Raw genomic sequence first — 115,343 nt, 5'->3', positions numbered from 1 at the left:
ACTATATTTTTTTCAATAAACCATTGTCTACGGACAATGGAAATCAAAATTCAGATGTTGTTTAATCCAAGCATCCCTTACCGAAGATGGTTGATAGAAAGTGTTGTTAAATAACATGTATGGATTATGAATTATGTGCTTGAGATGAGGATAGAACTTCAGTAATTATTTCTACTTATCGCTATTATACCATTTATTGGTATGATATATAACTTAGTTCTTTGACAATTTAGCTTCCTGGAGGCTGGAGGGAGATAAGTAACTCCAGGGAGAGTTTGAAATCGGGCTTACGCTGGTGTACTTGACCTGTTAGTCTATTTATTATTACTTAGGCACGCTACAGGAATGAGGTTTAGCTTCATGAATGTACGGTGTCTGATGGAGATAGGCTTCCAGGTTCGAGGAACCTGCATTTTCCAGGAGTGTATAGGCGTAGAGTGATTCTGTCTGCTGGTGGGAGAACCGTCGGTTAGATCCAAAGGCAGGGAAGGCATGTGCAGTAGTGAGCACAACCGATTTTGAACTTTTTTTTAACATTTTTATTTTATTATTTTAAGGATGGTAATATTTTTGTATAATTTAGTTATAGAATAACAAAGAGACAGTTTATATTACAAAGATATCCTTATATTATAAGGTATGCTTTTTATGATATCCATACTGAGGAGGACTGGTTGTGAAATCATTGGAGCGTTCGAGGCAACTAAATGATGAACTCTCTAGAATGATTAATGTTTTAATTACTGAATACAAACCCCTAAAGATTATTATCTTTGGTTCGTTTGTTATGGGAAATATTAATGAATGGAGCGACATAGATCTAGTGATAATTAAAGATACAGAAAAGTCGTTTTATGAGAGGTTAAAAGAGGTTATTGAAATTGCAGAACCAAATATAGCGGTAGATATCCTTGTCTATACTCCAAAGGAAGAAGAAGAATTAAAAGATGATTTGTTTTATAGAGAAGAAATTTTAAAGAAGGGGAGGGTTATATATGATGCTCTCCAATAAATGGTATGAGTTTGCCTATGATGACATAGATTCAGCAAAAATAATATTAAGAGAAGATAAAACAATAATGTTTGTTTCTTTTCACATCAAGCGGTAGAAAAAGCTTTTAAAGGTTTTTTAGTTGAGAATAATGTTAGTCCTCCTAGAACTCATAACCTTATTGAACTATGTAACCTATGCATCGAAATCAATTCTGATTTAAAACAGTTTATGTCAGCTGCTAGGATTTTAAATCAGTTTTATATACCTACACGATATCCAGTTGCCCCGATTGGATCTACATCAAAAGGCATGCCCAGTAAGGATATTGCTGAAGAGGCCTTGTCTATTGCAAACAATATTCTTGATTTTTTTCTTAATCGAGAAAGATTTGTTAATAAAAAAAGGAAAGTGAAAGAAGAGGAATTTGAAAGATAATACCGAAGTCGAAGCCGGAAGGCTTCTTTTTGTTTTCAATCCTTATTCAGAGGATTTTATTATTGCAGTGATTATGCTACTTTGATATACTCTAAATAAGATAGATACAAAGAGCGGTGAACTCCTACCATATAAGTGGAGGGCTAAAAGAGTGGTGAACTCCTACCGTATAAGTGGAGAGCTAAAAGAGCGGTGAACTCCTACCTATAAGTGGAGAGCTAAAAGAGTGAGAGGCAGCGATTATGCTGTCTCTCTTTATATTTGAGGTGAGACCATGAAAAAGCTAAGGATTTATAGAATCGAAGATGATTACATTGAGTTTTTAAGAAGGTATGACAATATTAATGTAAAATACAACAAAAACAGCAAGAGACCATATGTAGGAGTAGTATTAGTTGTAAATGGAATTAAATACTTTGCTCCTCTGGCTTCACCTAGACCTAAACATAATAAAATGAAAAATAGCTTGGATTTTATAAAAATTGACAAGGGTAAATATGGGGTTATTAATCTTAATAATATGCTTCCTATCGTTGAAAGTGCATTAATTGAATATAATATAATGAAGGAACAGGATATTGCCTATCGTAATTTATTATTAAATCAGCTTTCATTTATAAATAAGAATGCTGATATTATAATGAAGAAAGCCGCGCGTCTTTATGAAAAGGTTACAAGTGGTGAGACACATCTTAATAAACGTTGTGTGAAATTTAAGCTGTTAGAAGAAAAGTGTCTGGAATATACCCCTGGTATTTCTGTTGTTAGAAAAGAAGCTGCAGCAACACTAGAAGAAGATTATGAAAGGTAATATTAGTGACTTAATACAGATGCTGAAAGGCTTCTTTTTATTTCCTGAATTATGTAAATGGAGGGGATGATAATTCAATGGATGCAAAGGAACGCTTGCAGGAAATCATAGGGTGCCAAATTAGAACTCACTATGATACAGGTGGAATTGTTACAGGTATCTACGGCCCTCGTGGAGATTTCTACACATTGAATTATGAAGATCAAAGAGGGCATAGATGCATCATTAATACTATTCAAGTAAAAAACGAGGTAATAATCTGTGAAGGAAAACATCTTCATATTTTAGAACGTGCAAGACCGGTTCAAACGCAATTATTTGGTTTACCAGGGATAATTATCAATGAATAGCATCAGTTTCTTTTTTGATAGTGTTAAAGGTACCAGAAATTAGATATGGATTGACATAGGTGGTGATTAAGGAAGCTGGGATGTAATATACTTTTCCCATACAAGTTGGTAAATATGAAAGAAATTAAATTTGGGGGGGAGATCATGTAATGAACATTATTTATTGTAGAACAGCACAAAAACACCAGGCTGCAATCGATGTAAAGCAATATAAATGTAGAAAATTTTTAGAATCTAAACATATGACAGTAGACAAAATATATATTGATGATGGTTTTTCTGGATATATAATGGATAGACCAGGATTAAATCAAATAATCAATAATCTGGACACTATAAAAAGCATTACTGTAAGTTCAGTAGATAGAATTTATAGAAATTCAAATAAACTATTAGAGCTTTATAAACTGTTAAAAGATAAAAATATTAAACTTTATGATACCATACTAGGAATTGATGTAATCAATTCGTTAGAGCTGAATGCTGTTAAGGTTATTGATGAATTACTCAACTTTCAGGGCTCAAATTAGTTTACAAAAGGTTAGACTGATGAGATTTATAAAAGAAATCATGGATGTGGATGTTAAGCAAGATCTCTCTTAAGTATTGGGAGATTTTTTTGTCTTAAAATATTGTCTTAGGGGGTGGAGTATTGGAGAAAACCTATACCATTAAGGCCCAATGCATCTGTTGCGGTCGAAAGGCTACCATTGTTGGATATGAAAAATCAAAACCAAATTCAATATTGAGAGAATACATAATAAAAGGAGGTAGATGCCCTAAATGCAATTCCATTAGTTTTGAAATTACTAAGTAAGTTTTTAAGTATGATTAGCAAGAAATAGAGGAGGAGGTGTCATTATGCCACAAGAGTGTAGTTTAAAGGAGAGAATAAAAAAGGTGTTAGTAATGTTGGAAAATGGTGAGATTGATAGTTCTTCAGCTGCAGCAAGTTTAACTTATTATATAGAAGCAAAATATATAAAAATGAGTGGTTTGCAGCTCATAAAAAAAGAAGCTGCTCAGGAAAAATACCTGGCAACTTAATTATTAGATTATTTTAAGTATATATATCATTAATATATATGTCAAACTTTTATGATAGGTAAAGCCGAAGAGGCTTGTTTTATATTATGGGTGAAAGGAGGTCTATGTATAATGAAGCTAATTTTAAAGCCAACTAAAGATCCCGAAGCAGACAAAAAAATTTCTATAGTATTTTCGAAACTCCTAAAATTAGTTAGTGTGGAAAAACCTAAAAAAATTGCTTTGGATAAAAAGTATAATCAAGTACAATATAATAAGTAAATAATAAGAGGTATTCTAAATGAGAGCTTGTATATATGCTAGGGTTTCAACAGAAGAACAAGCCCTGAAAGGGCATTCACTTGGTGAACAAATAAAACATTCTAAATTAAAGGCTATAGAACTAGGTGCGGTGGGCGATATAGCTGAATTTGTTGATGATGGTTATAGCGGGGATGATTCCGAAAGACCCAATATGATAGAATTAACTTCCAGGGTGGAACAGGGTGAATTTGATCTGGTTGTTTGTTATGATCTGGACCGTTGGGCAAGGGACCTAGGAGACCAGATTATGTTTGCACGAAGCGTCGAAAAATATGCTAGATTGGAATTTGTTACTCATTCAAGAGGCGATAAAGAAAGTCCCGAGGATACTATGTTTTTCTATATGAAAGGTGCTTTTGCAGAATATGAAAAAGCTAAAATTCGTCAGAGAACCATAGCGGGTAGAAAAGCAAAGGCTCAAAAGGGGATGGTAAGTTGTACCGGAGGTTGGGCAGGGCATCCGGGTCCGTTCGGTTACGATTATGACGCTGAAAGATCACAATTTGTAATTAATGAAAAGGAAGCAGGTATTGTTAAGAAAATATATACTATGTGTGATAATGAAGGAATGGGAATTTCTAAGATTACTATTGCTTTAAATGAAGAGAGAATACCCAGTCCAAAAGGCTGCAGATGGCATACCAGCACAGTTGGCAGGATTCTACATAACGAAGCGTATGCAGGAACTTTTAATAATTTCAAACGAAAGACTTGCTCAAAGTCAGGAAAAACCTTATCAGTAGAAATAAGACCTCAAGAACAATGGATACCCGTCAAAATACCATCGATAATATCCAAAGTACAATGGGAAGGGGTACAAAGAAAAATATCTCAAAACGCCGCTATATCTAGGAGACGGAAACATCAATACCTCTTGGTAGGGCATATTTATTGTGGTGAATGTGGAAGGCGTGTATACACAACCCCTAAGACCACAAATACAGGAGCCCATTTATACTACAGGTGTGCTGGGAGAAAAAGAGAGGTTACCTTAACGCCATGTGAAGTGCCAATGTTCCCAGCAAACAGTATAGGAGGGATGAGAGGCTTAGATGACATGGTTTGGAATTTCCTTGATTCCGCTCTTAAAAATCCAGACCTTATAACACGTGAAGTAAACAAAGCTAAAGATAATAGTGAAGCCGAAATTATAGAAGAACTTTTGAGGAAGCTAGATAAAAAACAAAAGCAAATTGACGATTTGGAAAAACAGGTGGATGAAGCATGGGAAATGAGACTTGAAGGTTATGTTGAGCCCGATGAACTTAAAAAAAGGATACAGAAAATAGAGCAAAAGAAGAAATCCGTGATACAGGAAATATCTAATACAAAAAACAAGCTATTATATATAGAAGAAAAACAAAATTTTTCCCAAAACATTGAAAATTACTGTAAACTAATAGCAGACAAATTAGACAGCTTGTCTTTTGATGAAAAGAAAGAAATTATTAAACTTCTAGATGTTAAGATACATATATATGCCAATAAAACAGTAGAAATAGAATGGCCTTTTAGTAATGAGTTAATAAAGGTTGGCGAACTTTCCCACGAGGGATATTGTTGGGCTTCCAGATACATCAATTCGAGAGTCCAAAGAAAGGGTACGTGCTGCAATAAAAAATTCTGGATTTCAGTTTCCTCCCAAAAGAGTTACAATTAACCTTGCACCAGCAGATATTAAAAAAGAAGGTCCTATCTATGATTTAGCTATTGCCATAGGCGTGCTCGCTGCTACAGAACAGGTAAGCATGAAAAAGCTAGAGAATTTCTATATGCTTGGACAACTATCATTATCAGGTGAATTAAGAAGAGTCCCAGGTGTATTGGTAATGGCTAGTGGAATTGCTAATGAACATATAGATAAAATATTAGTTCCTGAAGGCAACGTACAAGAAGCTGCTTTAGTGTCGGACATAAAGGCTTATGGGTTAAATACTTTAAAAGAAGTAGTGGAATTTTTAAACGGTGACATAAAAATAAATGCTGCAAGGTTCTATAGACCCCCAAATAAGACTGAGAATATAGAAACAGACCTTGCTGATATTGTTGGACAGTTAAATGCTAAAAGAGCTTTGGAAATAGCTGCTGCAGGTGGACACAATGTACTTTTTATTGGACCACCTGGTTCTGGAAAAACAATGCTTGCTAGATCTATGGTTAGCATTCTTTCAAAGATGTCACTAAAGGAATCGCTAGATGTTACAAAAATTTATAGTGTTAGTGGCCTTCTACCAAGAGACAACCCTTTAATTACAGAAAGACCTTTTCGTGCTCCACACCACAACATTAGTCAGGCTAGCTTAATAGGAGGAGGTTCTATTCCTAAACCTGGTGAAATAAGTCATGCGATGCATGGTGTTCTTTTTCTAGATGAGTTAACTGAGTATCCCAAAAGGGTTTTGGAAGCTTTGCGGCAACCTTTAGAGGACAGAGAAGTATTAATAAGTAGAGTATCTGCAGCAATTAAATTTCCTGCCAGCTTTACACTTATAGTAGCATTAAATCCTTGTCCATGTGGATATCTAGGTGATGATACAAAAGAATGTATATGTACACCAATTCAAGTAAAAAAATATTTAGCTAAAATATCAGGACCTTTACTAGACAGATTTGATTTGCAAGTTCAAGTTCCAAGGGTGAAAAAAAATGAATTAGACTTACATAAGTCAGGAAGAGGGGAATCTAGCGAGAAGGTTAAACAAAGGGTGGAAAAAGCTAAGCTAGTACAAAACAAAAGATTTAACAGAAGTAGTATAGTATCTAACTCGGAAATGAATATAAAACAAACAAAGAAATTCTGTCAGCTAGATAAAGACGCATTACAATTGTATGACATTATTTATGAAAAATATTCATTCTCAATGCGTTCATATAACAAAGTTCTTAAGCTTGCAAGAACAATAGCTGATCTAGATGCATCAGAAGAGATAAAGCAGAATCACTTGGCAGAGGCTATTCAATATAGAGATTATGATAGAATGATAAAAGACTACCACATTTTTTAGAATAATTCGTTTGGAGGCAGTTTAATGACTAATATAAATATATCACAAGAATTACTAGTAAATGTTATAGCAAAAGATATGAATTTAGGAGAGAAAAGTGTAAAAAATGTAATAGACCTATTATCACAAGGAAATACAATACCTTTCATTGCACGTTATCGTAAAGAGTTAACTGGAAGTCTTGATGAGGTTATAATTCGTAATATATGGGAGAATTGGGAATATGGGAATGCTTTACACTCTAGAAAAGAAGAGGTAACTAGACTAATCAATGAGCAGGGTAAACTCACAGATGAGTTGTTTAAGAAAATTGAAAGTGCCAAAATATTGCAGGAAGTGGAAGATTTATATAGGCCGTATAAACAGAAACGTCGTACAAAGGCGTCAATAGCCAAGGAAAAAGGACTAGAGCCCTTAGCTTTATGGATACTTTCATTACCAATAGAGGGTAATATCTTATTAGAGGCTGAAAAATACCTATCCATAGAACATGAAATACATACTGCTGAGGATGCTATTCAAGGAGCAAAAGATATTATCGCTGAAATAGTATCTGATGATCCTAGCATTCGAAAAGCGCTAAGAGAAAAAACTTACAAGGAAAGTATCTTGCAAAGCTGTGTTAAGAATAAGGAAATGGATCAAAAGAAAATATATGAGAATTATTATGAATACAATGAAGTTGCTTGTAAGATGCCTTCTCATAGGATACTTGCTATTAACAGGGGAGAAAAAGAAGATGTATTAAGAGTTAAGCTATTGTGCCCATTAGAAAAAAACATAGCTTATATAAAAACCCAAATTATTAAAAATAGTTCGTCTCCGGTAACAAGCTACATAGAAGATGCATTGGAAGATGGCTATAAGAGGTTAATAGAACCAGCCATAGAAAGGGAAATACGCAATAATTTAACTGAAAAGGCTGAGGAACAGGCTATATACATCTTTTCCCAAAATCTTCGCAATCTATTACTCCAACCACCTTTAAAAAATAAGATTATTTTAGGTATTGACCCAGCTTATAGGACGGGTTGTAAAATAGCAGTTGTGGATGAAACCGGAAAGTTGCTTGATATCGCAGTTATTTATCCAACTCCCCCCAAGAGTGAAATAGAAAAATCCAAAGAGATAATAAAGTCCTTAGTAATTACCCACTCTGTAGATGTAATTGCCATTGGAAACGGAACGGCGTCTAGGGAGACTGAGCAGTTCATTATTGAAACGATAAAGGAGATGAATAATTCTCTAGCATATATAATTGTAAATGAAGCAGGTGCTAGTGTATACTCCGCTTCTGATCAGGGAAGAGAAGAGTTCCCTGAATTTCAGGTAGAAGAAAGAAGTGCTGTATCTATTGCCAGAAGGATACAGGATCCACTAGCAGAGTTAGTAAAGATTGACCCAAAGTCAGTAGGAGTAGGACAGTATCAGCATGATGTAGCACAACAAAGACTTAATTCCACTTTAAAATTTGTTGTTGAGACAGTTGTGAACCAGGTTGGTGTAAATGTTAATACTGCATCTGTCTCCTTATTACAGTATGTTGCAGGTCTTAATAAAACTGTTGCCTTGAATATTGTTAAGAAGCGTAATGAAGATGGAAAATTTAGAGATAGAATTCACTTGAAAAAAGTACAAAAGTTAGGTAAAAAGACTTATGAGCAATGTGTAGGATTTTTAAGAATTATGGATGGTGATAATGATTTGGATAGAACGGGTATCCATCCAGAAACATATAAAGAAACAAAGCTTCTTTTACAAAAAGTTGGTATATCTCAAGATAGTATTGGTTCTATAGAACTTAAGGACGCATTAAAGAAAATAGATATAGAGGAGTTAAGCGTAAATTTAGAATTGGGAAAACCTACATTAATGGATATTGTTGAAAATTTGATAAGTCCAGAAAGAGATCCTAGGGATGATGTTCCAAAACCTATTTTGCGGACAGACGTGCTACAAATGCAAGATCTTAGAAAAGGTATGGAATTACGAGGAACAGTTAGAAATGTAGTTGATTTTGGGGCATTTGTTGATATAGGTGTAAAGCAGGATGGGCTAATACATATCTCCAAGTTACAGAGAAATTATGTAAAACACCCTATGGATGTTGTATCTATTGGAGATGTTGTCACAGTCTGGGTGGATAATGTTGACATGAATAAAGGAAGGATCTCATTGACTATGTTACAAGATTCAATAGAAACTAACTAATCAAGCAGATTAAGTCAATGGAGCTTACCTTATATGACAAAATTAGAACTCACCTTATATGACAAAATTTTCCTTGACAATTAATATAAGTTATAATAGTATTCGCTATGAAGATAATACTATTAGTTTAAGGACAACCCAGACAGAGACGGTTGCAAGATTAATACTGTATTGTTTGGTGTTGTTTTTAATATTTTTAAAGAGGTTTAATATGGAGAAAAAAAGTTACTATTTAGCAATATCAAAAATTAAGGGTATTGGTCCTACTAGGTTTGAGTTGTTACTCTCATATTTTGGTGATGCGAAAAAAGCTTGGGAGGCAGATGCTAGTGAATGGAGCATGGCTTTAGGGGGATATAATAATATTTCTGAAGAATTTGTAAAAGTTCGAGGAGAAATGGATATTCTAAAATATCATGAATTTGTTTTATCAAAAGGGATAAATTATATTACAATAGAGGACTTTGATTATCCATCACTCTTAAAACAAATACATGATCCTCCACCCGTCCTTTTTTACAGAGGGGAGCTAAAAAAACACAAATTGAACATTGCTATAGTTGGTTCGAGAAAATGTAGCCATTATGGGAAAGAGGTTGCAAAGTATCTTTCTATAAAACTTGCAGAAAAGGGAATCAACGTCGTTAGTGGAATGGCCAGGGGAATTGATTCACATGCTCACTTAGGAGCTTTATCAGCGGGTGGGTATACAACTGCTGTTCTAGGGTCTGGATTAGATGTTATTTATCCACCTGAAAATGTGGGGATGTATAATAGAATAGTTCAAACGGGCTTGGTTATAAGTGAATATCATCCTGGGGTAAGTCCTGAAGCTGGTAATTTTCCAGCAAGAAATAGAATCATTAGCGGTCTTTCACAAGGCGTAATTGTCATAGAGGCAGCAGCTAAAAGTGGTTCTTTGATAACTGTTGATTTTGCACTTGAACAAGGAAGAGATGTTTTTGCAGTTCCAGGAAATATAACGAGTAAAAATAGCAAAGGAACTAACAATCTAATAAAACAGGGCGCAAAAATAATTACTGATGTTGATTCTATTCTAGAAGAATATATTGAAAATTGGAATATAGAAAAAAGTCCTTCATTAAAACGTGTAAATAATAACTTATGCTTAACACAGCAAGAAGAGTTGGTATTAAATTCTCTTGATAATGAACCTACTGAAATAGATGTTTTATGTGAAAAAACTGGATTAAAAGCAGATGAATTAAATAGTTTATTAACTTTATTAGAGTTAAAGGGTTTAATTAGTCATATTTTTGGTAAAAGAATAGTAAAGAGTTCCTTTCAATAACAAAAAATTTGCATTATAGAATGAGCGGGGTGAAAAAATGGCTGAAATATTAGTAATAGTGGAGTCTCCTGCTAAAGCTAAAACCCTTAGTAGATTCCTAGGACGAAAGTATATAGTTAAATCATCAATGGGACATATTAGAGATTTACCTAAAAGCCAACTAGGTGTTGAGCCTGAAAATAATTATGAACCTAAATACATAACTATACGAGGTAAAGGAAGTATTCTCAAGGACCTAAAAGAAAGTGCAAAAAAATCCAAAAAGGTGTTACTGGCTGCGGATCCGGATCGGGAAGGAGAGGCTATTGCTTGGCATTTACAGCAGGCATTAAATATTAATGCTGATGAACCTTGCAGGATAGAGTTCAATGAAATAACCAAGGGAGCAATAGCGGATGCTGTTAAAAAGCCCAGGCCAATAGATATGAATGTAGTAGATGCACAGCAAGCTAGGAGAATTTTAGATAGACTTGTAGGTTATAAATTAAGTCCACTACTATGGAAAAAAATTAGAAAAGGTCTGAGTGCTGGGCGTGTTCAGTCAATAGCAGTAAAAATTATATGTGATAGAGAAGATGAAATAGATGGATTTATACCTGAAGAATACTGGACTATTACAGGGAAATTTGGGTTAAACAAAAAAGATAAGAATTTTGAAGCTAAGCTATATAAAGTGGATGGAATAAAAGCAGATATAAAGACAGAGGATGAAGCAACCACTATAGTGGATTTAGTTAAGGATAAGGAAGTCCATGTTTCAAAGGTAACGAAAAAGGAAAGACGTAGGAATCCTGCACCTCCATTTGTTACCAGCAGCCTTCAGCAGGAAGCATTTAGGAAACTTAACTTCACAGCAAAGAAAACCATGAGAATTGCTCAGCAACTATACGAAGGGATTGACCTGGGTAAAAAACAGGGTTTGATGGGTTTAATTACTTACATAAGAACTGACTCAACACGAATCTCGGAAGTTGCTCAGGCTGAAGCCAAAGATTACATTTTAGATAATTATGGCAAGGAATATTACCCACAAAAAACACGTGAGTATTCAGTTAAAAAACAATCACAAGACGCCCACGAGGCCATAAGACCTGCATCGATTTACAAGGTGCCAGATGAAATTAAGCCTAGTTTATCCAAGGATCAATTTAGATTATACAAATTGATTTGGGAAAGGCTTGTTGCAAGTCAAATGGCATCAGCTGTTTTTGATACAGTAACTTTAGATATAATTACAGGTAAGTATATGTTTAGAGCCAATGGTTCAGCAATAAAATTTCATGGATTTATGAAACTCTATATTGAAGGTAATGATAATGCTGAACAAGAGCAGGAATCCGGGATTTTGCCAGAGCTAAATGAAGGTGATAGGTTGTTAGCATTAGAAATATTCTCTAAGCAACACTTCACTCAACCACCTCCTAAGTTTACAGAGGCTTCTCTAGTAAAAACATTGGAGGAATTGGGTATAGGTAGACCGAGTACATATGCCCCCATTATTGAAACTATTCTTGCAAGGGGTTATGTACAGAGAATTCAAAAAAACATTCAGCCAACTGAATTAGGATATTTAGTTACAGAATTGCTAGATGAATACTTTTCTTCTATTATTAATGTGGAATTTACTGCTAAAATGGAAGAAGAATTAGATAAAATAGAAGCGGGAAGTACCACCTGGAAAGAAGTTATCGGTGAATTTTTTAGTCCATTCGAAAAATTACTTGAAAGGGCAGAAAATGAGATAGGTAAAATTGAGATAGAAGACGAAGTTTCTGATGAAGTTTGCGAGAAATGTGGCAGAAACATGGTAATAAAAATGGGCAAATATGGTAAATTTCTTGCTTGCCCTGGGTTTCCTGAGTGTAGAAATACCAAACCAATTGTAGAGAGTATAGGAGTAAAGTGTCCTCAGTGCCAAGATGGGGATATAATAATTCGTAAAAGCAAAAAAGGAAGAATATTTTATGGTTGTACTGGGTATCCTGAATGCGACTTTGTTTCTTGGGATAAGCCAACAGGAGTAGCTTGTTCAAAGTGCAAAGGGATATTAGTAGAGAAAAATACCAAGAGAGAGAAAAAAATTGTTTGCACTTCAAAGGAATGCGATTTTGAGGATATTATAGAGACAGAGGAAATGAAGGGTGATAAAAGCTGATGTTCACTAATACTGTAATGATTGTTGGTGGAGGATTAGCAGGGTCAGAAGCTGCATGGCAGTTAGCAGAGCGCGGAGTAAAGGTGATATTAAAAGAAATGAGACCAAAAATAATGACTCCAGCTCATAAAACAGATTTATTAGCTGAATTAGTATGCAGTAATTCGTTAAGAGCTGATTCTCTTGATAATGCCGTCGGAGTTTTAAAAGAAGAAATGCGCTTGTTAAATTCTATTATAATTAAATGTGCAGATAAAACTCGTGTTCCAGCAGGTGGGGCATTAGCTGTAGATAGAAGTAAATTTGCGAGTTTGGTCACAGAGACCATTTATAGTCATCAGAATATTGAGGTTTATACAGAAGAAGTTAAAGAAATACCTAAGCATAGACCGTTGATTATTGCTTCAGGTCCATTGACAAGTGATAGCTTAGCTAACTCTATTATAGAAAACACAGGTGCAAAATATTTGCATTTTTTTGATGCTGCTGCTCCGATTGTTACAAAAGAAAGTATTGATATGGAAAAAGTGTACTGGGCATCAAGATATGAAAAAGGAGAACCAGCATACCTTAATTGTCCAATGACAGAAGATGAATATAGATCCTTTTATGATTTTTTAATAACAGCAGATGTTAATAAACCAAAAGAATTTGAGAAAGAAGTGTATTTTGAAGGATGCATGCCAATAGAAGTAATGGGGAAACGAGGTTACAAAACTTTACTCTTTGGGCCCTTAAAACCAGTTGGTCTCAATAATCCTAACAATAATACTCAACCCTACGCAGTTGTTCAACTTCGCATAGATAATCTAGAAGGATCCTTATTTAATCTTGTGGGTTTTCAAACTAGTTTAAAGTGGAAAGATCAGGAGAAGCTAGTAAGGATGATACCAGGTCTAGAAAAAGCAGAGATAGTGCGTTATGGTGTTATTCATAAGAATACTTTTTTAAATAGTCCCGAGTTATTAAAACCATCTTACCAATTAATTTCCCAAAGAGATATATTTTTTGCAGGTCAAATTACCGGTGTAGAAGGGTATGTTGAAAGTACAGCTAGTGGTTTAGTTGCAGGTATTAATTGTTATAATTTAATTAATGGGAAAGAACCTGTTATTTTCCCAAGTACAACTGCAATAGGTGCACTAAGTAATTATATTACTAGGTCTAATTCTGGGAAATTTCAACCTATGAATATTAACTTTGGATTATTCAGCCCATTAGGTAAGACTATTAAGGATAAGAAACTAAAAAAGACGATATTGGCCAGCAGAGCAATGAAAGATCTAGCTAAAATTATAGAAGAACTATAACTTTATATTTTGAATATTACAAAAATATATTTTTTTTTGTCTTGTCATAACACACAATCATATGTTAACATTAGAATTAGGATTCTTGTTGCTTAAGATTAACCCAACAACTCGAATATAGAATTTACAATTAGTACTGTAGGTGGTTTTCATGAATGTAGATGGATATCTTGTTGTGTTTAATAACCATCTATTTATAGAAAAAAATTTATCAGAAAAAACAGTTGAGGCCTATAGTCATGATGTAAAAGATTTCTTAATCTATTGTAATAGTGTTAATATTACTTTAGAGGATATTAACCTCTTGATTGTTAGAAAGTATCTGGCATTTTTATATTCTAAGAGACTAAGTAGAAACTCTATTTCTAGGAAGATGTCTGCACTACGTTGCTTTTTTACCCATCTTGTAAATAAGGGTATTCTTGAACGTTCTCCAGTATTAAGGTTATCTCTTCCCAAAACAGAAAAAAAACTTCCGAGTTTTCTATATGGGGAAGAAGTTGTAGCTGTATTGGAATCGCCAGATATGCAGAAGAACTGTGGAGTAAGAGATAGAGCAATTATGGAGGTTTTGTATTCCTCAGGCATAAGAGTTAGTGAATTAGTAGCTCTAAGTTTTGATGATATATATTGGTCACAGAAATTTATAAAGGTATTAGGTAAGAGAAATAAAGAAAGAATTGCGTTGCTATCTGATATGGCTGTTTATTATTTAAAGCTTTATATAAATAATAGTAGAGTAAAACTACTTAACTCAGCACATGAAACTAAGGCTCTCTTTTTAAACAACAGGGGAGATAGGCTAACTGATCGAAGCATTAGGAACATTGTGAAAAAATACATTAAAATAGCTGCAATAAACAAAGATGCTAGTCCCCATACCTTCAGACACAGTTTTGCAACACATATGCTAGATAATGGAGCCGATTTACGTTCAGTTCAAGAACTACTTGGTCATGTGGAATTATCAACTACACAGATTTATACACATTTTACTAAAAGTCGGGTTAAGCAGGTTTATGATAAGGCTCACCCTCGAGCATAGGTTGGGTATTCCTATTCAAGAGGCAAGATACAAGAGGCAATGAAAGGTGTGACTGCGATGTTTCATGCGACAACTATAGTAGCCGTAAAAGTGGGAAACAAACTGGCAGTTGGTGGTGATGGGCAAGTTACCTTTGGAGATAAAACTGTCATGAAGCATAAAGCAAAAAAGGTTAGGAGATTGTTTAATGGCAAAGTATTAGCAGGATTCGCTGGATCTGTTGCAGATGCATTTACTTTGTTTGATAAATTTGAAAAAAAGTTAGAGCAATACCATGGGAATATTCAAAGAGCTGCAGTAGAATTAGCAAAAGAGTGGCGTTCAGATAGAATATTGCAAAAACTGGAAGCATTGCTTGTGGTAGGAAATTATGAACAACTTATTATAATTTCGGGAAATGGCGAAATAATTGAACCAGATGATAATATAGCAGCCATAGGTTCTGGAGGACCCTACGCTTTAGCAGCGGCTAAAGCTTTAGCAAATCACACAAATTTATCCCCTGAGGAGATAGTTAATGAATCATTGAAGATTGCTTCATCAATTTGTGTTTTCACAAATAACAATATAACAATTGAAGTCATGTAGATAAGGAGGTATAGGATTGAATTATTTAACTCCTAGAGAAATAGTTATTCATTTAGATAAATATATAGTTGGTCAAAAGGATGCAAAAAAAGCTGTAGCAATTGCATTAAGAAATAGATATAGACGTAAACAGGTAGAGCAAGAGCTCCAAGAGGAGATTTTCCCGAAGAATATAATAATGATTGGACCAACGGGTGTTGGAAAAACTGAAATAGCTCGGAGACTTGCTAAATTGGTTAATGCACCCTTCATAAAAATTGAAGCTACAAAGTTTACCGAAGTAGGCTATGTTGGAAGAGACGTAGAATCCATAGTTAGAGATTTAGTAGAAACCTCTATTAGAATGATTAAAACCTCAAAAAGGGATACAGTAGAACAACAAGCAGGAAAAGCAGTTGAGGATAGAATTCTAGACATCCTAATGCCTTTACCGAAAAAAACTAAAAATAATAAAAACCCGCTAGAATTGTTGTTTGGAACTGATTCTTCTTCTTCCGATGCAGAGGTTTTAGAACAGGATCTAAAGACAAAAACTGATAGAATAAAAGAACAGAGAGAAATAATCAGAAATAAGCTTAAACGCCTGGAATTAGAAGATGAATTGGTTGAAATTGAAGTTCAAGATAATGCATCACCTACTTTAGAAATATTTTCTGGTTCTGGCATGGAAGAAATGGGAATTAATTTTCAAGACATGTTAGGAGGTATTTTACCCAAAAAAAATAAGAAGAAGAGACTGCCAATTAAAGAAGCAAAAAAAATATTGCTTCAACAAGAAGCAGATAAACTAATTGATATGGATGAAGTTATAGGTGCTGCTATTAATATTGCAGAACAAGAAGGCATAGTTTTCTTAGATGAAATTGATAAAATTGCAGTACAGGAAAGTGGACATGGGCCAGATGTTTCTAGGGGTGGTGTACAAAGAGACATCCTTCCTATAGTTGAAGGTTCTACTGTGATGACAAAGCATGGGCCGGTAAAAACCGATCACGTATTATTTATTGCTGCAGGAGCGTTCCATACAAGTAAACCTTCGGATCTAATTCCAGAATTGCAGGGAAGATTCCCAATTAGAGTTGAGTTGCAAAGTTTGTCAAAGGATGACTTTAAGGAAATCCTTACTGAACCCAAAAATTCCCTTATCAAACAATATACAGCATTATTAGAAACAGAAGGAATAAAAATTGTTTTTCTAGAAGAAGCTATAACTACAATAGCAGAGATCGCCTATACAGTTAATTCACAGACAGAAAATATAGGTGCACGCCGGTTGCATACCATATTAGAAAAACTTTTAGAGGATCTATTTTTTGATGCCCCCGAAATCGAACAAAAGACTATTACTATAGACAAAAAAAATGTTGAAGATAAATTAAATAATATAGTACAAGATCAGGATTTGAGTCGCTATATACTTTAATAGATAATATACTACTCAATTGCTCAGAAACAAGGAGGAAAAACATGAAATCGTTATTAGAGAAAACAAGAAACATCAATAGATTATTACAAAAAACAGCAGGTAACCCTGTAGATTTTGACGAGATTGCTCAAGTTTTATGCCAGGAGATTGATGCCAACTGTTATATAGTTAGTAGACATGGCAAAATCCTTGGACATGCTTTTATTGAAGGCTTTGCATGTGAAATCATGGAAAACATAGTATATCGGTCTGAAAGATTCCCAGAAACATACAATGATGAACTTTTGAGAATTAATGAAACTAAAGGTAACTTTAGCCAAAATGAAAATTCATGTGTTTTTAATAGCGCAGGTCAAGTGTGTTTGTTTAATAGTAAATTATCCACAATTGTACCTATTATTGGGGGAGGTCAGCGTTTAGGCACCCTAGTACTTGCTAAGTTTAACAATGAGTTTACAAGTGAAGACTTAATACTAGCAGAATATGGTGCAACTGTGGTTGGCATGGAAGTGCTGAGGTCAAAAGCTGAGAGGATTGAAGATGAGGCTCGAAAAAGGGCATCTGTTCATATTGCGCTAGGTACCCTTTCTTATTCAGAACTAGAGGCAGTAGAGCATATTTTTGCCGAATTAGATGGTGATGAAGGAGTTTTAGTTGCTAGTAAAATTGCAGACAGAGCAGGCATAACAAGATCAGTGATTGTAAATGCATTAAGGAAATTTGAAAGTGCAGGTGTTATTGAATCAAAATCGCTTGGTATGAAAGGAACCTATATTAGAGTCCTAAATGAAAATTTACTGGATGAATTAGCAAAAATAAGAAACTAATTTGAACTATACAGATGGGTTAAAACCATCTGTATAATACTTTTCTTATAGTTTTGTGATTTTTAGTATAAAAACAAACCATCTGGGTTAAAATTTTGTTAAAATTTACTGTATGAATCATTGTTAATAATTTAAGTCTGTGATATACTTTTTTAGGTGAAAAATACACACGCTATTGGAATTCGCCACGGGTGGCTATTTATTTAGTCTTTGTCGAATGATGATAATATGCGGAGGATATAACCTGAGAGGAGGTGTATGTATGAGTGTTATCTCAATGAAACAATTGCTAGAAGCAGGTGTGCATTTCGGCCATCAAACAAGAAGATGGAATCCCAAAATGGCTCGTTTCATTTTTACTGAAAGAAATGGGATATACATTATTGACTTACAAAAAACTGTAAGAATGGTTGATGATGCATATAACTTTATCCGTGATGTAGTTGCTGACGGGAAGAAGATATTATTTGTAGGAACCAAAAAACAAGCTCAAGAATCAGTAAAAGAAGAAGCCGAACGTTCCGGCATGTTTTATATTAATGAGCGTTGGCTTGGTGGTATGTTAACTAACTTTGGAACCATCAGAAAAAGAGTTGACCGTTTGTATGAACTTGAAAAGATGGAAATGGATGGTACATTTAATCTTTTGCCAAAAAAAGAAGTAGCTCAATTAATGCATGAGAGGGATAAACTTCAAAGATTTCTTGGTGGCATTAAGGAAATGACTGAATTACCAGGAGCTCTATTTGTTGTGGATCCTAGAAAAGAAAGAATTGCCATTGCTGAAGCTAGAAGGCTGAAGATACCTATTGTTGCAATTGTCGATACAAATTGTGATCCTGATGAAATTGATGTTATTATTCCAGGTAACGATGACGCTATTAGGGCTGTTAGACTTTTAACAGCAAAAATGGCTGATGCAGTTATTGACGGAAATCAGGCTGCTATAGGTGAAGAGGAGTTAGAAGTAATTAATGAATAGATTATCATTGGGGATTGATTTATTCAATCCCCTTAATAAAATAAGTAAAAAACAGGGGGTGTAGATAATGATCACCGCTTCAATGGTTAAAGAACTTAGAGAAAAAACTGGTGCTGGTATGATGGACTGTAAAAAGGCACTCCAAAAATGTGATGGAAATCTAGAAAAAGCAGTTGATTATTTACGTGAGAAAGGACTAGCTGATGCTGCCAAAAAATCAGGTAGAGTTGCTTCAGAAGGAATGGTTGCCTCTTACATACATGGAAATGGCAGAATAGGTGTTTTAGTTGAAATTAATTGTGAAACTGATTTTGTTGCTAAGACTGATGAATTTAAAGAACTGTGTCACGATATAGCAATGCAAATAGCAGCTTCAAATCCTATATATGTAACACCGGATGAGATGCCCCAGGAAGACCTAGAAAAAGAAAAGGCCATCTTAAAAGCACAAGCACTAAATGAGGGCAAACCAGAAAAAGTTGTTGAAAAAATGGTAATTGGTAGACTTGAAAAACACTTGAAGGAAATTTGCTTAATTGAGCAACCTTTTATTAAGGATACTGATATAACAGTTAAAGATTTGATTAAAGAAAAAATTGCAAAAATTGGGGAAAACATTTCTGTAAGAAGGTTTAGTCGCTTTGAGCTTGGTGAAGGCATAGAAAAACAAAAGGCTGACTTTGCATCAGAAGTTCAATCTATGACTCAAAATTAAAGAGAACACCTTTTGTGTTCTCTTTTTTTTGAATACTTAAAAGGTTTTTGGACGTATACGTAGAAATTATTTATTTGATGGAGGGATTAGCCATTGCATGAGCCTAAATTTAAAAGGATAATATTAAAAGTTAGTGGTGAAGCGTTAGCAGGAGATAATGATTATGGTATTGATCAGAAGACTTTAAATTTAATAGCTATGCAAGTGAAGGATGTAGCAAGATTAGGAGTAGAGACAGCTATTGTAGTAGGTGGAGGAAACATTTGGCGAGGTGTCTCAGGGAGTTCAAAAGGAATGGATAGAGCCACAGCTGACTATATGGGAATGTTGGCAACTGTTATTAATGCATTGGCCCTTCAAGATGCTCTAGAAGCAGTTGAGGTAGACACAAGGGTGCAAACAGCTATTGAGATGAGACAGGTTGCGGAACCGTATATTAGACGAAGAGCCATTAGACATCTTGAAAAGGGTAGAACTGTGATTTTCGCAGGGGGTACTGGTAATCCATATTTTTCTACTGATACTACAGCAGCGTTAAGGGCAGCAGAAATTGAAGCAGAGGTTATTCTAATGGCCAAAAAAGTAGATGGTGTATATGATTCCGACCCTATGATAAATCCTAGTGCAAAGAAATTTATTGATCTAAACTATATTGATGTGTTAAACATGGGACTTGGTGTAATGGATTCTACTGCTACTTCTCTTTGTATGGATAATAAAATACCTATAATTGTATTTAATATAGACCAGCATGGTAATATTTTAAAAGCAGTTTTGGGAGAAAAAATTGGAACATATGTAGGGAGGTAAGAAAATGTTAAAAGAGATTTATGGTGAAGCTGAACAAAGAATGGGTAAATCTATTGAAGTCTTAAAAAAGGATTTTGCATCTATCCGAGCTGGAAGGGCTAACCCAGCAATCTTAGATAAGGTCAGGGTTGATTATTATGGTGTGCCAACCCCGATTAATCAAATGGCAAATATTTCAGTACCAGAACCAAGGCTATTAATGGTTACACCATGGGATAAGAGTGTGATAGGCAATATTGAAAAGGCAATTCTTAAATCAGATTTGGGATTAAATCCAAATAATGATGGTTCGATTATTAGGATATCTATTCCTCAATTAACTGAAGAGAGACGAAAAGATCTCGTGAAAATGGTTAAGAGAAAGTCAGAGGACTTCCGGGTAGAGATACGAAATGCTAGAAGAGATGCTAACGATCAGGTAAAAATGTTTGAAAAAGAAGGCGAGATAAGTGAAGATGATGCGCGAAAAGGTGTAGATAAAATTCAGGAACTTACTGATAAATATGTTGAAAAGATTAATCAAATACTAGAAAATAAAGAAATGGAAATAATGGAGGTATAATCATTAAAGAATACATTATTCCCAATCTATTAGGTTATAAGCTATCTGTGGCACTCGAAGTATTCAAGGAAGCAGATATAGAAGTTAATGTTATACACACGAAATCAGGCTATGACATAGATCTAAATAAGGCAAGGATATTAAGGCAGAATAATGATTTAGACTCTGTATATTTGGTAATTGGGTATGAAGCAAAAGGCAATGAGTTGTTTTTTTGAATTAAGATCCTACTTCAATCAATTGGCGGTATACAGACAACCCCCTTTGAAGAGGGGGTTTATTATTCTATTCATTATAGAGGTTAGGAGTAACAGAAAATGGTTTTTTTGAAATTTACAAAAAATAATAAGCAAAAGGTTCCTGAACAGCCATTAGTTACCTTTAATAGGGATAAAATTCCCCAACATGTGGCAATAATTATGGATGGAAACGGGCGTTGGGCACAAAAGAGAGGTTTGCCAAGATATGCTGGGCATAAAGCTGGAGTAGAAGCTTTAAAGGAGATAGTCAAAGCTTGCATAAACTTAAATGTGAAAATACTTAGCGTTTTTGCTTTCTCAACTGAGAATTGGAAAAGGCCTAAGGAAGAAGTAAGCATTCTAATGGATCTTTTAACAAGACATTTGGCTACGGAAATGGGTAATTTACATAAAAATGGTGTAAGGATTAATTGCATCGGCAGTCTGGATAAGCTACCAGTTTCTGCACAAAAAGAGATTTCAAAAGCATATTCATTAACTAAAGATAATCAAAAGCTGATTCTTAATATTGCTTTGAATTACGGAGGTAGACTAGAAATAGTAGAAACTGCCAAAAAAATTGCTGTTAAAGTTTCTGAGGGCAATCTAGATCCAGAAGACATTACAGAGGATTTTTTTTCAAGGAATTTATTTACAGAAGGACAACCGGATCCTGATTTGCTTATAAGGCCTTCTGGTGAAATGAGACTATCTAATTTCTATCTTTGGCAAACTGCCTATACTGAAATATATGTATCTGGAGTGTTATGGCCAGATTTCAGAAAAAAACATTTAGTAGAGGCCATTGTTGATTTTCAAAATAGAGATAGAAGATTTGGGGGAATAAACAAGTAAGGAGGAGATTTGGTGCTTAAACATAGATTAATTACTGCTTTGCTTGGAATTCCTATGTTAATAGCCTTGAGTTATTTAGGTTCTATTCCTCTTTTATTGGCTGTTGCAGTAGTATTCTTTTTGGGATTACGAGAATTTATTAATTTAATTGAAAATGCAGGATTTTCCCCATTGAAGTTATCCATGTACATTGGTGGGTTTTTATTACTGGCAGAGTCATACATATATAAAGGAGAAAAAGCTTTAATCGTTTTTTTTATAGTTTTTATGTTCTTAATAATTCATTTGCTCATTAAAAGTGAAATAAGTTTAGATACAATAGCAGTAAGTCTCCTAGGAGTAATATATCTTAGTTTTCTAAAATATATCTTATTATTAAGAGATTTACCCAATGGGTTTTTGCTAATATTTATGGTATTTCTTTTAACGTGGATGGTAGACACGGGTGCATATTTCAGCGGACGACTATTTGGTAACAGAAAATTAGCTCCAAGTATTAGTCCTAATAAGACCCAGGAAGGCGCCATTGGTGGTGTTGTTATTACGATATTAGTTGCAATTATTCTACATTTTACATTAATCCCACTAGGAATCTTTAACGCAATAATCCTTGGTCTATTGGTATCCATTATTGGTCAGATAGGTGATTTGTTTGAATCACTATTAAAGCGAAGTGCAAATATAAAAGATTCTGGAAATATTTTACCAGGGCATGGGGGTATCCTTGATAGGTTTGACAGTATACTGTTTACAGTACCTGTCACCTACTATTTTGTGATTATTTCAAAAATCTTTTAACTGAGGTGACTTTTTAAATGAAAGGCTTGCTGGAAAAAGAATTAAAGAATTTATTAAAAGCCGCTACAGTAGTTTTAATACTTTTAGCAATTTTTCTATTTTACTACTATCTTTTTCCTGCAGCGTGGAATATAGTGCATCGAACCATACCATTAATATTACCATTTATTATTGCTTTAGTTTTTGTAGGTCTTTTAGAACCAATTGTAAGCTTCTTTGAAAACAATTTAAAAGTATCTAGAACACTAATAATTTTGCTAGTTATTGCACTATTCTTTGCAGGTATTATTGGATTATTTACTTGGCTTATTTCTATGCTGGTGATTGAACTAGTAAAGTTTTCTAATGAATATCCAAAATTTGCTAGTAGTATTAACGAGTCAGTTCTTGAGAGCATTGACAACTTACAAAATATTTATACTGCTATTGATGTACCCCCTCAGTTAATGGATTTACTTGAGGAGAGCATTTCTACTATCTTGGCTTCTGTTAGAGATATTAGTCTACTTTTACTCAATTTCTTAATTGATATGGCAGCTCTATTACCTATGGGAATACTAGTTTTTGTTTTTGCAGTCATAGCTGTATTTTTTATTAGTAGAGATAAAAACATTATTCTTAAATCTTTCAATAACCATCTGCCACCATCAATTTATAAAAGAATTGTAGCTGTTGGTTCAGAATCGGGTAGTGCAGTAACTGGTTATATAAGAGCACAGGTTATATTGATGTTTATTACAGCAAGCGTTACTTTTTTAGGTCTGCAGATTGTAGGGGCTACTTACTCTTTGTTAGTAGCAGTTTTAGTTGGTATTGCTGATATCCTACCAGTATTCGGGCCAGGTGCAGTATTTGTTCCTTGGATTTTTGTGGAAATAATAAATGGCAATTATAGCTTTGCAGTTATACTTCTAATTATATATACTATTGTTAGTGTCGTAAGACAGGTTATTCAACCTAAGATTGTAGGAGATAGTATCGGCTTACATCCATTAGAAGCATTAATGGCTCTATTTATTGGTTTGAGGCTGATGGGGGTTTTGGGTCTAATATTGGGTCCTATTATCTGGGTGGTTATTAAAGCTAGTTGGAAATCAGGCGTATTTAATCGCAACTACTAATTGCTGGAGGATTTATGCAAAAAAACATTTCATTGTTAGGTAGTACGGGATCCATAGGGATACAAACTTTACAGGTAGTTGATATGTTTCCAGATAAATTTAAGATTGTATCAATTGCTGCAAGTGGAAACAAAATAGAATTATTGGAAGAGCAAATAGCTAAATATAAGCCTAAGATTGTTTCAATTTGTAATGAAGAATCTGCAAAGAGATTACAACATAAGTATGGTTCAGGACACACAAAGATAATATCTGGGCTAGATGGAGTTGTTGAAGCTGCAGTTGTAGATGATGCAGATATTGTAGTTGCAGCTATTAGTGGAGCTGCCGGTTTAATTCCCACATTAGCAGCCATTAAAAATGGAAAAGATGTTGCCTTGGCTAATAAAGAAACTTTGGTGACAGCTGGTTCTTTAGTTATGAAGGAAGTGAAACAAAAGGGTATTAAAATACTACCTGTTGATAGTGAACACTCTGCCATTTTCCAGTGTCTTGTACCAGAGCAAGTTAGCTCAATTGAGTCAATAGTTTTAACTGCTTCAGGAGGTCCATTTAGAAAGTATTCTTTAAAGATGCTTGAGAGTGTTACTCCTAGAGAAGCTTTAAAACACCCAAATTGGTCTATGGGAAACAAAATATCTATAGACTCTGCTACGCTGATGAATAAAGGTCTAGAGGTAATTGAAGCTCATTGGCTTTTTAGAATGGATTATAATAGGATAGAAGTTGTTATTCATCCCCAAAGCATAATCCATTCTATGGTAAGGTACATGGATGGTTCAATATTAGCTCACCTTGGATTTCCTGATATGCGTATCCCAATTCAATATGCTTTAACATATCCAGAAAGATGGGAAAACCAATTAAAACAGCTTGATTTTACAGAAGTAGCTACTTTAACTTTTGAGAAACCAGATTTACAAAAGTTCCCATCCCTACAATTAGCATATAATGCAGGAAAAGAAGGTGGCATTAAACCAACAGTTTTAAATGCGGCCAATGAAGTGGCGGTGGAAATGTTTTTAAAAGGAAAAATAAAATTTTTACATATTCCTATGTTAGTTGAAAAATCTTTGCAAAAAAGTGGGCAAATTGTTAACCCATCTCTAGAAGACATCCTTGCAGTTGATAAGAGCACGAGAATAGAAACAGAAAATGTCTATACCAAGGGGTTGATTAATTCATGAATACTGTAGTACTAACTATAATCATATTTGGAATACTAATTCTTGTACATGAGTTGGGACATTTTATACTTGCAAAAGCTACTGGTATTAGAGTTGAAGAGTTTGCTATAGGTATGGGTCCAAAACTGCTGGGTATTAAACATGGAGAAACTGATTACTCTTTACGTTTGTTACCAATAGGCGGATATAATAAAATGTCTGGTATGGAGTCAGAACAAGAGAATGATGAAAAAGGTTTTAATAAAAAAACTGTATTGCAAAGAATGATGGTTATTAGTGCTGGATCATTGATGAATTTTTTATTGGCAATAGTATTGTTTGTTCTAGTTTTTTCCTTTATAGGTGTTCCAGCTAATTCAAATATTATAGGAGATACTATTGCAGGCTTTCCTGCAGAACAGGCAGGCTTACAAGAGGGAGATCAGTTGACTGCAATAGATGGAGAGCCTGTTAATGATTGGGTAGAACTGACTCAAATAATCCAAAATAATCCCGAAAGACCCTTAACAATTACTATTAATCGTGATAACGAACTAAGTGAAGTTACTATTACACCTCAAAAGGATCCAGAAACGGGTCTAGGTCTAATTGGAATTAGAGATAGCTTAATGACTTATGATGTCTGGTCTGGTTTAAAATTAGGTGCGGAACGTGCCGTTTCAATCTTAGTATTAATTGTTAGTAGCTTAGTACAAATAATTACAGGCCAAGCTCCAGCTGAAGTGGCTGGACCTGTCGGGATAGTTCAAATGATAGGTGAGGTTGCACAGTATGGAATTGGGACAGTTTTTAACTTTGCTGCTCTTTTAAGTTTAAACTTGGGGTTGATAAACCTGCTTCCAATACCAGCCTTAGATGGTAGCAGACTGGTATTCCTTGCAATAGAGGGTGTTAGGGGAAAACCTATTAGCCCAGAAAGAGAAAACTTTGTGCACTTAATTGGTTTTACGTTGTTAATCCTTTTAATGATATTAATAACATATCAGGATATAATTAGAATCTTTAACTGAGAGGGTCCAAAAATTGAGAAGAAAAAGTAAAGTAATTAATATTGGAAATGTTCCTGTAGGTGGAGATAACTCTATAGTGGTTCAGTCAATGACCAATACTGACACCCGCGATATAAATACAACTATAAGACAGATTAATAGTTTAGCAGATGCTGGATGTGAATTAGTTCGAGTGGCTGTAATCAATACTGAAGCGGCTAATGCCCTGAAGGAAATTAAGTCCAATATACAAATTCCTTTGATTGCAGATATTCATTTTGATTACAGACTAGCTCTCCAGTCAATTGATGCTGGAATTGATGGATTACGTTTAAATCCAGGTAACATAGGTAATTATGAATATATTAAAAAGGTTGTTTTTAAAGCCAAGGAAAGAAGTATTCCCATTAGAATTGGTGTTAATTCAGGTTCATTAGAAAAAGACTTATTAGCAAAATATGGCAAGCCCACTGCATCAGCATTAGTGGATAGTGCTCTTAGACATGTTGCTATATTAGAAAATCTTGACTATGATTTAATTAAAATATCCATTAAATCCTCAGATGTAAGATTAATGATTGAGGGTTACCGGCTATTGGCAGAAAAAGTTAATTATCCACTTCATCTAGGTGTTACAGAAGCTGGAACCATATTAAGGGGAACAGTAAAATCTGCAGTTGGTTTAGGGGTTTTACTATCTGAGGGTATAGGAGATACGGTTAGAGTATCTTTGACAGGACCTCCTGAAACGGAGGTGTTTGTAGGATATCAAATCTTAAATTCATTAGGATTAAGAAATAAGGGTCTGGAATTAATATCTTGTCCAACCTGTGGAAGATGCCAGGTTAATCTTATAAGCATGGCTGAAGAAGTGGAAAAGAGACTAGCCTGGGTAGACAAGCCGATTAAGGTTGCTGTTATGGGATGCCCAGTAAATGGCCCTGGAGAAGCAAAACATTGTGATGTGGGAATCGCAGGTGGAAATAAAAATGGACTGATTTTTAGAGATGGTAAAATAATTGCAAATGTTCCACAAGATGAACTTGTGGATCTTTTAGAAGAAGAGATTATAAGAATGTTAAGAGAAGGTGATAATGATGAAAGTTTCTAATATGCTTGTAAATACTTTAAGAGAAGTACCAGCTGAAGCAGAAATTATTTCCCATAAGCTCTTATTAAGGGCTGGTTTTATTAAAAAGGTAGCGTCAGGAATTTACAGTTACCTTCCTATGGGTTGGCGTGTTATGCAAAAAATTATGGATATCATTAGAGATGAAATGAATAATGCGGGAGGCTTAGAAGTAGGGTTACCTAGCATCCATCCAGCCGAATTATGGATGGAAACTGGTAGGTGGGATGTATATGGTGATGAGTTATTCAGATTAAAAGACAGGCATCAGCGTGATTTTTGCCTAGGTCCAACCCATGAGGAAGTACTTACTGATATTGTAAGAAAGGAAGTTAGCTCTTATAAGCAATTACCATTGCTTTTGTATCAAATTCAAAATAAATATAGAGATGAACGTCGGCCTAGATTTGGCTTGATGCGTGGCAGGGAATTTATAATGAAAGACCTGTATTCTTTTGACAAAGATGTAGAAGGAATGAACATAAGCTATAAAAAAATGTACGATGCTTACGTAAAGATATTTAGTAGATGTGGCTTAGAATTTAGATCTGTTGAAGCAGACTCGGGTGCAATTGGAGGAAAAACATCCCATGAATTTATGGTATTGGCAAAAAACGGTGAGGCCGAGATAGTATATTGCTCTGATTGTGAATATGCAGCAAATGTCGAGAAAGCTGAAGCTTATCCTGAAGTATTACCAAAGGAAGAGTATAAAGAGTTACAAAAGATACACACTCCAGGTGCAAAAACCATGGACAAATTGGCCGAGTATTTAGAAGTACCCAAAACAAAAACTATAAAAACAATGTTATATAAGGCCGATGAAGAACTTGTATGTGTACTTGTAAGGGGAGATAGATCTGTCAATGAAATAAAAGTTAAAAATTTACTAAATTGTGTATCCTTAGATATAGCTGATGAAAAATTAATTAAACAAGAATTAGGGTATCCTATGGGATACATAGGCCCAGTTGGTTTGTCTCAAAAAATTAAAATTCTAGCAGATCTTGAGATAAAGCATTTAAGCAATATAGTAGTTGGAGCAAATGAACATGACTACCATTTAATTAACGTAAATCCTGTTAGAGATTTTAGGATTGATATTGAAGCAGATCTAAGATTAATAGAAGAAGGAGAAAAGTGTGCATGTGGTGGAGGGGACTTAAAAGCTGCTAGAGGGATAGAAGTTGGCCAGGTTTTCCAACTAGGGACAAAATATAGTGAATCTTTAAATGCCATTTATGCAGATGAGAAAGGAAATAATAACCATATAGTGATGGGATGCTATGGAATAGGTGTGGGAAGGACTATGGCTGCGACCATAGAACAAAATCATGATGACCATGGAATTATATGGCCAATGACAATTGCCCCTTTCCAGGTTGTAGTTGTTCCTATTTCAAGTAAGGATAACGCGCAAATGCAGACTGCAGAAAACATCTATCAAGCACTAAAAAAACAAGGGTTGCAAGTCATTATAGATGATAGAGATGAAAGAGCAGGGGTGAAATTTAAGGATGCTGACCTAATTGGTTATCCTTTACAGATAATAGTTGGCAAAAAGACTATCATTGAAGGTACCGTGGATGTCATAGTTCGTAAGAATAAAGAAGAGAAAACCTTAAAGGTTGAAAATGTTGTAGAATTTATTGATAATATTGTTCAAACTGAAATAAAGTATTCTTTAGCGTAAAACTACAGGGGGGCACAAAATGAAAGTTACCGCTGTAATACCAGCCTACAATGAAGAAACCAACATAGGTAATGTATTAAAAGTTCTAGTTGGCATTAACTTACTAGATGAAATTATAGTAGTGGATGATGGTTCTTCGGATGGGACTGCAGAAATAGCAAAGTCCTATGGAATTGAGGTTATAAAACTAAGAGAGAATCTTGGCAAGGGCGGAGCTATGATGGTTGGTGCAAAGGCAGCTACACACCCAATACTCTTATTTTTAGATGCCGATCTTATAGGCTTAAAGGTTGAACATATTAGTAATCTTATACAACCAGTTATTGAGGATGGCTATATGATGACAGTAGGAATTTTTGAACACGGTAGAATAGCTACTGATCTAGCTCAATTTTTGGCCCCCTTTTTATCAGGACAAAGAGTTGTTCAAAAGGAATTGTTTTCTAAAGTATCTAATTTAGATGCAACTAGATTCGGAGTGGAAGTGGCCTTAACGAAATATGCAAAAGACAATCATTTCCCTGTGAAGGAAGTAATATTAAAGGATATGACTCATGTGATGAAAGAGGAAAAGTTAGGATTAGTAAAGGGATTTGTAGCTAGAATGAAAATGTACTGGGAAATTGCAAAATATGTTTCTAGCAACATAAAGACAGGGACAAAGGATTGATTACGGAGGAATGAAATGTCTGGTTTACATCTTTGTGATATAGACACAACTAAAGTTAGTAATAGAGAACTTATTGATGAGTTTTTAAAAATGTGTAAGGTTAGTTCAGTAGAGGTTAGTAGCAAAGAAAACTGTTGGACTATTCACATTGAATTTATTAAGCTTTTTAGATATAGGCATCTACAAATGTTTAGTAAAGCGTTAATGGATTGTAGTGAATCTTTGAAGAAGGTTACCCTGATTCCTTATTATGATTTATCTATGGTTAATCTTGACCAAATAGGGAATGAAGAAGTCAATTTAATAAAGGAAAACTTATATTGGCTTCTTCCAGATATAAAAATATGGCTTATGAATGCCGACTTAGCATTTATGGATTCAGTTTTGCAATTTCAACTCCCTAGTAAGATGGGAGTTGAAATTTTATGCAAAGGTGGGTATGAAAAATTAATAAATCATTATATGAGAACCAATTTCAAAGTAACTATAGATGTTGAGATAAAACAAAGAAATGATGCTATATTACCGAAAGAGGATAACCTGTTAGAACAATATGTTCGAAAAGTACAGATGGCTAATCAAAAAAGCGCTAATTCACTTCCTGCGTTAAACGATACTAATAATAGTACTGCTACTATATATGGAAAACCTCAAAAAAAATGTAGCATGATTGGCATATCTCAATTAGGAAATGATCAACAAAAAAAAGTAGCAACCTCAGGTGAAATCTTCAATGTAGAAACTATAAAATTAAAAAATGGCAATAATATGATTTCTTTTAATATTACTGATATGACTGACTCAATAACAGTAAAAATTTTTGAAAAGGATAATATGATGCTAAATCACCCATTAACCAATGGTTTAAGTGTAAGGGTGGTTGGTGATGTACAATATGATAGATATTCGGGTGAGCAAATTATCATTGCTAAAGCAATTGAGAAATGTTCATTACCCGGAATCAATGATAATGCTCAAAAGAAAAGGATAGAGTTACATATACATACTAAATTTAGTTCAATGGATGGCTTATGTGATATAGATGCTTGTGTGGAGAGGGCAGCTAAGTGGGGGCATAAAGCAGTTGCAATTACCGATCATGGAGTAGTACAGGGATTCCCCAATGCTTTTGCAGCAGGTAGAAAGTATGGAGTAAAAATCATTTATGGTGTCGAAGGATATTTGATAAAAGATGATAAAGATTTAAAAAAATCCACCAGATATCATATTATAATTTTTGCAAAAAATAAGATTGGCTTAGAAAATCTTTATAGGTTGGTCTCTTTATCCCATTTAGAATATTATTATCGTAAACCACTCATTCCTCAAAACATCTTACAAGAGTATAAGGAAGGATTAGTTTTAGGAACAGCATGTGAAGCAGGGGAGCTAATACAAAGTTATATTAATGGAGAAGAATATGAAAAGTTAAAAGAGGTAGCATCCTCTTATGATTTTTTAGAGATACAACCAAATGCAAACAATAATTTTTTAATTGAAAATGGAGTATTAAAGTCTGACCAAGATTTACAGATTATGAATGAGACGATTGTACGACTAGGAAAAGATATGAGTAAGCCAGTTGTTGCTACTGGTGATGTGCATTTCTTAAACGATTATGATGAAATTTTTAGAAAAATCCTGATGATGGGGCAAGGTTATAAAGATGATTCTCAGGCACCCTTATATTATAGAACTACACAACAAATGCTTGATGAGTTTGCCTATCTTGACCTAGATGATAGAGAGGCAGTTGTGATTGACAATCCTCATATTGTTGCAGATATGATTGAAGAATTAGCACCAATACCTAGCGGCTTCTTTCCACCTAAAATTGATGGAGCAGAAGATGAGATTAGTAATATGACATGGAGTACTGCAAAAAAAATATATGGAGACCCTTTGCCAGAGATTATTACACAACGCATAAATAGAGAATTAGATTCAATAATCTCAAATGGTTACGCAGTCTTATATCTTATTTCCCATAAGTTAGTAAAAAAATCAAATGAGGATGGCTTCTTGGTGGGCTCAAGGGGTTCAGTAGGTTCATCACTTGTGGCTACTTTTACTGGGATTACTGAGGTGAATCCGCTACCACCACATTATCTTTGTGAAAACTGTAAATATAGCGAGTTTATAACAGATGGTTCTGTAGGATGTGGTGCAGATTTAGTTGAAAAGCTTTGTCCTGAGTGTAGTACCAAGCTAAATGCTGATGGTCATCAAATTCCATTTGAAGTATTCATGGGTTTCAAAGGAGATAAAGTCCCTGATATTGATTTGAATTTCTCAGGAGAATATCAAACATTAGCCCATAAATATACAGAAGAGCTTTTTGGATCAGATAAGGTATTTAGAGCAGGAACAATAGGTACTGTTGCAGAAAAAACGGCTTTTGGCTTTGTAAAAAATTATCTAGAAGAAAGTAATGCGAAATGTAGATTAGCTGAAAGGGATAGATTAATTAAGAACTGTACCGGCGTTAAAAGAACTACTGGACAGCATCCAGGAGGTTTAATGATAGTGCCCCACGATAAAGATATCTATGCTTTTACGCCTATTCAGAGACCTGCAGATGATACAAAATCTAACACCATAACCACTCATTTTGACTATCATTCAATTCATGATTGTCTTGTGAAATTGGATATATTAGGCCATGATGATCCTACTGTAATCAAGATGCTTGAGGATTTCACAGGGATTGATGCAAAAAAAATACCATTAAACCATCAAGAGACTATGGGGATTTTCTCTGGAGTGGGCTCTTTAAAACTAAGAGATGAAAAATTATTAAAATCATCAATTGGGACTATTGGTATACCAGAGTTTGGGACTAAATTTGTGAGAGGAATGCTAGAAGATACTAAACCAAGCACTTTTGCAGAACTAGTTCGCATAAGTGGTCTCTCACATGGTACAGATGTCTGGTTAAACAATGCTCAGAACCTTATTAAAACTAGGATTGCCACATTAAATGAAACTATTGCCTGTAGAGATGATATTATGGTTTATTTAATTGAAAAAGGCTTGCCACCCCTTGATTCTTTTAAAATAATGGAGGATGTTCGTAAAGGTAAAGGATTAAAAAAGGAATATATTAAATTAATGAAAACATGGGAAGTGCCTGATTGGTATATAGATTCTTGTGAAAAAATAAAATATATGTTTCCAAAAGCCCATGCTGTTGCTTATGTGACAATGGCTTTCAAAATCGCTTTTTTCAAAGTAATACATCCCGAGGCTTTCTATGCTGCCTTTTTTTCTGTAAGAGGAGACGATTTTGATGCAGAAATAATATGTCAGGGGGAAGAAAATGTATTATCTAGAATGCAGGAAATTGAAGGATTAGGAAATGAAGCAACTGCAAAAGAAAAAGGATTATACAATGTTTTAGAAGTGGCATTAGAGATGTATTTGCGAGGAATTAAGTTGAAAATGATAAATCTATGGGAATCAGATTCCTTTAAGTTTAAGATAGCTAATGGCGAACTGTTATGCCCCTTTATTTCGTTACAAGGTCTTGGAGATATTGCTGCAAAAAAAATAGTGGAAGTCAGGGCAAGTGGTGAAATAAGATCAATTGAAGATTTGCAGAAAAAAGCAAAATTGACTAAAACTGTTGTTCAAGTTTTAAAAGACAATGGTATTTTAAAAGAATTACCAGAAAAAAACCAACTAACTCTGTTTTAGCTTGATAAGCGTAAGTGTATATGTTATACTCCATTATGGAATGATTAATATTACAGAAACTTAGCAAAAGAGTGGGTTCAGGCCCACTCTCATTTTATTTATAAATCCTCTAAGTATATGTTTATACATAATATGTTAAAATAATAAGGTAGAGTTTAAGGGGGTAGGTTATGGCACAGAATGTCTCAAGTAAAGTAGAAGATTTAATTAAGCCCATCATCGAAAAACATAATTATGATTTAGTGGATGTTGTTTATGCTAAAGAAGGAAAAGAATGGTATTTGCGTGTATTTATTGATAAACCAGAAGGAATTACATTAGATGATTGTGAATTAATTAGTAGAGAAGCAGGACAACTCCTCGATGATATTGAACCAATTAAAACAAGGTATATATTAGAAGTTAGTTCACCAGGAATTGATAGACCACTTAAAAGGGCAGAAGATTTTTTGAGATTTGTGGATAGTGAAATTATGGTGAAAACATTTGAAGCAATAAATGGGCAAAAAGCTTTCAAAGGACAATTGAAAGAATTTAAGGAAGGCATTGTAACTATCATTGCTGATGGAAAAGATGTTGACATTTCATTAGATAAAATAGCCTCCGCAAATTTGACTGTAGATTTTTAAGAGGGAGGGTTGAAAATGAATATTGATTTTATTGAAGCTATTCATGATATAGAAAAAGAAAAAGGCGTTTCTTCCGACATACTATTTGAAGCCATTGAACAAGCTTTATTATCGGCATACAAAAAGAACTTTGGTTCATCACAAAATGCACGTGTACATATTGATAGAGCAACTGGTGAATTTATCGTTTTTTCTAGGAAAGAAGTAGTTGAAGAAGTAATGGATGAAAATGCGGAAATTTCTTTGAAGGATGCACAAGAGATCAACTTGAAGTATGAAATAGGTGATATTTTAGAATTTGAGGTTACACCAAGAAATTTTGGTAGAATTGCAGCCCAAACTGCTAAGCAGGTTGTTGTTCAAAGGATTAGAGAAGCAGAACGTGGTATTATTTATGAAGAATATTTAAACAGAGAAAATGATATCGTTACTGGTCAAATCCAGAGAATTGAATCAGGCAATATATTTATCGATTTAGGAAAAACAGAGGCAATCCTTGCTTCATCTGAGCAAATTCCTAGTGAAAACTACTTACAAAATGAAAGAATAAAAGCCTACGTACTAGAAGTAAAGAATACTCCCAAAGGTCCACAAATCTTACTGTCAAGAACACATCCGGGATTATTAAAAAGACTCTTTGAACTTGAAGTTCCAGAAATTCATGATGGTATAGTAGAAATCAAGTCTATTGCTCGAGAGGCTGGTTCAAGGTCAAAAATATCAGTACACTCTAATGATGAAAATGTTGATCCTGTTGGTGCTTGTGTTGGCCCTAAGGGCATGCGAGTCCAGACCATTGTAAATGAACTTAATGGAGAAAAAGTAGATATAGTCAGATATAGTAACGATCAAATTAAATATGTTGCTAACGCCTTGAGCCCTGCAAAGGTTATTGAAGTAAAGATAAATGAAACTGATAAGGTAGCAAAAGTTACTGTACCAGATTATCAACTTTCGCTAGCTATTGGCAAAGAAGGGCAGAATGCTCGATTAGCTGCAAAGCTAACAAATTGGAAAATTGATATTAAAAGTCAAAGTGCAGCCCCAAAAGATGAGGAAATAGTTGCTGAATACTTAGATGATGATTTAACGAATGGCACTTTATAGCAAAGGGGAGAGCTATTTATGAAAAAAAAGCAAATACCCCAACGCATGTGTATAGGTTGTCGTGAAAGAATGGAAAAAAGAAATCTAATAAGGGTCGTAAGAACACCACAAGAAGAGGTTATTGTTGATCCTACTGGTAAAAAGGCAGGTCGGGGAGCATATCTGTGTGGTAAAATTGAGTGCTTAGAAAAGGCAATCAAAACAAAAGGTTTAGATAGAGCATTAAATTGTTCAATAACGCCAGAAATCACGGAGAGTTTAAGGAAGTATGGTTTTGATGAATGAGAATGATGTATATAATTATTTAGGAATTGCACAAAGAGCAGGAAAGATTGTTTCCGGAGAGAACACCCTGTTAAGCAAGGGTAACTTTAATAGATACATGTTATTGGTTATTGCCACCGACGCTTCTGAGGCGGTAAAAAAGAGATTCGTTAATAAAGCTATAAATAATAAAGTAGAATACCTTCTATTTGGAGATAAAGAAAAACTGGGATTATCTATTGGAAAATCTCCTAGAACAGTTTTAGCATTAATTGACAGGAATCTATCACAAAAAATCGAGGAACTGATAGGAGGTGAGGTATGATAGTTTAAAAGCAAAATTTTGGGGGTGAAGGTTATATGACAAAAATGAGAGTTTATGAAGTTGCTAAAGAATATAATTTATCAAGTAAAGAAATAATGTGGGCATTAGATAAGATTGAGATTAAAGTCAAATCTCACATGAGCATGGTAGAAAGAAAAGATATAGAAAAGATACTTAAATACTTTAATATTAGCCAAACTAAGGAAGAGCCAAAAGTTCAACAGAAGAGTGAACCCAGTAATGTAACTGAAAAAAAAGCTGTAACCGATAACAAGCAGATTAAGAAAAAGGTAGTATCTCAAGCAAAAAGTAAGCCACAGAGAAATAAGAAGCATAAAAAAAGCAGAATAAAAGGAGATAGTACTATAACAACTTTAGAAAATAGGCCCAAAGAAATTAAGATAAAAGACAAAATTGTTGTTCAAGAGTTAGCTGATAAGTTAGGAATTTCTGGTACTGAACTCATTAAGAAGTTGATTAGTTCAGGCTTTATGACTACCATTAACCAAGAAATTGATTTTGATACTGCTTCCATAATGGCATCAGATTATGGCGTTGAGTCAATTCTAGATGAGAACAAAGATTTGTTAGAACTAGTCGATGAAGAAGATGATAAAGGTACACAAGTTGAGAGACCACCAGTTGTTACCGTTATGGGGCACGTTGACCATGGAAAGACATCCTTACTTGACTGTATAAGGAATGAAAATGTAGTATCTACAGAAGCTGGAGGAATTACACAGCATATTGGTGCGTACCAGGTTAAAGTGGGAGAAAGGCAAATAACTTTTTTGGATACACCTGGGCACGAAGCTTTTACTGCAATGAGAGCCAGGGGAGCACAAGCAACTGATATAGCTATTCTAGTTGTAGCTGCAGATGACGGTGTAATGCCTCAAACCATTGAAGCAATTAACCATGCAAAAGCTGCCAAAGTTCCAATCATTGTGGCGATTAACAAAATAGATAGACCTAATGCCAATATTGAAAAAGTAAAACAGGAACTAACAGAGTATGGTTTAGTTGCGGAAGAGTGGGGCGGAGAGACTATTATGGTTCCAGTATCCGCCATTAAGAAGCAGGGAATAGATAATTTACTGGAGATGGTGCTTCTAGCTGCTGAAATGGAAGAGTTAAAGGCCAACCCCAACAGAGAAGCTGTAGGCATAGTAATTGAGGCAAAATTAGATAAGGGCAGAGGACCAGTAGCTACCATCTTGATACAAAAGGGAACAATTACTATTGGGGATAGCTTGATAGCAGGTACCTCCTATGGAAAAGTTAGGGCAATGATAAATGATCTAGGTGTACGTATAAAAAAGGCAGGTCCTTCTACTCCAGTAGAGATATTGGGGTTATCGGATGTACCAGATTCGGGAGAAGTTGTACGTGTAGTAGATGATAAAATCATTAGAAACTTAGTCGATAAAAGAAAAGATCAGAAACGAGAAGGAGAACTTAAAAAGTCTCGTTCTGTGAATTTAGATGATATATTTAAACAAATGGAGACTGGGGAAGTCAAAGAACTTAATGTTATTGTCAAGGCTGATGTTCATGGATCTGTTGAAGCCATGCAGCAATCCTTGCTTCAACTTAGTACGGAAGAAGTAAAGTTAGTGATAATTCATGGCGGGGTAGGAGCAATTACCGAAACCGATGTAATGTTAGCATCAGCATCTGGTGCCATTATTATAGGATTTAATGTTCGTCCAGATGTAAATGCCAGAAAAGCTGCTGAAAATAAACAGGTAGATATAAGAGCTTATAGAGTAATTTATGAAGCATTGGATGATATTAAAAAAGCAATGTCAGGACTTTTGGATCCGGATATTAAAGAGGTTGTGTTAGGCAGAGCAGAGGTTAGGGCCACGTTTAAGGTGCCAAAAGCAGGAGTTATAGCTGGTTCATATATTACTGATGGTAAATTTATTAATTCTGCATTTGTTCGTATAATTAGAAATGGTGCTGTTATTCATGAAGGAAAAATAGATTCATTAAAAAGGTTTAAAGACGATGTAAAAGAAGTAGCACATGGATATGAATGTGGAATTGGTGTAGAGAATTTTAATGATATCAAAGAACAGGATATTATCGAAGCATATAAATTCGAAGAAATAAAAAGAGAATTATAATATTTTGGGGGTAAAAAGATGGTATCAATGAGACCGAATAGAGTAGCTGAACAAATGAAAAAAGAGATGGCGGCAATTATTGAACACCAGGTAAAAGATCCCCGAATTGGATTTATTACAATAACTAATGTCGAGCTGTCTAATGACTTAAGGCATGCAAAAATATTTTTTAGTTCTCTAGGTAATGATGAAGAGCAAAAAAAATCATTAGAAGGACTGGAAAAGGCTAAGGGTTTTATTCGAAAGGAAATAGCCCAGCGTATTCAGTTAAGGTATGCACCAGAGATATTATTTAGAATTGATAATTCAATAGAGCATGGAGTAAAGATATCACGGATTTTATCTGAAATAAAATCTGATGAGAAAGAAAAGGAAGAGTAAACATGTATCTAAGTGAAGTCAAACAGGCGATTATTAATTCTTCCGAGTTAGTGATAGTTTCCCATGAGTATCCAGATGGTGACAGTATTGGTTCTTCAATTGCGTTATCTAAAGGGTTATTAAAATTAGGTAAAGTAGTAAAAACTATTATAGATAGTGATGTGCCTAGAGATTATCAATTTTTAGCAGGAGCAAAAGATTTTAGAAAGCCAAAAGATATAGAGGTTCATAGTGATAGTACTGTAATTTTTTTGGATTGTGCTGATGAAACCAGAGCAGGAGCACTAATAGATTCATATAGGGAAAAGTGTCTCCTTAGTATTAATATTGATCATCATACTGGAAATACCAACTTTGCTGATGTCAACTATATTGATGTAAAAGCTTCATCTACTGGAGAAATCATCTACGATTTACTGGATCTGTTAGGTGTAGAAATTGATGAAGACATTGCTAATGCTTTATATATTTCTATGGTTACAGATACAGGTAGTTTCCGGTTTGACAATACTACGGCTAAAACTTTCGCCATTTCTAGTCATTTAATCAAAGTGGGAGTAAATTTATCTGCTATACGCATAAACTTGTGGGAGAATAAAACATACAATAGTATAAATTTACTTGTCGATGTTCTATCAACAATGAAATTTGCCTGCAATAGAAAAGTAGCATATATTACTGTCACTAGAGAGATTATGGAAAGATGGAAGGGTAACCATGGGGAATTGGAAAGTTTTGTTAGTTACCCAAAGTCCGTCCAAGGAATAGAGGTAGCTATGATATTTAAAGAAATAAATATGAACGAAATTAAAGTTAGTTTTAGAGCAAAAAATAATATTGATGTTCAGTCAATTGCCTCTGCCTTTGGTGGGGGAGGACATAAAAAGGCTGCGGGATGTACCATCAATACCGAGTTAGCTATAGCAATTAAAAATGTAATAGATTACTTGGAAAAGAAACTACCACAGTAGGTGATAGCTATGGATGGATTTATTAACATATTAAAACCTCCTGGTATAAGTTCTAATCAGGTTGTTGTAAAGGTTAGGAAAATTCTGGGTCAAAAGAAAATAGGTCATTCTGGAACCTTAGACCCCGGAGCTGCCGGGGTTTTAGTTTTGGGTATAAATAAGGGAACGAGGCTTCTTGAATACCTTTTAGATACAAGTAAACATTATCGGGCAGAGATTACCTTTGGGGTTAAAACCTCTACAGGGGATATTTTCGGAGATATAATTGACAGAAAAGACACCGATATATTTCAAGAAAACTTGAAAGAAGTATTAGCAAGTTTTATAGGTCAGCATTGGCAAACACCTCCTATGACATCTGCCATAAAAGTTCATGGTAAGAAACTATATGAATTGGCACGTGAAGGTAAGACTGTGGATAGAAAGCCAAGGATGGTTGAAATAAAAAGTATAAAACTTATAAATATATGCATGGATAACGGTATTACTAGGGCAATATTTGATGTGCAGTGCTCAAAGGGTACATATATCAGAACATTATGCGAGGATATTGCTGTTAAATTAAATACAGTAGGTTATATGTCCTTTTTAATTAGAACAAAAGTAGGTTCGTTTGATATTTCATCATCATTCTCGATAGAAGAAATAATAGAGAAAACTAGTCAAAACCAATATGATTTCTTATGTCCATTAGATAGTGTAATTGATAATAAGGGTTTTATTAAGTATACTTTACATGAAGATGACGTATCCAAAGTTCTTAATGGAGTGGCAATTAAAACTGAATTAAATTCTACTGACAGAATAATTGCCTTATTTACTTCACAAAGTAAACTAATTGCTTTGGGTAAATACGAAAACAGCAAAATCAAAATAAACAAAGTTTTTAAATGAGGTTAAAAATGCGTATATATAAAGAAATTTCTGAGGAAATCAAACAAATACAAAATAGTTATGTAATTTTAGGAAATTTTGATGGGGTACATCTAGGTCATCGTGAACTAATCCAAAAGAGTGTAGAACAATCAATGAATAAAAAAGGGAAATCTATAATATATACTTTTTCACCCCATCCTGAACAGTTGCTTTCTCCAGATTCATTTAGCGGATATATTACATCTCCAAATATTAAAGAACAACTTTTAGAGGAATGTGGCATTGACATATTGATATACCATCCATTTTCTAAAGAATTTTCTTTAAAGACCCCAGAAGAATTTATAAAAGACTATTTAGTACGATACTTAAAACCTAAAAAAGTTTTTGTTGGTTTTAATTTTAGTTTCGGGAGAGGTGGCAAAGGTAATCCAGCTGTTTTAAGTGAGTTAGGTAAAAAGTATAATTTTCAAACCCAGGTTGAGCCTCCTGTTTATTTAAATCAATTACCAATAAGTAGTAGCAGAATAAGACAATGTTTGGAAGTTGGAGATATAAATCTTGCCAAAAGTTTATTGGGATATTGGCCAAAATTAGAAGGCAGGGTAGTAAGTGGAGATAAGATGGGTAGACAGTTAGGGTTTCCTACAGCAAATCTATTTATTAATAATGATATCATATTACCCAAGACAGGAGTTTACGCAACATATACAACTCTAGATGGGGAAAAATATAAGTCTGTAACAAATATTGGCTTCAAGCCTACATTTTCTGCAAAATCATTGTCGGTTGAAATACATATATTGAATTTTACAAAGAACTTATACGGAGAAAACCTGCAGATTAGCTTTGTACAAAAATTAAGAGATGAAAAAAGGTTTACTAATGTTAATGAACTAAAACAACAAATTAGTTTTGATGTTAATATAGCAAAAACCATTTTAGATAAGGTATTGACATGAGTAAGTGATCCATCCTCTCCCGAATTAAGAACTTGCTTCAATTTAGGTACCCTTAACAAGCCCTAAGAATATAATATAAGTATACACATATATTATTATTTTTGGGGCGAGTCAGATGAGAATAGTGATTACCGAGCATGCAAAAAAACGTCTAACTGACTATAGACAAACCAAAGTAGAAGTTGAGGATATACTTTTAGCTGCAAAGAAAATTCCTGGAAAAATTCAAACTGCCACACGATTTAGAGGTTTTAGGTCTAAATCAGGGAGGTTTTTTGATATTGTTGTTAAAGATACTATCACAGGAAGGATAGTTATTACTATAATTGGAAAATAAATATCAATTAGTTGATTATTTAATTCAATTAGATTATAATGTTAGATGGCTGGAATCCTTTGCTAGGATTATCGAATTCACCGACGATTTTCTTGGCTAAGGAGGATATAAAAGGAGGTGAAAGATATGTCAATTATTGATGCAAAAAAGCAGGAGATTATTGAGAAGTTTAAGGTCCATGAAACTGATACAGGTTCTCCGGAGGTACAAATAGCTATACTAACTGCTAAAATCAAACATTTAACTGAGCATTTAAAGGTTCATAAGAAGGATCATCATTCCAGAAGAGGTCTTTTAATAATGGTTGGTAAGCGTCGTGGTCTATTGAACTATATTAAAGAGAAAGATTTTAACAGATATTCTCAAATTTTAGGACAATTAGGATTACGTCGATAAAAAACTTTTCTTGCGTTAACTTATACTATCTAACCATTAAAAACATATATACGTTATGATGGTATAAAAAAGAGCGGATTACGCTCTTTTTTCTTAGATAAAAATTTAATGGAAAGATGTTTGTAAAATACATAGCAGGAAATAATACTAATAATAAGCTAAAGAATATTTAGCCAATAAGGAGGTAGAAAAAGAATGGCAACAGAAAATCTATTTTTAGAAAAAGCGTTAGATTTAGGCGGTGGTAAGACACTAACGCTACAAACAGGAAAGTTGGCGAAACAAGCTAGTGGTTCAGTTTTGGTTAAATTTAACGATACTACTGTACTCGCAGCAGCAACAGCTTCAGATGAACCTAGGGAAGGTATTGATTTTTTCCCATTAACTGTTGACTATGAAGAAAGATTATATGCAGTTGGCAAAATACCAGGAGGATTTATAAAAAGAGAGGGAAGACCTAGTGAAAAAGCAATCTTAAGCAGTAGGTTGATTGATAGACCAATCAGACCCCTCTTCCCAGAAGGTTATCGAAATGATGTTCAAATTGTTACTACTGTTCTAAGTGTAGATCAGGATTGCCCACCTGATATTACTGCAATCATTGGAGCATCAGTAGCATTGACAATTTCAAAAATACCTTTTTTAGGACCGATTGCGGCTGTTTCAGTTGGCTATGTCAATGGACAAGTTGTAGTTAACCCATCATTAAATGAAACTGAGAACAGCGTATTACATTTAGTGGTGGCCGGAACTAAGGACGGAATTATGATGGTTGAATCAAAAAGTAAGGAAGTAGGAGAAGAAATAATTTTAGAAGCTATGGAAAAAGCTCATTTATGTATCAAGGATATTATTGGCTTTATAGAGAAATTCAAGAATGAAGCACAGGAAATGGGCCTAGTTACAGAAAAGCAGAAGGTCGAAATTGAGCAGCCTAGTGATGAAGTTAAGTCTAAGGTTGAAGAAATTGCTCTTCCTAAAATAAAGGAATTATTTGAAAATGCCTCATCAATTCCATGGGAGAAAGCTATTCGGGAAAAACAAACAAAAGAAGTAAAGAAGCAAATTATTGAAAAACTGCAGGATATTTTTGCAGAGGAACTATTAGAAAATCCAAACCTTCTAAAAAGTATTAAGCAATTAATGGGTAAAATTGAGAAAAAAGTACTGAGAACAGCAATGCTAGAAACAGGAATAAGAATAGATGGTAGAAAAATAAATGAAATAAGACCCATAAGCTGTGAAGTAGGACTATTAGCTAGAACACATGGAACTGGCCTATTTAATAGAGGAGAAACACAGGTATTAACAGTTGCGACTTTGGGAGCAGTAAGAGATGAACAGGTTCTTGATGGTCTAGGTGTTGAAGAATCTAAAAGATATATGCATCACTATAATTTCCCACCATATAGTGTTGGAGAAGCGAGGTTTATGCGGGGTCCTGGTAGGAGGGAGATTGGCCATGGTGCACTAGCCGAGAAAGCGTTAGAAGCTGTAATCCCAACTGAAGACAGCTTTCCATATACAATTAGAGTGGTGTCTGAAGTAATTGGATCTAATGGATCTACCTCTATGGGTAGTGTTTGTGGAAGCACCTTAAGTCTAATGGATGCAGGTGTACCAATTAAAGCTCCTGTAGCTGGGATAGCTATGGGGCTAGTTAAAGAAGATGATAAAGTCGAGGTTCTTTCAGACATTCAAGGTGTTGAAGATGCCTTAGGCGATATGGATTTTAAAGTTGCTGGCACCAAAGAAGGTATTACTGCTCTGCAGATGGATATTAAAGTAGCTGGTATTGATGTTGCAATTTTAAAAGGAGCACTAGACCAGGCAAAAGAAGGACGCCTACATATACTTGGAAAGATGTTGGAGGTATTATCTGAACCAAGAGCTGAATTATCGCCCTATTCACCAAGAATAGTACGTATGCAAGTTGACCCTGACAAAATTCGTGACATAATTGGACCTGGCGGAAAAATTATCAAAAAGATTGTGGAGCAAACTGGTGCTAAGATAGATATTGAGGACGATGGTACAGTCTTTGTTGCAGCTATAGATGGAAAAGCAGGTGAAAATGCTCAAAAGTTGATTACTGCGTTAACTCAAGATGTTGAAATTGGAAAAATATATATGGGTAAAGTAACAAGAGTTACTGATTTCGGGGCATTTGTAGAGGTAATAGAAGGAGTATTAGGACTTCCAGGAAAAGAAGGTTTAGTGCATATTTCACAATTAGATGTAAAACGAGTAGAAAAAGTTGAGGATATAGTTAAAGAAGGAGAGCAAGTAATGGTTAAGGCAATTAGTTTTGACCAACAGGGTAGGTTGAAACTGTCCCGTAAGGAAGCTCTACCTGGTTATGAGAGCAACAACGATAATTCTGAAAAGAACGAAAGACCGAGGAAAAAATCCTTTTCACGAGATAGAAGTTAATAATTAACCATAAGCCTAAATGGGGTTTATGGTTTTTTTATTACATTCTAGAATATCTGATTGCAAACAGAATATATTTTTATAGGTGAAACTTCTACTTTATATAATTGGGAGGGTTAACAGATGTATATTGGATATGTTAGTAGAAAGCAACTTGGCAAAGGAGCAGTTCTTTTTTTATGCTTATTAATAGCTACTATAGGTTTATACGGATTCTACCAACAAAAGGAAATGCTTGTATTATCAGAAACAGTATATAAACCAATATATCAAGGAGATACTAGCAAAAAAGCTATCGCACTCACAATTAATATTGATTGGGGCGAGGAGTATATTGAAGAAATTTTAGGTATTTTTGCAAGAGAAAATGTAAAAGTAACATTTTTTCCTACTGGAAAGTGGGCAAGTAGATTCCCTGAAAAGATTAAGCTCATTGCTGAAAAAGGACACGAAATTGGTAATCACGGATACTCCCATCCTCATGTAGATCAACTAAGTAAAGAAGAAAACAAACAAGAAATACTTAAAACACAAAAAATAATCAAAGATATAACTGGTAAGGATACAACTCTTTTTGCGACACCATATGGAGAAAAAAAACAACATGTAATAGATGCAGCTGGTGAGCTAGGATATACGACTGTTTTTTGGACCATAGATACGATAGATTGGCAAAAGGATAGAACTGCCGAAGTTATAGCAGATAAAGTTATCAAAAATGCCGAAAATGGTGCAATAGTTTTAATGCATCCTACAGAGAATACTACCAGATCACTTCCGATTATGATTGAAGCTTTAAAAAATAAAGGATATGAGCTAAATACTGTCTCAAATACACTATAAAACATAGCAGTAAAAAGAAGGGATTGGAAAAATGAGATTACAGCATTTAAAATTATATTTTCGATTATCTTTACTAATAATCCTTGTTGTGTGCTTACCAATACCTTCTTTAGCAGCGGAACCTCATGTTACTGCAAAGGCTGCAATACTCATAGAAGCTAAGACAGGAAAAATTTTATATGAAAAAGCCTCGCATCAACCTTTATATCCTGCAAGTACAACTAAAGTAGTGACAGCAATATTAGGTTTGGAACTTGCTAGCATGGATGAGATTGTCACTATTTCTAAAAATTCCGCTAGAGTATCTGAAGCCAGCATTTACCTAGAAGAGAATCAGCAAGTATATGTTGAGGATTTAGTTAGGGGTGCGTTAATTAAATCTGGTAACGATGCAGCGCATGCAATTGGAGAACATATTGGTGGTAGTGAGAGTGTGTTTTTAATGATTATGAATAAAAAAGCTGCTATCCTTGGAGCAAAAAACACATCTTTTCATAACACAAATGGTTTACCAAATGAAAAGCACTTTTCTTCTGCATATGACCTTGCGTTAATAGGTAGATATTCTATGCAAAATAGTTTATTTTCGGAATTTGTTAAGGTTAAAGAAGATCAATTACAATTTGTATCAGGGGAAAGGAGATATCTAAAGAATACTAATAAGCTATTATGGAATTATCCATATGCAACCGGAATTAAAACAGGTACAACCAGGGCAGCAGGGCAATGTCTGATAGCATCAGCAGAAAAAGATAATTTAGGATTGATAGCTGTAGTTCTCGGTAGTAAGGCTAGATATGTAGATGTTATCAACCTATTTGAATATGGATTTGGAAACTGGGTTAGTTATAGTTTGCCAAAGAACACATTTATGGGTCAAATTGCCATTAAATATGGATTGAATGAGCTACTAAACTTAAGACTTTCAGAGAATATTAATGAGGTTTATCAAAAAGGCAGTACATTAACAGTTAAAAAAAATCTTAAAAATAATATTTACCCTCCAGTAGCTGCAGGAACTGAGGTTGGTGTGCTGGAAGTATATATTGATGATATTAAAGTAAGATCTGTGCCAATCACGGCACAAAACTCAATTCAGAAAATCAACTTTATCGAAAAACTAAAAGGTTATTTTTAAAAAACTAGGTGCACCTAGTTTTTAATTTTAAGTATAAAAAAGGTATTCAGGGTTTTTTATTGAAAAGAAATAAATGTCTAGAAAGGGAGGATTGTGTTGATAAAACAATCAAATTTAGAAAATGGAATCAGATTAATTACTGAGGAGATGTCCTATGCCAATTCGGTTTCTATTGGGTTTTGGATAAAGATAGGATCGAGGCATGAAACAAATAGGCTTCAAGGCATCACTCATTTTATGGAGCACCTATTTTTTAAAGGTACAGTACAAAGGTCAGCAAAACAAATTGCTGAAGAATTGGAGACAGTTGGTGGTTCTTTAAATGCTTTTACAAGTAGAGAATATACATGTATCTATGCGAGAGTACTCAAAGATGACATTGATTTAGCAACAGAATTATTGTCAGATATGATTTTAAATTCATGTTTTAAGGATGATGATATCAAAAAAGAAAAAAATGTGGTCTGTGAAGAGATTATGATGTATGAGGATACACCAGATGAAATAATTCATGATATTTTTACACAAAAAGTATGGGATGGGCATCCACTTGGGAGAGCAATTCTAGGAACAAAGGAATCCGTTTGCAATTATAATAGGGAGGACATTATTAATCACTATCACAGTTTCTTTTTAGCAGAAAATATTGTTATAAGTGCAGCGGGCAACCTAGCTCATGAGAAGTTGGAGGAAAGATTAAATCTATTATTATCAAAAGTTACCCTTAGAAAAGAGACAAAAAAATTACAATCTGAACCAGATTTCATACCAGTTAAGCACACAAAATTTAAAGATACTGAACAAATGCACTTATGTTTAGGAACAAAAGGATTACATCAAAATAGTGATGATTTATATTCTTTAATGGTTTTTAATAATCTATTAGGAGGTGGTATTTCTTCAAGATTATTTCAATCCATCAGGGAAGATATGGGGTTAGCTTACTCCATTTATTCATACTTGACTGTTTTTAGTGATGCGGGGCTTTTTGTGATCTATTCAGGAACAGGTCCTAAAAACGCTGCAAAAATACTAGATGAGATATATAGTCAGATTAAATGCTTAAGTAGTAAGGAGATAAGTTTAACTGAATTAGAGCGGTCCAAAAATCAGCTAAAGGGTAACATCTTGCTTAATATGGAAAGTGTAAGTCACAGAATGAGCAGGTTAGGGAGAAACATGATTACATATGGTAGAATAATTACTGCGGAAGAGGTTACAAATAAGCTAATAAAAGTTTCAATGGATGATGTATACAAGCTAACTGAGATCTTAAATAATTTTGACAAGTATTCACTTGTAACTGTTGGACCTAACGATATAAAGTGATTAATTTGTCACGCATCAACCATCCGTAATACCCCACTTCACAGCGTAAGTTGGTCTTAACGGATGCTAAATTCCTGATTAGTTTAGCTAACTATCAGTTGAAAACCTACTGATAGAAGTTTCATACTATGATAATGGGAGAACTGTTTATGAAGATTAAAGTATCTATTAAACTAACCTATGAGGACATGCCACCTCCAGAATACATGACTACTGGATCAGCAGGTTTGGATCTGTATGCTTGTGTTACTGAAAGCTTATCAATTGAACCTGGCAAGACCGCATTGGTGCCTACTGGATTATCTGTTGAGATACCAAATGGTTATGAGGCCCAAATAAGGCCTAGAAGTGGACTAGCATTAAAATGGGGAATTACACTACTAAATAGTCCAGGTACAATCGATAGTGATTACAGAGGTGAAATTAAGGTTATCATAATAAACCATGGACAAGAGACCTTTTCTATAGATAGAGGTGACAGGATAGCTCAAATGGTATTTTCTCCTGTTGCAAAGGCTACTTTTGAAATAGGAGATGAATTGTCCAAATCTGATAGGGGCAAAGGAGGATTTGGTCATACAGGCTTTTAGTTTTGTTACCAGTCGTATATCATATTAATTATCTGAATTGATTCTATAACGAGTGCATACAATGTACTCGTTTAATTTTTAGTCATATATATGCTTATCCAATCATAAAACGATAATGAAAGTATATTTGTGGGGGGCTATATATGAAAATATTTGTATTGTTACTGATAGTAGTTTTAATTGGCTTTGCAGTCCGTGAAAAAGTAAAGCATAAGGTAAGAACCTCATCAGCATCTGGTATTCCTGAAGAAATAAAATCTAGTCCAGTTTCCCAAGCTTTAGCCGAATTAGTGGCAATCGCAGGAGGTGTGTATCTCTCTTTACTTATGTTAACTACTTTTTTAGGGTTAGAATTGCCCTCAAAAATGAAATTAGTTTCCGTTGAGATTGATACTATTGCTGGAATAGCACTTATACTAACTTTGGCACAACCATTTATTTTAAAGATATTTAAAAAAATTACAAAGAGGTGGTAAAATAATGAAACTAAGTGACTTATTAGGTAAAGAAATAATAAATATTTATGATGGGGCAAGACTTGGTACTATAGGAGATTCTGATTTAATGATAGATAGAGATAGCGGTTTCGTTGATAGTATTTTATTGCCAAACCCCAATGGTTTTTTAAGGGTTTTTGGAGAAAGAAGTACCCTTACAATTCCATGGGAAGCTATTAAGAAGATTGGTGACCAGGTAATAATTGTTGAGCTAGACAGAACTTATCATAAAATGAAGCTTAATTCATGATAATTCATAATAGAATTATTGCTAATAAGAAAAATGTTAGCTTTGGACAGATTTTAACAGCTATATCAATTGACTTGTAACAACTTAACCTTTAAAATTTATTATTAGGACGATTTAAGTTTACCCTTAAATCGTCCTTTTTGATAATATATTATAATCTGCTTAAAATAAGTATTGAAGTAATAAAAGGAGAGATCCAAATTGGATAAAAAAATAGCAGTATTAGTTATAGGTGCATATGGAAAAATGGGAAAAGAAGTTGTTCACATGGTATTAAATTCTGATGATTTAGAACTGGTGTCAATTGTAGATACCTCCGATAATTGTACATATAATCTACCAAATGAAATTTTTATTGGACAAAATCTACAAGAAACCATTCGTTTAAGCAAACCAGATGTGGTAGTAGATTTTACTCATCCTGGGATTGTGTTGGATAATACATTAATTTCACTAAAGGAAAGGGTTGCTGTAGTTGTAGGAACCACAGGATTGGGGGAAAATGATTTAGATAGAATACATGTGGCAGCTGAAGAAACAGGTGTGGGAGTTTTAGTAGCTCCAAATTTTGCATTAGGTGCTGTATTAATGATGGAAATATCAAAGCAGATTGCAAAGCATTTTTCTGAAGTTGAGATAATCGAAATGCACAACCCTAAGAAGGCTGATTCCCCTTCTGGTACCGCATTAAAAACAGCAGAGGGTATAACTAAAAATCTAAAAAGCATTCCATTAATATATGATAAATCAGCCGCTAGGGGCAAAATAGTAAATAATGTGCCTGTACACAGCATTAGGTTGTCAGGATTGATTGCCCATCAACAAGTTATATTTGGAGCCCAAGGACAAACCCTCACAATTAAACACGACTCTTTTGATAGGACAAGTTTTATGCCCGGAGTTGCTTTGGCTATTAAAAAAGTAGTTGCATGTAAGGGATTAATATATGGCTTGGAAAATGTCTTGGATCTATAATTCTATTCACCGAATTACTCCCACTATCATATATTATTATTGACAATTAGTGATATATAAGGGGGGAGAAAATTGCGGAAAGACTTAGACGGCTTAACCATCACCATGGTGTATGGTGACAAAAGAGATATCTATCTTGCCAAAAGATTAATTGAGATTAATGCAAATTTATTATTGGTAGGTTTTGATAGAAATGAAGTAGCGTTAAACTTTAAAGAGTTAAAGAGAGTACAGTTTTTTCAAAATCTAATAGAGCCTGCAAAGAAAACCGACATATTCATTTTACCAATACCAGGGGTAGATAACCAAGGTTTCGTGAAAACCACTACAAAAAATAGTTTTCAATTAACCCAGGAAGTGGTAAAGTCTTTTAAATCCCACACATTAATATTAGTAGGTATAGTTTCGCCCTATCTTTTGGATTTGAAAGAACAACATAACTTAAATTTAATTGAAACTGCTGAATTAAATGATCTTTCTATACTAAACTCGATACCTTCTGCAGAAGGTGCTTTGGCAAAGGCAATGGAATTAACTAAAATCACTATACATAATAGTAATAGTATGGTGATTGGTTTTGGAAGAGTTGGAATTACTTTAGCAAGGATGCTTAAAGGCCTAGGTGCTAATACTTTTGTTGCAGCTAGAAATATTGAACAATTAGCAAGGGCCTTGGAAATGAATTGCCATGTACTGGATCTAAATGATATAGAAAAAAAACTACAGGAAATGGATATTATTTTTAATACTGTTCCGGCACTTATTTTGCCAAAGGAAAGATTAAAGCTTTTAAATAAGAATTGTGTAATAATTGACTTAGCTTCTGCACCAGGTGGGCTTGATTACAATGCGGCAGACGAACTAGGCATAAGATCATATTTAGCACCTGGCTTACCTGGCAGAGTTGCACCCATTACCGCTGGAAATATTTTGGGGACAGTTTATCCTCGAGTCATAATAGATTACATTTCCAAAGGTAGAGGGGGTGTTACAAATGTCTGTTAAAGGACTAAATATTGGCTTTGCTGTAACAGGTTCCTTTTGTACTCTTGAACAAACAATGCCATATATTAAAACTCTTATCGATGAAGGGGCAAAGGTAATGCCTATTATGTCCCCTACAGCTTTTCAAAATGACACTAAGTTTGGCAAGGCCGAATTTTGGCGAAAGACAATGGAGCAAATCACCTCAAACAAGATAATTACTACCATTGCCGATGCAGAACCAATAGGCCCACAAAAGATATTAGACATATTGATAATTGCGCCGTGTACAGGAAACACACTAGCAAAATTAGCTAACGGTATTACAGATACTGCTGTTTTAATGGCGACAAAAGCACAACTCAGGAATGAACGGCCAGTTGTCATTGCAATATCTACAAATGATGGTTTGAGTATGAATGCAAGAAATCTAGGTATCCTTTTAAATTCAAGAAATATTTATCTTGTTCCATTTGGGCAGGATAACCCTAAAAGTAAAGCGAGATCCATAGTAGCTCACTTTCCTTTCATTAAGGATACTGTTCTTGAAGCCTTAGAAGGTAGGCAAATTCAGCCAATTTTAATGCAGCACAAATAAGAATGATTATAAGGAGGAGTATAATTGGGTTATAATGTAGCATTAGTAGGTACAGGAGCTGTTGGAAATACCATGCTAGAAGTTCTAGAGGAAAGGGATTTCCCCATTAATTCGTTAAAGCTTTTGGCTACAAAGCGCTCGGCTGGGAAAACTATAGATTTTAAAGGTGAAAAAATAATTATTGAAGAAACTAAAACATCATCATTTAAGGGAATAGATCTTGCCCTTTTTGCAGGAGGAGCAGCTAGTTTAGAGTATGCCAAATCTGCTGTTTCCATGGGTGCAGTCGTAATTGATAACGGGAGTGCCTTCAGGTTAGAAACAGATGTGCCATTAGTTGTTCCAGAGGTTAATCCTGAGGATGTGGAATGGCATAAAGGGTTAATAGCAAACCCGAACTGCTCTACAATACAAATGGTTGTTGCTTTAAAGCCCATTTATGATAAAGTAGGAATTAAAAGAGTAATAGTATCTACTTATCAGGCTGTATCAGGTGCTGGTCAAGAAGCAATGGATGAATTACTTATTCAAACAAAACAGGTATTAGGAGGCAACCCAGTCAAAGCAGAGAATTTTCAGCATCAAATAGCTTTCAACTTAATTCCCCATATAGACCGTTTTATGGAAAACGATTATACAAGAGAAGAAATGAAGATGGTAGATGAAACAAAAAAAATGTTTCATGACGACGAAATTAGAATATCTGCAACTACTGTGAGAGTTCCAATATTGCGTAGCCATAGTGAAGCCATAACCATTGAAACAAAACAACCAATCACTACAGAAATGGCCAGAGACTGTTTTAGTAACGCACCTGGGGTGATTGTTCTGGATGATATATCCCAGAATATTTATCCAATGCCCATAGATTGTTCTTTTAAAAATGAAGTATTTATAGGGCGCATACGTAATGATTTGGCTTTTGACAATGGACTTAGCTTTTGGGTTGTAGCAGACCAACTAAGAAAGGGAGCTGCTACAAATGCAGTTCAAATTGCTGAGTTGTTAGTAAAGAAAAGCCTTGTTTAACCTGACCAGATGGCGTAGTTTTCTCAAAACTAAAAACTTGCGTCAAGAGAGGTGTATATTGTGAAAATATTAGTACAAAAATTTGGTGGGACATCTGTAGCAACAGCAGACAAAAGAGCAATGGTAGCTCAAAAAATTATTCAAGCAAAAAAAACTGGGTTTAGTATGGTAGTTGTAGTTTCAGCCATCGGACGTAAAGGGGATCCATACGCTACTGATACGCTAATTGAAATAGTTAAAGAAATGAGTGCTGAAGTAGACTTAAGAGAGCTTGATATAGTAATGTCTTGTGGTGAGATAATATCTGGAGTGCTTTTGTCAAGTACTTTAAAAAACATGGGTTACTCTTGCTGCTTTTTATCGGGAGCGCAAGCTGGTGTGATTACTGATTCTGATCATGGAAATGCCTCAATATTAAAAATTGAGCCCAAAAAAATCCTAAAAAAATTAGAGGAAAATAGCATTGTTATCGTCGCAGGTTTTCAAGGTTTATCTGAAGAAGGAGAAATTACTACCTTAGGAAGAGGAGGTAGTGATACTACTGCAGCTGCCCTTGCTGTGGCACTTAACGCTGAATCAGTAGAAATATATACAGATGTAGATGGGGTAAAAACAGCTGATCCTAGATTAGTTCATGATACTAAGACCTTAGAAGAAGTTACCTATTCAGAAATTTGTCAGCTTGCTTATGAAGGTGCGAAGGTTATCCACCCCCGAGCCGTTGAGATAGCAATGCAAAAAAATATTCCACTGAAGATAAAATGTACATTTGATAATAATCCAGGAACTCTAATTTGTGCTAATGGTGGTTCCATCGAAAGAAGTTCTATTCGGGTTACAGATAGAATGATTACGGGCATTACTCATTCTACAAATATTACTCAAATAAAGATACCTGTACCAGGCGATGATAGTTTTTTATCAAAGAGAGTATTTAATGCTTTGGCATTAGCAGGTATAAGTGTAGATTTTATTAATATTTTACCTGAAATTTTATTATTTACCGTAAAAACGGATGTAGCCAAAAAGGCTGTTAAGGTTTTAGAGAATTTGAATATCCAAGTAGAAAAAACAGAAGGTTGTGCAAAAGTTGCTACAGTCGGGGCTGGGATGACTGGGATACCAGGGGTGGTTGCTAAAGTTGTAGAAGCTTTAACTGAACAAAATATAAAAATCTACCAATCAGCAGATTCTTATACATCTATCTGGTGTTTGATTGATGAGGAAGACTTAGAGAAAGCTGTTAATGCTTTGCACAAAAAGTTTATCTAATAATTTCAAGGTGGTGAGAAGGTGTCAATGAATTTTGGAAAAGTAATTACTGCAATGGTTACACCATTTAATAATGAGCTAGAAGTAGATTATGATCAAGCAATAAAATTAGCTGAAAGACTTATATCTGAAGGAACAGATACAGTTTTGCTGGCCGGAACCACAGGAGAATCCCCTACATTGACAACTAAAGAAAAATTACAACTTTTTGAAAAAGTAACAGTCGCTTTAAAAGGTAAAGCTCCAATTATGGCTGGGACAGGTGGCAATAATACCAGAGCTTCTATTGAACTTTCTAAGGAAGCTGAAAAACTGGGAGTGGACGGTATACTTCTTGTTGTTCCATATTACAACAAGCCACCTCAGGAAGCTTTATATGCCCATTTTAAAGCCATTGCTGAAGCTGTAACGTTACCTATTGTATTGTATAATGTTCCATCTCGAACTGTAACTAATTTGGAACCTTCAACAGTAGTAAAATTAGCTCAAATTGATAATATAATAGGTATTAAAGAAGCTTGCGGAGATATGGATCAAATAAGCAGTTTAAAAATGCTTGTTCCAGAAAATTTTACAATATATAGTGGAGATGATTCTTTAACTTTACCAATGTTATCTCTTGGATGTCATGGTGTAATAAGTGTAGCTGCTCAAGTGGTGGGAAAAGAAATTCAAGAAATGATAGCTTTATTTAAGGAAGGCAGAGTTAAGGAAGCCTCTGAATTACACTATAGATTAATGCCAGTATTTAAGGCTATGTTTATAACAACAAACCCAATACCTGTCAAGGCCGCTGTCAATATGGCAGGGTTTAATGCTGGCTCACTTAGGTTACCATTACTAGAGCTTGATGACCAGAAAAAACAAATAGTTTATGATAGGTTAAAGAAATTTAGGAAAGTTAAGATCTAAATATATTGAGGTAGATATAGTGGAAAGCGGTATATCTACCTCATCTGTAATTATATGTGTTTATAAATAATTGTAGCCGGAAATAATAATAGTAGTATCCACTAAAACTTGCTTAAATAGATATATTTGAGTATAATCTTAAAAGGAGTTGTTGTGCGGCTGATGCTATGCACTACTCTATTTGAAGTAGTGCTTTTTCAATGTCATTGTAATGAGCGGGATTTATACAATATAGGAGGTGAAAGAATGATAGATGAAAAAAAACTAAATATAATTCCACTAGGCGGATTGGGTGAGGTTGGAAAGAATATGTGGGTTATACAATATAATGGTCAGATAGTAGTTATTGATGCAGGATTAACCTTCCCAGAGGATGAGATGTTAGGTGTAGATGTTGTAATACCTGATTTTACCTATTTAATAGAGAATAAGGACAAGGTTAAAGGTATTGTTCTTACACACGGGCACGAAGATCATATAGGTGCATTACCATATGTACTTAAAGAATTAGATGTGCCAGTATACGGTACAAAATTAACATTAGGTTTAGTTAAAACAAAACTTAAGGAAAATGGTCTAAGCAATGCCAAATTACAGGTTATAAAACCACGGGATACTATCCAAATTGGAACATTTAACATTGAGTTTTTTAGAGTAAGTCATAGTATAGCAGATGCAGTAGGTTTAGCAATACATACCTCTGTGGGTACTATTTTGCATACTGGAGATTTTAAGGTTGACCATACACCAGTTGATGGAGATGTTATGGACTTTGCAAGGTTATCACAAATCGGAGAAAAGGGAGTACTTGTAATGCTTTCCGATAGTACTAACGCTCAAAGACCAGGATATACAATGTCTGAGAAAGCTGTTGGTCAAACCTTTGATGATATATTTAGAAATTCCAAGGGAAGAATTTTAGTCGCATCCTTCGCTTCCCATGTTCATCGCCTTCAACAAGTAATTTCAACTGCATCAAACTATGGGCGAAAAGTAGCAGTAGTTGGTAGAAGTATGGTGAATGTGGTAACTGTTGCACATGAACTTGGTTATCTTGACATTCCTGATAATACACTAATTGATATTGATGAAGTAGCAAACCTTCCTTTAGATGAGGTAGTTATTATTACTACGGGAAGTCAGGGAGAGCCAATGTCAGCTTTAACTAGAATTGCAATGCATGATCATAGACGTTTGGAAATTATGCCAGGAGATACAGTAATAATATCAGCAACTCCTATTCCTGGAAATGAAAAGACTGTCGCACGTGTAATTGACCAATTATATAAAGCTGGTGCTGATGTAATACATGAAGCTATTTCAGGCATACATGTTTCTGGACACGCTAGTCAAGAAGACTTAAAATTAATGATTAACCTTGTAAAACCAAAGTACTTTATACCCATTCACGGTGAGTATAGTATGCTAATAAAGCATGCTGAAATTGCAAAAACTGTTGGAATTCCAGAAGAAAACATCTTCGTACTTGAGAATGGACAGATAATAAACTTTGATAAAAAAACAAGTTGTGTGAAAGGTAGAATTCAAGCCGGGAGAATTTTAGTTGATGGTTTAGGTGTAGGGGACGTAGGAAACATTGTTTTACGTGACAGAAAGCAGTTGTCACAGGATGGCATTTTAATAATGGTGGTAACCCTAGATAAAAAAACCGGAAAAGTTATTGTTGGCCCAGATATTGTTTCAAGAGGGTTTGTTTATGTACGAGAATCAGAAGAGTTGATGGATGAGGCTAAAGAAAGAGTAAAACAATGCTTAGAAAAATGTGGGCAGAAGAACATCACCGAGTGGTCATCAATAAAATCAAGTGTTAAAGATGTTCTAAGTAAATTCTTGTATGAAAAAACACGTAGAAGACCAATGATATTACCAATATTGATGGAAGTATAAAAATACATGGCTCAGGCCATGTATTTTTTTCTTTTTATAAAAGTATACTATAAATAAACTTAAAAAATGGTAGGGGGTAAAATATGAACGAGAATTTTATGGATAGCTTTATGACTAATCCAAATACTAATCCAAATACTAATCCAAATACTAATCCAAATACTAATCCTAATCCAAACTTTAATCCTAATGTAAACCCAAATTTACCTAACACAAATCCAAGAAAAGAAAAGAAAAAGGTAAAAGGTAATAGAAGTAATAATATTAAAGAATTTGGAGAAATTAATATACCCGATGCACCAACTAATGTCCATTGTATTACCATAGTAGGACAGATTGAAGGACATATGGTAATGCCTCCACAAAATAAGACTACAAAGTATGAACATATAATTCCTCAATTGGTTGCCTTGGAGCAAAATCCAAATATTGAAGGAGTCTTAATAGTTTTAAATACTGTAGGAGGAGATGTAGAAGCAGGGTTGGCAATAGCTGAAATGCTAATCAGCATGTCAAAGCCAACAGTATCTTTAGTATTAGGAGGAGGACATAGTATTGGGGTACCCATTGCGGTAGCAAGCGACCATAGCTTTATTGCAGGGTCAGCAACTATGACCATTCACCCCATAAGGTTAACAGGTCTTGTGATTGGAGTACCACAAACATATGAATATCTGGATAAAATGCAGGAAAGAGTAGTTAGTTTTGTGTGTGAACATTCAACAATTGGAGCTAAACGGTTTAGAGAGTTAATGTTTAGAACTGGGGAACTTGCAAGAGATATAGGAACAATTTTAGTTGGTAAAGATGCTGTAAATGAAGGTTTAATTAATGAAGTTGGAGGGATAGGACAAGCGGTAAGGAAATTAGATGAGTTGATACAAAATCGAAGGATGATGAATCCCCAAGGGGGGCATTAAATGGTATTATATACACCTTTATTAGTGGAAGAGGTGCTAAAGGATCAAGATAAAATAAAAGAGCTTAGAGAGATAGATTATCAAGGAAAAAGACTACAGGTGGAAATGTTAGAGGAAGGTCAATATAGAATAGTTCGCATTATAAGTTCATGTCCACAGGATTTTTTAATTTCTGAATTACAGCCAGGTACAGTTTTAAAAAATGAAATAGTTAATGGGTTTCTTAAACACTAATTAGCATTTCACACAAGAGATATTTCAACAGATTTAAAGGGAACTATCCAAGTTCCCTTTTTTTATACAATCAGAGCGTATAACCATCAATTGTGTTAGTATTAAAGTTGTAGATATTTACCTTTGATTTTGCCCTGATTTATATATGGTTAACTTACATGACCTATGATATAATTTATGAGGCATTTACGATAATTTCATTATTAGGAGAGAATTACTCATGGAAATATTTTTTGGGTTTGCTGGTGGGTTAGCAATTTTTATCTATGCTATGCAATCAATGGCAGATGGGTTACAAAAAACTGCTGGAGATAAAGTCCGTAGAGTTTTAGAAGTGTTGACAGGTGTTCCTGTAGTGGGAGTTCTAATGGGTGCATTTGTTACTTCCACAATACAAAGTAGTAGTGCTACCACAGTTATGGTTATAAGCTTTGTAAATGCTGGATTAATGACATTAAAACAGTCTGTTAGTGTTTTGATGGGAGCTAATATAGGTACAACCATTACAGCTCAACTTATATCATTTAAGCTTAGTCATTATATTTTCCCAATAATTTTCATAGGCTTTTTACTGAATTTTTTAAGCAAGAAAAAACGAATGAAATATATTGGACAAGTAATATTTGGGTTTGGACTTTTATTATTAGGTTTAAGTTTAATGCAAGAGGCTATGTCACCTTTAAAGGACTATCCTCAATTTATTTCAGCTATCCAACAGTTAAGTAAATACCCTATTCTAGGAGTATTTGTTGGGATAGTAACAACTGCTTTAGTTCAATCAAGTAGTGCAACTATTGCTATTCTTATTGCGTTAGCAGCTCAAGGATTAATACCAATTGAAGCTGCTATTCCAATTCTTCTAGGTGATAATATAGGAACGTGTATTACTGCCCTTCTCGCATCAATAGGTGCGAATTTATCAGCTAAAAGAGCTGCAGCAGCTCACATTATTTTTAACGTGGCAGGGACTATTATTGTACTTATATTGCTGCCCGTTTTCATGAAATTTGTTTTACTTGTTTCTCCCCCTGATGACGTAGCAAGACAAATAGCCAACGCCCATACCTCTTTTAACATTTTTAATACTTTACTTTTCTTACCGTTAATCAGCGTTTTTGTAAGACTAATTATTAGGATTGTTCCTGGATCAGAGGAGATCAAACCAACTGGGCCTGTGTATCTTGACGACAGAATGTTAAAAACACCAGGTTTAGCCTTAGCATTAGCAACGAAAGAAATTATTAGAATGGCAAATCTTGCTAAAGATAACGTTAATATGGCAATGGAAGGCTTCTTTAAAGAAGATAATAAAATATTAGATGAAGTAATGAGAAATGAAGATATTATTGATGAATTAGAAAAGGAGATTACAAGATATCTGTCAAAAACGTCACAAAAAGGTATGACTAGTACCTCTTCAAAAAGACATACAGGTTTACTACATGCAGTTAATGATATTGAGAGGGTAGGAGACCACGCCGAGAATATTGCTCAGCTAGCTAGAATAAAGATTAATGAAAGGCTTCCAATTTCAGAATTTGCTTTGGAAGAATTAGAAAAAATGAAAATTTTATCATTAGAAGCCTATACGACTTCGATTAGTGCGTTAGAGGACGACAACATTACATTGGCAGATAGAGTTGTTGAATTGGAAAATGAAGTAGATATTATGGAAAAAACTTTGCGTAAAAGTCATATTAGACGTCTAAATTCTGGGAAATGTCATGCTGGATCTGGTGTTGTATTTTTGGATATAATTAGCAACCTGGAAAGAGTAAGCGATCACTCACACAATATTGCAGAAGTTGTTCTGGGGGAATTATAAGGGGGGCAATATAATTGACTTATATAGAAGCTGTACTTCTTGGTTTAATTCAAGGGTTAACTGAGTTTTTACCTGTAAGTAGTTCTGGCCACTTGGTAATCTTAAGTTCTATTCTTGGTGTTGAACCAGAGGGCTTAACATTTGAAGTGTTAGTACACTTCGGCACATTAATTGCAATATTAGTGGTTTTTAAAGATGATATTATAAGTTTAATTCGTAATCCATTTCAAAAATTAACATTGCTAATAATTGCTGGGTCAATACCTACAGCAATCATCGGACTTGCACTTGAAGATACCTTTGAAAGGATGTTTAGTTCTCTTCTTGTTGTTGGTTTTACCTTATTAGTAACTGGAACATTATTGTGGATAGCTGAGTCATTTAAAAACAATTATAAGGGCCTTGGCCAGATGAAATATAGAGATGCAGTTATTATTGGTCTTGCGCAAGGGGCTGCAATTACTCCTGGCATTTCAAGATCAGGAACAACAATTGCGATTTCCTTGGTTTTAGGGTTAGACAGAAAGACTGCTGCAAGATATTCATTTCTACTAGCTGTACCTGTAATATTAGGGGCTACCTTATTAAAAACTAAGGATTTACTATCAGAACCCATGACGACAACTGTATATGGTCCTTATATAGTTGGAACCATTACTGCAGCAGTTTCAGGGTACTTTGCAATAAAAATACTATTAAAATTTTTACAAGAGGGTAAGCTTAGATATTTTTCTGTTTATTGCTGGATAGTAGGAGCAACAATTATCCTACTAAATACTTTTGCTTCATAAACTAAGGCCACTAATATTTCCATGGATAAAGTATGCTTTTGTTGTGGAAAAAATTTAGGCCTCCTATATCAGTATATAGGAGGCCTAATTAGTACTAATATTATAAACGCTAAAGGATTTGAAATAATTATGTAGAAATATCATTTGAGGTGAGATTATGCAAATTTGGCAGAAAATAAAAGAGGAATCTCGAAGTGAAGTAGCTGCTATTTTATGGTTAGCATTTGCGGCCTTAAGTGGGATTAGCATATATGTGGTTGATATGGAAGTGGCATTTACTTCTAATTATTTTATAGGATTTTTTGGTTTATTTATAGCGCGAATATTTACAGGTCTAGTGGGACAAGCCAAGTATTTAGTACCACTATTGATGATTCTTTATGCAATTATGTTGTTTAAAAATAAAAAAGTATCAGGTATTTCAAATCAAGGATTTGGAATACTTTTAGCCTTTATTACAATTACAGTAGCATTACATATAAATATTACTAGCAGTACTCTTCCAATAAGTACTATTTTAGGTGAATCTATGGAAGGAATAGGTGGAGGATTAATTGGCGCAACATTTTCTATCATTTTCATTAAAATTTTTGGTGTTTTTGGTAGTTATATAATTATAGTAACATCGTTATTACTATCATTCATGCTTCTTACCAATACTCATCTTATTGGCCTTTTAGCTTCGACATTTGCAGTATTTAGAAATAGCTTTACTAAAATGGGAAATGGTCTTTCACAATTCCTATTTGATGAAGAAAATACTTCTACAGCAAAAATTTCAACAAAGAAGAAAAATAAAAAAGTAAAATCAAAAGCTGTTCCTGTTGTTCATATGTATCAAGATTCAGAAGAAGACAGCGACTATGAGGATGAAGAAAAGGATAAGTTAGTGTCTATTTCGGAAGAAAATGAAACAAAGGAGATTGAAGAAATTGGAAGCCCTATTGGAGTACCTGGTTTATATAATAATACAAGTAGTGAATTTACCTTACCACCAATTTCATTGCTTCAGAGAAATATTAAACTAAAAAATCCTAGAATGAATAAAGATATATCTGAAAAGGTTAGACAATTAGAAGAAACCCTCGCAAGCTTTGGAGTTAAATGTAAAGTTTCACAGGTGAGCTGTGGTCCTGCAATTACAAGGTTCGAAATACAACCTGAGACTGGAACTAAAGTTAGTAAGATAGTAAATCTATCAGATGATATTGCATTAAACTTGGAAGCATCTCAAGTAAGAATTGAAGCCCCTATACCTGGGAAAGCTGCAGTTGGTATAGAAGTCCCCAATAAGGAAGTTGCAATTGTTAGCTTTCGCGAAGTTCTAGAAAGTCCCCAATTTATAGAGAATTCATCAAAAATAGCTGTTGGCCTTGGAATGGACATAGCTGGGAAAGTAGTGGTAGCAGATTTATCAGCTATGCCTCATCTATTGGTTGCTGGTGCTACAGGGTCCGGTAAAAGTGTGTGTATGAACTCATTAATTTGTAGTTTATTATTTAAAGCACTACCCACAGAGCTGAAGCTCTTAATTATTGACCCGAAAATGGTGGAACTTACTAATTTTAATGGTATTCCCCATCTAATTGCACCTGTAGTAACAGACTCTAAAAAAGCTGCAACAGCTTTACGTTGGATGGTTAATGAAATGGAAAACCGATATGAGATGTTTGCTGCTGCGGGAGTAAAGGATATTACACGTTTTAATAATTTGAAAGCACAGGAAGACCCTGAAGGTCAACAACCTGCACTTCCATATATAGTAATACTAATAGATGAATTAGCAGACTTGATGATGGTATCCCCAGCAGATGTCGAAGATGCAATATGCCGATTAGCACAAATGGCAAGAGCAGCAGGAATTCACTTAGTTGTAGCGACTCAAAGACCTTCTGTTGATGTCATAACTGGTCTTATAAAAGCTAATATACCATCTAGAATTGCCTTTGCAGTATCATCTCAAGTTGATTCTAGAACAATATTAGACATAGGTGGTGCAGAAAAACTACTAGGTCAGGGAGATATGTTATACTTCCCGATGGGAAAACCTAAGCCTGTCAGAGTTCAAGGCGCTTATGTTTCAGATAAAGAGGTCGAAAAAATAGTTAAATTTTTAAAGGTACAAGGTGCTCCAAAATATGAAAATGTACTTGAAGAAAAAAATCCTCCCAAGAAGCAGCTAGAAATAGATGATGAATTGCTTCCTGAAGCAACGAGAATATTACTTGAGAGTAACCAAGCATCTATCTCTTTGTTACAGAGGAGATTGCGAATAGGGTATACAAGGGCTGCTAGGTTAATAGACTTAATGGAAGAGAAAGGTATAGTAGGTGGGTATGAAGGAAGTAAACCGAGGGCGCTTTTAATTGGCTGGGAAGAGTACAAAGATATGTTTAAAAACTTTTAATCCTTTATTAATCTGCAGGAAAATTCGATACTAATGAAGAAAGTCTATACTGTTAGACATAATTATGATTAGATTTGACCTAGTATCTATAATGAGAGGGGGGTGCTTTTAATGTCAGGCGTAGGAGAGAAGTTGAGGGAACGAAGGATTAGTCTAGGACTATCAATAGAACAAGTAGAAGAATATACAAAAATAAGGAGATTTTATATAGAAGCAATAGAAAATAATGAGTATAAAGTTCTACCAGGCAAAGTATATATAATAGGTTTTTTGCGTAGTTATTGCAAATTACTAGATCTTGACCCCACAGAAATTTTAGAGGAGTTTAATCAATCATGGATTGATACAGATAATGTTTCCAAGTACGTAGAAGAAACTTCTTATAGACAAAAAAAGTCTCCAAAAGTTAATTTTAATTATAGTAAATTAGTAAGGTTTGGAATACTTGTTTTAGCAGTAATTGTGTTAATAGGAATTAATAAAATATGGAATAATACAATTCCTAGTCCACCGCCCCCAAATGATACAATAATAAGTGAACCAAATGAGAATAATGAAGATGAAACACCAAATGAGGATATTAATACTGAACCTGAATATGCTGGTGTAAATATTGAAGTAATACCTGAAAGAGGAGACTGTTGGTTAGAAGTTTCAATAAATAATACAATTGTATTTTCACGTATAATAACACAAGGGGAAGATAGCCTTATTTTTGAAGATGAAAATGGAATAAATATGGTGTTTGGAGATGCAGGCGCCGTTGATATAGTGTATAATGGACAATTAATTGAACCAATAGGTAATGATGGTGAAGTTGTTAGAAAAACTTTTTCAATAGAAGATGATATCTAAAGGAGCAATGTTATGTCTTTAAAAGTAGCATTAATCACACTAGGGTGTGCAAAAAATACTGTAGATTCAGAAGTAGTAAAGGGATTGCTTTTAGCTGATGGTTTTAAATGGCAAGAAAACATTAAGAAAGCTGATGTAATTCTTATAAATACATGTGGATTTATAAAAGATGCCAAGGAACAATCAATTGAAACAATTTTAAGTGTAGCATCAGAGAAAAAGGTTTTTCAAAAATTAGTTATTTTTGGTTGTCTAGCTCAAAGATATTCTACAGAGATAAGCATAGAAATTCCAGAAGTTGATGGAATCGTAGGAAATGATCAGATAGACAGGTTGCCAGATATTATAAGGGAACTTTTCGGTGGGGAAAAAGTTTTTGCAGTTAAAGATGCTATGGAGTTTAAACGTGAAGGGTTCGTTAACAGAGAAAGAGTGGAGGATGGGTATTTTAGTTATCTTAAAATAGCAGATGGATGCGATAACTATTGTTCATATTGCGTTATACCACTAGTAAGAGGAAACTATAGAAGTAAATTACCGGAGGACATTATCAAAGAAACAAAATACTTAGTAAATAAAGGATTTAAAGAAGTTATTCTGATTGCTCAAGATATTGGGCAGTATGGGAAAGACATAAATTCTAATTATAATTTACCTAGCCTTTTGAAAGACTTAACTAAAATTCAGGATCTAAAATGGTTGAGACTTCTATATTGTTATCCAAATTACTTAAGTGATGAATTGCTCTATACGATAGCTGAAGAAGAAAAAATTTGTAAGTACTTAGATATACCACTCCAACACTTAAGTGATGATGTTCTAAAAAGAATGGGAAGAACATTTTTAAGTGAGGATATCAATAACTTGGTTGCAAAAACAAAAAAGATTTTGCCTGATATAGCACTTCGTAGTACATTTATTGTTGGCTTTCCCGGGGAAAATAAGAGAGACATTGAAATACTTAGTGATGGATTAAAAGAATTAAAGTTTACATGGAGTGGTTTCTTTACCTATTCACAAGAAGAAGGGACTCCAGCTGCTATAATGCCTAATCAGGTTCCAGAAGAAATAAAATTGGAAAGAGTATCAAAAGTAAAAGAAATACAAGATAAAGTAACAATTGAAGAAATTGAAAAATATGTTGGTAGAAGAATACCTGTATTAATTGAAGAAAAAATACCTAATGAGCAGGATTGGTATTTAGGAAGAAGTTATTTGCAAAGCCCAGAGATTGATGGTCAAGTATATATCAATTTAAAAACAGTTAAACAAAACAAGATTGGTAATATAATACCTGTAGATATTATTGGTTCTACCAACATTGATTTGATAGGAGAGGTTACAGATGAATCTTGCCAACAGAGTCACCTTGGCTAGGATATTTTTAGTTCCAATTTTTATGTTTTTCATACTAATTAGAATTCCATTTGGGGAATACATCGCAGCTGCGATATTTGTGCTGGCTGCCAGTACAGATGGATTAGACGGATATATAGCACGTGCGAGGAAAGAAGTAACAAAATTTGGTAAATTAATGGATCCCCTTGCGGACAAGCTTCTAGTATCAGCAGCTTTAATCTCTTTGGTAGAGATTAATCTTGTGCCAGCTTGGATTGCGGTAATAATTATTGGGCGTGAGTTTGCAGTAACGGGTTTAAGATCCATTGCAGCAAGTGATGGTGTGATAATCTCTGCAAGTAAATTGGGCAAGGTTAAAACAGTAACACAGATAGTAGCTATTGTAGCCATTATACTCAATGATTTATTTGTCAACCTTTTCAATATTCCATTTAACATAGGTGAGATTTCAATCTATATAGCGGTTATCTTTACATTATGGTCTGGAGTTGACTATTTTGTAAATGGGTGGAAAGTTTTAAAACTAAATAAATAAATTGTACAGCAGATCCATATGGGGATTATCCTCATATGGTTTTTTTGTTCCATCTATTTCATAAGGATATATATTAAACTTTAAGTTATAATGAGGAATGTATCAAATTACAGGTCAAGGGGGAGGAACGTATATGAAAATTAAAGGATTTAGCCTACCTGTAATAATAATAGCCTTTGTGTTAGCGCTAGGTGTGTTTATGTCCTTAAACTGGGTTTATACTGAAATGGCAGTTAAAAAACCTCTTGGGCAAGAGATTTCTGAGGTAGATGGTGTGAGGAACTATACTATTGAAAAAGGTACAGAAGGACTGATTTTAACAGTAGAATTAGATATGGTAAACAATATTCAAACAGCTTACTCAAATCTAAATGAAATAGGCCATTCTCATGTCAAGGATAACGAAGGATTTGAAATTAGAATAGTAGATAACCCAAATAATGAGTTAATAACAGTATGGAATGAAATACAGTATTATGCATATCAGTCTTTGGCTCAAGGTGATTTTGTAACCTTGAAGGATAGCATGCAAAGCTTAGTACAAAACGATGAAAATATTGACTATCAAGTGTATATTAATGATACTCATTTATTTATTCAGGTCCAATCCCATGAAAACTATATCTATAGGATAATGCAGCGAACTAACACTAATCTATAAAGTGGGAGAGGTTTAATATGTTAAAAGGAAAGTTAAAAGAAATTATTATTGGTACCGGTATAGCAGCAGTTACATTTCTAGCAATTCAAGGATTTAATATTTTCCCGATTTTATTATTTGCAGTTTTTGGAGGAATGTTGTTTTTCATTCTTAAGAAAAATGGTGTGTTAAATGTGGGAGGAAGAGGAAAAAGGATTGCTAACTCATCAGCAATTCAGTTTAAGGATATTGGGGGACAAAGAAGTGCTAAACAAGAATTAAAAGAGGCCTTAGACTTTATTATTAAAGATAAAGATATATCTATAATGGGTATTAGGCCATTAAAAGGTTTGTTACTGACAGGTCCTCCTGGTACTGGTAAGACGCTTTTAGCAAAGGCTGCAGCAAATTATACAGAAGCAGTATTCATGTCTGCAAGTGGTAGTGAATTTATTGAAATGTATGCAGGGGTGGGAGCACAAAGAGTAAGAAATCTATTCAAAAAAGCTGAAGAGACTGCAATCAAAGAAAAAAAGACACGCGCAGTAATCTTTATTGATGAAATAGAGGTTTTAGGAAGCAAACGAGGACAAAACAGTAACCATATGGAGTACGACCAAACCCTAAATGAGCTTCTTGTTAAAATGGATGGTTTAGATAGCAATGATCTAGATATAAAAATATTAATTGTTGGTGCTACCAATAGGGTAGACATGCTAGATGAGGCTTTGTTACGTCCTGGTCGATTTGATAGAGTGGTAAGAGTTGATTTACCTGAAAAAGAAGCTAGGATGCAGATTTTACAAATTCATACAGGAAATAAACCTTTAGCTCCTGATGTGGATTTAGAACAAATTGCTAGAGACACTTTTGGTTTTTCAGGTGCTCATTTAGAAAGCGTAGCAAATGAAGCTGCAATTTTGGCATTAAGAGAAGTAAGTATTGATATAAAGCAAAAACATTTTGAAGAAGCAGTAGACAAAGTAATGCTTGGGGAAAAAACTGATCGGAAGCCTTCAAAAGAAGAAAAATATCGCATAGCCGTACATGAAATAGGGCATGCAATAATAAGTGAATCTGTAAGACCTGAATCTGTATCCCATATAACTATTACTTCAAGAGATAGTGCCCTTGGCTACATGCGACAAAAGCCTGCAGAAGATATGTATTTATATACATTAGATTATTTAGAAAATCAGATAAAAATACTTTTAGCAGGAGCTTCTGCTGAAGTGATTATTTTAAAATGCAAGAGTACAGGCTCAGGAAATGATTATAATGAAGCCTTGAAAATGGTTAAAAGAATTATATTTAATGGAATGTCTACTCTGGGAATAATAAGTCCTGAGGATATAAGTAAAAACTTATTAGGTAAACAGTGTCAATTAATACTTCGTGAACAAGAAGATACTGTCAATCAAATATTAGAAGATAATCTTGCTGCATTGACTAAACTCAGCCAGAAACTTGTAGATGATGAATATGTTAATGGAGAAGACCTAAGAAACTATTTAAATTAATCAAGTGACTGTTTCTCACTAAACCTATAACAAAAGTTTGTTATAGGTTCTTTTTTATGCTATAAATTGATTAAACAACATAACCTAAGGAGTAGTAAATGAAAAATTTAGAGTCTTTGGTAAAACAGTTAAAAGGAAATAATATTAAGGTTGCAGTTGCTGAATCGTGTACTGGTGGATTACTTGCAGCAGAATTAACAAGTATTCCTGGCAGCTCTGAATTTTTTGAAATAGGATTAATTACATATAGTAATGAAGCAAAAATCAATCTACTTGGAGTGAAAAACAGTACAATCCAACAATATGGGGCAGTTAGTGAAAATACTGCTAAAGAAATGGCCCTAAGGATAAGAGATATTGCTAATGCACATATTGGTATAGCTATAACAGGGATTGCTGGGCCGGGAGGAGGAAGTAAGGATAAACCTGTTGGTCTCGTGTATATCGGAATTGCTATGGAGAATAATATTTTAATATATAAACATCTATTTGCAGGAAACCGGAAAAATATTAGAAAACAGTCTGTTTCCTCTGCTATAGCGAATTCTCTCTTATTATTGATGGAAGAAAGGTGAATACATGATTTCCAAAGAAACATGGTTAATCCTTATATTAATAGTAGTAACAACTTTTACATTTGTTACACTTTTTGGGGACATGAGTTTTAGCATTGAGGGTTTTGAGTTTAGATTATCTTTAGAGATATTTGATGATGGATTAACAGAAATTAGCATTCCACCTGTGGGTATTATTAGTGCGAAAACTCATCAGACTCCCATAAAACTGGGTGTTACCCTTATAAATATAGATATAGATTTACTTCAAGAGCTTATTGAAGAACCAATAGATCAAGCAGACTTCGTGGACAAGGTAATCAATGAAGTTAGGTGGCATGCAGGACTATTTATTGCAAGAATGCTTTTGATTGCATTCATAGGTGGTGCTTTCGCCATGCTTTTGCTACACAAGCGAGATGTATTTGATTATTTAAAAGCGGCTCTTATGGGTTTTGGGATAATGGCAATTTTACTAACTGGGACCTTTTACACATATAACATTAATGAGTTTTCTAATCCACAATATAGAGGTGTAATTAAAGCTGCTCCATGGATGATAGGATTTGCACAAGAAGCATTTGTAAAGGTAGATAAATTAGGAGAGCAACTCAAAGTTAGTGCTGATAGTCTCTATGAGTTATTTGAAAAAGTTGATCTAGTTAGACCAATAGGAGAATTTGCTGATACAATAAAGGTCCTTCATGTTTCCGATATACATAATAATCCTGCTGCTTTTGAGTTTATTAAACAGGTTTCCGAAAGCTTTGAAGTAGATATAATCATAGATACAGGAGATATTTCTGATTTTGGGAGTCCATTAGAGGCAATTTTACTTGAAAAAATTAATAATTTTACAATTCCGTATCTATTTGTGGCAGGAAACCATGATTCCCCTGAAATTATTTCAGCAATGGAACTTATAAATAATGTTGTAGTTGTAAATGATGAAATTGTCAATATTAAAGGATTTAATATTTTAGGTATTCATGATCCCGCTGCAGTTTCAAGTGCTTTAGTTCCCCCAAATGAAGAAACAGTATTTGAGTATATACTAAGGGCAGAAATGATATTAGGAAATTTTGAAGCTACTCCAGATATCTTTATGGTTCATCATCCGCATATAGCAGAGGCATTTGTGAATCGAATACCAGTTATATTGCATGGACATCGGCATAGGGTTTCAATAAAAAGTGATGCTGAAAGTGTTATAATTGATGCGGGTACTACAGGGGCTGCGGGAATCAAGGGATTGCAAAGTAAAACAGAAGTACCGTATAGTGTAGTTTTATTACATTTCATTAGAAAAGAAGAGGAAGAAAATACTATATTGAGGGCAGCTGATGTTATTAAAGTATTCAACTTAGAAGGTGGATTTAATATACAAAGGACAATTTTTGATTAAATGATTGTTAAAAGTTAAGATATATGAATTAAATAATTTGTAAATTGTTGACAGTATATAGTATATAAAATATAATTTAAAAGAACAATTGTTTGGCTTAGGATGGGAAAGGGGAGAATTTTTTATGTCTGATAAAGAACAAGCTTTAAAAGCTGCTTTGGGGCAGATAGAAAAACAATTTGGCAAGGGTTCCATTATGAAATTGGGAGAGGCTAGTGCAAGAATGCATATTGAAGTTATTTCAAGTGGGGCCATCTCGCTTGATCTTGCATTAGGTATTGGTGGTCTTCCTAGGGGGAGAATTATTGAGATTTATGGCCCTGAGTCTTCTGGTAAGACAACAGTTGCACTACATGTAATAGCAGAAGCACAAAAAAAGGGTGGAATAGCTGCATTTATAGATGCTGAACATGCCTTAGATCCTACATATGCAAGAAACCTAGGTGTAGATATTGATAACCTCTTAATATCTCAGCCCGATACAGGTGAACAGGCATTAGAGATAGCTGAGGCACTTGTAAGAAGTTCAGCTGTTGATATAATTGTGGTGGATTCTGTAGCAGCATTAGTTCCAAGAGCTGAAATCGAAGGCGAAATGGGAGATTCCCATGTGGGATTACAGGCAAGATTAATGTCGCAGGCATTGAGAAAACTTGCTGGATCTATTAATAAATCCAAAACTGCAGCCGTTTTTATTAACCAACTTAGGGAAAAAGTTGGAATTATGTTTGGAAATCCGGAAGTCACACCCGGTGGCAGAGCGTTAAAGTTCTATTCTTCTGTTAGATTAGAGGTAAAAAGGATAGAAACTTTAAAAAATGGAACAGATATGGTTGGAAATAGAACAAGAGTTAAGGTAGTAAAAAATAAGGTTGCTCCTCCATTTAAACTAGCAGAGTTTGATATTATATATGGCAAAGGCATTTCAAAAGAAGGAGATATCATCGACGTTGCAACAGAAATGAATATAATAAACAAAAGTGGTTCCTGGTATTCATATGAAAAGGAAAGACTAGGACAAGGGCGTGAAAATGTAAAAGAGTTTCTTATGAATAATAAAACAATACTAGATGAAATTGAAACTAAGATCCGTGAGGAATTTAAAAAGAGAGTTAGTCCCAAAACAGAATCTTAAAAACACTAAAATGTTCAGACTTAAAAACACTAAAATGTTCAATAATCTTGACAACTCTAATAAAAACAAATACAATTGAAAAGCAGGAAAATGTGAATTAGAAACACTACCAACCAATGGTTATTATATATAACATTAGAATAATACTTGAGGACTGTTTATTATTGGGATGTATTTTTAAAATAAAAGAGTCTTCTATATTAAATTATGTTTTGGTAGTATGTTTCTATGCCGAGTTTTCTTGATGCTCGGTTTATTTTATGTCAGCAAAATAGAAGCAGTAGGAGGTGAATAGTATTTATTCCCCAGAAAGAATATTAATAATTGGTGTGATTGTTGTTATTTCTTTGGTAATTGGCTATTTAATTAGAAAATATATCGCAGAAGCAAAAATTACATCTGCAGAAGAAGCAGCTAAAAAGATAGTAGAAGAAGCAAAAAAGGATGCAGAAGCAAAAAAGAGAGAAGCAATTTTAGAAGCAAAGGAAGAAGTTCATAGGTTAAGAAATGAGCTTGAAAGAGAAAGTAAAGATAGAAGAAATGAGCTTCAAAGGCTAGAAAGAAGATTAGTACAAAAAGAGGAATCTCTTGATAAAAAGGTAGATTCAATTGAGAGAAAAGAAGAATATATGCAAAAGAAAGAGAATGAGCTTGAAAATGTTAGAAAAGAACTTGTAGAGGCCTCCCATAGACAAAAAGGGGAATTAGAAAGAATTTCAGGTATGACCTCTGAGGAAGCCAAACAGATATTACTGGGTAATGTGGAACAAGAAATCAAACATGAAATGGCTATTTTGATAAAGGAGTTAGAAAACCAGGCTAAAGAAGAAGCCGATAAAAAAGCAAAAGAAATTATAACTCTGTCAATCCAGAGGTGTGCAGCTGATCATGTTGCTGAAACTACAGTATCTGTGGTGGTTCTCCCCAATGATGAAATGAAAGGTCGCATAATAGGACGAGAAGGTAGAAACATTAGGACACTAGAAACACTTACTGGTATAGATTTAATTATTGATGATACACCAGAAGCAGTAATCTTGTCAGGTTTCGACCCGATTCGTCGTGAGGTTGCTAGAATTGCTCTTGAAAAGTTAATTCTTGATGGTAGAATTCACCCTGCTCGAATTGAAGAAATGGTAGAAAAAGGTAAAAAGGAAGTAGAGCAAAAAATCCGGGAAGAGGGAGAGCAGGCGACCTTTGAAACAAATATTCATGGCCTTCATCCAGAGTTAGTTAGACTTTTAGGACGTTTACATTACCGTACAAGTTATGGACAAAATGTTCTGAAGCATTCCATAGAAGTAGCTCATTTAGCTGGAACGATGGCTTCTGAGTTAGGTGTAGATGTTCAATTAGCAAAAAGAGCTGGTCTCTTACATGATATAGGCAAGGCTGTTGATCATGAAGTAGAAGGGCCTCACGTACAACTTGGGGTAGATTTAGCTAAAAAGTATAAGGAATCTTCTGCAGTTATTCATGCAATAGGTGCGCATCATGGTGATATTGAGGCTCATAGTATTGAAGCAGTTTTGGTTCAAGCTGCTGATACAATTTCAGCTGCAAGGCCAGGTGCACGTAGGGAGACATTAGAGTCATATATCAAACGTCTTCAAAAGTTAGAAGAAATTGCCGATTCATTTGAAGGTGTTGAAAAATCATATGCAATACAAGCAGGAAGAGAAGTTAGGATAATGGTTAAACCTGATAGAATAGATGACATACAATCCGTGACCCTAGCAAGGGACTTAGTTAAGAAGGTTGAACAAGAGCTAGAGTATCCTGGACAAATAAAAGTTGTGGTTATCAGAGAAACTAGAGCAGTTGATTATGCAAAATAACGGTCATAAAGACCGTTATTTCTTTTTGCAGTTTTCTTGGAAATTTTTGTTCCATATAAATAATTATTTATAGCAGGAGTTTTATAAGAATATGAAGAAAAGATAATAAGATTAATTAGCTCAAAAGAGATAGAGGAGTGGTGATATAGTGTCTTTACGTTACAAAAGTGGGAAACAGGTATCTGATGGTGTTGGCTTACTAATATCAATGCTTGTTAGGTACCCGGAAATTAGTAGTATATGCTGTGAACCAGATTCAAGAGAAATAAAGTTTACTTTTTTATTAAACGATAATGACAATAATATTAGTGAGTTTTCCTCATTAATAGATAAATGTCTTAGCACCCTTTATTATTTAGAAAAAGGACAAGTAGTTAATCCGTTCAACATAAAATACAGTACTTGTGGAAGATTAACTGTATTAGATATATATAGAAAAATGGAAAATCTTTCTGCTCAAGAGGTAAATCTTATAATTTCATTAACGCAAGATTATTTTAAGAATTCCATTGTAGTAGAAGTAGAAGAGCTTACAAAAGAAGATCAGCTTTTTCAAGAAGATCTAATTGGAACAATGCTAGACAATCTTGGTCATGAAATGATGAACCAAAAGCTTTTTGCATTTAGGGAAGAAGGAAAAGTAATGGTTTTTAATAAATAATAGATATAGTCGGAGGGCTAGAATTTGAAGTTTTTATTTATTGGAGATATTGTTGGTAAACCAGGCAGAAGTATTATTAAAAATATGTTGCCACAGCTAGAAGCAGAATTTAATGCCGATATGATTATAGCAAATGCAGAGAATGCTGCCGGAGGAAATGGATTAACAGCACAGGTTGCTAATGAGCTTTATAATGATGGAGTTGACTTTATTACATTGGGAAACCATGTTTGGGATAAGAAAGATATTATTAGTTTCATTGATACAGAAGAGAAAATTGTAAGGCCAGCCAATTATCCGCCAGCAACTCCTGGTAAAGGGTACAAGATAATTACGAAAAACAATATAAAAATATGTATTGTAAATATTCAAGGCCGTGTATATATGCAAGCATTAGAATGTCCATTTAGAACTATGGATATAATCCTATCACAAATTATTGACCAAACAAATATAGTTATTGTAGATATTCATGCAGAGGCTACTTCTGAGAAGATGGCTTTAGGCTATTATCTAGATGGAAAAGTTTCAGCTGTCTTAGGAACGCATACTCACATCCAAACAGCGGATAATAAGATTTTACCAAAAGGGACAGCTTACATAACTGATGTTGGAATGACTGGCCCATATGAATCTGTCTTAGGCATAAAGAAGGAAAATATTATTTCAAGATTTTTAACCCAAATGCCAAATCGTTTTGAGGTTGCTACAGGTTTATCACAGTTAAATGGAGTGTTTATTGAAGTAGATGATCTATCCGGCAAAACTGTAAAAATAGAGAGATTACAAAAATATTTTGAATAATATATTAAAATAAATATTTCAATAAAAGGATTTTTTTAAACTGAGAAGAATATATTAAATTTAGAAGGGTATCCAATTTTCAATGAAACAATTAAGGGAGGTTAGTTAATGAATGTATTGAAAGTTTCAGCAAAATCAAGTCCAAATTCTGTAGCAGGTGCTTTAGCAGGGGTTTTAAGAGAGAAAGGTGCTGCTGAAATGCAAGCAATAGGTGCAGGTGCACTTAATCAGGCAGTAAAAGCAGTAGCAATTGCAAGGGGATTTGTAGCTCCTAGTGGAATGGACCTTATTTGTATACCCGCATTTACAGACATTCTAATTGACGGAGAGGAAAGAACTGCTATTAAGTTAATTGTTGAACCGAGATAATATATACTATAATTAAGTTTTAATGCCTGTTTGTTCCGCAAGGAGTAGACAGGTTTTTATATGAGCTTATTGCTAAGGGGGAATTATGAGTGAGTAATATTAAGATAGTAGATAGTCATTGTGACACCCTATTGAAAATAAATTCAGGTGAAATTGATTTTTTTAAAAATGCTGCTGCCCATGTAGATCTACCAAAACTTAGCCAATCTGGTGTTGTGATTCAGTTTATGGCAGTATATATTCACTCAGTCTATAAACCTGGCTTAAGCTTAAGAAGAAGTTTGGAACTCATAAATAACTTTTTAGATATTGCCAAGGATCCAAAGCTAATACATATTAAAAACAAAGAGGATCTTGAGATAGTTATCTCCAAGTATCCTGAAAAAACAGGCATCCTCCTCTCTCTAGAAGGGGCAGAGCCGATTGAAAGTATTCCTATGTTAGATATTTTTGCACATCTTGGAGTAAGAAGTATAGGACTTACATGGAATCATCGAAATATGATAGCTGATGGATGTAATGAAACCGGTGGACTAACCTCTTTTGGAAAACAAATAGTAAACAGAATGACTGAATTGGGTATATTATGTGATATATCTCATTTGTCCCCTGCAAGTTTTTGGGATGTAATTAGTATTACACAGAATCCACTAATAGCATCACATTCGAATTGCCATGCTTTATGTCCTCATCTAAGAAATCTTACCGATAATCAGATCAAGGAAATAGCAAAGACTGGTGGTATTATATCTATTACCTTTTACCCTGATTTTATAGGTTTAAAGCAAGATGTAAATTCAATTGTAGCCCATATAAGACATGTAACCGACTTAGTGGGAGTTGACCATGTTGGGATCGGGTCAGATTTTGATGGGGCTGATTTTTCTATCAATAATTTGGAGGATTCCTCAAGATTACCAAACTTAATAAAAGTACTCAAACAAAATGGTTTTAATGACCAGGAAATAGCAAAGGTAATGGGAAATAATATAATAGGACTTCTTAAAAAGACTCTTCCTAGGAGGTAATTATGGGTGCTGACTTACATGTTCACACAACAGCATCAGATGGGACGTTAAAAGCCTATGAATGTATACAAAAGGCTGTTGATATTGGATTGGAAGCAATTTCAATCACAGATCACGACACAGTAGAAGGTATAGATGAAGCTATAGAAACATCTAAACGTTACTCTGATTTTATCTTTGTTTCAGGAATAGAACTGAGTACTGAATATGATGATACAGAGGTTCATGTTCTTGGGTATCTTATAGATCATTACTGTACAGATCTTAAAATATTTCTAAATAAAATGAAGGCAGAAAGAGAAGAAAGATCTAAGAAAATAGTTAAAAAGCTAAATGAAATTGGAATAAAAATAAGTTTTGAGGAATTAAAAGGTCATGTAAATAGTGGCACTATTGGCAGGCCTCATATTGCTCAATTACTGGTCGAAAAGGGTCATACCAATACCATAAAAAATGCATTTGATAAATTCTTGTTAAAAGGTCGAGCAGCCTTTGTGCCACGAAAAAAAGTCAGTCCAGAAGAAGCAATACAGATAATTCTAAAAGCTAATGGATTACCTGTCTTAGCCCATCCAGTGTTTTTAAATAATAAAAAACAGATAACTGATGTTTTAAAATTAGGATTTGTTGGAGTTGAAGTTGAGTACCCGAACCATTATATTGAATTTAAAAGGTGGTTAAGCTTAATAGCTAAAGAAATGGATTTGCTTACTACTGGAGGTTCTGATTTTCATGGAGGGTTTAAGGGAACGGAGTTAGGTAGTCATACAGTAAATATTTCTGTAATTCGTGAACTACAAAGACTTAAGGGGGAGAGAGAGTAATGCAATTTTCTAAAAGAATAGAAAAAATGCATGCATCCATTTTTTCCCACATGGATGCATTAAAAAGGCAAGTTGAAGAGAAAAAAGATCTAAAGGTAATAAACTTGGGGATTGGTAGTCCAGACAGGGCACCTTCCATTGAAGTGAGACAAGCGCTTAGTGAGTGGGTAATGAATGAAGATAGTTATAGGTATCCATTAACTGATGGAACAGAAGAGTTACGTAAAGCTATAGCAAAATGGTATTGGGATAGGTTTAAGGTTAAATTAAACTATGAAAATGAAGTGCTGGTATTAATGGGTTCGCAAGATGGACTAGCCCATGTTTGTCAGGCTATCTTAGACCCAGGAGACATAGCCTTGGTTCCGGATCCAGGTTATCCAGTTTATTCAGCTGGTGTACTTTTAGCAGATGCAATAAAATATCCAATGGCATTAACCCAAGATAACAACTTTTTACCAATATATGAAGATATTCCTGAGGAAGTTTGTGGCATGGCTAAAATAATGTTTTTAAATTACCCTGGTAACCCGATTCCTGCTCCGGGGACTATAGAATTTTTTCAAGATACAGTAAGGTTTGCACAAAAAAACTCAGTTATTATCTGTCATGATAATGCCTATTCTGAGTTAGCCTATGATGGTTTTGTACCTGCAAGCTTTTTGCAAGCAGAAGGGGCAAAGGAAGTAGGAGTAGAATTTCATTCTTTTTCAAAAACTTTTAATATGGCTGGCTGCAGAATTGGTTTTGTAGTGGGCAATAGCCAAACAATTAGAGCGTTAACTAATGTGAAGGCTAATATTGACTATGGTGTTTTTTTACCAGTTCAAAAAGCGGCTGAAGTGGCTTTAGATAGCTATAAGGAATGGGTAATTGATAATAGTATGGTATATCAAAAAAGAAGAGATATACTAGTAAATGGATTACAGAAAATAGGTTGGGATATAGAAAAACCTAAAGCTTCCATGTTTTTATGGGCACAATTACCATCGGGTTATACTAATAGTCAAGAATTTGCCGAAGATCTGCTAGAGGAAGTAGGAGTGTTGGTTATTCCTGGAGTAGCATTCGGTAAACACGGAGATGGTTATGTTAGAATAGCACTTGTGCAGGAAGAAAATTTGTTGTTAGATGCAGTAGAAAAAATAAAAACCTTTTTAAATAGGAAATAATTATTTAACATTAGAATATAAATATGACTAAGGGCTATAATATTATATTCTAGGAGGACTATAGTGGATTACCACAACCAGGATTATTTAATTAAAAAAGTTGAAGAATTAGAAGATAAAATCCACCAATTACGGGTAAGTAGGAGAATTTTAATGAATCTTATAGAAAACATTGAAAAGGAGAAGAATTTTACCATTGCTCAATTAGCTAAGGAAAATAGGAAGCTAAAGCTTTCTAACGCAAGGTATGCAAAGAGAATACTAGATTTAAAAAAGAATTGTGTGATTCATAATAATGATATATTTGGTTAAACTAGGTGTACCAAGGGGGACATTCCTCAGCCACAGAGTATGGCCTTAAAAGAGGTGTGTCCCCATACATTAAAGAGGAGGTTTATCTGATGCATAAGAATTATGTGTCTAGAGCTCCATGGAGCTTACAGCCTAGTTTAAAGCAAATGACAGAAGAAGTAGGTATTAACTTTGATGATTTTATTAAATGCTTAAAAGATAATAAAAGTGATATGGAGATGTCACACGAGTTTAGTGTTGATGACGAAATTATAAAACACTTAAAAGAACATTTTGAAAAATATGGAGTTCAATCAATTGTAGGACAGGATTAAGAAAAAATTCCTGTCTTATACTTTTAAAGGGGGTATAAAGTATGGAGAGGAGAAATATTTATTACAAGGTTTTAGACTATCCTGTAGTACAATATATAACTTTAAGACAGAAGATTCTGTATTCTGGGGATGTTAAAGATACTCGAACTGATATTAAGATGATACAGACTGAGGCAGAATTAGAGAGTTATATTAAATTCTATAAAATTGATAGTTTCGATACAGCAGTTGATTTTAATAACAATATAGTCGTAATTGCTTTAAATTACTCTATTAGCGACACTAAATATAGAACTAATAGGGTATATACTTTTGGTAACGTAGAAGTAGCTAGAATACAAATTTCAAGTTTTTCAAAGGATCTTTTTTATCGAAAACAATTGTATTTTTTGTGCTATGATTGGCAAGGTGAAAAGCTTCCAATCTATAGGCAAGTTTATTTGCTAGATTAAATAACCTGTATAATATTCATTTATACCATAGTATAATAACCTAAAAAGCCTCTATAAACTATAGAGGCTTTTTAGGTATCCAGTTGTTTTTAATTTGAGATAGTGATAAAATGTATTTTAAAATATATGGGAAGTGTGTGTAAATAAATGTTTTCAAAATTACTGTTAATCTTTATTGGAGTACCATTAATTGAACTTGCTTTATTGCTAAAAATAGGCCAATTAATTGGGATTGGGTATACTATTTTAATAATAGTCCTGACAGGTTTTGTAGGAGTCTTACTTGCTAAGCAACAAGGCTTTATAGTGGTTAAGCAACTTCAGAATTCTCTATCATATGGACAAATGCCAGGGGATGCTATACTAGACGGTATATTCATATTCGCAGGGGGTTTAGTTTTACTTACACCTGGTTTAATTACTGATATTTTTGGGTTTCTATGTCTATTGCCAGGTTCAAGAAGGTTTTTTAAAGATTACTTAAAAAATCTTCTTAAACACTATTTAGCAACAGGTCACGTACGAATAATCATGAAGTGAACTCGTTCAGTCAAAGCTGAACACCATAAAATATTTTAGATATTAAAAAACAGGAGGAAAACTATACATATGGATAATATAGTAAAAGAAGGACTCGCTTTTGATGATGTTTTACTGATGCCACAAGCTTCTGAAGTATTGCCTGGAGATGTTGACACATCTACATATTTTACTAAGAAAATTAAACTAAATGTTCCCATTGTAAGTGCTGGGATGGATACAGTTACTGAGGCTAGGTTAGCAATTGCTATAGCAAGAGAAGGTGGAATAGGTGTGATCCACAAGAACCTATCCATAGTAAATCAAGCACAAGAAGTTGATAAAGTAAAGCGATCAGAACATGGTGTGATTACTGATCCAATTTATTTATATCCTCATAATAAAATAAGTGAGGCAGTATTTTTAATGGAAAAATATCATATATCTGGGGTTCCCATTATTAATGACCAGGGTGTATTAGTAGGTATAATTACAAACAGGGACATTAGATTTGAACAAGATTTTCAAAGGGCAATTCAAGATGCCATGACAAAGGACAACCTAATTACCGCAACAGAAGGAACTGATTTATTAAAAGCAAAAGCTATCCTTCAAAAATATAAAGTGGAGAAATTACCAATTGTAGATAAAGATTTTAAACTAAAAGGCTTAATTACTATAAAGGATATAGAAAAAACAAAAAAGTATCCGAACGCTGCAAAGGATGAAAATGGTCGTTTAAGGGTAGCCGCAGCAGTTGGAGTGGGTGGAGACACTTATGAGAGAGTGCAGGAATTAATTGCTCATAAAGTAGATGCAATAGTAGTTGATACTGCTCATGGCCATTCAAAGGGAGTAGTTGATTCAGTTAGGCTTATAAAAAAACAATATCCTGAGCTACAGGTAGTTGCAGGTAATGTTGCAACTGCAGAGGCTGCCGAAGACCTTGCAACTGCAGGTGCAGATGCAATTAAGGTAGGGGTTGGACCGGGATCCATATGTACTACAAGGGTCATTGCAGGCATTGGAGTGCCACAGATAACGGCAATATATGACTGTTATCTTGCTGCAAAAAAATATGATGTTCCAATAATAGCGGACGGTGGTATAAGATTTTCGGGTGATATTGTTAAGTCTTTAGCAGCTGGTGCTAGTACTGTTATGATAGGTAGTCTATTTGCTGGAACCGAAGAAAGCCCTGGAGAGCTTGAAATATACCAAGGTAGAAGTTTTAAAGTATACCGAGGCATGGGCTCTTTGGCTGCAATGAAAGCAGGTAGCAAGGATAGATACTTTCAACATGGCCAAGAAAAATTAGTGCCTGAAGGAATTGAAGGAAGAGTGCCTTTTAAAGGCTTGCTATCTGAAACCGTCTATCAAATGGTTGGTGGACTACGGGCAGGTATGGGGTATTGTGGTGCTCCTAACCTAGATGAGCTGAAAATAAAGGCAAAGTTTGTTCGAATAACCCAAGCAGGGTTAAATGAGAGTCATCCGCATGATGTAAATATAACTAAAGAGGCGCCTAATTATAGAATATAATTTAAGGCATATAAGGAGATTACTATGAAGTATGTGTTGTTTGATTTAGATGGAACCTTGTTGCCTTTAGATACTGACGACTTTATTAAAAAATATTTAAAGCTCCTTAGTGAGAAAATGGCCCATCATATTGAGCCTAATATATTTGTGCCAAAATTATTAAAGGCAACTGAAGCGATGGTATTAAATATAGGGGAGAGAACAAATGAAGAAGTATTTATTGAAAACTTCTTTCAAGATAGTCCTCACAACAAAGAATTCATGATGAAAGAGTTTGAGAAATTCTATTCTAATGAATATAAAACTTTAAAGATTTATTCAAAACCAAATCCATTAGCAATAGAGATTCTTGATTATTTAAATTCAAAGGATATAGGAGTTATTATAGCCACTAATCCTGTATTTCCTATAATTGCGATTAAAGAAAGGATGCGTTGGGTAGGTCTTGACAAATTTAAATTTAAACTAATAACTAGCTATGAAAATATGAAGGCTTGTAAACCACAGTTACAATACTATCAACAAATACTAGATGATCTCAGTATTTTACCTGAAAAATGTCTTATGGTTGGAAATGACATTCAAGAGGACATGATTGCTGGTAAGTTGGGCATGAAAACATTTTTGGTTGAAGATTATTTAATTGACAATAGAACAAACCATATAGAACCTACATTTAGAGGCTCTTTTGGAGAAATGCGCAATTATATAATGGAATTGGTATAAGGGGAGAAACCAATGTTTAAGAATGTTGACAGCGTGATGAAATTGCTAGGAAGTGCTAGTTATTTAACAGATAGTAAGACAGCTACCTGTGTTTACTTGGCAAGAAAATTAAACAAACCTTTATTGGTTGAAGGACCTGCTGGAGTGGGAAAAACTGAACTAGGTAAAGCTATTGCCCAAGCTACTGAATCTGAACTTATTAGATTACAGTGTTATGAAGGTTTGGATGAGGCCAAGGCACTATATGAGTGGAATTATCAAAAACAATTGCTATGCATTCAGAGCTTCCAAGATAAGAGCAATTTATCATGGAGAGACATAAAGGAGAATATTTATACTCCTGAATTTATTTTGGCGAGACCTTTACTAAAAGCTTTTACTTCAGAAAAATCTTGTACATTATTAATTGATGAATTAGATAAAAGCGATGATGAGTTTGAAAGCTTTTTACTTGAAGCCCTTTCTGATTATCAGGTAAGCATTCCTGAATATGGAGTTATTAAAGCAACTAGCTATCCATTTGTAATATTAACAAGTAATAATCAGAGACAACTGAGTGATGCAATTAAAAGAAGATGCATATATTTGTACATTGATTATCCAGATCACAATAGGGAATTGGACATATTAAATATGAAGATACCAGATATAGATAGAGACTTAGCCCAAGGATTGGTTTCATTTGTGCAGTCAGTCAGAAAACTAGATTTGCGAAAGGCTCCAAGCGTAGCAGAAACTTTGGACTGGGCGAAGGCTCTTTTGATTCTAGGAAAAAAAGAACTTGATAAGGATACAATACAAGAAACTATGAGTTTACTAATTAAATATCAGGCAGATGTGAAAAAGGTTGAAAAGAAAATTTTAGGATTATAAGTAGAGGTTGTTTTAAAAGTGAAATTACAGATACTTGAATTTATAAATCTATTAAGAAAAGCAGGGCTTAAATTAACCACTACAGAAGTAATTGATTCATTAAATGCTGTAAAGCTACTTGGCTTTGAAAAAGAGCTTTACTACATAGGTCTTCAATCAACCCTTGTAAAAGAGAAGAAAGATATGCCTGTTTTTGATAAAATTTTTAATCTTTATTTTAATCATAGAAGTCAAACGTCTAACCTAAGAAACAATTATCATAACCAAGGATTAGGTGCAATTGAAAAAAAAGCAGGGCTTTCTGATGGCAGAGGACTTGCGAGTACAGCAGCAGGTGGTGGGACTCCTGATCTACTACAAGCTTTATTGTCAAAGGATAGTAATTTAATTATTGAGCACTTTCATAAGGTTATAGAGGAAAGAGATTCAGTACTGCTAGGACTAGATACATTAAATAACATTGATGATATTGTTAGACAAACTCAAATACAAATGGAATGGTTTATGGTTGTTAATAAACTTGAAAGAATGAAGGAACAGGAAGAAATATCAGTAATAGATTATTATTATTCTATAGAAGACCTTAACTATTTGAAAGAAACACTAAAAAACATGTTAGAGATGAATTTTATTGTAAGGTTTGGAAAAGAGGCCTTAAAAAAGATTGCGGAGAAAGAGAATATTTACAAAACTAACTTTGTGGATTTAAAGGGTAACCAAATTGAGGAGCTACAAATAAAAATAGTACATTTAGGAAAAAAGCTAGCAACAAGAAAAAGCCGTAGATATAGAAAGGCAAACCGCGGAAAAGTAAATATTAAAAAAGTAGTTAAAAATTCATTGCCATATGGTGGAATACCAATAAAACTTAATTATCTAAATAAAAAGATGGCTAGGCCTAGTCTGATACTATTGTGTGACATATCAGGCTCTGTAGCCCAATTTAGTAGTTTCATGCTTCAATTAATATATTTATCACAGCGTCTATTTAAGGATGTATCACTTTTTGTGTTCGTTGATCATCTAGTAGAAGTTACCGGATTGTTTAAAAATTATGATTTAGAAGAAGTACTATCTGAATTGCCATACTTAACTGAGGTTACTGAAACTGGATATTCACATTTTGGAAATACATTTAGGGAATTCTGTGAGAGTCACCTTCATATTGTTAATGATAAATCAACAGTCATTATTTTAGGAGACGGGAAAAATAATTGGAGACCTTCTGGGATAGAGTATTTATCTAAGATTAGAGACAAATGCCATAGACTATATTGGTTAAATCCACAACCAATCGGAGAATGGAATAATAGAGACAGCATAATTAAAGAATATGCAAGATATTGTCATAAAGTATTTGAATGTAGAAACATGGATCAATTAGAAATAGTTGTAAAAAAAGTATTTTAGAGTGAATAAAGAGTTAAAATTAGGATAAAATAATATTAAATTATGCAGGACTTATTTAACACATCTCGAATATAGTAAAACAAACAATATTTGGGGGTGGGTCAATGATTTTGAGACATTGTGCCGGTGGAGTAGTATTTTGGGAAAATAAGGTTTTACTCCTGAAAAATGATAAGGGAGAATGGAGCCTTCCCAAGGGAGCCATCAGGCACGGTAATACAGCCGATGAAGTTGCATTGTCGAGAGTACAAGATGAAGCAGGTATTACAGCACAGATAGTTGGTTCGGCTGGTGAGACTAGTTACGAATTTTTTTCCTATTCACGTCAAAGACCCGTATGTAACATGATTACCTGGTTTATAATGGAAGCAAAAAATGAATCTATAAACATATCAAAAAACCAAGGGTTCTCTGATGGTGGTTTTTTTAGTATGGAAGACTCCTTAAAGATAATAACCCATAACCAAGAAAAATCATTAGTTCGAATATCCCACCAAAAAGTTAAAGAATTATCAAAAATAGGTGCTTAATAGTTTAATTTTACTGAAGAAACCCTTGACTTAAAGTGTCTCAAGGGTTTTTTCTTTGCACTATCAAACAATATATCCTTGATAGATAGATATATCTCTACGCAATGCAATGCGCAAAATACTGGCCAAAACCAAGTTGTGTAATACCATAAAACTTACATAGAAGTGTATGGGAAGGGAGTTTTAGGAAATGAGGATTGATCCTAAGCGGTACGGAGGCATCGGTGCGGGATTTGGTGCACTTGTAGTATTTGGAGCTACATTTGATACAAATTTAGTATACCTGACTGTAGTAGGTGGTTTAGTAGGTGGGTTAATTGGTCAAGCAGCAGAAAAATTCCAGAAAAAAACTAGTGAAACAAAAGACATAAAAGAAAAGAGATAATGAAAGAATTAATACTTTAAAGTAGTTTTAGTATAAAGAAGAGGTGCTAATAAATGGAGCAACATAGTAATCATTTTTTTTCAAGTAAAAAGTATTCAATATTAACCTATGGATGTCAAATGAATGAAAGGGATTCAGAAGTCTTAGAGGGATACTTAGAGAATATGGGTTACTGCCTTGCAGAGACAGAGAAGGAGGCAGATATAATCATTTTAAACACCTGCTGTGTAAGGGAAAAAGCAGAATTGAAGGTATTTGGCAAATTAGGAGAGTTAAGTCAGCTAAAAAAGAAGAAACCTGATTTAATTATTGGTGTCTGCGGATGTATGACACAGCAGGATGATGTATATCAAAGAATTAAAGATAAAGCTCCGTATGTAAATCTAATTTTTGGGACATATAACGTTCATCAGCTACCCAGACTGATATTTGACATTGAGAATACTGGAAAGCCAGCCTTTGAGATTTGGGAAAAGGAAGGAGATATTGTGGAAAACAATGTCTCTCGGAGAGTTGATAAAATAAAAGCATATATAAATATCAGTTACGGTTGCAATAACTTCTGTACATATTGTATAGTACCTCATGTAAGGGGTAGAGAAAGAAGCAGAACACCAGAAAAGATAGTAGAGGAAGTAGTTAATCTTGTAAAGGAAGGATATAAGGAAATAATGTTACTAGGTCAGAATGTAAACTCATATGGTAAAGACTTAAAAACAAAAATGGATTTTGCTGACCTACTAATTGAAGTAAATAAGATAGATGGCATCGAAAGAATAAGATATATGACTTCACATCCTAGAGATTTCTCTGATAAGCTAGTTGAGACTATTCCAAAATGTGATAAGGTTTGTGAGCACTATCATCTACCTGTGCAAGCGGGAAGTAATAAGGTATTGAAAGCTATGAATAGAGGTTATACCAGAGAAGAATACTTAGAACTAGTAAAGAAAATATCTCAACAAACACCAAATTACTCAATCACTAGTGATATTATAGTGGGTTTTCCTAATGAAAGTGAAGAGGATTTTCTGGATACATTGGATATTGTCGAAAAAGTAAGATTTGATGCATCATATACCTTTGCCTATTCTCCAAGAAAAGGAACACCGGCAGCTAAGATGGAAAGTCAAATTTCTGATACTGAAAAAAAGGCAAGATTACATAGATTAATGGAATTACAAAATAAGATTAGTATTCAAAAAAATCTAGAACTTATTGGCAAAGATTTTGAAGTATTAGTTGAAAGTGTTAGCAGGACAGATAGTAGCCGTCTTACTGGTAGGACAAGGACGAATAAGGTTGTTAATTTCACAGGGGATAAAACTTTAATTGGTAAATTTATTAATGTAAAGATAATCAAAGCTCAAACGTGGAATTTAATAGGTGAAATAATTGAAGTAGCCGCTAAATAGCGGCTTTTATTTGTGATATAATGAATAAAAGGGAGGGAAGGTTTTTGAACAATATTACGCCTATGATGAAGCAATATCTAAGTATAAAGCAAGAATACATGGATTGTATTCTTTTTTATAGATTAGGGGACTTTTATGAAATGTTCTATGAGGATGCAAAAAAGGCTTCAAAAGTTTTAGGAATTGCATTAACAGCTCGTCAATCAGGTACTTCTGAAAAAGCTCCCATGTGTGGAATACCCTATCATGCAGTTGGATCATATTTACCAAAGCTTTTACATAATGGATATAAAGTAGCAGTATGTGAGCAAATTGGTGATCCCAAAACTTCAAAGGGACCAGTAGAACGTCAAGTTGTTCGTGTAATAACTCCAGGTACTATATTAGATGAAAACTATTTGTCTGCTGATCAAAACAACTACATAGTAAGCATCTATTCTAAACAGGATAACTATGGTCTTGCTTTCTGTGATCTTTCTACTGGGATTTTTAAAGTGGCATTAATTAAAGGGGAAGACAGTTTAATTGATGAAATTGCAAAATTGAACCCAATAGAATGTCTTACACCAGATAGCTTTGAGAAAAAAACATTACTGAAAAAGATAACCGCTAGAACTAATATATATACATTGGCGAACAGCAATTATAATTATGAAAGACTCCTTAATGTATTAAAGGATAAGTTTTCTGCAAATCATATTTTCAGCATTGGTTTACATAACAACAGGGTTTCTTTGTTGGCGGCAGGTGCTTTATATAAATATATTCAAACAAACTTAAAAACAGAGATAGACCATATAAACCAGATGGAAGTATACAGTCCCGATGCTTATATGGTCCTAGATTATGCCACAAGGCGGAATTTGGAATTAACTGCTAATATTAATGGGAACAAAGAAAATACTTTGTTATCTATTATTGATAATACAATCACAGCTGGTGGAGCTAGGGTATTAAGGCAATGGATAGAGCAACCCCTCAAAAATATAGATGAAATAGTATCAAGGCATGATCTTGTGGAGTACTTTATTCAAAGAAGTGTAGTACGGGAAGAACTCAGAAATTATCTTAGAGATTTTTATGATATGGAACGTCTTATTACGAAGATTATGTACGGTAACGCTGATGCTAAAGATTTGCTGGCATTAAAAACCTCATTAGCTTTGGTGCCAAATATAAAAGCATTATTTGCAGAAGAAACGTTCAGCCCTTTACGTAAAATTATTGATATTTTAGATCCATTAATTTACTTGGTAGATCTGTTAGATAAGAGTATTATAAATGACCCACCCTCTGGCCTTAAGGATGGAAATATAATTAAGAAGGGCTATCATGAAGAAGTTGATAAACTTCGGGAAGCTAAGAGAAGTGGAAAAGCATGGATCGCAAACTTGGAAATGGAAGAAAAAGAAAGGATAGGGGTAAAATCTCTTAAAGTTGGCTTTAATAAAGTTTTTGGTTATTACATAGAAGTTACTAATGCTAACCTTAACGCAGTTCCAGAGTACTATATTCGCAAACAAACACTAGCAAACTGCGAGCGTTATATAACACCAAAATTAAAAGAATTAGAGAATCTCATCTTGGATGCGGAAGAAAAACTATTTGAATTGGAATATAGATTGTTTCATGCAGTTAGGCAAGATGTCACAACGTATGTTCAACAAATTAAAAGTAATGCAAAACTGGTTGCCACATTAGATGTTTTTTCTGGTCTTTCTGTAACTGCCGAACAAAATAATTATATTAGACCCAAAATAGGTCCATCTACTAAACTACGAATAATAAAGGGAAGACATCCTGTAGTCGAAAGGTCAATGGGGCATCTGTTTATACCCAATGATATAGATATGCATAATACAACTAATGATTTAATGGTAATAACGGGACCTAATATGGCAGGTAAGAGTACCTATTTAAGGCAGAATGCTATTCTTGTATTAATGGCTCAAATGGGAAGTTTTATTCCTGCTGATGAAGCTGAAATTGGCATTGTAGACAGAATATTTACCAGGATAGGTTCAAGCGATAACTTGGCACAAGGCCAAAGCACTTTCATGGTTGAGATGCAGGAGGTCGCAAATATAGTTAAGTATGCTACGAAAAACAGTTTAGTAATTTTAGATGAGGTAGGTAGGGGGACAAGTACTTATGATGGAGTAAGTCTTGCGTGGGCTATTTCAGAGCATATTTATACAAATATAAAGGCAAAGACATTGTTTGCCACTCATTATCATGAGCTTACCAAACTACAGGAAGAGCATAAAGGTATCAAAAACTACAATGTAGGGGTAGTTGAAAAGGGAGATGAAATTACTTTTTTACATGAAGTTCGAGAGGGAAGTACTGATAGAAGTTATGGCATTCAAGTTGCCCGCCTTGCAGGATTACCTAAAGAAATATTGGAAAGAGCAAGATATATTTTACAAAGACTTGAGCAAGATTCTAACTTTTTAGCTACAGCTAGTGGTACAATCCAGCATGAGGAAATGGAAGTAAAAAAGTTTAACGTAAAGTTAAGTGTGATTGAGGAAGAGATAGAGAGATTGGATGTGTGGAATATGACGCCCATTAACGCTCTTAATATATTAGCGGACCTACAAAATGAAATACGGCTGAAAAGGGGGGCAAAATAGATTTTATGTCTATTAACGAAATAAGAATCCTGGATGTTGCTACATCGAATAAAATTGCAGCTGGAGAGGTTATAGAGAGGCCTGCGTCTGTGGTGAAGGAATTGATAGAAAACTCCATAGATGCAGGTGCAAGAAATATAAGCATTAAAATATATCAGGGTGGGATATCAAAAATTATAGTATCCGATGATGGAAGTGGAATTGCTGCAGAACAAATAACCTTAGCTTTTAAAAGACATGCTACTAGCAAAATCAGTTCAGCAGCTGAACTTTTTAGCATACAAACTCATGGTTTTAGAGGGGAGGCCTTGCCAAGTATAGCTTCCGTAGCTAAGGTGACTTTAATAACGAAGAATATTAATGCACAAGTAGGAATAAAGTATGTCATAGAAGGAGGTAAAGATATACTCAAAGAAGAGGTTTCCAGCAACAATGGAACTTATATTTTGGTTAAAGATCTATTCTATAATGTTCCCCCTCGTAGAAAGCACCTTAAGTCAGTTACAAAGGAAGCTGGAAATACAGCTCAAGTTGTTACATCAATGGCATTAGGGAATCCAAACATAAGCTTTAAATATACTCACAATGATAAATTAATATTTCAGTCGGCTGGAAAAGGAAATTTAGAAAATAACATATTAAATATCTTAGGACTTGATTTAATAAAAAATCTTATACCAGTTACCTTTGAAAGAAATGAAGATCAGAGAATAGACGGTTACATATCAAAACCTCAATATAATAGAGCAAGTAAGCATAATCAGTATCTTTATGTAAACAATAGGTGGGTGTATTCACCTACAATTTCTAAAGTAATTAGTAAAGCATATAATACATTAATACCTAATGATCGACATCCTATTTATATATTAAATTTAAAAACCCCATATAGTGGAGTTGATGTAAACGTCCATCCGACAAAAAGAGAAATCAGATTTGATAATGATCAATTAATTGAGGAACTTATTTTGGATGCTATAAAAGAAGCTTTAAAAAGTCAAGATTCTATATTTATAGAAAAGCCTAAAAGAGAAAAAACTTTTTTCAAAGAAGAAAACAAGCAGGTTGAATTTACATGGAAAGCCAGTACTCAGCCACAATCTGAATTTAAGAGTAAGGAATTACCTATTACAAAAAATGAATTTATAGAAGAAATCGAGAATGAAAAAATAGATAAAAGGCAAATTGCATATACTGAAAATGTTAGAGAAGACAATAAATGTTCGTATGATGATTTCTTTCCAACCCTTAAACCTCTAGAACAGATTGATGGAAGTTATATTATTGCAATTAATGAACTACAAAAAGGTTTTTACTTAATAGACCAACATGCTGCTCATGAACGAATTTTCTATGATAGATTAAAAAATAAAACATATACTGATGAAAATAGAAGTCAATTGCTTTTAAATCCAGAAGTAATAGATTTAACACCTGCAGAAAAAGATTTTTTAATTGAGAATATGATTATGCTACAAAATGCTGGTTTTACTTTCGAACATTTTGGAGAAAACAGCTTTTTGTTAAGAGGAGTCCCTGTTGATGTGGATCCTGGTAATGGGTCTGTCTTAATCAAGGAAATGCTCGACAAGCTTATAGGTCAAAGTGAGAAACCAAGTCAAGATAGACTTGTAAAAATGATAGCTTGTAAAGCTGTTATTACGGCAAAAAAGATACTTACAAAGAATGAAATGCAGGAATTATTAAATATGCTTTCAAAGACTGAGGTTCCATATACTTGTCCTCATGGCAGACCAACTACAATCCATATAACAGCAGAAGAATTAATAAAGCGTTTTCATAGATAGGTGATGTTAAAAGTGAACAATAAATTGGTGGTTTTGGTAGGTCCTACAGCAGTAGGAAAGTCGAAAATTGGTGTGGAACTCGCATCACAGATAGATGGTGAAATTGTATCAGGAGATTCGATGCAAATTTATAAAGGAATGGATATAGGTACTGCTAAAATTAAAAATCAAGAAATGATTGGAGCTAATAAGAAAAAAGTAAAGCATCATATGATAGATACTTTACCCCCTTTCAAGGATTACTCTGTAGCAGAGTTTCAAGATGATGCACGAAGATGTATAGATAGTATAAACAAAAAAAATAAGCTGCCAATATTATTAGGGGGAACAGGTCTATATGTAAGGTCAGTAATAGATGAATATGATTTTGATGTTAATGTAAATCACTCCACCAGAGATAAATTAAGGCAATTGGCTCAAAGAAATGGTGGTGATGTATTATACCAAGAGCTAAAAGAAATAGATCCAAAAAGTGCTGAGCGAATACATCCAAATGATTTAAAAAGGATAGTTAGAGCTTTGGAATACTACAAAACTACTGGAAATCAGATTTCAAAAGGTTTTGTAGCGAATGATAAATACAGCATATATAATCCGCTTGTGATGATTGGTTTATATATGCCACGACCAATACTGTATCAAAGAATCAATGAAAGAGTTAATGATATGATTAATCAAGGATTAGTGGAAGAAGTAAAAAACCTACTTAACTCAGGTGTCAAGCCTACCAATACAAGTATGCAGGCTATTGGATATAAACAGGTAGTAGAATATTTACATAATCTCCGTACACTAGAAGAAACCATTGAGATAATTAAAAGAGATACTAGAAGGTTTGCTAAAAGGCAACTCACATGGTTTAGAAGAGATCAAAGGATTAAATGGTTTGAGGTTGATATCGCTAATGAATGCCATATAATTAATCAAATAAAGGCAGAGATTGGCAGGAATATTAATATATAGTGTTGAATAAGGAAATAACTAATATAAAAATTATAAAAATATATCGGAGGGAACGCAATGTCAAAAGTGCATATTAATTTACAAGATGGATTTTTAAATCAGGTTAGGAAGGATAATATTCCATTAACCATTTTTTTAGTTAATGGTTTTCAAATAAAAGGGTTGGTAAAAGGTTTCGATAATTTCACAGTATTGTTAGATGTAGATGGTAGACAACAAATGGTCTATAAACATGCTATCTCTACCCTCGTACCCAGTAAAGCTGTTAACTTAACCTCTGAAACTAAGGAAACTCGTTAAAAAAACCTATCATTACACTCTCTTAAGTAAGTGGAGAGTGTTTTTTGTTAATTTGTTAAAAGGTACCATTAACACTTCCTGCAGTACAACATATAATACTATGCGCATTATGACAATATTATTTCTTCAACTGGCAGGAGGGAAAATCAATGGAGGTTAGATTTAGTTTTAATAAGCAAGGGTCAAAGTCCTATAGTGCAAGTTCAGCTAACCATAACCATAAAAACACACAAACACAAAGGCAAATACAAAATAATACAAATACAAAAGCAAATAAAAAAACTAATAGTATATCTCAAAACACTAAAATAAGACAGACTAATTCCGTTATTGATGGCCAAGATGTATTAAAGGAATTAGATGTCTTGGTTGGCTTGAATGAGGTTAAACTTCTTATAAAGGAACTTAGAGCATATGTCCTAGTTCAAAAGGCTAGATCGAAGGAAAAACTTACAAATGAAGCAATGGTACTTCACATGGTTTTTAAGGGTAATCCCGGTACTGGCAAAACTACAGTAGCTCGTATATTAGGGAGCTTTTTTAAGGAAATGGGTATTCTTTCAAAAGGCCATTTAGTTGAAGTAGAAAGAGCTGATCTTGTGGGGGAATATATTGGCCATACTGCAATGCGTGCTAGAGAAAGTATAAAAAATGCACTTGGAGGAGTTTTGTTTGTGGATGAAGCCTATTCCTTGGCTAGAGGGGGAGATAAGGATTTTGGAAGAGAGGCCATTGACTGCCTTGTTAAAGGAATGGAAGACAATAGAGATAACATAATACTTATATTAGCAGGTTACAAGAATGAAATGGAAAAGTTAATTCGCACAAATCCTGGATTACGTTCAAGATTTCCGATTCATATTGAATTTCCAGATTATACATTAGAAGAACTGGTTAAAATTGCTGAAGAAATGTTAACGCAAAGGGATTATTATTTTTCCATTGACGCAAAAATAAAACTTGAAACCGTTTTGAAGAAACATATAGCATCTGGCCACGCACAAATAGGTAATGCACGCATGGTTAGAAATATTGTTGAAAAGTCAATTAGAAAGCAAGCTTATAGACTTGTGGAAAAGAATACAATGTCACGTGATGACTTACTAATAATTAATGCGAATGATATTTACGAAGACCTAGACTACAGTTCAGGAATAGAAACTTATTTAAAAAAAGTAAAGTAAATAGTAATGGATATGGGGGCATAAAGACTAATGTTTCTAAATGAAAAGCAACAAGTATTAAAGGCAGAAATAGAAAATAGTACACAGCACATGACTTCAAAGCTTAAAAGTATTATGTCATATAATCAAGAAAAGGTTCTAGATGCTTTTCTTCAGCATAACATAAGTGATTTTCATTTTCATCAATCAACTGGTTATGGATATGGTGATTCAGGGAGGGATGTTTTAGAGAAAGTATTTGCACATATATTTAAAACTGAAGATGCCCTTGTTAGGCCAAACATTATATCTGGAACCCATGCAATTTACTTAGCTTTAAAAAGTATATTGTCTCATGGAGATTGTTTCTTGACTATTGGGAAGCCTTATGATACCTTGCAAAAGGTAATAGGTTTAAGTGGTGATGATCCATTATCTCTAATTAACCAAGGAATTGTATGTAATGAAGTTCCTTTTGATGCAGCAAATAACTTTTCTATACTAGAGCCTTATTTAAAAACAAATCCTAAGGTAGTCTTTATTCAGCGATCGAGAGGTTATACCTTAAGAAATGCGCTGAATGTAGAAGAAATGGGATTACTAATTGAATATATTAGGAAAAAAAATAAAGATATTTATATCGTTGTTGATAATTGTTATGGTGAATTTGTTGAAAGATTAGAACCGAGTGAAGTGGGGGCGGATCTGGTTGCAGGTTCCTTAATAAAGAATCCTGGAGGAGGTTTAGCCCCCTCCGGGGGTTATTTAGTTGGGAAGAAAAAGTTAATAGAGAGGGCGGTTTCTCATTTAACTGCGCCAGGACTTGGAAAAGATATTGGATCAAGTTCAATAGATAAAAGACTTTTATTCCAAGGAATCTTCTTAGCTCCAATGATTGTTATGCAAGCATTAGAAACAGCAATATTTGCAGCTAAGTTGTTCTCAGATCTAGATTATAAAGTTTCTCCAACCTACGGGGAAGCACGGGGTGACATAATACAAGCTATAGTTCTACAAAATGAAAAAAAACTTCTTGATTTTTGTAGAGCGGTCCAGAAGTATTCGCCAGTAGACTCTATTGTCACACCAGAACCAGGGGAATTACCGGGTTATGACACTAAAGTGATTATGGCAGCAGGCACTTTTGTTCAAGGAGCCTCTATAGAATTATCAGCAGATGCACCTTTAAAGGAACCCTTTGTAGTTTATGTACAAGGAAGTCTAGTAGCGGAACATGGTAAAATTGTATTATTAAAAGTTGCGGAGGCAATAAAAAATAATACTTAGTTAAAGTATTGTAGGGGGGAATAAGTTGGATACTATAATTATTGCTATAAGCTTTCTCTTTATGGTTGTGGGTCTTGTGGGAACTATTCTTCCTGCTTTACCAGGTCTTATACTTATGCTGGCAGGAATTCTTATTTATGGATGGCATGTGGGTTATAGTGTCCTCGGTTATAATTTTCTATTGACAATGGTATTATTGACTGGAGTTGGGACATTTATAGACATATTAGGAAGCATAGTTGGAGCAAAGAAATATGGTGCAAGTAAACTAAGCCTCTTTACCATGCTAGTTGGACTAGTATTTGGTTTTTTTTCAATGGGTTTAGCTGGCATAATTATTGGCCCTGTTATAGCTGTTGTTTTTACTGAAATGTTCAAAGGAAAGACTTTAAATGATGCTTTAAAAGTAACCCTTGGTATAGCACTAGGTTTTTTAAGTGGAATTGCCTTTAGGTTTTTTATTGGTGTAGCAATGATAATTTCCTTTGCTTTAAAGATAATATTAATATACTTTTCTGTATAAACCAACAAGCTTGCCAAGAATCATAACATCCGAGGTAATTATTGGATCCATAGAACTATTTTCTGGCTGGAGCCTAATCCAGTCTTTTTCTTTGTAAAATCTCTTTATTGTGGCTTCGTCTTCAATCATGGCAGCGACAATTTCACCATTTTGACAATGGTTTTGTTTTTTGATGATAACATAATCACCATCATTTATACCTGCTTCAATCATACTTTCACCAGAAACCGTTAGAATAAAGAATTCACCATTTCCAATGAATTCTACTGGAATGGGAAATGTATCTTGAATATTCTCTACAGCTAAAATAGGTTCACCAGCTGTAATTTTGCCCACTATTGGTATGTGGGCTATTTCTTTTTTAGGAAAATCATTATTATATCCATCAAGAATTTCAATTGCCCTTGGTTTGGTTGGATCCTTACGGATATAACCTTTTTTTTCAAGTTGGAACAGATGAGCATGTACTGTAGAACTACTGCTAAGACCAACAGCCTTACCAATTTCTCTAACAGATGGGGGATAACCTTTGCCTAGGATTTCAGTTTTAATAAAATTTAAAATTTGAATTTGCCGTGAGGTTAAATCTTCTAACATATTAATCACCTTTGTTTACATAATTTTATATTGGTAATTATATCATATTTCTTTTATTTTGAAAACATTTGTTCGTAAAAATAGCAATTAGCTATTGTAAAGGGAACGAATGTTCTGATATAATAAAAACAGAACAAACGTTTGAGCATGGAGGGGGATTAATTTGAAATTAAATAAACTAAGATTAATATTTGTACTTGTTATTGTAACCATTGTATTTGGATTAGGAATTACATCTTTTCAAATAGTTAGTGCTGCTAATCAAAACAATGTAATAACAATAACTGTTAATGAAGGTGACACATTATGGGGTATCGCTAAAAAACATAACACATCTAACAAGGATATCCGTAAACTAGTCTTTGAAATTGAAAGGGCAAACAACATTAAAAAATGTCTTATATATCCAGGACAACAGCTCGAAATACCAGTTCAATAAACTTAGTTTTATGTACATATTGAAGAGGACCTTTTTTACCTTAGGTTCTTTTTCTTTTGATTACTTATATGACTTCCGATAATAGATATTATGTAAACCAAAGAGAAATTTTTACAGGAGGAGGCGTTTTTAGATAAGATTTTGGGTCCCCTCTCCAGTTTTAATTACTTCATAAAACTTTTTTAGCAAGAAGCTTTTTAGCAAGGTTAGTTTCTTGATGTTATCTTATAGTTTTCCTTATTTAGTTATTTTGAATCATCTTTTGTTCTATTATAACTTTTTATGATCTGACAATTTTACATGGCGCCCATATTTGCTTTCTAAGCGTTTTAAAATTACCTCCTAAGGTGTTTCTGCCTTGAAAGTTATTAGTGGGCTTATTATCCTGTTAATTTGGTGTAAATATAGTCTTGAAGTTATTAGAGTCTAATAATCATTGCCAATTGCTAATGTTTTATGCATATTCTTTATTAACCTTGAAAAGGTTAGTCGAATTATCACTAATGTAATATGGATATGTGTTGTGAAGTCTCTTTTACTAAAGAAAGAATAATAATTAATAAGTTACTATGGTGAATTTTAAAATCAAGAAAGGTTTACATAACGCTACCCTCATTCATATACAAAAAGTTACCTATACTATTTTATATTATCTATTTCTTGATATCGATAGCACTGAGTTATATGATCGTTAACCATCCCTGTTGCTTGCATAAAAGCGTAACAAATCGTAGACCCGACAAATTTAAATCCCCTTTTAGAAAGGTCCTTACTCATCGCATCTGATTCACAAGTTTTTACAGGCACATCCGACTGGTTTGTCCAAGCATTTCTTATTTGTTTACCGCCGATAAAACCCCATATATAAGTATCAAAGCTACCAAACTCTTTTTGTATCTTAATTACTGCTTTTGCATTATTTGTAGTAGACTGTATTTTTAATCGGTTTCTTACAATTCCCTTGTTTTGCATCAGCACTTCTACCTTTGCTTGATCATAGTTTGCTACCTTTTCAATAACAAAATCGTCAAAAGCTATTCTGTAATTCTCTCGTTTCTTGAGAATTATAAACCAACTCAATCCAGCTTGAGCCCCTTCTAGTGTTAAAAGCTCAAACAACTTACTATCATCATGTTCTGGGACTCCCCACTCTTTATCATGGTATCTTACATACAATGGGTCATTAGCAACCCATTTGCACCTCGATATCATTAAAACCACCACCTCTAATGTTATGTATACTTAGCTGCTTGAATATCCTCAATTTAACATATTGTATTAAATAGAATGATTATAAAAATAGCAGATATTATATCTACCTACATCTATAAATCTTGCATACACATATCCAATGAATTAATTCGTTGGAGTCTGAAATTTGTATCTATATCTTTTATATTTGTAAGTCTGAAAAGTTCAATCTTTTTCTTACAAGCACACCCATAAACATAACCATCTTTATCTATATATAATTTATTTATACCTGCGTAACATTTATTGCTCTTTTTGAAACTAAGACAATTTTGTATCTCTAGAAAACCACTTACTGTAACAGATCTATTAAACTGATTAGAACCGCATATACTTTTAACAATATCCGCCTGTTCCTCTCTTGACATCCCTATCTCGTTCCAGTTATCTTTAGCTCTCCCATGTTTAACTAGACGTAACAGTCTAACTTCTTTTATTCCTAATTCAATTAAGTATTGGATAGTCTCTTTAATGTCTGTCACATTATTAGATAAAAGAACCAAGTGCGCGTTAACAGTAACTCCTGCTCCAATAAAATTATAGATTGATTTTAAAGAAGCATTGAAAGAACCTAGCGTTCCTGTAATTTGGTCATGTATTTCAGGCTTATGGCTATATATCGACATATAAACAAAATCAAGACCACTTTCTTTTAGTTCGTTTGCATATTCTTTAGTGACTGGATAAATATGATTATTAGCTGTAGAACAACCTGATGTGAATAGGCCCAACTTAATATTTTCAATCTTATTTACCTTCTTTAATGATTCACAAATAAATTGACTCCCATGTATTAATGGCTCTCCACCAGTAAATATTGAGATAATATCGTTTTTCTTTGAAAGAATCTTTAAGAGTTTTAAATAATTTCCTAAGTCTGCTTTGTTAGTGTTTCTGTAAGAGGATTCAGATGAACAATGTTTACAACTCAGTGGGCACTGTGATGTAATTTCGTAATGAATCTCTATTGTATCTATATTATTCAATTTCATATCTTTGAAATCTCTTTCTATTTTTCTCCAGCTTATTAAAGTAGCTTTGTTCTAGGTCAATATCTAATTGGTTACTTAGTTTAATTAGATAGATAAATATATCTGCTATTTCCTCAGAAAGGGCTGACCTTTTTTCGTCTAATTTGAAATCACCTCTAATAATTTTTTTTACTAGATTAGCTGTTTCGCCTATTTCCCCAAACATACTAATTAAAATAAATTCTAACATTTCTAGATTATCATTTGTAATTTTTTTGTTCCAGTTGAACTTGCTGGAGTGATTCTGGTCAAACTCTTCTTGTATCTTGATGATTTCCTTTAAGTCCATTTTAGTTCCACTCCTCTTCTATCAACTTTAATGCTTTTTCCAGGTTACAACTTATTTCCTGATATTTCTCTTTTAATTTATCATTGTATACTGAAGTACTTTTTCTAAGTGTATTAACTTCATTCATAGCTTTTACTATTTCATCAATTTGTTCAGATATTATTTCGAATCCTCTTAATTTCATACCTTTGGATAAAGATTGAATACCATCAGTAATAATTACAGACTCTTTAGAGTTCAATTTCTCTTGCAACAATTTTACTATCTCACTTCTGTTTCCATCATCAATCAACACCATAATTTTCATAGAATCTATTACATCTATTGTACATTTAGTCAAACAACTAAAATTCTTAATTCTCTGAGCCCTAAACGCGACAAGATGTAATTTGAATGTCTCAATTTTCGGAAAGTGTTGGCATATCTTATTGATATTTATACAAATTTCAGCTAAGTTTATAGGCAGAAAATTTTCAACTTCTAAAGCACGAAAATAGGCAGTTACGAGGAGCGTTTTTGGATCATAATGAGAAAAACTAAATTGCAAAACAAGAAACGAGGGAATAGCCTCATCTCCGCTGTCAATGATATCATACATATTAATTAAGCTGAAACAGGCCCGGTTACCTTCATTTTTCCTCTTTAGTTCCTCAATTATAAATGAAATTCCTGACTCACTATCTGCAAGGTTTTTTTTGTTAATATATTCTCCATGATTTATTATTAACTCTGGTGGTTTTTGTTCCATTTGCCATTTTTCTGCTATATCATAGTTCAAGGTAATAAACTGTGAGTATATCTCGTTAATATTAAATGTACCTGTTAAGATTAAGTTTTCTTGAACTTCTTGGCAGCGCTCTAATGTACTATTATACAACTCTTCAAGTGTATTACTTATAATATTATTAACATCACTCATAATATCCCCCCTAGATACCTTAAATAAATCCTCCCATAGTTCCACTTGCTACACAATCTCCATTATACCGAAAACATTTGAAATCTCCTATTAAACTATCGGTTAAACTTATTATTATAAACTGATTACTATAATCCGTACCTGAGTTCTTAAGTAAACTTCCTACTCCAATAATTTGGCATGGAGTTTTCCCAACTGAAATATTAATATACATATGCTGATGTCCATGCAAAATTAACTTTACACCATATTTCTCAGCAAGCAAAAATAACTCATAAGCATTTTCTGTTGCAGATCTCTCTTTCTTTAATATTGGAATTAAGTGATGGTGCAATATAAATATTTTATTGTCATTTCTCGATTGGTCCAGTTTTTCCTTAAGTAAATTTATATCCACCCTACCATAATTACGATCTCCATGATAAACACTATTAATAATAAGAAACTCCCAGTCATGGATTACTTCTGTTTGGACATTATGATTGCTAAATGCATAATTTGTCTTTTTTGTTATATCCCACGTAAAACGATCAAACCTAGCAAATTTCCTCCATTCTTCTGTGGCAATATCATGGTTCCCAGGACAAAATACATACCTAAAACTTTTCAATTCAAATTTTGAACTCAACTTGTCGCAAAAAGTCTTGGCACAAATATATCCGTCTGGATTTCCTCTGTTGGTCACGTCCCCACATATAACACAGACGATGTTATTATCATTAAACTTTTCTACTTCATCAAAAATTCCTTGAATTCGTTTATCAATACCCTCTGAATTATGCCCTGCCCACATATGCAAATCTGATAATTGTATTATTATCAATTCAACTTCTCCCTCCAAAATATTTAAGTCTATTGTATAAATCTCTCCCGATTTATACAATAGATTTAAATTAAACATGTCCCGATAACGTACCGTGTATTCCCGAAGTCTGGTTACTACATTCATATTCTCTCAGATTTTAGGAATACTCTGTTGAACTAAACCGCTGTATTGATTTGCTATAGGTAATTCGTCACTTTTGTATGGCAGACGGTTTAGTACAACACAAGATTCATGATGTTCTAGTTCTCATAATATTATATGCCTCTGTAACTTCCACTCGGTGCTATCTTGTTCCGGGGTTTTTATTTGCTTGCTGAACATCACAAATCTCCAAATATTAGGAGATGTACTACTACCTACCCTAAATTCCATATTTTGATGACTTAGCTTGAAATGTTGGTCTGCCTCCCTCAAGATATTTGATCACTTCCTCCTTAACCTCTTGGGTTTCAAGTGCACCAGACATTACAATTGATCCACGTGTAGCATCACTTTCTATAATAGTGAATTTATCTGTGTCTGAGGCAACAGCAAGACAGGAATTATGAGTGGTAAAAATAAACTGGCGATTATCTTTTCGCTTTCTAATCTTAACGCACATATCATTCCATACACTTCTTACATCTAAGGAATCCTCTGGTTGGTCAATAACTATCGGGAACTTACCATCACTAAGTGCCATTATCAGCATAGCAGTACATTTTTGACCAACTGATATATCTCTGATCAACTCGTACTTTTCGTCATTAACACGAAATTTAATTTCTGGTCTATCTTGGGGATGTGAACGATATTGTAGTTGTAATAATTCCTCATACTCAACTTGACTAAGAAGAAACTCACATAAAGCTTGAAGTTTTTGAATTTCCACGCCTGTCTTTTTTGAGAGTTCTGTAAGTTGTGTAATATCTTTTTTAACCTCATACCTAAGTAAAGTTAAAATAAATTCATATGGAGTAATTCTAGAACATATATCGTCAATTTCAGAATCTCGTAAGTAAGATCCTTTCTTCAATACATATAATTTATTTTTAAATTCGTCAACATTGGTTGACTCATGAATTTTAATCTGTAAACAACCACCCGATTCACGTTCAAATTTCTTACATTTAGTTTTGCGTTCTTGAGAGTATTCTTCAAATACCTTGAATAAATCTTTCATCTTGGAATCTCTTTGGGTTTTAATGTTTTTTAATTTATTTGCTTTCTCTATTAGAGAAGTTTCTCTTTTAACTAAATCATCGATTTGCTTGATTACTCTCAATCTTTGAAGTTCAATGCCTTTTCTATCTCCCCCAGCTTTCCTTACATGTTCTTCATACTTTTTCTTTTCTTCGTTAAAAATTAAGCTCCACTTTTTATATTCGACTTCTATTTTATTTAAAGATTTCTCAATTTCCTCAGATACAGAGTTCATTAATTCATCAGTTTCATTTCTGACAAGATTAATAGTATCTTGATTCCTTTTTATTACAGGATCTTTCGATAATGGATCCTCTATATGTGGAAATTCCATTTTCTTTATTACATTAATTTCAGCTTTTATCTCGTTATGTAAGTTTTCAAGGCTTGTTTGTTGCCACTTTAGAACTCTATCCTTTTCTTCAAGTAACTTATACTGGTCATAAATTGGGTCAGATAAAAGTTTATTTAGTTTTTCAAGCTCAGTACGATTAGTCAAGAGTTGCTTTCTAATGTCAGCCAAAATATTATAAGATTTGAGTCCACCTGCAAATTGTGTATCCAACTCACTTAAGTCGAGTTCCATATTTTTTATTCTGTTTTGAAAATGTTTAAAATCAAAAAACCTATCTATAAATCGAATTTGCTCTTGTTCATCTTCTGCAATTTTGACTATTTCATTTTGGCTTAAAAATAAAATAGGAAATGAACTCGCAATTCTTTCATGTTCTTCTTCTGCATAAGGATTTCCTTTAGTAGGGTTATAAGTACGCTCAATATAGTGTTCTACCCCAGTTTCATCTAGAACTCTAACTTCAACTGAACCGTATGTATCTAACTTTCTCTGTAGCTTTCTATTATGATCTTCAAATATGTCCTTTTGAGACGATACTTGTCCCAAAACAAATCTCATAAGCTCTACTAACAGAGATTTACCTGCTCCCTTTGCACCTAAAATGCTATTTAAACCAGGATGGAACATGGCTTCTTGCCCGTCAAAAAAGCCACCCTTTACTTTCACAGATTTTATATATGGGTAAATTAGTTGTTGAAATTCAAATTGCTGTCTTATACGAACTTCTCTATCGATAAAGCATTGTCTAAGACTCTCCAAATCTACTTCATCATCAACCTTAAAATAAGAAAATTTTGCTCCAATTCCATCTAAACTATGTTTATCTTCATCGCCTTTCTTTGAATCTGAGACTATATAAACACCTAGTTTTCGGCAATTATAGTTTGGGTCCTTTCCATTCAACAAATCAATCGCCCTAATTGATTTCTTTTTCTTTTCAGGATTAATAAAGTCATTAAGAGAAGTCTCAACTGCTAATAATCCCTTATGTTCAAAAATTTTTGTCCTAGTCTCTCCAGTTATATCATGAAGAACACCTTTCGATGATGTACAGTGAGCTAATACAGCAAGTCCATTGTATGGTTCGGATGAAATCGCATCTATAACCTGATAGGGTGCAAAAGGAGTAACAGCTTTTGGCGTCCCAAAATCATCCGGATTAATTTTCAAAGTTGCTAATAAACCTTGGATATGTTTAGTGCCTTTATCAGGACTTAAAATTGCGATTACATGTATCCCGGCTTTACCACCAGTACAGTAAATTTCAACACCAGGAAATATAGTCAGATTTTTGCCTTTATCAGCCTCTTTTACTTTATCTACCCATTCACCAGTATTATGATCGGTAATTGCTATACCTCTTAGCCCCTTCTCAAGGGCTTTTTTTACAATCTGTTCAGCAGTTACAGTCTTGTCTTGAAAGTCATGTGAACCCGGAGTATGTACATGGAGATCAAACTTCTTAAATTGTAAACCCGAATATTTTTTCATACATCTACCTCCTTTTAATGACCTCAAGTCAGATATAAATATTTCGCCTAACGTTCCGTGTCTGCGATGTCCCTGAACTGGACATCATAGGAATACCCCTTGGCGGTGCTTGCACCCAGTAAAGGGATATGGTGCGGCTATCTTCATGCTCGTTCTCCAAAGTCCTTCTTCGTGACATCACTGGTCCGCACCCTTGTGCAGACACATTGTTAGGCGGATGCCCCGCAGAATCATCTAATAGCTATAGTTATCTCTTCTATGTCAGTCATTTTCCATGTATTACCCTTCCTGAACAATTCCCCTGTCACTCTTATTAGTTGCCCCTTCCCATGTGCCTCGTAAGCAATCCTATATTGATGTCTATCTAAATCAAGTTTGACATATACTGTCTTTCCATCGTAATCATATTTAACTATAGCTTGGCGATTAAATGCTTCATCACTCATTGGATTCTTAGTTGAGTGTAATGTAATAATCTGACCAACAATAGTCTCTTGAAATGGTTCGATTTTCTTTAGCTCATCTGCCGCATATTCTAATACTTCGTATGATTTTTTTTCAAGCTTCCACAATTGTTTACTTCTTATATCCTCAGGCACACTAATTTTAGGACTCCAAGATACATGGAAATTGATTTCCTTAGCCTTTTCTTGTGACAATTCTAAAAGGGCTTCACACATTCTAGCATTTAAACCAATGTCAAAATTCTCCACTAAAATATCAGCATTATCTTGATTAACGGACTTTTCCACTAAATCCAATCCACGAATAATCCGCTCCATAACACGTCTCTCAAAGGGCACTTCCTCTTTTTCTTGAAAAAGCGTTAACTGTATATAGTTTGCTATAATTGGTGAGTTAATTGTAAATCCAAAACTTCCTTCAAACGTGTGGCCAAATTGGCATATATCGGCATGATATATGCCAACAGCTAATGGTTTATCAAAGAACGGAAGGCTTTTTTCTTCAGAACTTGCAGCATAAATAAACAAGTTTTTTAAAGCATACACATCGTTGGCTGCTACCGATAAAGGTATCGTCCCTGAAGGCCCAACATCCAGAATCCTGACTTTAATGATGTCATGACTTATTAGAGTGATTTTTTGTATTAGGCTATTAATATCCATGTCACTAGTTAACGACATAATAGTCAACGTATCTTTTATTCTTCTAATATAATCCTGCAATTCTCTGTTCTGAGGCAATAGCACTTCAAGTCTATTGCCTTCATTATCTTTAGGACTTAAGAATAACCTTATTTTTTTATTGGGATGATCTTTCGTCTCCCAATTGTTTTCAATAAGATATCTTTCTATATCCTCCAAAGATATTTTATTAAACTCGAACCGATCATTTGAATTATTCATGCTATTTCCCCCAAACGTACTTTTTCAATTAGCTTTATTACTGCATCGGGAGAAAACACATTTGTTCGTGGTATTCTTATCCTGACAGTATTCTTGTTTTTCGTTGGCGCACCATCCAAATAAAAATAATATGAGCATTTCCTAAGTATAATTTCTTCTTCTGAAATATTTAACCAGTCATCTTCTTCCTTTGGCAAACATAATAATACTAATAAACATGGGATGGAAGAGTTTTGATGTCTATATACAAGTTTATTGTAGGTGTCTACCTCAAGATCATAAACAATAGCTTCCTCTTCTGCTGCCCAGTTTGTTGTCGCTTTCAGTTGACAATCGAATGACACTCCCATATCCATCAATTTTCCGTTAAATCTATCTACTCGTCTTACACTTACATCTACACCATAATCTTTCGAGGTTATGTCAAAAGATGCGCCAGACTTAGCAACAACAGAGCTGACATAAGATACGGATAATGATTCTTCAATATTTTGAATCATAACGGTCATTCAAAAATCACCTCTTCATTACCATCAATTATTGACCCAAATGCGGGGTTTCGCCTAACGTTCCCGGCATTCCCGACGTGTCCGTCCCACTAGGGCTGGCGCAAGACTTGCCTCATCCTTATTAGCACAACCCTCAATGCAAGTCTTGTGACAGAGGACATGTGGGCGGCTTACCCTAAAACTCGCCCCACCGCCCCTTGCGGGAAAGCTCGTGTTGTACTAAACCGCTACGCGGTGGTCATCTGATTCCAGTTTCATGGTATCATCTTCCTATAAATTTAACTAGGAGGATGTTACCTTATGACAAATCATTGTGAAAAAATGAAGTTTGAGATGGAGCTCCGTGGATACTCCCAAAACACCAAAAGACATTACTTGAGCCATGTCCGATTACTTGAAAAGTATTATGGTCAATCCGCAGATCAGGTCTCTCCTGATGAAATTAAAAAGTTCTTTCATCACCGAATTAAGAAAGGTATTAGCTACAGCAACGTTAACATTTCCTGCAATGCCTTCAAACTCATGTTTAATTCTATCCTTAAACGTAATTGGTCTGATGAGGTTATTGTTCGTCCTAAAAAAGTAAAGAAGCTCCCTTATGTTCTATCCAAGGATGAAATTTTCTTAATCATGAATCACATCCCTAATGTGAAGCATAAAACCATTCTTTTGACTGCCTATTCTGCAGGTCTTCGCATTAGTGAGGTTCTTAACCTTTGTGTTTTAGATATTGACTCCACTAATATGCTTATCAAGGTTCGTTGTGGTAAGGGTGGTAAAGATCGCTTTATCATACTATGGAAAGAAAACCTTAGTCTATTCCCATAGTTAAATTAGCTGCTTTTGGTGGGGCTAAATGCTTCACAGAAAATTTCTCCGATGTCGTTAGCCTCTATAATGTGAATAAATGTCTTTTTTGTCAACTTACATTTATTTGGAATTTCCTATCTTTTATTATTTGCTGACTAATATTTAATAAATCACAAAATTATTTATGATAAATTTTACAATTATAAAATATGAGGTTACTACCACTTAGTATGGTAAGTTCATAATTAAAACCCCCGTAACCGTCACCTACTAATCGTAAGGACGGTTACTTTTGTTTGATGTTGTGATAATTAATTCTTACAACCATTTTTATCACAAGTTATTTTAGAACTAGTATTTACCCAATGGCTCGAATGTTCGTTGGTATTAGTTCCGCAACCAGTTGTTCCACCCTTTGTTCCAGAGTGTACAATTCCAGTCGGTATATGTTTAACTGCCATTTCCTCACCTCCTTTCAGACTACCCTTTTTTTCCCTAACAATAAATTTATTGTCTTTACAATATGGACAGGGGAATGTCACTAGCGTCATGCTACCTTCATCTTTGCAAAGTTACGGTATAACACCTTGTTATAAGAAGTGGGGGCCCCATAGCCAAAAGCCGCCATGGATGGCGTCTCTCCAAGCCATCAAATTCCTATTCCTAAGCTGTAAATTAATAATTATTATGTAGAACACTATTTGCCTAGTCTACATCGCAATTATGATCATTGGCAAAACCAACGGAAACCAATAGGTCTCTCCAATCCATATTCGCAAGCTTTACAGCATTCAAAAGCTCTTCATACTTACCATCAGATAATTTGATAGCAGCAAATTGAATCCTTTCCATTTGTCCAGAAGTGAAGCCTTCACATAATGGCAGATGGGTATTACATTTACTTATCAAGAGATCTTTTATACTTTCAACTTCATTCTCTGGAAATAACTTGCTGATTAGTCTCACTGTTCTTTCAGACAAATGTAACAAAAGTACTCCTCCCAAATTAAAAACTATGTAAAGATTTGATATAACTATTGCATTCCAGAACGCTAGTTCTGTTTTTATGCCAATATGATTGGCATTAGCGAACTGCAGATAGATAGTACTTACTATCTCTACAGTCCCCAAATGTATTTTAATATTAACATTGGCCTAATTAGTGTTTAGCTTAATCATAATACCTCAGCTGATTATTCAGAAGACTTACTTTTTAGACAATTTCTATACAAAAATTACATATCCTGCAACTTTATGGAAATATAATTTGTGCTGTTAATAAAAAAAGGATTGAAGGTGGTCAGATTTCTCTGTTTCCTTCAATCCTGGAAAGACTTTATTTTAAACCTACTTTATAACTCACTCAAAAAGCGGCTGACGGTTACTTTTTCTCCCCAACGTTCTTTAGGCACAATCATCTCAAGTTCCTTTTTAGCTCTAGAGGTGGCCACATACATTAAGCGTCGCTCTTCTTCAATATCTTCTGTTGAGGAACTTCTTGCATGTGGAATAACATCTTCAATGGCTCCTATTATAAACACATACTTAAACTCCATGCCTTTACTTTTATGAATACTTAATAAACGAACGACATCTGCATTGGGATTAAGTGCTATCTTCTTTTTCTCCTGCTGTATTTCACTTATCTTATCAATATGCTCAATAAAATCTTTAACGGTTTGAAATTTCTTCGCTGAAGCTTCAAGTTCTTCAAGATCTTCAAGAATAACCTTATCGTTTTTCTCATAGACATTGTTACCCTTTAAGATAAATGAGTCATAATTTCCTTTGTTTCTTACTAATCTAATAGCTTCAACTGGTTTAATATTTCCAAGACTGTTTATTAAAGAAATTTTATCCTTCATATTTTTTATTTGATAATCTGGCATATCACTTATTGTTTTAACAGCTTCAAGAATATTAGAATACTTGCCCGCTTTAGTTCCTTCTATAATCCATGTTTCCTTTTCTTTACTTAGATACAATGATGGAGAAATTTTAGAAAAAGATTTAAAATCATTTGGGTCTAGTGCTAACCGTAAATGAGAAATAAGTCCACTAACCATTAGCTTCTCATAGAACCCCTCCCCTTCTTGATCAATAATGAAAGGGATATCAAACTCTAGTAAGGTTTCTAGAGTTGAGCGGACGTAACTGTTAGTTCTAAATAGCACAGCAAAATCATTAAATGAGTATCTTTCTTCTGATACTAATGTCTTAATTCTTCCTGCGAGATATAAGCTTTCAGCTGACTCATCTTCTACATTAATTAATTTAGGTCCTGATCCATTTACTTTATCTGTAGCTAGAACTTCTTTTTGAATTCGTGTTTCATTGTTTGAGATTATTTTTGAGGAAAGACCTATAATTTTAGGACAAGATCTATAATTAACATTTAACTGATAGAAGTGAGATTTCGGAAATATTTTCGAAAATGATAAAAGAATTTCTGGGCTAGTTCCGCGGAACCCATAGATTGCTTGATCATCATCGCCAACTACAAAAAGACTATCATCAGGCTCTGCAATCATCTTAACAATTTCCCACTGGCTCTTACTGGTATCTTGCATTTCATCTACTAAAATGTGTTTGAATCTGTTTTGACAGGATTTTCTTACATTGATGTTCTTCTTTATTAAATGATTAGTTTCAATAATTAAATCATCAAAGTCTAAAAATCTATTTTGCGATTTATAATTTTCATAATTCTGATAGACCTGTACAAGATTAGCATTAGAATCATCATCAGATATGTCTTCTGGGTGCAGCATGTTATTTTTCCAAAAAGTTATTGCTGTATTTGTATCTTCATAAGAGACACTTCCCCTTAATCCTGTATCTTTAAGTAGATTGGTGATTAGTATTCTTTTTCTTTCGTTAGAAATGAGATTTATCTGATAGCCTGACCATTGCAAAAGTTTATAAAATACACTATGTAGTGTTCTAATAACAACGTTGTTTACTTGATCTTTAGATAATATTGAAATAACTTGGAGTTTATCTTTCATTTCTTCTGTAGCTTTTTTTGTAAATGTAACTGCCAAAATGCTTTTTGGGTCTATTTTTTGAACGGCTATTAAGTAAGCTATTCTAGCTATAATTGTGGTGGTTTTTCCTGAGCCTGCGGGAGCTAAAATACAATTAGCACCTAACGGTGCCTTTACAGCTTCTAATTGGCTTTTATTAAGTATAATATTAGCTTTTTCAAGACCTCTAAAGAACCAAGCATCTTTGCTATTGTTGGTTATGATTTTCTTTGAATTTAAGTCTATATTGGAAATATTGGCAGGTGTGATTTGTTCAATGGTTTCTCGTAAGGGCTTCACTTTTTTTGCTGGTTTACTACGGGGTTGTATTTCAATTTTTTTATTTAAGACATGATCGAGCCATGAAGTCATTAGCAAATTTCTCCTATTCTTTTTGATTATGCATTATATCTATCATAGGTAATACATGCTTTCTTGTCAATTTTCTTCTATGGTGAAAATTTTTGCTAAGTAAATATAAATAAGCCTGTATCTATCTTGCTGATACAGGCTTTCAGTACACATTTTATTCTATAAATTCATTAATTAGCGTTGATGCTTCCCGTTTGATAGGCCATTAAAATCACAGCTAGTTGTGCTTAAAGAGCCTCTTAGTCTCATAGAATCAATTATACGTTTAACAGCCAACAAAATTGCAGCTTCCGTTAAATTGATTTTTTCCTTATTGCTTATATCAAGGATATCGACAAAAGTATCCTTAATTATGAAATCAACAAAATTAAAAACTGTTTCTTTCTTCCTTTGTTGTGCACTTAAGGAGCCAGAGTATTCCATATTAGAAGCAATAACGCCACCAGAATTTGCTACTATATCTGGAAAAACAAATATCTTTTTGTCTTCTAGAATATTCATGCCATCTGGAGTAATAGGCATATTAGCTCCGGAAACTACAGCTTTAGCTCGCACAAGCTTGGATGTTCTTTCATTTAGTACATGGCCTGCTGCACAAGGTAAAAGAGCATCTACCTCTAAACTAAATAATTGATCATTGTCAATGACTTCTTCTGAAAACCCTACTATAGTGCCTTTTTTTTCAGCATAATTCATCATTTTTTCAATATCAAAGCCACCTTTAGAATATACACCGCCATTAATATCACTAGCACCTACAATAGTAACACCTTGTTCAGCTAGGTAATAAGCAGTATAAGAACCCACGTTACCAAAACCTTGAATAGCTATTTTAGCTTTTGATGGTTCTATGCCTAAATGTTTTAAGGTTTCAATTGTGGAAACTGCTACACCATAACCGGTACTCTCTTTTCTGCCAGATAACCAACCATGTACTCCTTCGGGTTTCCCAGTTACTGAAGCAGGGTCATCTGTAGCATTATATATTTCTGTCATCTGTTCTCCACTTGAACCCATATCTGGTGCAGGAATATAAGTATGGCTAGTTAACATTGCTCGAAACTTACTTCCGTATTCCTTAAAAATTGCCCTTTTTATTACCTTCTCAAAATCTAAACTCCTAGTTTTTATAGCAAATAAGTTATAAAAATCTTGCATATCAACTCGTATCCCAGTTTTTCCACCACCAAACTCAATACCTGTCACAGCAGTTTTTAAAGTCATAAGTCTAGCTAACTCTGTTGTTTCCCAAACGTCAACATCATTAGCCAATCTAATACCACCCTTGTAAGGACCGCGTGCATTGTTGTGAAGAACTATACAACCCCAAACATTAATAATTTTTCCAAAGACTTCTACGGGCAATCGGAATATGTAAATGTTTTGCGGTTTAATCAATTCTGTTATGATATCACTACCAAGACCTAAATGTTCACCTGCTGTTTGTATTAAACCACTTGATACATTAGGTGGTTCCAGGCTACCAATAATTTGTTCCATACCCGTGGCTTGTATAGAAACCATTAGATTCTTACCCCCTCGTGTATAATATATTTAGTACATTAATATAAGTCTATACACATATATCCTAAAAAAGCAAGGTTTAGATTTAGTTTTACCATAAAACTAATATTCTGCCGGTAATTCTTCTAATTCGGCCATACCAAATACTGGACCATCTTTACATACATATTTGCTTCCTATATAATATTCCTGCTAATATTATTGGTAGTCTTTCAAGGATTTTTGCTCCAAAACAGTAAATAACCGCTGATCAAGACGCACAAACCTTAATCGGCGGTTGTGATATCATTTTTTCAAATAGTGGGAAGTTTTAAGGTCATATTAGTTCTACAGAATCCCCTTTTTTTATTTTACCACCTTTAATAACTTTACAAAACAGACCTTTGCTTGGTAAAAGGCTTACTCCAAATGTTTTGCTAACAATACTAGGATGATCCTCTTTACCAATTTGAGTTACCTGTAATACTGCATCTATAGCCAATCTGATTTTGCTTCCAACAGTCAAGCGCGATAAATCCAGGCCAGCAATTAGAATATTTTCTGCAAAATCACCGGGTCCGGCATTCAATTTATGCTCTTTATTGGCCATTTGAACACTTTCCCAATTAAGACAAGTAACCTGGCGTCCCCACTTCCCTGCGTGTCCATCTTTTTCAATTCCATAATCTTCTATTATATTAGCTTCAGACACTTCTTTTTTAAGTTGTCCTCTCTCTGGGCTAACAGAGATGGCATATATAATTCCTTTAATCATTGATACCACGCCTTTCTAATAATAGTCCAATCAATGCCCGCAATAGCAATAACGTAATATTTATTTTTCGGAATGACATTCTGAACAATAACCAAAAAACTTTAATTCATGATTGATGACAGTAAAGCTCTTTTTTTCATAGATTGCCTTTTCCAACACATCAAGCAAATCATCATTAAATTCTATTATTTTGCTACATTTTAAGCAGATTAAGTGGTGATGATGATGCTTATCATGACTTGATAACTCATAGCGAGACTTACCATCATCAAAATTCATTTTTTGTAATACTTCAATATCTGCTAGTAAATCTAGGGTTCTGTAAACTGTAGCAAGGCCTATTTCTGGATACTGATTTTTAACAATTTGATAAATGTCTTCAGCACTAAGATGCTTTTGTTCATTATCCAAAAATACCTTTAAAATGGTTTTCCGTTGTGGGGTAAGTTTATAGTCTTTTTCTTGTAGTTTTTGATAAATTACTTCTAAAGATTTTTTCACTATAATTTACTCCTTTATACTTTTTATAGCTAATCACATTTTGAGCTTTTGTCCTCTGGACAATTCTGTTCAAACCTATGTCTGCGGCATCTACCACATCCATAGATTTGCTCTCTTTTGTCGCAAAGCTTGTAATCGCCACCCTCTATCTTCAAAATATTACCATTAACTAAAGAATCTGCAAGCTTTATACGAGCTTCGTTGTATATCCTCTGGACAGTTGTGCGAGCGACATTCATTTGATCAGCGCATTCCTCTTGCTTCATCCCCTCTAAATCTATAAGACGAATGGTTTCATATTCCTCAACTGTCATTATAATTATTTCAGTATCTAAATCTGTTGCATTGAGTGGGCCAAACAAGTTACTATCTGGCAGGCAACATACTTTTCTCCATTTTCTAGGTCTTGGCATGATTGATTCACCTCATATTTATAAGATAAATAACAGGGAATGGTTATCGACATATGCTTTTTCAGTTTTTATTATATACCTTTTTGAACATATGTCAATAACGTCTTTAAAAAAAGAGGTCAGACAATAATGCCTGACCATGTGAGTATTAATATGTGTATTTAACTACACAATGATTGAAAATCGTCCTTTTTTCGGATGGTTTGCAGCTGTGAAATTGCTTGTTCTAGCTGCCCTGTTCTCATATATGCTAAAGCCAGTATTTGCCGCAAATTAAGATTATAATGCTCTCTATTTAAAGCACTCTTGCAGATATCTATGGTTTCGTGATACTTACCATTGTTCAAAAGGGCCTCACATAATTTAATCAGAATGGTTTCATTATCATTGATTGTAAGTGCCTTTTTGTAAACAGGAATTGCACTTTCACTTAGGTTATCGGTCATGCATAGTGCCTCTGCATATATAACAGTAGTATGCTCAGACAAAGCGTAAACATTTATTTTATTGCAATATTCCACAACTGATTTTATAAGCCCTAATTCCATCATTATTTGTGCAGCAGTTTCAATATATTGGATATTGTGTGGGGCTATAGAAATAGCTTCTCTGAGTATGTCGGCTTTGTCCAGATTTTTCGACAAATTTTTGTCACCTTTACAAATGTAGTCTGCAAGAGACAAAACAATATAATCGTGTGTATCCTTCGTGGAATTTCCTTTGACATCTAAGATAAAAGAAATTCTTTCATAGTTTAATTGGCCGCTATCTAGGTAAGCCTTAGCTAAAAGATCAGATGCTCCAATTAATTCTTTTGAGTTCAAATTTAATTTTTCTAATAGTGATATAGCCTTAGAATACTCACCCATTTTGTAATACTCACTAGCTATATTTAAACCTGTTACTTGTGTAGAATAACCCTTTTCTCTAGCACTCTTGAAATAGCTAAGTGTTTGTGCAGAATTGCTTTCTTCTAAACATATAGTACCTTCTACAGCTGATTCTATTCCAAGGGAAACATCAGATACTTCCAGATTTCTAAACATTTGTTCAGATTTTTCTTTTAGTGAGATTTCTTTGGTTTTCCTAGCTTTGGCTGTAATATTTGATGACACTCCGTATATTATAAGTCCTGGCATAATTCCAAAGAAAGGAATGGTTAGTAAACCAACTAACGCAATTATTCCTCCTGCAACACTAACTGTCTTACTTACCTTACCTGTCTCCTTAATAGCTTTATCTAAGGAAATCAGATGCCCCTGGACTCCACACTTGCTACAACCTTTCTCACTAAGCCATGTAACTTCTCCACATTTCCCACAAACCACCACAAAATCCTTATAACTAACTGTCATGATGCACCTCTCCCTTCATATTTTTTATAAATCATTACCATTGATCTTACTTATCTACATAAGCAAAAGCCGTGCCAGATCATTAGAAATGGATTATTTTACACTTATTCTTAATATCGTTGAACATAACACTTACGCTTTAAGGCTTTAAAATGGAAATAAGATATTGGAACTCCTCCAAAAAGAATAAAAAAACACATCCTTTTTAAAAGATGTGTGCAAATAGGTACATATTTAGTGAACAGTTGTGCTTTAAGGTACATTATGTCTTATTCACGCTCATGTTTTGCCATTCGCTCTAAATGACTGTATAAAGACCTACGAGAAATACCAAGGTAACGTGCTGTTTTAGCTTTGTTACCTTGATGTTTCTCTAGAGCTTCCTCAATCACTTCATCTACAAATTGATTAAGGGGAAAAGACTTTGTAGGCAACGAAAAGTTATCAGCATTATTTGTTTGATAAGTCTCGACTGATTTTTGATTATTTTTAATAAGCTTTAAATGATGAGGTTTAATCTCAATATCATCATACATAAAAACTGCCCATTCTATAATATTTTTTAGCTCTCGAACGTTCCCTGGCCAGGAATAAGTTAAGAGTTCTTGTTGAGCGTTTTTGCTAATACTCCTGAAATTCTTCTTTTTTTGTTTTGAAAATTGCTCCAAAAACATTTGAGCTAATTTAATGATATCATCCATTCTTTCTCGCAATGGTGGAATGATGATATGGCCTACTTTAAGTCGGTAATATAAGTCCTTACGAAATTTACCATCTGTTACCTGTTTTTCAAGATTAGAATTGGTGGCACAGATTAATCTCACATCTGTTTGAATTTTTTTTAAGCCACCTACTCGATAAAATTCCTTTTCCTGAATTACTCTTAAGAGTTTTCCTTGAAGTTCTAAAGGGATTTCAGTAATCTCATCTAAAAAAAGTGTTCCGCCTTTGGCTATATCAATCTTACCTTGTTGTCCCTTAGACAATCCTCCTGTATAAGACCCTGCCTCATAACCAAATAATTCGCTTTCAAAAAGACTTGGTGTTAAAGCAGCACAGTTGATATCTACAAAATTTGTTGCTGTTCCAGTTTCACCAAAGTGGATGAGGCGAGCTATAACCTCTTTGCCAGTTCCAGTCTCTCCTTGAATAATTACTGGAATAGAACGATCTACATGATACATTTGAGTTTGACGGACTATCAGCTTCATTTGATCTGAAAAAATCCCTATTGAGTCTAGACCGGTATATTTTGCCATCAATTTCCTAAGCCGTTGAGTTTCTTCTCTAGATTCCTTAGTTGCAGTCTCTAACTCACTATCAAAGTGTTCTGTAAGCTTTTTATTTTCTCTGCGCAGAGCTTGGTGTTCCGCAATTCTTTCTGTAAGAACAGCGAGTTCCTCAACGTTTAGAGGCTTAAGTAAATAATCGTAGGCACCTGACCTTAGAGCGCTGATAGCTGTCTCTAGTTCACCATGACCAGTATATATTACTACATCTGTTTCTGAGTATTTAGGAAGTTTGGAAATAGCTTTTAATAATTCTACCCCTGACAGATGCGGCATTTTAATATCTGTTAAGACCATGGGGAATTCCCCGCTTTTATATATTTCAAGAGCCTCTCTGCCATCATCACACTCTACCACGTGATGTCCAAGCTGATTTAAAAAATCAGCAACGGAACTCCTACCGTGTCTATCATCATCAACAAGCAAAATATTCACTAGTCTCTCACCCTTCCATTTAAGCCTTTAGAAATCAAAAACTCAACTCTAAAGGTGGCTCCGCCCTCTTGATTCTCCATGAGATATATTTTTCCACCTAGAGAAGCTGTAATAGAGTAGACAATAGATAAACCTAGTCCCATATTACCCTTTTGTTTTTTGGTTGTAAAA

111 protein-coding genes and 2 pseudogenes (2 of these 113 cut by a window edge) are annotated in these 115,343 nt (G+C 34.1%); 94 read left to right on the top strand and 19 right to left on the bottom strand.

The features are described 5' to 3' along the window. The 92 genes and pseudogenes from APF76_04555 to APF76_04100 all read left to right on the top strand — a co-directional run. Positions 1–65: the 3' portion of a hypothetical protein gene (locus APF76_04555; protein KUO52309.1), read on the top strand. 190 nt of this gene lie to the left of the window's left edge; 65 of the gene's 255 nt are visible here — the last part of the coding sequence; the start codon falls outside the window, past its left edge; the stop codon is at positions 63–65. A 620-nt stretch (positions 66–685) separates the two neighbouring features. Beyond that, positions 686–1,012: a DNA polymerase III subunit beta gene (locus APF76_04550; protein KUO52546.1), complete on the top strand. Its 327-nt coding sequence runs from the start codon at positions 686–688 to the stop codon at positions 1,010–1,012. Between the two features lie 210 nt (positions 1,013–1,222). Beyond that, complete coding sequence (locus tag APF76_04545; GenBank protein KUO52308.1) at positions 1,223–1,429, top strand: hypothetical protein; 207 nt, start codon at positions 1,223–1,225, stop codon at positions 1,427–1,429. Positions 1,430–1,703: 274 nt separating this feature from the next. After that, positions 1,704–2,240, top strand: coding sequence for a hypothetical protein (locus tag APF76_04540; GenBank protein KUO52307.1), 537 nt, complete (start codon positions 1,704–1,706; stop codon positions 2,238–2,240). A 77-nt stretch (positions 2,241–2,317) separates the two neighbouring features. Continuing rightward, positions 2,318–2,590 carry a hypothetical protein gene (locus APF76_04535; GenBank protein KUO52306.1) on the top strand — a complete coding sequence of 91 codons (273 nt, stop codon included), beginning with the start codon at positions 2,318–2,320 and terminating at the stop codon, positions 2,588–2,590. A gap of 149 nt (positions 2,591–2,739) precedes the next feature. After that, positions 2,740–3,120, top strand: a complete 381-nt coding sequence (locus APF76_04530) for a hypothetical protein (protein KUO52305.1) — start codon at positions 2,740–2,742, stop codon at positions 3,118–3,120. 331 nt (positions 3,121–3,451) lie between these two features. Beyond that, positions 3,452–3,637 (top strand): hypothetical protein, encoded by a 186-nt coding sequence (locus APF76_04525; protein ID KUO52304.1) that lies wholly within the window; start codon positions 3,452–3,454, stop codon positions 3,635–3,637. A gap of 1,820 nt (positions 3,638–5,457) precedes the next feature. Beyond that, positions 5,458–6,945, top strand: a pseudogene (locus tag APF76_04520) (magnesium chelatase). 24 nt (positions 6,946–6,969) lie between these two features. Further along, positions 6,970–9,156, top strand: a complete 2,187-nt coding sequence (locus tag APF76_04515) for an RNA-binding transcriptional accessory protein (protein KUO52303.1) — start codon at positions 6,970–6,972, stop codon at positions 9,154–9,156. Positions 9,157–9,367: 211 nt separating this feature from the next. Beyond that, positions 9,368–10,468, top strand: a complete 1,101-nt coding sequence (locus tag APF76_04510; GenBank protein ID KUO52302.1) for a hypothetical protein — start codon at positions 9,368–9,370, stop codon at positions 10,466–10,468. A gap of 37 nt (positions 10,469–10,505) precedes the next feature. After that, positions 10,506–12,623 carry a DNA topoisomerase I gene (locus tag APF76_04505; protein ID KUO52301.1) on the top strand — a complete coding sequence of 706 codons (2,118 nt, stop codon included), beginning with the start codon at positions 10,506–10,508 and terminating at the stop codon, positions 12,621–12,623. Continuing rightward, positions 12,623–13,933: a tRNA (uracil-5-)-methyltransferase gene (gene gid / locus APF76_04500; protein KUO52300.1), complete on the top strand. Its 1,311-nt coding sequence runs from the start codon at positions 12,623–12,625 to the stop codon at positions 13,931–13,933. Before APF76_04505 ends, gid begins: the two co-directional genes overlap by 1 nt. A gap of 151 nt (positions 13,934–14,084) precedes the next feature. Continuing rightward, complete coding sequence (locus APF76_04495) at positions 14,085–14,978, top strand: hypothetical protein (GenBank protein ID KUO52299.1); 894 nt, start codon at positions 14,085–14,087, stop codon at positions 14,976–14,978. Between the two features lie 57 nt (positions 14,979–15,035). Continuing rightward, positions 15,036–15,566 (top strand): ATP-dependent protease subunit HslV, encoded by a 531-nt coding sequence (locus APF76_04490; GenBank protein ID KUO52298.1) that lies wholly within the window; start codon positions 15,036–15,038, stop codon positions 15,564–15,566. Positions 15,567–15,582: 16 nt separating this feature from the next. Further along, entirely contained in the window at positions 15,583–16,989 is a 1,407-nt protein-coding gene (locus APF76_04485; protein KUO52297.1) for a Clp protease, read from the top strand. Between the two features lie 44 nt (positions 16,990–17,033). Continuing rightward, the gene (locus APF76_04480; GenBank protein ID KUO52296.1) at positions 17,034–17,819 is read left to right on the top strand and encodes a GTP-sensing transcriptional pleiotropic repressor CodY; all 786 of its coding nucleotides are present in this window, start codon (positions 17,034–17,036) and stop codon (positions 17,817–17,819) included. A 262-nt stretch (positions 17,820–18,081) separates the two neighbouring features. Then, positions 18,082–18,801, top strand: a complete 720-nt coding sequence (locus APF76_04475; GenBank protein KUO52295.1) for a 30S ribosomal protein S2 — start codon at positions 18,082–18,084, stop codon at positions 18,799–18,801. 67 nt (positions 18,802–18,868) lie between these two features. Then, complete coding sequence (locus APF76_04470; protein KUO52294.1) at positions 18,869–19,516, top strand: elongation factor Ts; 648 nt, start codon at positions 18,869–18,871, stop codon at positions 19,514–19,516. A 93-nt stretch (positions 19,517–19,609) separates the two neighbouring features. Continuing rightward, positions 19,610–20,326, top strand: coding sequence for a UMP kinase (gene pyrH / locus APF76_04465; GenBank protein KUO52293.1), 717 nt, complete (start codon positions 19,610–19,612; stop codon positions 20,324–20,326). A 4-nt stretch (positions 20,327–20,330) separates the two neighbouring features. Further along, complete coding sequence (locus tag APF76_04460; GenBank protein KUO52292.1) at positions 20,331–20,888, top strand: ribosome recycling factor; 558 nt, start codon at positions 20,331–20,333, stop codon at positions 20,886–20,888. Between the two features lie 326 nt (positions 20,889–21,214). After that, positions 21,215–21,982, top strand: a complete 768-nt coding sequence (locus APF76_04455; GenBank protein KUO52545.1) for a UDP pyrophosphate synthase — start codon at positions 21,215–21,217, stop codon at positions 21,980–21,982. 12 nt (positions 21,983–21,994) lie between these two features. Further along, entirely contained in the window at positions 21,995–22,780 is a 786-nt protein-coding gene (locus APF76_04450; GenBank protein ID KUO52291.1) for a hypothetical protein, read from the top strand. Positions 22,781–22,797: 17 nt separating this feature from the next. Continuing rightward, positions 22,798–23,901 carry a hypothetical protein gene (locus tag APF76_04445; protein ID KUO52290.1) on the top strand — a complete coding sequence of 368 codons (1,104 nt, stop codon included), beginning with the start codon at positions 22,798–22,800 and terminating at the stop codon, positions 23,899–23,901. A gap of 14 nt (positions 23,902–23,915) precedes the next feature. Further along, the gene (locus APF76_04440; GenBank protein ID KUO52289.1) at positions 23,916–25,088 is read left to right on the top strand and encodes a 1-deoxy-D-xylulose 5-phosphate reductoisomerase; all 1,173 of its coding nucleotides are present in this window, start codon (positions 23,916–23,918) and stop codon (positions 25,086–25,088) included. Then, on the top strand, positions 25,085–26,098 hold the full coding sequence (locus APF76_04435; protein KUO52288.1) for a hypothetical protein: 1,014 nt from the start codon (positions 25,085–25,087) through the stop codon (positions 26,096–26,098). Before APF76_04440 ends, APF76_04435 begins: the two co-directional genes overlap by 4 nt. A gap of 13 nt (positions 26,099–26,111) precedes the next feature. After that, complete coding sequence (locus APF76_04430; GenBank protein KUO52287.1) at positions 26,112–27,188, top strand: 4-hydroxy-3-methylbut-2-en-1-yl diphosphate synthase; 1,077 nt, start codon at positions 26,112–26,114, stop codon at positions 27,186–27,188. After that, positions 27,175–28,899 carry a proline--tRNA ligase gene (locus APF76_04425; GenBank protein KUO52286.1) on the top strand — a complete coding sequence of 575 codons (1,725 nt, stop codon included), beginning with the start codon at positions 27,175–27,177 and terminating at the stop codon, positions 28,897–28,899. Before APF76_04430 ends, APF76_04425 begins: the two co-directional genes overlap by 14 nt. A 19-nt stretch (positions 28,900–28,918) precedes the next feature. Next, complete coding sequence (locus APF76_04420) at positions 28,919–29,569, top strand: glycosyl transferase family 2 (GenBank protein KUO52285.1); 651 nt, start codon at positions 28,919–28,921, stop codon at positions 29,567–29,569. A gap of 15 nt (positions 29,570–29,584) precedes the next feature. Next, positions 29,585–33,265: a hypothetical protein gene (locus APF76_04415; GenBank protein KUO52284.1), complete on the top strand. Its 3,681-nt coding sequence runs from the start codon at positions 29,585–29,587 to the stop codon at positions 33,263–33,265. Between the two features lie 170 nt (positions 33,266–33,435). After that, on the top strand, positions 33,436–33,894 hold the full coding sequence (locus APF76_04410; GenBank protein KUO52283.1) for a hypothetical protein: 459 nt from the start codon (positions 33,436–33,438) through the stop codon (positions 33,892–33,894). A gap of 15 nt (positions 33,895–33,909) precedes the next feature. After that, positions 33,910–34,932, top strand: a pseudogene (locus APF76_04405). Between the two features lie 87 nt (positions 34,933–35,019). Next, positions 35,020–35,286, top strand: coding sequence for a nucleic acid-binding protein (locus tag APF76_04400; GenBank protein ID KUO52282.1), 267 nt, complete (start codon positions 35,020–35,022; stop codon positions 35,284–35,286). Then, entirely contained in the window at positions 35,279–35,590 is a 312-nt protein-coding gene (locus tag APF76_04395) for a hypothetical protein (GenBank protein ID KUO52281.1), read from the top strand. The genes APF76_04400 and APF76_04395 overlap by 8 nt, the downstream gene beginning before the upstream one ends. A gap of 35 nt (positions 35,591–35,625) precedes the next feature. After that, positions 35,626–37,722 (top strand): translation initiation factor IF-2, encoded by a 2,097-nt coding sequence (locus tag APF76_04390; GenBank protein KUO52280.1) that lies wholly within the window; start codon positions 35,626–35,628, stop codon positions 37,720–37,722. 18 nt (positions 37,723–37,740) lie between these two features. After that, positions 37,741–38,103: a ribosome-binding factor A gene (locus APF76_04385; GenBank protein KUO52279.1), complete on the top strand. Its 363-nt coding sequence runs from the start codon at positions 37,741–37,743 to the stop codon at positions 38,101–38,103. Positions 38,104–38,105: 2 nt separating this feature from the next. Next, complete coding sequence (locus APF76_04380) at positions 38,106–39,074, top strand: hypothetical protein (GenBank protein KUO52278.1); 969 nt, start codon at positions 38,106–38,108, stop codon at positions 39,072–39,074. A 9-nt stretch (positions 39,075–39,083) separates the two neighbouring features. Continuing rightward, positions 39,084–39,968: a hypothetical protein gene (locus APF76_04375; GenBank protein ID KUO52277.1), complete on the top strand. Its 885-nt coding sequence runs from the start codon at positions 39,084–39,086 to the stop codon at positions 39,966–39,968. An 8-nt stretch (positions 39,969–39,976) separates the two neighbouring features. After that, positions 39,977–40,912, top strand: coding sequence for a hypothetical protein (locus APF76_04370; protein ID KUO52276.1), 936 nt, complete (start codon positions 39,977–39,979; stop codon positions 40,910–40,912). Positions 40,913–41,027: 115 nt separating this feature from the next. Further along, positions 41,028–41,249, top strand: coding sequence for a hypothetical protein (locus APF76_04365; GenBank protein ID KUO52275.1), 222 nt, complete (start codon positions 41,028–41,030; stop codon positions 41,247–41,249). Positions 41,250–41,375: 126 nt separating this feature from the next. After that, entirely contained in the window at positions 41,376–41,645 is a 270-nt protein-coding gene (locus APF76_04360; GenBank protein KUO52274.1) for a 30S ribosomal protein S15, read from the top strand. A gap of 195 nt (positions 41,646–41,840) precedes the next feature. Further along, entirely contained in the window at positions 41,841–44,078 is a 2,238-nt protein-coding gene (locus tag APF76_04355; GenBank protein ID KUO52273.1) for a polyribonucleotide nucleotidyltransferase, read from the top strand. 123 nt (positions 44,079–44,201) lie between these two features. Next, positions 44,202–44,921 carry a hypothetical protein gene (locus APF76_04350; protein KUO52272.1) on the top strand — a complete coding sequence of 240 codons (720 nt, stop codon included), beginning with the start codon at positions 44,202–44,204 and terminating at the stop codon, positions 44,919–44,921. A gap of 31 nt (positions 44,922–44,952) precedes the next feature. Then, positions 44,953–46,059: a hypothetical protein gene (locus tag APF76_04345; GenBank protein KUO52271.1), complete on the top strand. Its 1,107-nt coding sequence runs from the start codon at positions 44,953–44,955 to the stop codon at positions 46,057–46,059. Positions 46,060–46,155: 96 nt separating this feature from the next. Continuing rightward, positions 46,156–47,388, top strand: a complete 1,233-nt coding sequence (locus tag APF76_04340; protein KUO52270.1) for a hypothetical protein — start codon at positions 46,156–46,158, stop codon at positions 47,386–47,388. A 134-nt stretch (positions 47,389–47,522) separates the two neighbouring features. Then, on the top strand, positions 47,523–47,978 hold the full coding sequence (locus tag APF76_04335) for a deoxyuridine 5'-triphosphate nucleotidohydrolase (protein ID KUO52544.1): 456 nt from the start codon (positions 47,523–47,525) through the stop codon (positions 47,976–47,978). A gap of 143 nt (positions 47,979–48,121) precedes the next feature. Further along, positions 48,122–48,454, top strand: a complete 333-nt coding sequence (locus tag APF76_04330) for a hypothetical protein (protein KUO52269.1) — start codon at positions 48,122–48,124, stop codon at positions 48,452–48,454. A 4-nt stretch (positions 48,455–48,458) separates the two neighbouring features. After that, positions 48,459–48,725, top strand: a complete 267-nt coding sequence (locus APF76_04325; protein KUO52268.1) for a YlmC/YmxH family sporulation protein — start codon at positions 48,459–48,461, stop codon at positions 48,723–48,725. A gap of 201 nt (positions 48,726–48,926) precedes the next feature. Next, positions 48,927–49,700, top strand: coding sequence for a hypothetical protein (locus APF76_04320; GenBank protein ID KUO52267.1), 774 nt, complete (start codon positions 48,927–48,929; stop codon positions 49,698–49,700). Between the two features lie 72 nt (positions 49,701–49,772). Then, positions 49,773–50,705, top strand: a complete 933-nt coding sequence (locus APF76_04315; GenBank protein KUO52266.1) for a hypothetical protein — start codon at positions 49,773–49,775, stop codon at positions 50,703–50,705. Continuing rightward, positions 50,695–51,282 (top strand): dipicolinate synthase subunit B, encoded by a 588-nt coding sequence (gene spoVFB / locus APF76_04310; protein KUO52265.1) that lies wholly within the window; start codon positions 50,695–50,697, stop codon positions 51,280–51,282. The genes APF76_04315 and spoVFB overlap by 11 nt, the downstream gene beginning before the upstream one ends. Before the next feature lie 72 nt (positions 51,283–51,354). Then, positions 51,355–52,311, top strand: a complete 957-nt coding sequence (locus tag APF76_04305; GenBank protein KUO52543.1) for an aspartate-semialdehyde dehydrogenase — start codon at positions 51,355–51,357, stop codon at positions 52,309–52,311. Positions 52,312–52,371: 60 nt separating this feature from the next. Next, entirely contained in the window at positions 52,372–53,583 is a 1,212-nt protein-coding gene (locus APF76_04300) for an aspartate kinase (protein KUO52264.1), read from the top strand. A 27-nt stretch (positions 53,584–53,610) separates the two neighbouring features. Next, positions 53,611–54,495: a 4-hydroxy-tetrahydrodipicolinate synthase gene (locus APF76_04295; protein KUO52542.1), complete on the top strand. Its 885-nt coding sequence runs from the start codon at positions 53,611–53,613 to the stop codon at positions 54,493–54,495. A 246-nt stretch (positions 54,496–54,741) separates the two neighbouring features. Beyond that, on the top strand, positions 54,742–56,403 hold the full coding sequence (locus APF76_04290; protein KUO52263.1) for a ribonuclease J: 1,662 nt from the start codon (positions 54,742–54,744) through the stop codon (positions 56,401–56,403). A gap of 110 nt (positions 56,404–56,513) precedes the next feature. Continuing rightward, on the top strand, positions 56,514–57,323 hold the full coding sequence (locus APF76_04285; protein ID KUO52541.1) for a hypothetical protein: 810 nt from the start codon (positions 56,514–56,516) through the stop codon (positions 57,321–57,323). Next, the gene (locus APF76_04280) at positions 57,324–57,557 is read left to right on the top strand and encodes a hypothetical protein (GenBank protein ID KUO52262.1); all 234 of its coding nucleotides are present in this window, start codon (positions 57,324–57,326) and stop codon (positions 57,555–57,557) included. Between the two features lie 220 nt (positions 57,558–57,777). Beyond that, positions 57,778–59,382 (top strand): sodium:solute symporter, encoded by a 1,605-nt coding sequence (locus APF76_04275; protein ID KUO52261.1) that lies wholly within the window; start codon positions 57,778–57,780, stop codon positions 59,380–59,382. Between the two features lie 14 nt (positions 59,383–59,396). Continuing rightward, positions 59,397–60,173 (top strand): UDP pyrophosphate phosphatase, encoded by a 777-nt coding sequence (locus APF76_04270; GenBank protein ID KUO52260.1) that lies wholly within the window; start codon positions 59,397–59,399, stop codon positions 60,171–60,173. A gap of 157 nt (positions 60,174–60,330) precedes the next feature. After that, positions 60,331–62,580, top strand: a complete 2,250-nt coding sequence (locus tag APF76_04265; protein ID KUO52259.1) for a cell division protein FtsK — start codon at positions 60,331–60,333, stop codon at positions 62,578–62,580. Positions 62,581–62,691: 111 nt separating this feature from the next. Beyond that, complete coding sequence (locus tag APF76_04260) at positions 62,692–63,435, top strand: hypothetical protein (GenBank protein KUO52258.1); 744 nt, start codon at positions 62,692–62,694, stop codon at positions 63,433–63,435. A gap of 12 nt (positions 63,436–63,447) precedes the next feature. Further along, on the top strand, positions 63,448–64,812 hold the full coding sequence (locus tag APF76_04255; protein ID KUO52257.1) for a hypothetical protein: 1,365 nt from the start codon (positions 63,448–63,450) through the stop codon (positions 64,810–64,812). Then, on the top strand, positions 64,781–65,329 hold the full coding sequence (locus tag APF76_04250; GenBank protein ID KUO52256.1) for a CDP-diacylglycerol--glycerol-3-phosphate 3-phosphatidyltransferase: 549 nt from the start codon (positions 64,781–64,783) through the stop codon (positions 65,327–65,329). The genes APF76_04255 and APF76_04250 overlap by 32 nt, the downstream gene beginning before the upstream one ends. A 133-nt stretch (positions 65,330–65,462) precedes the next feature. Then, positions 65,463–65,990 carry a hypothetical protein gene (locus tag APF76_04245; GenBank protein ID KUO52255.1) on the top strand — a complete coding sequence of 176 codons (528 nt, stop codon included), beginning with the start codon at positions 65,463–65,465 and terminating at the stop codon, positions 65,988–65,990. Between the two features lie 17 nt (positions 65,991–66,007). Continuing rightward, positions 66,008–67,489 (top strand): ATPase, encoded by a 1,482-nt coding sequence (locus APF76_04240; GenBank protein ID KUO52254.1) that lies wholly within the window; start codon positions 66,008–66,010, stop codon positions 67,487–67,489. A gap of 98 nt (positions 67,490–67,587) precedes the next feature. Continuing rightward, on the top strand, positions 67,588–68,064 hold the full coding sequence (locus APF76_04235; GenBank protein KUO52253.1) for a damage-inducible protein CinA: 477 nt from the start codon (positions 67,588–67,590) through the stop codon (positions 68,062–68,064). 4 nt (positions 68,065–68,068) lie between these two features. Further along, on the top strand, positions 68,069–69,448 hold the full coding sequence (locus tag APF76_04230) for a hypothetical protein (protein ID KUO52252.1): 1,380 nt from the start codon (positions 68,069–68,071) through the stop codon (positions 69,446–69,448). 124 nt (positions 69,449–69,572) lie between these two features. Continuing rightward, positions 69,573–70,583: a DNA recombination/repair protein RecA gene (locus APF76_04225; GenBank protein ID KUO52251.1), complete on the top strand. Its 1,011-nt coding sequence runs from the start codon at positions 69,573–69,575 to the stop codon at positions 70,581–70,583. A 296-nt stretch (positions 70,584–70,879) separates the two neighbouring features. Next, positions 70,880–72,421 carry a ribonuclease Y gene (locus tag APF76_04220; protein KUO52540.1) on the top strand — a complete coding sequence of 514 codons (1,542 nt, stop codon included), beginning with the start codon at positions 70,880–70,882 and terminating at the stop codon, positions 72,419–72,421. A gap of 148 nt (positions 72,422–72,569) precedes the next feature. After that, a complete protein-coding gene (locus tag APF76_04215) occupies positions 72,570–73,082 on the top strand; it encodes a hypothetical protein (GenBank protein KUO52250.1) in 513 nt (170 codons plus the stop codon). 24 nt (positions 73,083–73,106) lie between these two features. Continuing rightward, entirely contained in the window at positions 73,107–73,886 is a 780-nt protein-coding gene (locus APF76_04210; protein ID KUO52249.1) for a metallophosphoesterase, read from the top strand. Positions 73,887–73,994: 108 nt separating this feature from the next. After that, entirely contained in the window at positions 73,995–74,255 is a 261-nt protein-coding gene (locus APF76_04205) for a stage V sporulation protein S (GenBank protein ID KUO52248.1), read from the top strand. 89 nt (positions 74,256–74,344) lie between these two features. Next, positions 74,345–75,283 carry a hypothetical protein gene (locus APF76_04200; GenBank protein KUO52247.1) on the top strand — a complete coding sequence of 313 codons (939 nt, stop codon included), beginning with the start codon at positions 74,345–74,347 and terminating at the stop codon, positions 75,281–75,283. Between the two features lie 2 nt (positions 75,284–75,285). Continuing rightward, positions 75,286–76,107, top strand: a complete 822-nt coding sequence (locus APF76_04195) for a hypothetical protein (GenBank protein KUO52246.1) — start codon at positions 75,286–75,288, stop codon at positions 76,105–76,107. Next, a complete protein-coding gene (locus APF76_04190) occupies positions 76,107–77,279 on the top strand; it encodes an LL-diaminopimelate aminotransferase (protein ID KUO52245.1) in 1,173 nt (390 codons plus the stop codon). Before APF76_04195 ends, APF76_04190 begins: the two co-directional genes overlap by 1 nt. A gap of 63 nt (positions 77,280–77,342) precedes the next feature. Further along, positions 77,343–77,591 (top strand): hypothetical protein, encoded by a 249-nt coding sequence (locus APF76_04185; GenBank protein KUO52244.1) that lies wholly within the window; start codon positions 77,343–77,345, stop codon positions 77,589–77,591. Between the two features lie 89 nt (positions 77,592–77,680). Further along, a complete protein-coding gene (locus tag APF76_04180) occupies positions 77,681–77,905 on the top strand; it encodes a histidine kinase (GenBank protein KUO52243.1) in 225 nt (74 codons plus the stop codon). A 41-nt stretch (positions 77,906–77,946) separates the two neighbouring features. Then, the gene (locus APF76_04175; GenBank protein KUO52242.1) at positions 77,947–78,357 is read left to right on the top strand and encodes a hypothetical protein; all 411 of its coding nucleotides are present in this window, start codon (positions 77,947–77,949) and stop codon (positions 78,355–78,357) included. A 147-nt stretch (positions 78,358–78,504) separates the two neighbouring features. Then, complete coding sequence (locus APF76_04170; GenBank protein ID KUO52241.1) at positions 78,505–78,897, top strand: hypothetical protein; 393 nt, start codon at positions 78,505–78,507, stop codon at positions 78,895–78,897. A gap of 63 nt (positions 78,898–78,960) precedes the next feature. Beyond that, positions 78,961–80,418: an IMP dehydrogenase gene (locus APF76_04165; protein KUO52240.1), complete on the top strand. Its 1,458-nt coding sequence runs from the start codon at positions 78,961–78,963 to the stop codon at positions 80,416–80,418. A 24-nt stretch (positions 80,419–80,442) separates the two neighbouring features. Then, positions 80,443–81,144: a hypothetical protein gene (locus tag APF76_04160; protein ID KUO52239.1), complete on the top strand. Its 702-nt coding sequence runs from the start codon at positions 80,443–80,445 to the stop codon at positions 81,142–81,144. A 12-nt stretch (positions 81,145–81,156) separates the two neighbouring features. Beyond that, entirely contained in the window at positions 81,157–82,017 is an 861-nt protein-coding gene (locus APF76_04155; GenBank protein ID KUO52238.1) for an ATPase, read from the top strand. Positions 82,018–82,035: 18 nt separating this feature from the next. Continuing rightward, positions 82,036–83,427 carry a hypothetical protein gene (locus APF76_04150; protein KUO52237.1) on the top strand — a complete coding sequence of 464 codons (1,392 nt, stop codon included), beginning with the start codon at positions 82,036–82,038 and terminating at the stop codon, positions 83,425–83,427. Positions 83,428–83,531: 104 nt separating this feature from the next. Further along, positions 83,532–83,957, top strand: a complete 426-nt coding sequence (locus APF76_04145; GenBank protein KUO52236.1) for an NUDIX hydrolase — start codon at positions 83,532–83,534, stop codon at positions 83,955–83,957. A gap of 190 nt (positions 83,958–84,147) precedes the next feature. Further along, on the top strand, positions 84,148–84,342 hold the full coding sequence (locus tag APF76_04140; protein KUO52235.1) for a hypothetical protein: 195 nt from the start codon (positions 84,148–84,150) through the stop codon (positions 84,340–84,342). Positions 84,343–84,395: 53 nt separating this feature from the next. Next, on the top strand, positions 84,396–85,757 hold the full coding sequence (locus APF76_04135; protein KUO52234.1) for a tRNA-2-methylthio-N(6)-dimethylallyladenosine synthase MiaB: 1,362 nt from the start codon (positions 84,396–84,398) through the stop codon (positions 85,755–85,757). A gap of 44 nt (positions 85,758–85,801) precedes the next feature. Further along, positions 85,802–88,393: a hypothetical protein gene (locus APF76_04130; GenBank protein KUO52233.1), complete on the top strand. Its 2,592-nt coding sequence runs from the start codon at positions 85,802–85,804 to the stop codon at positions 88,391–88,393. Positions 88,394–88,404: 11 nt separating this feature from the next. Continuing rightward, positions 88,405–90,201 carry a hypothetical protein gene (locus APF76_04125; GenBank protein ID KUO52539.1) on the top strand — a complete coding sequence of 599 codons (1,797 nt, stop codon included), beginning with the start codon at positions 88,405–88,407 and terminating at the stop codon, positions 90,199–90,201. Between the two features lie 3 nt (positions 90,202–90,204). After that, on the top strand, positions 90,205–91,164 hold the full coding sequence (locus APF76_04120) for a hypothetical protein (protein ID KUO52538.1): 960 nt from the start codon (positions 90,205–90,207) through the stop codon (positions 91,162–91,164). Positions 91,165–91,221: 57 nt separating this feature from the next. Next, positions 91,222–91,464 (top strand): RNA-binding protein hfq, encoded by a 243-nt coding sequence (locus tag APF76_04115; GenBank protein ID KUO52232.1) that lies wholly within the window; start codon positions 91,222–91,224, stop codon positions 91,462–91,464. 245 nt (positions 91,465–91,709) lie between these two features. Further along, complete coding sequence (locus APF76_04110; GenBank protein KUO52537.1) at positions 91,710–92,648, top strand: stage V sporulation protein K; 939 nt, start codon at positions 91,710–91,712, stop codon at positions 92,646–92,648. A gap of 30 nt (positions 92,649–92,678) precedes the next feature. Next, a complete protein-coding gene (locus APF76_04105) occupies positions 92,679–93,914 on the top strand; it encodes a hypothetical protein (GenBank protein ID KUO52231.1) in 1,236 nt (411 codons plus the stop codon). A gap of 25 nt (positions 93,915–93,939) precedes the next feature. Further along, the gene (locus tag APF76_04100; GenBank protein ID KUO52230.1) at positions 93,940–94,437 is read left to right on the top strand and encodes a hypothetical protein; all 498 of its coding nucleotides are present in this window, start codon (positions 93,940–93,942) and stop codon (positions 94,435–94,437) included. Here the strand turns inward: APF76_04100 and APF76_04095 are convergent. Continuing rightward, on the bottom strand, positions 94,417–95,034 hold the full coding sequence (locus APF76_04095; GenBank protein ID KUO52229.1) for a hypothetical protein: 618 nt from the start codon (positions 95,032–95,034) through the stop codon (positions 94,417–94,419). The two genes, APF76_04100 and APF76_04095, sit on opposite strands and share 21 nt — an antisense overlap. 163 nt (positions 95,035–95,197) lie before the next feature. On the opposite strand from APF76_04095, the gene APF76_04090 reads away from it, so the two are divergent. Further along, entirely contained in the window at positions 95,198–95,473 is a 276-nt protein-coding gene (locus APF76_04090) for a hypothetical protein (protein ID KUO52228.1), read from the top strand. A 639-nt stretch (positions 95,474–96,112) separates the two neighbouring features. Here the strand turns inward: APF76_04090 and APF76_04085 are convergent. The 8 genes from APF76_04085 to APF76_04050 form a co-directional block, all read right to left on the bottom strand. After that, the gene (locus APF76_04085) at positions 96,113–96,685 is read right to left on the bottom strand and encodes a DNA-3-methyladenine glycosylase (GenBank protein ID KUO52227.1); all 573 of its coding nucleotides are present in this window, start codon (positions 96,683–96,685) and stop codon (positions 96,113–96,115) included. A gap of 113 nt (positions 96,686–96,798) precedes the next feature. Next, on the bottom strand, positions 96,799–97,716 hold the full coding sequence (locus tag APF76_04080) for a hypothetical protein (GenBank protein ID KUO52226.1): 918 nt from the start codon (positions 97,714–97,716) through the stop codon (positions 96,799–96,801). Beyond that, on the bottom strand, positions 97,703–98,044 hold the full coding sequence (locus APF76_04075) for a hypothetical protein (GenBank protein KUO52225.1): 342 nt from the start codon (positions 98,042–98,044) through the stop codon (positions 97,703–97,705). Before APF76_04075 ends, APF76_04080 begins: the two co-directional genes overlap by 14 nt. Position 98,045: 1 nt before the next feature. After that, the gene (locus APF76_04070; GenBank protein KUO52224.1) at positions 98,046–99,008 is read right to left on the bottom strand and encodes a hypothetical protein; all 963 of its coding nucleotides are present in this window, start codon (positions 99,006–99,008) and stop codon (positions 98,046–98,048) included. Next, complete coding sequence (locus APF76_04065; GenBank protein ID KUO52223.1) at positions 98,983–99,786, bottom strand: hypothetical protein; 804 nt, start codon at positions 99,784–99,786, stop codon at positions 98,983–98,985. The genes APF76_04070 and APF76_04065 overlap by 26 nt, the downstream gene beginning before the upstream one ends. A 364-nt stretch (positions 99,787–100,150) precedes the next feature. After that, positions 100,151–102,817: a hypothetical protein gene (locus tag APF76_04060; GenBank protein KUO52222.1), complete on the bottom strand. Its 2,667-nt coding sequence runs from the start codon at positions 102,815–102,817 to the stop codon at positions 100,151–100,153. A 230-nt stretch (positions 102,818–103,047) separates the two neighbouring features. Then, positions 103,048–104,184: a hypothetical protein gene (locus APF76_04055; protein KUO52221.1), complete on the bottom strand. Its 1,137-nt coding sequence runs from the start codon at positions 104,182–104,184 to the stop codon at positions 103,048–103,050. Further along, the gene (locus tag APF76_04050; GenBank protein KUO52220.1) at positions 104,181–104,693 is read right to left on the bottom strand and encodes a hypothetical protein; all 513 of its coding nucleotides are present in this window, start codon (positions 104,691–104,693) and stop codon (positions 104,181–104,183) included. The genes APF76_04055 and APF76_04050 overlap by 4 nt, the downstream gene beginning before the upstream one ends. Before the next feature lie 300 nt (positions 104,694–104,993). Here APF76_04050 and APF76_04045 point away from each other — a divergent pair, with 300 nt between their 5' ends. Further along, positions 104,994–105,521, top strand: a complete 528-nt coding sequence (locus tag APF76_04045; protein ID KUO52219.1) for a hypothetical protein — start codon at positions 104,994–104,996, stop codon at positions 105,519–105,521. 293 nt (positions 105,522–105,814) lie between these two features. Here the strand turns inward: APF76_04045 and APF76_04040 are convergent, their stop codons facing one another. The 10 genes from APF76_04040 to APF76_03995 form a co-directional block, all read right to left on the bottom strand. Beyond that, positions 105,815–106,054 carry a hypothetical protein gene (locus tag APF76_04040; GenBank protein KUO52218.1) on the bottom strand — a complete coding sequence of 80 codons (240 nt, stop codon included), beginning with the start codon at positions 106,052–106,054 and terminating at the stop codon, positions 105,815–105,817. Between the two features lie 154 nt (positions 106,055–106,208). Next, entirely contained in the window at positions 106,209–106,493 is a 285-nt protein-coding gene (locus APF76_04035) for a hypothetical protein (protein KUO52217.1), read from the bottom strand. Positions 106,494–106,855: 362 nt separating this feature from the next. Continuing rightward, a complete protein-coding gene (locus APF76_04030) occupies positions 106,856–108,901 on the bottom strand; it encodes a hypothetical protein (GenBank protein KUO52216.1) in 2,046 nt (681 codons plus the stop codon). A gap of 174 nt (positions 108,902–109,075) precedes the next feature. After that, a complete protein-coding gene (locus APF76_04025; GenBank protein KUO52215.1) occupies positions 109,076–110,425 on the bottom strand; it encodes a hypothetical protein in 1,350 nt (449 codons plus the stop codon). Positions 110,426–110,741: 316 nt separating this feature from the next. Continuing rightward, positions 110,742–111,179 (bottom strand): hypothetical protein, encoded by a 438-nt coding sequence (locus APF76_04020; GenBank protein KUO52214.1) that lies wholly within the window; start codon positions 111,177–111,179, stop codon positions 110,742–110,744. A 60-nt stretch (positions 111,180–111,239) separates the two neighbouring features. Further along, complete coding sequence (locus APF76_04015) at positions 111,240–111,686, bottom strand: Fur family transcriptional regulator (GenBank protein KUO52213.1); 447 nt, start codon at positions 111,684–111,686, stop codon at positions 111,240–111,242. Positions 111,687–111,709: 23 nt separating this feature from the next. After that, positions 111,710–112,093: a hypothetical protein gene (locus tag APF76_04010; protein KUO52212.1), complete on the bottom strand. Its 384-nt coding sequence runs from the start codon at positions 112,091–112,093 to the stop codon at positions 111,710–111,712. 161 nt (positions 112,094–112,254) lie between these two features. Further along, positions 112,255–113,448, bottom strand: a complete 1,194-nt coding sequence (locus APF76_04005) for a hypothetical protein (GenBank protein KUO52211.1) — start codon at positions 113,446–113,448, stop codon at positions 112,255–112,257. Between the two features lie 269 nt (positions 113,449–113,717). Beyond that, entirely contained in the window at positions 113,718–115,172 is a 1,455-nt protein-coding gene (locus tag APF76_04000) for a Fis family transcriptional regulator (GenBank protein KUO52210.1), read from the bottom strand. Further along, positions 115,172–115,343: the final stretch of a hypothetical protein gene (locus tag APF76_03995; protein ID KUO52209.1), read on the bottom strand. It continues 1,151 nt past the right edge of the window; the window shows 172 of its 1,323 coding nt (coding positions 1,152–1,323); its start codon lies off the right edge, out of view; the stop codon is at positions 115,172–115,174. The genes APF76_04000 and APF76_03995 overlap by 1 nt, the downstream gene beginning before the upstream one ends.

It is taken from the genome of Desulfitibacter sp. BRH_c19, from assembly GCA_001515945.1.
GTDB lineage: Bacteria > Bacillota > DSM-16504 > Desulfitibacterales > Desulfitibacteraceae > Desulfitibacter.
Note: the sequence above shows the minus strand (reverse complement) of the source record. Positions and strands in the feature narration are given on the sequence as shown.

Coding starts and splice junctions, on each gene's coding strand:
- APF76_04440 (KUO52289.1), top strand. CDS start 23,916: ATGCAAAAAAACATTTCATTGTTAGGTAGTACGGGATCCATAGGGATA.
- APF76_04535 (KUO52306.1), top strand. CDS start 2,318: ATGGATGCAAAGGAACGCTTGCAGGAAATCATAGGGTGCCAAATTAGA.
- APF76_04415 (KUO52284.1), top strand. CDS start 29,585: ATGTCTGGTTTACATCTTTGTGATATAGACACAACTAAAGTTAGTAAT.
- APF76_04175 (KUO52242.1), top strand. CDS start 77,947: ATGGAGAGGAGAAATATTTATTACAAGGTTTTAGACTATCCTGTAGTA.
- APF76_04120 (KUO52538.1), top strand. CDS start 90,205: ATGTTAAAAGTGAACAATAAATTGGTGGTTTTGGTAGGTCCTACAGCA.
- APF76_04095 (KUO52229.1), bottom strand. CDS start 95,034: ATGTTAGAAGATTTAACCTCACGGCAAATTCAAATTTTAAATTTTATT.
- APF76_04395 (KUO52281.1), top strand. CDS start 35,279: ATGAATGAGAATGATGTATATAATTATTTAGGAATTGCACAAAGAGCA.
- APF76_04335 (KUO52544.1), top strand. CDS start 47,523: ATGGGAGAACTGTTTATGAAGATTAAAGTATCTATTAAACTAACCTAT.
- APF76_04295 (KUO52542.1), top strand. CDS start 53,611: ATGAATTTTGGAAAAGTAATTACTGCAATGGTTACACCATTTAATAAT.
- APF76_04025 (KUO52215.1), bottom strand. CDS start 110,425: ATGGTTTCTATACAAGCCACGGGTATGGAACAAATTATTGGTAGCCTG.
- APF76_04280 (KUO52262.1), top strand. CDS start 57,324: ATGGTATTATATACACCTTTATTAGTGGAAGAGGTGCTAAAGGATCAA.
- APF76_04020 (KUO52214.1), bottom strand. CDS start 111,179: ATGATTAAAGGAATTATATATGCCATCTCTGTTAGCCCAGAGAGAGGA.
- APF76_04385 (KUO52279.1), top strand. CDS start 37,741: ATGGTATCAATGAGACCGAATAGAGTAGCTGAACAAATGAAAAAAGAG.
- APF76_04325 (KUO52268.1), top strand. CDS start 48,459: ATGAAACTAAGTGACTTATTAGGTAAAGAAATAATAAATATTTATGAT.
- APF76_04255 (KUO52257.1), top strand. CDS start 63,448: ATGTCTTTAAAAGTAGCATTAATCACACTAGGGTGTGCAAAAAATACT.
- APF76_04525 (KUO52304.1), top strand. CDS start 3,452: ATGCCACAAGAGTGTAGTTTAAAGGAGAGAATAAAAAAGGTGTTAGTA.
- APF76_04225 (KUO52251.1), top strand. CDS start 69,573: ATGTCTGATAAAGAACAAGCTTTAAAAGCTGCTTTGGGGCAGATAGAA.
- APF76_04345 (KUO52271.1), top strand. CDS start 44,953: ATGAGATTACAGCATTTAAAATTATATTTTCGATTATCTTTACTAATA.
- APF76_04085 (KUO52227.1), bottom strand. CDS start 96,685: ATGATATCGAGGTGCAAATGGGTTGCTAATGACCCATTGTATGTAAGA.
- APF76_04540 (KUO52307.1), top strand. CDS start 1,704: ATGAAAAAGCTAAGGATTTATAGAATCGAAGATGATTACATTGAGTTT.
- APF76_04275 (KUO52261.1), top strand. CDS start 57,778: ATGGAAATATTTTTTGGGTTTGCTGGTGGGTTAGCAATTTTTATCTAT.
- APF76_04040 (KUO52218.1), bottom strand. CDS start 106,054: ATGACGCTAGTGACATTCCCCTGTCCATATTGTAAAGACAATAAATTT.
- APF76_04190 (KUO52245.1), top strand. CDS start 76,107: ATGCAATTTTCTAAAAGAATAGAAAAAATGCATGCATCCATTTTTTCC.
- APF76_04350 (KUO52272.1), top strand. CDS start 44,202: ATGTATATTGGATATGTTAGTAGAAAGCAACTTGGCAAAGGAGCAGTT.
- APF76_04410 (KUO52283.1), top strand. CDS start 33,436: ATGGCACAGAATGTCTCAAGTAAAGTAGAAGATTTAATTAAGCCCATC.
- APF76_04445 (KUO52290.1), top strand. CDS start 22,798: ATGAAAGGCTTGCTGGAAAAAGAATTAAAGAATTTATTAAAAGCCGCT.
- APF76_04010 (KUO52212.1), bottom strand. CDS start 112,093: ATGCCAAGACCTAGAAAATGGAGAAAAGTATGTTGCCTGCCAGATAGT.
- APF76_04510 (KUO52302.1), top strand. CDS start 9,368: ATGGAGAAAAAAAGTTACTATTTAGCAATATCAAAAATTAAGGGTATT.
- APF76_04060 (KUO52222.1), bottom strand. CDS start 102,817: ATGAAAAAATATTCGGGTTTACAATTTAAGAAGTTTGATCTCCATGTA.
- APF76_04195 (KUO52246.1), top strand. CDS start 75,286: ATGGGTGCTGACTTACATGTTCACACAACAGCATCAGATGGGACGTTA.
- APF76_04515 (KUO52303.1), top strand. CDS start 6,970: ATGACTAATATAAATATATCACAAGAATTACTAGTAAATGTTATAGCA.
- APF76_04460 (KUO52292.1), top strand. CDS start 20,331: ATGTTAAAAGAGATTTATGGTGAAGCTGAACAAAGAATGGGTAAATCT.
- APF76_04380 (KUO52278.1), top strand. CDS start 38,106: ATGTATCTAAGTGAAGTCAAACAGGCGATTATTAATTCTTCCGAGTTA.
- APF76_04250 (KUO52256.1), top strand. CDS start 64,781: ATGAATCTTGCCAACAGAGTCACCTTGGCTAGGATATTTTTAGTTCCA.
- APF76_04145 (KUO52236.1), top strand. CDS start 83,532: ATGATTTTGAGACATTGTGCCGGTGGAGTAGTATTTTGGGAAAATAAG.
- APF76_04330 (KUO52269.1), top strand. CDS start 48,122: ATGAAAATATTTGTATTGTTACTGATAGTAGTTTTAATTGGCTTTGCA.
- APF76_04475 (KUO52295.1), top strand. CDS start 18,082: ATGAGTGTTATCTCAATGAAACAATTGCTAGAAGCAGGTGTGCATTTC.
- APF76_04490 (KUO52298.1), top strand. CDS start 15,036: ATGTTTCATGCGACAACTATAGTAGCCGTAAAAGTGGGAAACAAACTG.
- APF76_04115 (KUO52232.1), top strand. CDS start 91,222: ATGTCAAAAGTGCATATTAATTTACAAGATGGATTTTTAAATCAGGTT.
- APF76_04045 (KUO52219.1), top strand. CDS start 104,994: ATGACAAATCATTGTGAAAAAATGAAGTTTGAGATGGAGCTCCGTGGA.
- APF76_04435 (KUO52288.1), top strand. CDS start 25,085: ATGAATACTGTAGTACTAACTATAATCATATTTGGAATACTAATTCTT.
- APF76_04360 (KUO52274.1), top strand. CDS start 41,376: ATGTCAATTATTGATGCAAAAAAGCAGGAGATTATTGAGAAGTTTAAG.
- APF76_04290 (KUO52263.1), top strand. CDS start 54,742: ATGATAGATGAAAAAAAACTAAATATAATTCCACTAGGCGGATTGGGT.
- APF76_04075 (KUO52225.1), bottom strand. CDS start 98,044: ATGGACTTAAAGGAAATCATCAAGATACAAGAAGAGTTTGACCAGAAT.
- APF76_04425 (KUO52286.1), top strand. CDS start 27,175: ATGAAAGTTTCTAATATGCTTGTAAATACTTTAAGAGAAGTACCAGCT.
- APF76_04050 (KUO52220.1), bottom strand. CDS start 104,693: ATGACCGTTATGATTCAAAATATTGAAGAATCATTATCCGTATCTTAT.
- APF76_04305 (KUO52543.1), top strand. CDS start 51,355: ATGCTAGAAGTTCTAGAGGAAAGGGATTTCCCCATTAATTCGTTAAAG.
- APF76_04245 (KUO52255.1), top strand. CDS start 65,463: ATGAAAATTAAAGGATTTAGCCTACCTGTAATAATAATAGCCTTTGTG.
- APF76_04155 (KUO52238.1), top strand. CDS start 81,157: ATGTTTAAGAATGTTGACAGCGTGATGAAATTGCTAGGAAGTGCTAGT.
- APF76_04375 (KUO52277.1), top strand. CDS start 39,084: ATGGATGGATTTATTAACATATTAAAACCTCCTGGTATAAGTTCTAAT.
- APF76_04265 (KUO52259.1), top strand. CDS start 60,331: ATGCAAATTTGGCAGAAAATAAAAGAGGAATCTCGAAGTGAAGTAGCT.
- APF76_04005 (KUO52211.1), bottom strand. CDS start 113,448: ATGACAGTTAGTTATAAGGATTTTGTGGTGGTTTGTGGGAAATGTGGA.
- APF76_04170 (KUO52241.1), top strand. CDS start 78,505: ATGTTTTCAAAATTACTGTTAATCTTTATTGGAGTACCATTAATTGAA.
- APF76_04135 (KUO52234.1), top strand. CDS start 84,396: ATGGAGCAACATAGTAATCATTTTTTTTCAAGTAAAAAGTATTCAATA.
- APF76_04495 (KUO52299.1), top strand. CDS start 14,085: ATGAATGTAGATGGATATCTTGTTGTGTTTAATAACCATCTATTTATA.
- APF76_04105 (KUO52231.1), top strand. CDS start 92,679: ATGTTTCTAAATGAAAAGCAACAAGTATTAAAGGCAGAAATAGAAAAT.
- APF76_04420 (KUO52285.1), top strand. CDS start 28,919: ATGAAAGTTACCGCTGTAATACCAGCCTACAATGAAGAAACCAACATA.
- APF76_04390 (KUO52280.1), top strand. CDS start 35,626: ATGACAAAAATGAGAGTTTATGAAGTTGCTAAAGAATATAATTTATCA.
- APF76_04480 (KUO52296.1), top strand. CDS start 17,034: ATGAAATCGTTATTAGAGAAAACAAGAAACATCAATAGATTATTACAA.
- APF76_04505 (KUO52301.1), top strand. CDS start 10,506: ATGGCTGAAATATTAGTAATAGTGGAGTCTCCTGCTAAAGCTAAAACC.
- APF76_04030 (KUO52216.1), bottom strand. CDS start 108,901: ATGACTTCATGGCTCGATCATGTCTTAAATAAAAAAATTGAAATACAA.
- APF76_04205 (KUO52248.1), top strand. CDS start 73,995: ATGAATGTATTGAAAGTTTCAGCAAAATCAAGTCCAAATTCTGTAGCA.
- APF76_04140 (KUO52235.1), top strand. CDS start 84,148: ATGAGGATTGATCCTAAGCGGTACGGAGGCATCGGTGCGGGATTTGGT.
- APF76_04285 (KUO52541.1), top strand. CDS start 56,514: ATGACTAATCCAAATACTAATCCAAATACTAATCCAAATACTAATCCA.
- APF76_04180 (KUO52243.1), top strand. CDS start 77,681: ATGCATAAGAATTATGTGTCTAGAGCTCCATGGAGCTTACAGCCTAGT.
- APF76_04160 (KUO52239.1), top strand. CDS start 80,443: ATGAAGTATGTGTTGTTTGATTTAGATGGAACCTTGTTGCCTTTAGAT.
- APF76_04365 (KUO52275.1), top strand. CDS start 41,028: ATGAGAATAGTGATTACCGAGCATGCAAAAAAACGTCTAACTGACTAT.
- APF76_04240 (KUO52254.1), top strand. CDS start 66,008: ATGTTAAAAGGAAAGTTAAAAGAAATTATTATTGGTACCGGTATAGCA.
- APF76_04400 (KUO52282.1), top strand. CDS start 35,020: ATGAAAAAAAAGCAAATACCCCAACGCATGTGTATAGGTTGTCGTGAA.
- APF76_04080 (KUO52226.1), bottom strand. CDS start 97,716: ATGAAATTGAATAATATAGATACAATAGAGATTCATTACGAAATTACA.
- spoVFB (KUO52265.1), top strand. CDS start 50,695: ATGTCTGTTAAAGGACTAAATATTGGCTTTGCTGTAACAGGTTCCTTT.
- APF76_04260 (KUO52258.1), top strand. CDS start 62,692: ATGTCAGGCGTAGGAGAGAAGTTGAGGGAACGAAGGATTAGTCTAGGA.
- APF76_04530 (KUO52305.1), top strand. CDS start 2,740: ATGAACATTATTTATTGTAGAACAGCACAAAAACACCAGGCTGCAATC.
- APF76_04055 (KUO52221.1), bottom strand. CDS start 104,184: ATGAATAATTCAAATGATCGGTTCGAGTTTAATAAAATATCTTTGGAG.
- APF76_04370 (KUO52276.1), top strand. CDS start 39,977: ATGCGTATATATAAAGAAATTTCTGAGGAAATCAAACAAATACAAAAT.
- APF76_04235 (KUO52253.1), top strand. CDS start 67,588: ATGAAAAATTTAGAGTCTTTGGTAAAACAGTTAAAAGGAAATAATATT.
- APF76_04470 (KUO52294.1), top strand. CDS start 18,869: ATGATCACCGCTTCAATGGTTAAAGAACTTAGAGAAAAAACTGGTGCT.
- APF76_04355 (KUO52273.1), top strand. CDS start 41,841: ATGGCAACAGAAAATCTATTTTTAGAAAAAGCGTTAGATTTAGGCGGT.
- APF76_04545 (KUO52308.1), top strand. CDS start 1,223: ATGTCAGCTGCTAGGATTTTAAATCAGTTTTATATACCTACACGATAT.
- APF76_04230 (KUO52252.1), top strand. CDS start 68,069: ATGATTTCCAAAGAAACATGGTTAATCCTTATATTAATAGTAGTAACA.
- gid (KUO52300.1), top strand. CDS start 12,623: ATGTTCACTAATACTGTAATGATTGTTGGTGGAGGATTAGCAGGGTCA.